The following is a 115343-nucleotide window of genomic DNA, read 5'->3' as shown; positions in this document are numbered from 1 at the left end:
CTGAAGGCTGTGTTCAAGCTGGCTGTGCACTAATCGGTGGTGAAACTGCTGAAATGCCAGGCATGTACGAAGGCGACGACTACGATGTAGCTGGCTTCTGTGTTGGTGTTGTAGAAAAAGCTGACATCATTGACGGCACTAAAGTAGCAGCAGGCGACGCACTTATCGCTGTTGGCTCAAGTGGTCCACACTCAAACGGTTACTCTTTAATTCGTAAAGTCCTAGAAGTTTCTGGTGCTGATAAGAGTGAAGAACTAGAAGGTCGCACTATCGGTGAGCACCTACTAGAACCTACTAAGATTTACATCAAATCGGCACTTAAGATGATTGCTGAGCATGACATTCATGCTATCTCGCACATCACAGGTGGTGGTTTCTGGGAAAACATCCCACGCGTACTTCCTGAAGGCACTAAAGCAGTTATTGATGGCAAGAGCTGGGAATGGCCTGCTATCTTCAACTGGCTACAAGAGAAAGGTAACGTGGAGACATTTGAAATGTACCGCACTTTCAACTGTGGTGTAGGCCTAGTTGTTGCTCTACCTAAAGATCAAGCAGACGCTGCTGTTGAACTACTGAAAGCTGAAGGCGAAAACGCTTGGGTTATCGGTGAGATCGCAAACGCTGAAGCTGGCGAAGAGCAAGTTGAAATCAAATAAGTGATACGCTCACTTACTTAGTTAATCAATGAGGACCTAATGGTCCTCATTTTGCTATTTAGCCCGCAGAAAACCTTAGTTTATGTAGGTACATTGTAAACAGTTCAGTTAATCAATCGTATGACCCACTCTATGAAAAACAATCACTCAAATAAAACCAGTCACTCTAAGAAAAACATCGTTGTGTTAGTTTCAGGAAGCGGAAGTAACTTACAGGCAATTTTGGATGCCTGTGATAGCAATATGATTGATGCTTCAGTTAAGGCTGTCTTTTCAAACAAAGCAGAGGCTTTTGGATTAGAACGAGCGAAAACCGCAGGTGTTGACGCACATTCAGTGAATCCAAAAGACTTTGGTTCACGTGAAGAGTTCGATCATGAATTGATGATTCAGATTGATGCATACCAACCCGATTTAATCGTACTTGCGGGATACATGCGTATCCTGAGTTCAGAGTTTGTTCGTCACTATGCGGGTAAAATGGTCAACATTCACCCTTCCCTGTTACCTAAATACCCAGGCCTACACACCCACCAGCGTGCCATTGATGCACAAGATAAAGAGCACGGAACTAGCGTCCACTTTGTTACCGAAGAGCTTGATGGTGGCCCTGTGATCTTACAAGCTAAGGTTCCGGTATTTGAAGATGACGATGCTGATATTCTGGCAAGCCGAGTGCTTACTCAAGAACACTGCATTTACCCTATGGTCTGCAAATGGTTCGCAGAAGATCGTTTATCAATGCTAAATGGGCAGGCTGTCTTAGACGGTAAGGCATTAAGCAAACACGGTTACGCAGAAGAGTAATTCGTCAGAAATCAAATCACATCAAAAAAGGCCGCTTACGATTCATTAGTTCAGTAAGCGGCCTTTTTTATACGGTTCAAATAATACTATCCGGGATACTTAGCTTAGTTCAATGGCTCCGTTGGCGCTTGGCTTGCTACCTTCTTCGGCGCATAAGCGACACCTTCCAACGCTTGGTGGTTATTACCAATCAGCTCACCAAAATGAAACAGCGCGTATTCACCCGGCTTCATTCTAAACCACTCTTCATTGTCTGTTAGAGGCTGAGTTGCCACCACTGTAACCACATCATTAGGCGTAGTTTCTTCTTGGAAGTTAATCTCAACATCTTCATCAATCAGGCTCGCTTTACCAAAAGGTGCGCGCCTTGTTATCCAGTACAAATGGTTGGTGCAGTAGGTCATCACATACTCACCATCACTGAGTAACATGTTGAAGACGCCTTTCTCACGCAGCTGGTCACAACATTCCGCTACGAAGCGAAACATACCTTCCATGTCTTGTGGTGGTTCTGGGAAACGCTCTTCAAGTTGTTTGAGTAGCCAACAGAAAGAGAGCTCACTGTCTGTCTCGCCAACCGGTCTGAAACGACCACTGATCAGATCGTCGTAATCCGTTAATTGACCATTGTGAGCAAAGGTCCAGTATCGCCCCCAAAGCTCACGAGTAAAAGGGTGTGTATTCTCTAGATTAACACCACCACGGTTCGCTTGACGGATATGACTGACAACGGCTTGGCTTTTAATTGGGTAGTTTTGAACCAACTCAGCGATCTTTGATTCACAGCTAGGGTTAGGATCTTTAAATGTACGAAAACCCTTTCCCTCATAGAAGGTAATACCCCAGCCATCGCGGTGCGGACCAGTATTGCCTCCGCGCTGCATAAGACCAGTAAAGCTAAAACAAATATCAGTTGGCACATTCGCGCTCATACCGAGCAATTCACACATGGTTTAATCTACTCCCTATTAAAACCAATGGAGCCACAAACCTAGGCTCCAAATATCTGTAAAACTGTTATTCCATCTCTTTTTCAACAAGCTGAATCACAATATGAATGATCTTAATGTGAATCTCTTGGATGCGATCTGCGTAACCAAAGTGTGGCACTCGGATTTCGATATCAGCACAACCCGCCATTTTGCCTCCATCTTTACCCGTCAATGCTATCGTCTTCATGCCTTTAGCTTGAGCAGCTTCAATCGCTTTTAGAATATTGGCAGAGTTACCTGAAGTCGACAGACCGAACAACACATCACCTTTACGACCTACCGCTTCTACATAACGAGAAAATACGTGGTCGTAGCCAAAATCATTACTCACGCAAGACAAGTGGCTTGGATCTGAAATCGCAATACCAGCGTAACCTGGACGGTTTTCACGGTATCGGCCAGTAAGCTCTTCCGCAAAGTGCATTGCATCACAGTGTGAACCACCGTTACCACAAGAAAGCACCTTGCCCTCTTGCTTGAATGAGTCAGCAATCAGTTTTGCCGCCGCTTCAATTTGAGCGATGTTATGGTCATCACTCAGGAACTTATTCAGAACGTCAGCAGCTTCGTTTAATTCACTTTTGATTAGGTCTTGGTACATAAGGCTTATCTCTTATTTTTTTTGACGCAGCTTAAAGTGCGTGAAATGAGAACTGAGGGTTTTCCCCTCTTTATAGCTGAGTTTACCCACAAACATGAAATAGTGTCGACACTTAAGCCCAAAGATTGCCACCTTAATTAACTTGTCGTTGTAAATCCGTCCAAATATTCGCCACCAACCTCTCACAATTAGAACTTTAACTCTATTGAGATCACTTTTTACTCACTTTGGAGTTTTACAAATATTTAATATTTTGTTTACACTCGACTGGTTAGACCTCTTACCTAAAACTTAATAACAATAAGTGATCTCTGAAAAGGAAATCGATCATGAACATATTGCTCTCCCTACTCGGCATGACCGCCATCTTAGGCGTCTGTCTTTACCATAGAGTCAGTCTGGTACGTGCATTAGTTGTATTAACCGGCGCAATGGTAGCATTAACACTGTTTGGCGGCGTGGCAGTCACTGGATGGCTTTGTTACCTGTTAGCCGTTGCGATCTTTGCTGTACCTACCATTCGTCAGACACTGATCAGCCAAAAAGCACTCTCTTTATTTAAGAAAGTTCTACCGGCAATGTCTCAGACAGAAAAAGAAGCACTAGAAGCTGGCACAGTATGGTGGGAAGCAGAGCTGTTCAAAGGTAAACCTGAATGGAAGAAGCTTCAAAACATTGCTGACCCGAAACTCTCTGAAGCTGAGCAAGCGTTTTTAGATGGTCCAGTAAATACCGTGTGTGAAATGGTCAATGATTACCAAGTCACTCATGAGCTTGCTGATTTGCCACCAGAAGTATGGCAATACCTGAAAGACCATAAATTCTTCGCCATGATCATCAAGAAAAAATACGGCGGCTTAGAGTTCTCAGCTTACGCTCAATCTTTGGTTCTACAGAAGCTGACGGGTGTTTCTAGTGTATTGTCATCGACGGTTGGCGTACCTAACTCATTAGGCCCTGGTGAGCTGTTACAACACTACGGTACAGAAGAACAAAGAAACCACTACCTGCCTCGCTTAGCGGAAGGTAAAGAGATCCCTTGTTTTGCTCTGACTAGCCCAGAAGCCGGTTCAGATGCAGGTTCAATCCCAGATTACGGTGTAGTTTGTAAAGGCGACTGGCAAGGCGAAGAAGTACTTGGCATGCGCCTAACTTGGAACAAGCGTTACATCACTCTCGCGCCTGTCGCGACCGTTTTAGGCTTGGCTTTTAAATTGCGTGACCCGGATGGCCTACTTGGTGACCAAAAAGATCTGGGTATCACCTGTGCGCTTATCCCAACTGATTTAAAAGGCGTAGAGATTGGCAACCGCCACTTCCCACTAAACGTACCTTTCCAGAATGGTCCAACGCAAGGCGACGATATCTTCGTGCCTATCGATTTCATCATTGGTGGCCAGAAAATGGCAGGTCAAGGCTGGCGCATGCTAGTTGAGTGTCTGTCGGTTGGTCGTGGTATCACACTGCCTTCAAACTCAACCGGTGGCATTAAGTCTGCTGCGCTCGCAACCGGCGCTTACGCTCGTATCCGTCGTCAGTTCAAACAGCCTATTGGCCGCATGGAAGGGATTGAAGAGCCACTTGCACGCCTAGCGGGTAACGCTTATGTAATGGACGCTGCAAGTAATCTAACCGTCGCAGGTATCGACCTAGGCGAAAAGCCTTCGGTTATCTCTGCAATCGTTAAGTACCACTGTACTCACCGTGGCCAACGCAGCATCATTGATGCGATGGATATCGTCGGTGGTAAAGGCATTTGTTTAGGCCCATCGAACTTCCTAGCTCGTGGCTACCAAGGTTCGCCTATCGCGATTACGGTTGAAGGCGCAAACATCCTGACTCGTTCAATGATCATTTATGGTCAAGGTGCGATTCGCTGTCACCCTTACGTACTGAACGAAATGGAAGCGGCTTATTCTGAAAGCAGCGATGCGCTTGATAAGTTTGATTCAGCGTTAGCAGGACACGTTAGCTTTACGATGAGTAACCTAGTCCGCAGCTTGTGGTTTGGTTTAACCGATGGCCGTGGTTCTGATGCGCCAACACCTTCAAATAAAACAGATAAACAGACACAGCGTTATTACCAACAACTAAACCGCTACAGTGCAAACCTAGCGCTACTGTCTGATATTTCAATGGCAGTTCTAGGCGGCTCACTAAAGCGTAGAGAACGTTTATCAGCAAGACTGGGGGATATCCTGAGTCAACTTTACCTAGGTTCAGCAACGTTGAAGCGCTTTGAAAGCGAAGGCAGCAACGCTGAAGATCTACCGCTAGTACATTGGGGTATGCAAGATAGCTTACGTCAGACTGAAGTGGCGATTGATGAGTTCTTAGCGAACTTCCCTAATCCTGTGATTGGTCGTCTGCTTCGTGTTGTGCTGATGCCATTTGGTCGTATCCGTCGTGCACCAAACGACAAGCTCGACAGCAAAGTCGCGCACATTCTACAAACACCAAGCGAAACACGCTCTCGTATCGGTCGTGGCCAATATCTAGAAGCGACGGAATACAACCCAGTAGGTAAGATTGAAAAAGCGCTAGAAGTAATTCTTCAAGCTGAACCTCTGTTCGACAAAGTCTGTAAAGAGACACATCAAAAACGTGCCTTCTTACGACTTGATCTTGTTGCTCAGTTGGGACTTGAGAAAGGTATTTTAACGCAAGAAGAGGCAAATCTTCTGATTAGCGCTGAGGAACATAGACTGTACACGATTAACGTGGATGACTTCTCACCAGAGGAGCTTGCAGCAAAGTCTCAGTACCCAGACCAATCGATTGATAACGTAGCTTAAGGCCAGAAAAAGAAACAAAAACGGGACTCCTATGAGTCCCGTTTTTTTGTTCATGATTTCGTTGCCACAAATTCCAATGCTTTATCTAGCGGCTTATTTTCTCTAGACAACCTAACCATCTAAGCAAGTTACTTAGGCGCCTTGAGCTGCATCTCAGGTAACGCTTTTTTCTTCGCTTTAACCTTACGAACCACAAACCAAATCAATAAGCCCAATAGAATCGCGACCACATTACCCACCGCAATAATGATCATACTGCGCTGTCTGTCATCTTCACGTTTTTGAAGGATCATCAACTCTGTTGCGATACGCTTCTGTTCAGCAAGTGCTTCTTCTTGAAGGCGTCGTGACTCTGCTAAGTCGATATCTTCAACAACGCTGTACGACTGCTCGGTAATAGGAAAGATCAGTGGGCGCTGACTTGAAGCATCAGTGGCGTAAACCATCCCTGACCAATTATAAATCCCCAAATCGCCATTATAAGGCACCTCAAGAGCGACTTTCATTGCGTCGACTTCAGCTTGCCCCTGCTTGTACATCACATATTCATCAGGAGCCTTGTGCTCAACATGAACCGCTAACGAGCTCGGTGCGATCATCCCCTGTTCACCAGACACCACAATAGTATGAGGTAAACCCTCTTTTCGTGATTGAATGAAGGTGCTAGTGATCGGTGTTGGGTAAACCAAGACTTCTTGCTCCTGCGCTCGCAGGAACACGCCATTACCAGAGGTAATACGCGCTCGGTATTTACCGGGCTCGATATCTATTGGCAAAGAGACCGTGAACACACCATCTCCAGCCTTTTCATCAAGATCAGCGCCATCATCGGCAAATTCGCCCATCACAACCGGCACCGGGCGCGCTTCTCTCACCAAAGACTCTTCGTTTTCAACAAACTTAGTAAAGGTGACTTTAAGCTTTACGCGATCGAGAAAATCGCGCAGCACCAGCGGCTTGCCATCAGAAGTCAGTCGAGCGGTAAATTTAATGTGTTCTGTTTGATACAACTTATCTGGGAACTCATTAGCATCCAAAACAAGATGAGACAGGAGCTTGATATTGTTCTTAGGGGAAACTTTACCTATCGCTTGCCAAGGGCCGGGCATCGGATTGTCGATAGAGATAATGTCCATGGACGATTCTTCGTACCAACGGACATTATCAGCATTGCGCCAAGAATAGTATTTCTTGCCATCAGGGCGAACCAAAACGACAGGTTTAGAGTTATCGGCTCGATAAATCACAAAGGTGACTTGTTCAATACTGGGATCAACTCGAAAACGGTTATCCAATAAACTCATTACGGATTCTGTTGCTGCATGTAAGCCAAAGCTTAACAGCAATAAGCAACCGGTAGCCAATACCCTTAACATACTTTCTCCCTACTGACGCCAGAGGCAGCTTCCGCTTTTCTCGACGAGATCTAAACGACTTTGATGCGCTTCTACTTCATCGGCCGTAGCTCGTAAAACCTTTAGGGATTTTCGACCACTTTCTACTCTTCGTATGCTTTCGGCTTCGCCTTCCTGTTGACCAGCGTTAAATTGCAGCGAAGTTTGACCACCCGTCATCAATAAGTAGACGTCGGCTAGGATCTCCGCATCGAGCAATGCACCGTGGAGAGTACGGTGCGAGTTATCAATACCGTAACGGTCACATAAGATATCTAGGTTGTTTCTTTTACCTGGGAATATCTTCTTCGCCATTGCCAAGGTATCGGTAACTTTACAGTAGTCATCCGTTTTACCTATCGCAGGGTTGAGCTTCTCAAACTCATAGTCCATAAAACCCGTATCGAAGGGCGCGTTATGAGCCACCAGCTCCGCACCTTTGATAAAGTCGAGAAACTCTTTATGTATGTCTTGGTATTCAGGCTTATCAATCAAGAATTCATCGGTAATACCGTGAACGCCAATCGCCTCTTCTTGAATCGCACGATCGGGCTTGATGTAGACGTGGAAATGACGCCCGGTCAGCCTACGGTTGATGATCTCGACTGCACCAATTTCAACGATGCGGTGACCCATATAGTGAGGGCCACCTTCTGTATTCATACCGGTGGTTTCGGTATCGAGTACAACAATGCGCTTATTTTCGTTCGAACTGTTTTTTTCGTTCGTGCTTTGTTCTGGAGTGCTACTGGTATTCATAAGGATAACTGTGTCAGACTATGCCGATAATGTGCTTGAGGTAATAGTATCAAATCATGACGAAACAAGTTGAAATTTTCACTGATGGTTCTTGTTTAGGCAACCCTGGTCCCGGTGGCTATGGCATCGTACTTCGCTACAAGAAAGTCGAGAAGACGCTAGCAGAAGGCTTCACGCTAACAACCAATAACCGCATGGAAATGCTCGCCGCTGTCGTTGCTCTCCAAGCCCTCAAAGAACCTTGCTCTGTGATTCTGACCACAGATAGCCAATACGTGCGTCAAGGCATCACACAGTGGATTCATAACTGGAAAAAGCGTGACTGGAAAACAGCCGACAAGAAACCGGTTAAAAATGCCGATCTGTGGCAAAGGCTCGATAAAGAAACCGCTCGCCATAGCGTTGATTGGCGCTGGGTAAAAGGACACGCGGGACACAGAGAAAACGAAATGTGTGATGATTTAGCAAGAAACGCAGCGGAAAATCCGACTCAAGAAGATACGGGCTATCAGCCAAGCTAACCGTTTTTAAATTAGACGCACATTTCAGAAAGCGATTTATAATTTCTTAAACTGACCAATCGATAAAAAGCCGACAACTAGTCGGCTTTTTCTGTTTTTAGCGGATATGACGCTTTGGCTGAATCCATTGTACGGCGCGTATTGGTTCTAAAACTTGCTCCAACAGGCGAGAAACGTCGCTTGAGGTGCCAATGTGGCTTGATAGGTTTTAGCGGGTAAGTACGTTTACGAGCAACAATAAAGTATTGGCTTCCGGCGAAGGACGCACAACCACCTAAGCTATTCTCCAGCCACGTCCACATCGCTTGATACTTACTCATCGGAAACAGCGCGTAGGTGTCACAATGAATTACTTCATAGTTAAGTACACCTAACCAGTCTTTAATTCGACTTGGCGTGTACATACGCCCACTCCAGGGTAAGCTGTTCTTTCGCCAAGGCATCAAACTGGCAAGCCCAGTGACACTGATTGGGTTGAAGCCAGTGATAATGATATAGCCATCGTCCATCATCACTCGATCGACTTCTCTCAATAATCGATGCGGGTCATTGCTATAATCTAGCTGATGACTCAGTACTACAACATCAAAGCTTTTCTCCAAAAAGGGTAAATTATAGCCATCCGCTATCACATTATGTAATGGGTTCTGGATATCTAGGTTTACTTGATGTTGAATGTTGCATGTGCAGCTAGAAATCTCACTACTGAGGCCACCGAGCTTGAGCATATGGTAACCAAATAGCTTTGGGCACCACTCATCGAGTCGAGTTTGAATAGATTCTCTCAACCAGTCCCCATTGTGCAATTGCGCCCAAGTGTAAGGACGTTCAAACTTCTTTCTGCTACGTGCTGGCTTCATCAATAATCTGTCTCACTTATTCTGTCGCACTAAAAGTGACTGGAGAACCAATAATGTTACATATCAAAAGCATACCTGCATTTAACGACAATTACATCTGGCTGATTCAAAATAGCGATCGCCGTTGTGCTGTCGTCGACCCTGGTGATGCGGCTCCAGTATTAGAGTACTTGGCACACCATGAGCTAACTTTAGATGCAATCTTGATTACGCACCACCACCACGATCACATTGGTGGCGTTCCAGAACTCGTTAGACAATTTCCCGGCGTGGATGTCGTGGGTCCAAGGAATGAACCTATCCCTACCTTAACTCATCCGGTCGATGATGGTGATCAATTAGAACTGTTTGGCGAAGTATTTCTCGTCCTAGGACTCAGTGGCCACACCGCGGGTCATATTGGTTATGTGGGCGATGCCAAACTGTTTTGTGGTGATGTGCTGTTCTCTGCGGGTTGTGGCCGAATCATGGAAGGCACACCACAACAGATGTTCGATGCACTGAATAAGATCACGGCTCTGCCTCAAGAAACCGAAGTTTATTGTGCACATGAGTACACTGCAGCCAATATCGCTTTCGCATTAGCGGTTGAGCCTGATAACCAACATTTGCAGCAATATCGCGATCAAGTGAACCGACTTCGCGCTCAAAATAAGTCGACCATCCCCACAAATTTGAGACAAGAGAAGTTTGTGAACCCCTTCCTGCGCTATACCGAGCCAAGTGTAGTGAAATCAGTGTCTAATCGCACCGAGCAGACCGATCCTTTATCAGTATTCACCGCTTTACGTGCGTGGAAGAACGAATTTTAACAAATACAGACTTGTCACTCATAGGGGGTGGCAAGTATTATCATCGGCCGTTAATTAAAAAGGCTGTAACATGCGAGTTAAGTACAGCTGGGCTTTGGTATTACTACTTTCTGGTTGCCAATTAACTCAGTCAGAGAATCCAGACCAAGCTTCCGAGCAAACCAACACATCTCCTACTAAAGAAGTTTCTCAAGCGAACGTTTCATCAGAAGCAACAGCCAAAGAAGATCAAAAAGTTGAAGCACCTGTCGTTACTCCACAAACACAAGAAGATGTTTGGAAACGCATTGCGATGCAACTTGAAATGGAAGTGCCAGACCAAAAGAAGGTCGACTACTACCGAACTTGGTATCTCAAGCACCCGAGTCATCTAAAAACCGTATCAAAGCGTGCTGAACCTTTCCTATATTTGATCACCACTAAGATTGAAGAAAAAGGCTTACCACTAGAACTGGCACTATTGCCCGTTGTAGAAAGCTCTTTCGATGCGTTTGCCTACTCTCATGGCAGTGCTGCAGGTCTATGGCAATTCATTTCAGGCACGGGCAAAGACTACGGGCTTGAACAGAACTTTTGGTATGACGGCCGCCGTGATGTTGCCGCTTCTACCGACGCCGCATTGGACTTCCTCTCAGATCTTAACCGACGTTTCGATGGCGACTGGAACCATGCAATTGCTGCCTATAACAGTGGTGGTGGTCGAGTAAACAGCGCAATCCGCAAAAACAAGAAGCTGGGCAAGCCAATCGACTTTTTCTCTTTGGACTTACCAAAAGAGACCAGCAGCTATGTACCTAAACTGCTTGCTCTAGCAGATGTCATTGCCAACCAAGAAAAGTATGGCATCGATATCCCTGCAATCCCGAACAAGCCAGTGCTGACTCTGGTTAACCCTGAAGAACAGCTTGATTTAGCCATTGCTGCGAACTACGCAGGCATTCCTGTCAAAGAACTTCAAGGTTACAACCCGGCTTACAACCAATGGGCGACAGCTCCAGAGAAACACCAACAACTATTACTTCCTTTAGACTCAGTTGAGAAATTCAACAAAGAAGTCGCTGCCAATAAAGGCAAAGGCATGAAGTTGGTGCGTTACAAGGTTCAATCTGGTGACAGCATTAGCGTACTGGCAAGCAAATATAACACCACCAGCAAAGTGATCCGCTCTGCGAACGGTTTGAGCAACAACAATATTCGTATTGGCCAGCACTTACTTATCCCAACGTCAACCAAAGACGACAAGACATACGCCCTAAGCGCTTCAAATCGCCTAGCAAGCACACAGTCGAAGAGTCGTGGTCAATATAAGCTTAGCCATACTGTAAGAAGTGGTGACAGCCTATGGACGATTGCACGCGCAAATAAGGTCTCTCACCAATCACTGGCTAAGTGGAATGGTATGGGGCCACGCGACACGCTTAGAGTTGGTCAAGAACTGGTCATTTGGAAAAATGGCTCAGACGGCGCCATCATCCGTACGATCTTTTATAACGTAAGATCAGGTGACACAGTCAGCGGTATTGCATCAAAGTTCAAAGTAAAAAGTACAGATGTTGTAAAATGGAACACTTTGCAGAACAAAAAATACCTACAGCCAGGACAAAAACTGAAGCTGTATGTTGATGTAACTAAGGTAAGTGTATGAACCCGTCAAGTAACCCACTCGTCATGCTGTTGGATATATTCCGTTCGCCAACAGCTTGCTTCTTAGCGCTTTATCAACGAAGTGCTTGGGGATGGCAACCCTACGTCGTATTAATGCTCAGCCCATTTTTGTTTTGGGGTGCTTATTTTTCGAATGTAGATTTTGCATGGTTAAGTGCAGAGCTCTCGCAGCAACTGGCTCAAACGAACCCTGACCAATTGGCGTTACTTGACAGCAATACCTTACTCGCAAGTGAAATCATCAGCGACATATTTGGCCGAACATTAACCATCGTTCTATTGGCATTCTGGTTTAACCTTGCAACCAAGCCAAGCCAACATCAGCACAGCTTTTGGCGATGGTTTGCAGCGGCATCGGTTGTTATATTCCCAGCTGTTTTAGGTGATGTAGCAAGCTACGCAAGCCTGATACTCAAGCATGGACATGTGATGAACTACGCTGCCGACTTGAACAGCTTAAATGGCTTGATCAAGTTACCGCTAACTAATGATTGGTCACAATTTGCTAGCTCATTACCACTGCTTCTGCCATGGTACATCGTGCTAGGTTATGCTGCGGTATTAACGTGGACTGAGTTTGAACGCGGGCAAGCGCTTGTGATTTCAGGCTTACCATGGGTTGGCTACTACCTAATCTGGGCGCTCTACATTTTAATCTTTTAAGTAGAAGAGATAAGGCTAGCGAAGACTCTCTAGCCTATTGTTCCGTTAGATTTCCCAACGTAACCACCGTGCGAATGGTTAAGTTCCAATGACTAATAGCTAATCACTATTTAGCCTTAAAGGTCACTCGCATAGGGTTGTGATCAGAAGCGTCCGTAATGGGCGCTTTTGCTTTTTCTACCTCTAGCCCTCGATAGAACACGTGGTCGAGCACCAGTCCTGTAATGAACTGAGTTCTGTTATCTGGCTCAAAGGTAACTTCCGTCAAACCAACCTTCTCCAACGCATCTTTCAATACAGCAAAGCGAGCTTCACTCCAGCTATTAAAATCCCCGGCAAAAATAACAGGTCCACGATACTTTTGCAGATTATCAGTTAAGCTCTTGAGCTGAGCTTCATAATCTTCCGTACCAAAGGTAAAGTTCACAGCGTGGATATTAATCACAGCCAGCTCTTCGCCATTACTTAGTTGGTAACGCGACCAAAGCGCGGATTTAGGCAGTTGAAGCCAAGGTTCTTCATGAGTATAAGCACACGCTTCAATCGGTAAATGAGTTGCTAGGTTGAGTACCCCTGCACTTTGCTCAAACGCCTCAAACGCATTCACACGAGTGCTACCCCACTGTCCGCTCGTTACCCATTGGCGAAGTCCTTCTGTCATACTCGCTTCTTGCAGCAAGACTAAATCGCTACCTGCCGACAGCTTATTTAACTCACCCTGCCAATTATTTCGGTTTTGCTTATAGATATTCCACACCGTAATGTCTAAGCCATCAGACACATCAATCGCTTTCGGTGCAGAGTTTTGGTAGCAGCTGTAGATGTCGTTACTGGTACTTTGAGAGGAAGTGATCAGGTTGGGTTTATTCGGGATCACGAAGATAAAATGAAAACTAACGACAGCAAGCGTTATCAATAGCGTGATAACAATGATGGTTTTCTTAAACATACAACACCCTACCAGAAATGAAAAAGGAGCGATAAACGCTCCTTTTAGGGTAATAGTTTTTTTATACGGCGTCTTCGTCTTCTTCGCCAGTACGAATACGTACCACACGTTCAACTTCAGTAATGAAGATCTTACCGTCACCGATTTTACCTGTTTGAGCCGTCTCGATGATGGTATCAACACATTGGTCAGCCACTTCGTCGGTCACAACGATTTCTAGTTTCACTTTAGGTAAAAAGTCGACCATGTACTCTGCGCCGCGGTATAGCTCAGTATGACCTTTTTGACGTCCAAAGCCTTTAACTTCAGATACTGTCATACCCGTAATACCCACTTCTGCAAGTGCTTCACGTACATCATCAAGTTTGAATGGCTTGATAATGGCTTCAATCTTTTTCATGTTCATCCCTTAAACTGTGCGAATGGCTCATTATCGGTTAGCTATAGTAAACATTCAATGAAAAAAGCCAGAGCTTTAAAGCTCTGGCTCGAAATTTATCATCTTGTTTAATCAGCGCTTTGAGAAGGTTTTACTTAAGGCTTGCGTAGTAAGCGGCTAGATTCGCGATGTCTTCATCACTCAGCATTGAAGCTTGAGCCTGCATGACAGCGGCCAAACCGCCGGTGCGCTGGCCGTTCTTATAGGCCTTAATTGATGAAGCGATGTATTGCTCGTTTTGACCTTTAAGGTTTGGATAGCCAGGGATCACTGCGATACCGTCTGCACCATGACATGCCGCACAGATTGCTGCTTTAGCTTGACCCGCAGCGACATCAGCCGCCAGTGCGTTACCACTCAATAGTCCAAATCCAAGAACTAATCCTAGTGTAATTTTCTTCATTGCATATTCCATTAATTATTTTTATTAAAGTGACGGTGAATTGTGACACAAACTTTTTCTACTTGCTCCAAAGCGCTTCACAATCTTGACCTTCGTAGTTTTTATCTACGAATAAGCCTAAAACAGCGATCACTCGATCGCCATCCATTAATATTGGCGTTCTGCGTCGTAACCAACTGGGTACTTGGTACTCTTGAAAGAGTTTTTTGAGCTTTCTGCTATGACCGCGTCCAACAGGATGCGCTGATAATCCTTCAGGGTTGAAGATCACTCGCAATGTTCTACTCGCTATGTTGAGACTAAAATGTTGCGCATCACAGTGGTTAGATACACCATCACTCGCCGCTGAAGTTAAGTGTAGTTCCCCTAAACCGTCAGGCAAAACTAAGCTCTCTTCCATCGAGATATCACTTTGCCAGTTCGACAAGTCTTTGGTCTCTTTGACGACATAGAGCTGATGATTAAAACGTCTAACCTCAACCTCATTCAACACCAGCTTAGGATTAGCGTCCGCCTGAGCGCATGCCACCTCATCCCATATAAGTTTGAGCTGCTTTTGGCTTGGCATCGGTTGATTACAATGGCTAAGCCACATTCTTATCAGTCGTGCTCGTAACAAGTCTGAATGTTGGAATAACGCCTCAATGCTTAAGCTCTGGCTATCTCCCAAAGCTTGCTGTAAGTGAGACTCAAGCAACTCATCCAACAGTAACTCTTGCTCTGCACATAGCTGAGCGCTGCGACTGACCGACTCTCGGAAACTAGGCCAACGCTCGGTCAGTGTCGGAGTGACTTGATGACGAATAAAATTGCGGTCAAAGCGAACGTCTTGATTACTCCCATCTTCTACCCAAGTTAACGCCATATCACGCGCCGCCCCTTCAATATCCGTTCTCGTCACCGACAGCAGTGGGCGAACGATATGAGCACCTGAAAACGGCATCATTTTCGCCATTGAAGAGAGCCCTTTCGGACCACTGCCACGCTTAAGAGCTAACAAGAAGGTCTCGACTTGGTCATCGATGTGTTGACCTGTAACTAATACATCACCCTGTCTAATATGCTTTTTAAAGGCTTGGTATCGCGCGTCTCGAGCCAGCTTTTCAACGCTTTCTCCACGGCTAATATCTAGCGAGACTCGTTCAATGAACAAAGATACCGACAAAGCATCACACCATGTTTGGCACTGCTCTGCCCAATAATCAGCATTCTTACTTAAGCCGTGGTGAACATGTACCGCACAGCACTCAATGTGATGGGACTTGGCGTATTGCGCAGCCAACTCCAACAACACTCGTGAATCGACACCACCACTGAAAGCGACGATCAACCGACAAGGCTTAAGCGCGCTTTGATCAAGTACAGATGTGAAGGTATCAATTAAGTGTGTCATGAGGCTACTAAACCAGAGGTCGTGTGTGAAAGGATAATGTTTTAATAATAAAAAAGGGTTGGCACTGAGTCCAACCCTTTCATCAACTTGTTACGTTAAGCAGACCTTATTACTAAGGTAACTTATCAGCAGTAGCCGTAGCTCATTAGACGCTGGTAACGACGCTCAAGAAGCGTTTCGTTATCAAACTGCTCTAGCTCTTCTAGCTGTTTAACTAACATGTCTTTCATGTTCTGAGCCGTTTGTGCAGGGTCGCGGTGCGCGCCACCTAGAGGCTCAGGAATGATTTCGTCGATAAGCTCAAGCTCTTTAAGACGAGGAGCAATAAGGCCCATCGCTTCAGCTGCTTGTGGTGCTTTATCTGAATCGCGCCATAGGATTGAAGCACAACCTTCTGGAGAGATTACTGAGTACGTAGAGTACTGAAGCATGTTCACGTAGTCACCAACACCAATCGCTAGTGCACCACCAGAACCGCCTTCACCCACAACGTTACAGATAACAGGAACTGAAAGGCCAGCCATCACTTTTAGGTTTTTAGCGATAGCTTCAGATTGACCACGCTCTTCAGCACCAACACCTGGGTATGCGCCCGCTGTGTCGATGAAAGTGATGATAGGCATGTTGAAACGCTCAGCGGTTTCCATTAGACGTAGTGCCTTACGGTAACCTTCTGGCTTTGGCATACCAAAGTTACGGATCACTTTCTCTTTAGTCTCACGACCTTTCTGATGACCAATAACCATAACAGGACGGCCATTTAGACGAGCCATACCACCCACAATAGCTTTGTCGTCAGCGTAAGCGCGATCGCCCGCCATCTCTTCAAACTCTGTGAATGCATGCTCCAGGTAATCTTTGGTGTAAGGACGTTGAGGGTGACGAGCAAGTTGAGCTACCTGCCATGCACCTAAGTCACTAAAGATTTTCTGTTTAAGCTCTAAGCTTTTTTTCTCTAGTTGTTCGATTTCTTTGTCTAGATCTACCGCTGTGTCACCACCGTGACGCGAAACGTCACGTAGCGCTTCGATTTTTGCTTCAAGTTCAGCGATAGGCTTTTCAAATTCTAGAAAGTTCAGGCTCATCTATGAATCCTTGTTGATTCAGCTCCGCAATCACGAAGCTAAATTTTAGTTAAATTCGAGTTCTACTTGGCTATTTCCAAGCAGCTGTTTTAATTCGTCTAGTAATGTATCACTTGGCGTCACACGCCATTCTGTGCCCAATGTTAACCGCGCTCTAGCGTCGGCACGCTGGTAGTATACATTGACTGGGACCGTTCCGGCTCTATAAGGTTCTAAGATTTGACTAAAGCGTTCAAAAAATTGACCGTTAATTTGGGATTGGTCGATAGATATCGACACCCCACGAGCATATTTCTCACGGGCGCTTCCTAAGTCCATGACCTCGCGCGCGGACATTTTAAGCCCGCCATTGAAATCATCAAAGCTGACCTGTCCGGAAACGACCACAATTTTGTCTTTTTCGAGCAGTTCTGCGTAGCGATCGAGCGCATCCGAGAACAACATCACTTCCATTCGGCCTGATCGATCATCAAGTGTCATCAAACCGATTCGCGTACCGCGCTTCGTGGTCATTACTCTCGCAGCAATCACCAAACCAGCAATTGTTAGTGATTGGTCACGACGCGTTGGCGTCGCATCTTTCAAACGACAGCTGGTGTATTTCGCTAACTCTTTGATGTAAGCGTTAACCGGGTGGCCCGTTAAATACAAGCCAAGCGTTTCACGTTCACCTTCAAGCCAAACCTTCTCAGGCCATTTAGGCACTTGGGTATACTTGTGTTCAACCTCTTCCGGAGCGTCGGTCAACACGCCAAACATATCAGATTGACCAAAAGACTCGGCATGGTGATGTTGGCTCGCCGCCTTCACCGCATCTTTCAAAGATGCCATCATCGCTGCTCGGTGAGGACCTAATCTATCTAAGGCTCCGGATAGAATCAACTTTTCGATAACACGTTTATTAACCTTCTTCAGATCAAGACGTGCACAGAAGTCGAATAAGTCTTTAAAGTAACCGCCTTTGTTTCGCGCTTCAATGATCGCTTCAATAGGGCCTTCACCGACCCCTTTGATCGCACCGATACCATAAACAATCGCGCCATCTTCATCCACGTTGAAACGGTATAGACCTGAGTTGATATCTGGTGGCAAAAGCTTGAGCTTCATACGGAAACATTCATCAACAAGGCCGATAACCTTCTCGGTATTATCCATATCCGCCGTCATTACCGCAGCCATAAATTCCGCTGGGTAGTGCGTTTTCAGCCATAGCGTTTGATAAGAAACCAGTGCATAAGCTGCAGAGTGAGATTTGTTAAAGCCGTAGCCCGCAAATTTCTCTACCAAGTCAAAGATCTTCATGGCCAGCTCGCCATCAACACCATTGGCTTCAGCACCCTCTTTAAAGGTACCACGCTGCTTTGCCATCTCTTCTGGCTTTTTCTTACCCATCGCACGACGCAACATATCCGCTCCACCAAGCGTATAGCCAGCAAGGATCTGTGCGATTTGCATTACCTGCTCTTGATACAGGATGATGCCGTACGTCGGTTCTAGCGTCTCTTTAAGCGATTCGTGTTGCCACGTTTCATCAGGGTATGAAACCGCTTCTCGGCCGTGCTTACGGTCGATAAAGTTATCTACCATGCCTGATTGCAGAGGACCCGGACGGAAAAGGGCTACCAATGCGATAATATCTTCAAAACAGTCCGGTTGGAGACGTTTGATCAGGTCTTTCATGCCACGCGATTCGAGCTGGAATACCGCGGTGGTTTCAGAGTTCTGTAATAGGTTAAATGACGCTTGGTCATCCAGAGGGATCGACTCGATACGAACCGGCTCTTTACCCTCTTTCTTCAGGCGAGGGTTTACGAGGCCTAACGCCCAATCGATGATGGTCAGGGTACGTAGACCCAAGAAGTCGAACTTAACCAAGCCGGCGGTTTCAACGTCATTCTTATCGAATTGCGTTACCGGGAAGTTACCTTCGGCATCGGCATAGATTGGCGCAAAATCGGTGATCGTGGTAGGTGAGATAACAACACCACCCGCGTGCTTACCCGCATTTCGCGTACAACCTTCAAGGATGCGACACTTATCAATCAGCTCACGAACTTCTTCATCGCCATCGTAAAGCTCTGGCAATGCAGGTTCAGCAAGAAATGCTTTCTCTAGCGTCATGCCCGGATCTGGCGGTACAAGCTTTGAAATTCGATCAACGAAACCAAACGGGTGACCGAGTACACGGCCTACATCGCGGATTACCGCTTTTGCCGCCATGGTACCAAAGGTGATGATCTGAGAAACGGCATCACGACCGTACATTTCAGCCACGTGATCAATAACTTGGTCACGCTTATCCATACAGAAGTCGATATCGAAATCGGGCATGGATACACGTTCTGGATTCAAGAAACGTTCGAAAAGGAGATCGTATTCAAGCGGATCAAGATCGGTGATATCAAGCGCGTAAGCCACCAAAGAACCGGCACCAGAACCACGCCCTGGACCTACTGGGACATCGTTGTCTTTTGACCACTGGATGAACTCCATTACGATCAAGAAGTAACCTGGGAAACCCATGTTATTGACAACTTCGAGCTCGATCTTAAGTCGCTCATCGTATTCAGGTCTGCGCTCAGCACGAACTTTTTCATCTGGAAATAGGAACGCTAGACGTCGTTCAAGGCCTTCTTCAGATTTCTTGATCAAGAAGTCTTCAATCGCCAAACCTTCCGTAGGGAAGTTTGGCAGGAAGTATTCACCCAGACGAACGGTCACGTTACAACGCTTGGCAATCTCAACACTGTTCTCTAGCGCTTCTGGAATGTCTGAGAACAGCTCACACATCTCTTCTTCACTACGTAGATATTGCTGCGCGCTGTAGTTCTTAGGACGACGAGGATCGACCATCGTGAAACCATCATGGATCGCCACGCGGATTTCGTGAGCATCAAACAGGTCTTCAGTTAGAAAAACCACTTCGTTGGTTGCGACAACAGGCAGGTCTTCCTGCTCAGCAAGCTCTAACGCAAAGTGTAAGTATGATTCTTCATCTGGTCGTCCAGTACGAATCAGTTCCAAGTAAAAACGATCGGCGAAGTACGTTTTGTAAAACTCGACGCTGCTTGCAACCAGCTCACGGTTGCCTTTCAGTAACGCCTTACCAATCTCGCCTTCTTTGGCGCCCGATAGAATGATCAGGCCTTCTGCATTCTCAATTAGCCACTCTTTATCAATAACAGGCTGATGCTGAACGTGACCACGAAGGTAAGCTTTTGAGATAAGTAGCGTTAGGTTGTTATAACCTTTATTGTCCGTTGCGATAACGGTGAGCTTGGTCAACTCGTCACCGAATTCCGGAGACTGCATCAAGAAGTCAGCACCAATAATAGGTTTAACCCCACACCCATGGGCAGTACCGTAAAACTTCACCAAACCACACAGGTTGGTAAAGTCGGTCAATGCTAGAGCAGGCATACCCATTTCAGCGACTTTTTTAACTAATGGTGGCACCTTGGATAGGCCATCCACCATCGAAAAGTCACTGTGTACGCGTAGGTGAACAAATTTTGGATCTGACATTATTTTTCCTGAGTTCTAGGTTTGAGCCTAGGATTACAACTGTGTGTATTCTATTTTTTTCTAATACAAGTTAGCAACTTTATTCGATGCTAAGCTCTAGTTAACGTAAAGCTCTAGTCTATGCCAAGAATACGTTTTACTGGCTTAAAGCTCTTGCGGTAATGCTCGGTTACACCATGTTTTTCAATCGCTTCGAAATGCGCTTTGGTCGGGTAACCTTTATGCTTAGCAAAACCAAACTCTGGATGAAGTTTATCAAGTTCTTCCATCTCTTGGTCTCGCACAACTTTTGCGATAATAGACGCCGCACTGATTTCAGCCACTCGCAAGTCACCCTTCACGATCGCAAGACCATCCATCGGCAGTTCTGGGACACGGTTTCCATCTATTAGCGCCATATCAGGTTGAACGCTCAAACCTGCGATAGCTCGCTGCATAGCTACCATCGTCGCTTGCAGAATATTCAACTCATCAATTTCTTGTGGAGAACAACGACCGACAGACCACGCTAAAGCTTTCTCTTTGATTTCTGGAAGCAGCGCAAGACGCTTTTTCTCAGATAATTTCTTTGAGTCGTTCAAGCCTTCGATTGGGTTGTTTGGATCGAGGATAACCGCAGCAGTCACCACGTCGCCAACCAAAGGGCCGCGTCCTACTTCATCTACGCCAGCAAACAGCTGGTAGCCTTGCGGATATTCAAATGGAGGAAGCTCTTTTTTCTCTTTTACTGCCATAACTAATCTCTTAATGTTCTGTAAGTAAGCGCTTTATGCTTCAACAAAAGGTCGGTCAATCAATTTCAATACTGCGTTAGCGGCTTGTTTGTCTGCGTCTTTACGGATCCAGTGATGCATCTCGGTAAAGCGTTCGATCAAGGCACTGTTATCGGCTGATAGCATCTTATCGACAGACGGGAACAGAAAGTCTGGGTGGCACTCTTCAAGAATATGCTCTTTCACGATCTCTTCACCAGCCAAAATATTCGGTAGTGACACAAACTCAGTGATCGCCAACTTCTTAACAATGTAACCCGTCAGCTTATTTACTTTGTAACCAACCACCATAGGGCGTTTAAGCAACATACATTCAAGAGCCACGGTACCCGAAGCCAAAAGCACAGAATCAGCAGCGGTAATCACGTTGGTTGCCGTATCTTCGACTAACGTGAATTCAAGCTCAGGTGCGGTCGATTGCCAGATATCAGTAAACTGCTTTTTACGCTGCTCGTTAACGAGCGCAACAACAAAATTGATATCCGGATACTTCTGCTTGATACGTTGGCAAGTTTCGATAAATGGCTGAGCAATCAAACCCATCTCACCACCACGACTACCCGGTAATACGGCTAACCATTGCTTGTCTTGATCAAGACCTAACAGCTCTCGAGCATCTTGTTTACTAGGCTCTAAAGGAATCGCGTCTGCCAACGTGTGACCAACAAACTCACAGGCAACGTTATATTTATCGTAGAACGCTTTTTCGAACGGCAAGAAAGCCAATACTAAGTCGGTTGCTTTGTCGATTTTAAAGATACGCTTTGGACGCCAAGCCCATACTGAAGGGCTCACGTAATGCACCGTTTTGATACCAGCGTTCTTAAGGTCTAACTCAAGCCTTAGGTTGAAATCGGGCGCGTCGATACCGACAAAGACATCGGGTGGATTTTGAGTGAAATACTTAACCAGCTCTGCTTTTACTTTTAACAAGCGAGGTAAACGGCCAAGCACTTCAACTAAGCCCATAACGGCCAGCTCTTCCATCTCGAAAAGAGACTCACAACCCAAGGCTTTCATTTTCGGCCCGCCAATGCCAACGAACTCAGCATTCGGGTATTGTGATTTGATCGCTTTGATAAAGCCTTCACCAAGCGTATCGCCAGACAGTTCGCCGACAACAATGCCTACGCGCAATGGTTCATCCGAAACGAAGTCCGAGCTATTGGTTGCTGCTTCTTGCTGTGCCATAGTTTTTCAATTCCCTTGTTGCCTAAAACAAAAAAGACCGCCTAACGAGTAGCGATCTTTTTGTTATACCATTCTGATGAAGTAATTATTGTCATACTCACATTGATTGGTACATAACCACATCGAGTATTAACGAATAATACCGCGCTCAGAGTTCTCTAGCATTTCAAGCATAGGCGCTACCGAAGTAAACTCTTTTGCCATTTCAACTAAAGCCGCTTTCGCTTCTTCAAGTGTTTTACCTGAACGGTATAACTCTTTGTACGCTTTCTGTAGTGCACGAATTTCAGGTTTTTCAAATCCGTTACGCTTCAAACCTACTAGGTTAAGACCGAATGGAGCAGCGTGGTTACCCTGTGCAAGTACGTATGGCAGTACATCTTGAACAACTGCAGAACAGCCACCAATGTAGGCGTAAGCACCAATTGAGCAGAATGGGTGAATCGCAGAAAGTGCCATAACACCAGCGTAGTCGCCAACCGTTACGTGACCGCCAAGGATAGCGTTGTTACCAATGTGAGTGTGGTTACCAACAATAACATCGTGCGCTACGTGAGCATTAACACAAAGTAAGTTGTCATCACCAATCACGGTGGTTGCTTTGTCTTGAACCGTACCACGATGGATTTGAACCGCTTCACGGATCACGTTGCGATCACCGATCACAACTGTCGTCTCTTCACCGCCGTATTTCTTATCTTGGTTTTCTTCACCGATAACAGCGTGTGGGAAGATGCGATTTTGTTTGCCAATGGTTGTGTGACCTTTGATCACAACGTGCGACATCACTTCAGTGTCGTCGCCAATGGTCACGTTACCAACAATGTAAGTGAAAGGCCCAACCGTCACGTTAGCACCGATAGTTACATCACCTTCGATTACTGCTGCCGGGTGAATTTTCGCTGTTTCATGAATCATATTAAAACTCTCTACGAGCACATTTAAGTTCAGCTGAACATACAACTACACCGTCAACCTTAGCAACACCGTTAAACGATGCGATGCCACGACGCTCTTTTAAGAATTCAACTTCGATAACCAGTTGGTCACCTGGTACTACTGGCTTACGGAATTTAGCTTTATCTACGCTAGCAAAGTAGTACAACTCGTTGCCAGAAGGCGCACCGAAAGATTTGAATGCTAGAAGGCCTGTTGCTTGTGCCATTGCTTCTAAGATCAACACGCCTGGGAATACAGGAAGCTGAGGGAAGTGGCCTGTGAACTGAGGTTCGTTAACAGAAACATTCTTAATTGCGGTCAGTGTTTTTTCTTTTTCAAAGCTAGTCACACGATCAACCATTAAGAATGGGTAGCGATGAGGTAATAGTTCCTGAATTTCAGTAATGTTCATCGTTGTCTGTTCAGTAGTCAAAGTCGTATTCCTATGTATATTCTTTATTTAATTAGAAGGATTATAAACGAAAAAGACTCGCTGTACGCGAGCCTTTTATTAGAAATGCTGGAATTATGATTCCGCGCTCTTCTCAATAAGTTTTTCAACGGTTTTCAAACGCTTGTTCATTTCATCAATACGATGAACACGCGTTGCTGTTTTACGCCAATCTTTGTTTGGCTGTAAAGGGATACCCGAAGAATACATACCTTTCTCAGTGATGCTGCGCATTACCATTCCCATTCCGGTAATCGTAACGCCGTCAGTAATTTCAATGTGACCATTAATCACACTACCACCACCAATAATACAGTACTTACCTATCGTCGTGCTGCCTGCAATGATAGTACCACCTGCAAGAGCTGAACCATATCCGATGTGAACATTGTGAGCAATCTGAAGTTGGTTATCTAGGATAACGTTGTCTTCAATGATTGTGTCATCTAATGCGCCGCGGTCGATGGTAGTACACGCGCCAATTTCTACGCGGTTACCTATGCGAACAGAGCCGACTTGCGGGATCTTAACCCATTCGCCTTTCTCGTTCGCATAACCAAAGCCATCAGAGCCAATAACAGTACTTGATTGGATCAGACACGCTTCTCCAATCACCACTTCATGGTAAACACTTACGTTAGCCCACAGCTTAGTGCCTGCGCCAATTTTTGCATTTTTACCAATAAAGCAACCAGCACCGATGATCACATCATCACTAAGTACCACACCAGACTCAATCACAGCGTTCGCGCCAATAGACACATTTTGTCCAATGGTTGCATCGCTAGAGATTGAAGCAGAATCAGCAATAGCCGCTGCGGGAGCAGGAGTAGTATCAAGCGCTTGAGCAACCTTAGCAAAAGCAACGTAAGGGTCACTAACCACAATAACGTTGGTCTTACACAGTTCGCGTTCACTCTCTTTAACCATAATAGCGGATGCTTTACAGTCACCTAGGTGCTTGCTGTACTTCACGTTAGAAAGGAACGTAATGTTACCTTCTTGCGCTTTATCCATAGGAGCGACTGCTGAGACGGTAATCGTACCGTCTCCGTGTAGCTCTCCCCCAGTAATCGTTGCCAATTCGGCTAAAGTCAGGTTCTTCATAAAACTTATTTCAGTGATTTAATTACTTGCTCAGAGATGTTGTATTCAGGCTTACCGTATTGTAGAGCTTGAATATCAACGATCATGTCGTAGCCTTCTTTCTCTGCAACTTTAGTTACAGCATCTTGAATCACTTTGAACAGCTTCTGCTTCTCTTGTGCTTCACGACGTTGACTTGCTTTTTCTAGTGCTTGAGCTTTGATTTTGTACTTGCTGTCTAGTTGGCCTACTTCGATACGAAGCTTCTCAACTTCCTCAGGACCTAGTAGCTCGCCATCACGCTTAAGCTTTTCAATCTTTGTTTTAGCTTCAGCTTGAATGCTCTGTAGCTCAGCCGCTTTATCTTTGAACTCTTCCTGCATTTTTTGAAGAACAACTTCACGCTGAGGTAGAGCCTGGAATACTTGTGCAGTGTTTACATAACCCACTTTTTGCGCAGCTTCAGCAGCTGTTGCAAAGAAAGAAGAGCTAAGAACTACAAGGCCTAAACCTGCTGCTTTAATCATATTTTTCAAAATATTGTCCTTTAAATATTAGAAAGTTCTACCAATGGTAAATGTGAAGAATTCCTCATCATCACCTTCGTAAATTTTAATTGGTTTCGCTAGAGAGAAAACCAGTGGGCCCATCGGTGACATCCATTGAAGAGCGGCACCATAAGATGAACGGTAATTTGTTGGATCAGAGTAATCGTAGTAGTACTGGCTGCCGCTGTTAGGTGCGCCGCGGTCTACGAACTCTGTATCCCACACACTTGCCATGTCGAAGAAGACACTGGTACGAATCTGGCTACGCGCTTCATCAGAAGCAAACGGCGTTGGTACAATTAACTCTAAACTTGCCAAAGCAACCGCGTTACCACCTACTGAGTCATCAGTGGCTGAATCGTATGTAGGGTTGTTACCCGTGCTGTTCCCGTAAACGGCTTTCGGGCCTGCCGAGTTAGAACCAAAACCACGTAGGGTTGTAAAACCACCTGCGTAGTAGTTCTCGTAGAATGGGAACAAGTTATCGTTACCATCCGTTTGACCATAACCATTACCATAGCCTAATCGGCCACGCATCAATAGTGTGAACTCATGCTTTTTGGTCAGCGGGATGTAATGTTTTACATCGTACTGCATTTTAAAGTACTGAGCATCAGAACCGGGTACCGTCACCTTAGCAAAAGCACGTTGATGGTTACCTTCGGTTGGGAAGAAACCACGGTTAAGATTGTTACGAGTCCAAGAGATATTGATGTCGAAGTCATCGGTTAGAATGTGTTCGTCGCCATATTGGTCAATACTTCTCGCGAACTGTTCAACTTGGATATAGGTCGGAACGTTACCGATCTTGTTGTGCGTATAGCCAACACCAAACTCGAGACGGTTCAGCTCATCCATAGGGAAACCCCATGTTAGGCTGGTACCATAACTTTGGTTGGTATAGTCGACGATACCCGCTTCAGAGGCTTCAAATTCGTTGTAGAAGATCTTACCGCCTAAGCTCACACCATCCAGGTTCCAGTATGGGTCACGGTAGTCTAAGCTCACGTTCTTTTGGTAATCGTTCATCATGGCACTTACGCCAACACGGTTACCAGAGCCCGCAAAGTTATCTTGTTGTAAACCAACTTGGAAGCTAACACCTGATTCAGTACCGTAGCCAACACCAAAGTTGATGCTGCCTGAGTTCGCTTCCTTAACGTTGTAAACCAAATCAACTTGGTCTTCACTGCCCGGAACACGCACTGTTTGTACATCAACCGTTTCAAAGAAACCTAAACGGTTAAGACGGCTCTTACCGGTATCAATTGACTTAGAGTTAAGCCAGCTACCTTCCATTTGACGCATTTCACGACGCAGTACTTCGTCTTTCGTTGAGTTGTTACCCGTGAATCGAATATCACGAACGTAGATACGGCTGCCCGCTTCTACATTGATAACCAACGACACTTCTTTGGTCTCATCGTCAAATTCAGGAATCGTGCGAACTTGTGGGTACGCATAACCAGATTCACCAAGAATTCGTTTTACGTTCTCTTCCAAAGACGTTACCGAAGAGCCGTTATAAGTATCGCCGTCTTCAAATGGCACTAACGCTTCGAAGTCAGCCTCACGACCGATTAATTCACCACGGAAAGAGACATCTTTAACCGTATAAGCTTCGCCTTCATCAAGACCAAGCGTGATGTAAACACCTTTCTTGTCTGGAGAGATCGCCACCTGTGTAGAGTCGACCTTAAACTTAAGGTAACCACGGTCAAGGTAGTAAGATTTCAGCGCTTCGATATCACCGGCTAATACTTGCTTCTGGTATTTTTCATCCGCAAGGAAATTCCACCACGCAACATCAACATTCAGATTGAAACGACTAAGCAGTTCAGAGTCAGAGAAGACTTCATTACCGATAAAGTTGATTTGCTGAATCTTAGCGGATACGCCCTCAGTAAACACAAACTTAAGGTCAGAACGGTTACGTGGCAGAGGTGTCACAACCGCTTTTACTGTCGCGTTGTACTTACCCACGCTGTAGTAAAAATCTTCAAGGCCTTTCTCAATGTTACTCAGCGTAGTACGGTCAAGAGCTTCACCTTCACGAACACCAGACGCATCTAGGTTCTGCTGAAGTTGCTCTTCTTTGATCGCTTTGTTACCCGAGAATGAAATGCTCGCGATGGTCGGTCGTTCTTTTACTTGAACAACTAAAACACCTTCATCGCGAAGAACTTTAACGTCCTCAAAGTTACCTGAAGCATACAGTGCACGAATGATCTCAGATACATCGCTTTCATCCACTTCATCGCCAATACGCACTGGCATTTTCAGTAGAGCAGCACCAAGTGCAACACGCTGTAAACCTTCGATCTTGATATCTTGAACCACAAAGTTTTGTGCTCCGTTCGCAGCCACACTAGTGGCCAATAGACTTGCGAACAGAATTTGCTTAATCGCCATACTTATTCTAATTATTCCTTGCTACTACCAATGCCTGTGAGAAACCATTCACAGACGAGTAAAATCATTAAATATTGCCAGAGCCATCAAAGAGAAGAGGATTGCACCTCCCACTCTGTATCCCATTTCCTGAACTTTTTCAGGCACCGGTTTACGAGTAACGGCCTCAATAGCGAAAAAGAGCAAATGTCCGCCATCAAGCATAGGCAGCGGAACCAAATTAATAATCCCCAAGTTAACACTAATCAGAGCCAAAAAGCCTAAGAAGTAAACCAAACCGTAATCGGCGGTTGTCCCTGCACCTTTAGCTATTGAAATCGGGCCACTCAAGTTATTTAAGCCAACATCACCAACGATGAGCTTCTTAAGCATTGTCAGCGTCAAACCAATGATTTGACCTGTTTTATCAAATGCTTTTCCTACAGACTCAATTACACCAAATTGTAACTCAAAGCGATAATCTTCTGGCCATTCTGCGACTTCTGGAGCAATACCTGCATAGCCGATTGTGGAACCATCAGAAAGCTCGCGGCTTTTTGGCGTCATAACTAATGGCTGTTCAGTACCATTTCGTAGGACTACAAGGTCCAAGGCTGTCATCGGGTTTGAACGGATTAACTCAACAACCGACTGCCACTGTTCAATAGGCTGCCCATTAATCTCAACAATTTTGTCGCCAGCTTCTACCCCTGCATCGTATGCCGCACCGTCATCAATGACTTGAGCGATCACTGTCGATATCTCTGGAGAATACGGTCTAAAGCCCAGTGTTGTCATTGCAGATTCAGTTTCTGGGTTGAATGACCAGTCTGAAATATCCAATGTCATCTGTTGTTCAAAGCCGATATCGTCTTGAGAAGAAACCGTTACAGTCATGGACTGATCACCAATATGCGATATCAAACCCATATTGACTGATTCCCAATCTGCGGTTTTGATTCCCGAAATAGATTTAAGTTCCATTCCAGTTTCAATTCCGGCTTGTGCAGCAATAGATTGCGGAGTAACTTCACCGATTACAGGTTTAACCGCCGGTACGCCAATCAAAAATACAAGCCAATACGCAAAGACGGCAAAGATAAAGTTAAACGCAGGACCTGCACCAACTATCGCCGTTCTTTTCCACAATGGCTTCTTATCAAAAGCGTATTGTTGTTCGTCTTCAGAAAGGTCGTCTACACGACCATCAAGCATCTTAACGTAGCCGCCCAATGGAATGACAGACAAACTGTACTCTGTGCCATCACGGCCAACTTTGCTCCAGATTGATTTACCAAAACCAATCGAGAATTTCTCAACTTTCACACCACAGCGACGAGCAACCCAGAAGTGTCCAAACTCATGAACAGCGACCAGAATACCAAGCGCTACAATAAAGGATGCGAAGTTCCACAGAATTCCACTCATGCTAGCTGCTCTTTAATAAATTGATTGGCTATTTGACGAGACATATTATCGAGCTCGAGAAGGCTTTCCAAGCTATCTAAGCCCTCAGAGTTATGTTGTTCACATACTTTGCTCATAACATGCTCGTTAATGACGGCAATATCGGTAAATTTCACTCGATTGTTCAAGAAAGCATCGACTGCAATTTCGTTTGCTGCGTTAATTGCGGTTGTAGCATGCTGACCTAAGTAACAAGCTTCAATCGCTAATCTTAAACATGGGTAACGGCTAAAATCTGGTTCTAGGAAAGTAAGCTCGCCCACTTTGGTGAAATCCAGAGGCTTAACACCCGCTTCTATACGCTCAGGGTAAGACATCGTCAAAGCAATTGGCGTCGCCATGTCAGGTTCGCCCATTTGAGCAAGCACAGAGCCATCCTTGTACTGGACCATAGAATGAATCACAGACTGAGGATGAATAATCACTTTTAATTGCTCTTGAGAGGCATTAAATAACCATTTCGCCTCAATGTACTCTAAGCCCTTATTCATCATAGTCGCTGAATCGACCGAGATCTTAGGACCCATAGACCAGTTAGGGTGTGCGATAGCTCGTTCTGGTGTTACCGACTCCATCTCAGCAACGTCCGTATAACGAAAAGGACCACCCGAACCCGTCAAAAGAATATGGTTGATACCGTTCTCTTCTAAATCACAACGGCCTAGGTTAGTTTGTACGCTTTGAGGCAAACATTGAAAGATAGCATTATGTTCACTATCGACTGGAAGTAGTTCAGCGCCGTACTTTGCTACCGCATCGATAAACAACTGCCCAGACATTACCAAGGCTTCTTTATTAGCAAGCAAGATACGCTTACCAGCCTTAACCGCAGACATAGTAGGAAGTAAACCTGCCGCTCCCACAATCGCAGCCATTACCGTGTCCACGTCTTCTAGAGAAGCAACCTGGCACATGCCTTCAGTGCCTGAAAGCACTTTTACGTTAGGGTAATTCACGGACAACACTTCAGTCAGTTGAGACGCAGCATCAGGGCAAGCCATAGCAACATAGCTTGGTTGCCACTTTTCAACTAGCGCCAGCATCTTTTCAACATTCGAGCCTGCAGCCAGTGCAACCACTGAATAGAGATCTGGGTTTTGCTCAACGACTTTTAGTGTACTTGCACCAATTGAGCCGGTGGCGCCAAGGATAGTTAGATTTCGCATCACATATGACCGTAGAAATGTAATAAAGGGCAGAATCACTGCCCTTTTTTATTAGAATGCTAAATAAAGTAGAGCAAAGACAGGGAATGCAGCCGTTAAGCTATCTATTCTATCTAGTATACCACCATGACCAGGAATCAGATTACTGCTGTCTTTCACCCCAGAAACACGCTTAAACATGCTTTCAACAAGGTCACCTAGAACAGAAATAACAACGGTCACAAGGGTAATAACAATCATGTGAAGTGGGCTTGTGAATTGGATGTCAAACAAGTCAGCAAAGAGCCAAGCCACGATCACCGCAGTAATAATGCCACCAATAAGACCTTCAATCGTCTTATTCGGGCTTACCGCTGGTGCCATTTTACGCTTACCAAAACTCTTTCCTGAAAAATAAGCACCGCTGTCCGCCGCCCAAACAAGCAAGCAAACAAACATTACCAGTTTTGCACCGTGGTAAGGATCAGCATCGATACCGTTAGCACGCAGGATAACCACACTCCAGAAGAATGGCAGCAGAGTCAGCACACCAAAGGCGTGACGAAGAAGAGAAGAGTCTTTCCATGCAGGCATAGACTTAGGATAAGTCACCGCCATGCCACTCGCGATTACCCACCAAATCGAGCCAATCGTTAGAATGGCGTAGTGAGCAGTAGATAAGTTATTAAGGCTAAATGCGTCAAAAGGGATAAAAGCAAAACTTGCAGCACTAACCACAACCGTTGGAATCAACGCTAAATAACGCGATTTGCTTTCAACAAACTGAGTCCACTCCCAAAAACCCAATAGCGAGATTACCGCTAGTGAAAGAATAAATGTAGGAAGTGATAACTCGAAAATACCTAGAATAACTAGGGGAGCTAAAATCAACGCCGTAATAATTCGTTGTTTCAAACCAAAAAATCCTTATTAACTGTCCATCAGAGCTTTAATTTGCTCACCGGTGCATCCAAAACGACGCTCACGGTTAACAAACCAAGTCACAGCTTCTACTAAGCTGTCTTCATTAAAGTCTGGCCAGAATTGTTCAGTGAAATACATTTCGGCGTAAGCCAACTGCCAAAGCATAAAATTACTAATGCGGCATTCGCCACTGGTGCGGATAAGTAGATCGACTTCAGGAATATCTGCCATCGTCAGGTGCTGTGTAATCATAGCTTCATCAATGTCATCTACATTAATATCGCCAGACTTTACCTGTTGAGCAATAGAGGTCATTGCTTGCTGAATATCCCACTTACCGCCGTAGTTAGCTGCAATATTGATAACCATACCCGTATTGGTGCTAGTCAAAGCTTCCGCTTCTTCTATCTTCTTTTGTAGTCGATCATTGAAACGACTTTTATCACCAATAACACGAAGTTGTAGATTATTTTTATGAAGCTGTTTAACTTCACTCGACAGCACTGAAATAAACAGTTCCATCAAGATACCGACTTCTTCTTCAGGACGACGCCAGTTTTCGCTACTAAACGCAAAAAGAGTAACGGCTTTAATGCCAAGTCTGGCTGTAGAAGAGATAGTTTTACGAACGGCTTGAACACCGTTTTTATGGCCAAAGACGCGAGGCTTGCCCTGAGCTTTTGCCCAGCGACCATTACCATCCATAATGATAGCAATGTGTTTAGGAAGAGAGTCTGTGAACGCTTGAGAATTATGCATAAAAGAGTGAATCAAATTCTAATAGTCGAACAGAGTAGCATAAAAAAACGCTGCACCGTGAGTACAGCGTTTTTCCGGAAAGAAAAGAATATGGAAAATTAAACTTCCATCAACTCTTTTTCTTTAACAGCTAGAACTTCGTCTACGTTCTTAACCGCAGCGTCAGTTAGCTTTTGAATTTCGTCTTGTGCTTTACGATCTTCATCTTCAGAGATTTCTTTATCTTTAAGAAGTGCTTTTAGATCGCCATTCGCGTCACGACGGATGTTACGGATAGCAACACGACCACCTTCAGCTTCGCCACGAACGATTTTAACTAGGTCTTTACGACGCTCTTCCGTTAGCGGTGGAAGTGGAACACGGATAACTGTACCCGCAGACATAGGGTTTAGGCCTAGGTCAGATGTCAGGATAGCTTTTTCAACTAGAGGAGTCAGTGTTTTATCAAACACTGTAATAGCTAGTGTACGTGCATCTTCAGCGATAACGTTAGCTACTTGAGTCAAAGGCGTTGGAGCACCGTAGTACTCAACAGTAAGACCAGAAAGTAGGCTCGGGTGCGCACGGCCTGTACGAATCTTTTGCAGGCTGTTTTTTAGTGCATCAACACTTTTTACCATGCGCTCTTGAGCGTCTTTTTTGATTTCGTTAATCACAATTTCACCTTGATTATGTTCTTTCTTCAAGAAAGCTTTTTATTTGGAGTGATAAGGATAAGCTTACCAAGGTACAACACCTCAGTAAGCCCGAAAAATTAGTCAGCGTCGCTGATTAATGTACCTTCAGTTTCACCCATAACCACGCGACGTAGTGCGCCTGGTTTATTCATGTTAAATACACGGATTGGCATTTTGTGATCACGTGCTAGCGTAAATGCAGCCAAGTCCATTACTTTAAGTTCTTTATCAAGAACCGTGTTGTAAGACAACGTATCATACAACTCTGCGTCTGGGTTTGCTACAGGGTCAGAAGTAAATACACCATCTACTTTTGTCGCTTTTAGAACTACGTCAGCTTCGATTTCGATACCACGTAGACATGCAGCAGAATCCGTAGTGAAGAATGGGTTACCCGTACCAGCAGAGAAGATCACAACGCGACCTTGACGTAGTTGGCTGATTGCATCTGCCCAGTTGTAGTCGTCACACACACCTTTAAGAGGGATTGCTGACATTACACGTGCGTTTACGTAAGCACGGTGAAGAGCGTCACGCATTGCAAGGCCGTTCATTACCGTTGCAAGCATACCCATGTGGTCACCAACAACGCGGTTCATACCTGCTTCAGCAAGGCCTGCACCACGGAAAAGGTTACCGCCACCGATAACAACGCCTACTTGAACACCTAGTTCAACCAATTCTTTCACTTCTTGAGCCATACGATCAAGGATCGTCGGGTCAATACCAAAACCTTCTTCGCCTTGTAGTGCTTCACCGCTAAGTTTTAACAGAATACGTTGATACGCCGGTTTAGGGTTCGTAGTCATGGAGTTTACCTTCCAAAGAGTTGATGATTAACAGTCATGGATAAAAACTGAATAGCTCAGTTTGCATTCATAACAGCTAAAAAATAATTCACTATTCATAAAAAGACCGCAGCATTTGCCACGGTCTCTTTTCAAACAATACGCTAAGGATTAACCTTTTTGTACCGCTGCAACTTCGTCAGCAAAGCTCATTTCAGCTGCTTTCTCGATGCCTTCACCAACTTCTAGACGTACGAAGTTAGATACTGAAGCGCCTTTCTCTTTAAGGATAGCGCCAACAGTTTGCTTAGGCTCCATGATGAAAGCTTGACCAGTTAGAGAGATTTCGCCCGTGAATTTCTTCATACGGCCAACAACCATTTTCTCTGCGATTTCAGCTGGTTTGCCTTCGTTCATAGCGATTTCAACTTGAACTGCTTTTTCTTTCTCAACTACGTCTGCAGGTACGTCTTCTGGGTTTAGGAACTCAGGACGTGATGCAGCAACGTGCATTGCAACGTGCTTAAGAGTTTCAGCTTCGCCTTCACCAGCAACAACAACACCGATTTTCTCGCCGTGACGGTAAGAAGCTAGTGCAACACCTTCAACGAATTGTACGCGACGGATGTTGATGTTTTCACCGATTTTAGTTACTAGTGCGATACGCGCTTCTTCAAATTTAGCTTGAAGTTCAGCGATTTCTAGACGTTCTGCTAGAGCAACTTCAGCAACTTCGTTAGCGAATGCAAGGAAACCTGCATCTTTAGCTACGAAATCAGTTTGGCAGTTAACTTCAAGAAGAGCAGCTGCGCCGTTTGCTTCTTTGATGATGATTGCGCCTTCAGCAGCAACGTTACCAGCTTTCTTAGCTGCTTTTGCTGCGCCAGATTTACGCATGTTTTCAATTGCTAGCTCGATGTCGCCTTCAGCAGCAACAAGCGCTTTTTTACATTCCATCATGCCCGCAGCTGTGCGTTCACGAAGTTCTTTAACTAGAGCTGCAGTTACAGTTGCCATTCTCTATTCCTCAGTAAATTCTAAAAAAGATAAAAAACAGGGGCCTAATTAATTGGCCCCTGATATTGACTGTATTCAGTCCGTTAAGCCATCGATTATGACCGCTTAATGTGAACTAAATATGGCTCAGAGCCGCTATTATTCAGCTTCTACAAAACCGTCTTTTTCAGCAGCTACAGCAGCAACATCTTTGTTGCGACCTTCTTTAACCGCGTCTGCAGCAGCGTTTAGGTAAAGCTGTACTGCACGGATTGCATCATCGTTACCTGGGATAACGAAGTCAACGCCGTCTGGGTTAGAGTTAGTATCAACTACAGCGTAAACTGGGATACCTAGGTTGTTTGCTTCTTTAACTGCGATGTGTTCGTGATCAGCATCGATTACGAATAGAGCGTCTGGAAGGCCGCCCATGTTCTTGATACCACCAAGAGATTTCTCTAGCTTCTCCATTTCACGAGTACGCATTAGAGCTTCTTTCTTAGTAAGCTTGTCGAAAGTACCGTCTTGAGCTTGCGCTTCAAGTTCTTTCAGACGCTTGATAGACTGACGAACAGTTTTGTAGTTCGTTAGCATACCGCCTAACCAGCGGTTGTTAACGTAGAACTGGTTGCTGTTGATAGCAGCTTCTTTAACAGCTTCAGATGCAGCGCGCTTAGTACCAACAAAAAGAACTTTACCTTTCTTCTCGCCAACTTTAGCGATTTCAGCTAGAGCTTCGTTGAACATTGGTACAGTTTTTTCTAGGTTGATGATATGTACTTTGTTACGAGCACCAAAGATGAATGGCTTCATTTTTGGGTTCCAGTAACGAGTTTGGTGACCGAAGTGAACACCAGCTTTAAGCATATCGCGCATTGATACAGTTGCCATTTTAAAATCCTCTATGGGGTTAGGCCTCCACATCCCCCATGAATCCGACCCCTAACAACTAACCACTTTTCAGCCGTTATCTGTGTTGTTGAGGCACCCCGGAACATGTGTCGGAATGTGTGTGATTTAAAGAAATAAGTTAGTGGACATAAAGCTTGTTTCGCCAATTGGAGAAAACAGTCCTGATGTCCGGCGCGCTTTATACCATATTTTGTCTATCTATGGCTAGAAAAAATTCTAAAAATGGCGACTGCTATACTGATCCCTATCGGAGAATTTCGCCTATAAATAGTGTCGCTATTCATTCACTTCAGGCTCAATAAATCGATCACGATTCACTCACGTTGAGCAGTATCCACCAGCAATGTATGGACATGGGAATGTTGCGCTAAAATGCTGCACTGATAGAATAGCCCCAATATGCACACTTAGGTGCTACCAAATTAAGAGATATGCAATGGCTGTAAAAATTAAAACTGCTGAAGAAATTGAAAAAATGCGCGTCGCCGGCAAGCTGGCTTCTGAAATTCTAGAGATGATTGAACCTCATATCCAAGTAGGTACAACGACAGAAGAGCTAAACCAAATCTGTCACGAGTACGCTCTAGAAAGAGGCGCATACTCAGCACCACTTGATTACCACGGTTTCCCTAAGTCAATCTGTACGTCTATCAACCACATTGTGTGTCACGGTATTCCAGCATCACAAGATGAGACTGGCAGCACAGGTCAATTCAAACCGGCTGTATTAAAAGATGGCGACATTCTTAACGTTGATATCACGGTAATCATTCCTGATGACGAAAACGCTGATCTAAGCGTTCGTCCACAGGGTTACCACGGTGACACCTCTAAGATGTTCCTTGTGGGTGAGGTTTCTCCAGCAAACAAGCGTCTGTGCATGGTTGCTCAAGAAGCACTTTACGAAGGCATGCGCCAAGTTAAGCCAGGTGTTCAACTTGGTCAAATCGGTACTGCTATCGAGAAGTACATCAAAACAAACAACAAGAACAACCCACGTGCGAAGTTCTCTATTGTTAAAGATTACTGTGGCCACGGCATTGGTTCTGAGTTCCACGAAGATCCACAAGTGGTTCACTACAAGAACAGCGATCGCACCGTACTAAAAGCCGGCATGTGCTTCACTATCGAGCCAATGATCAACGCGGGTAAGTTTGGCTGTCGTCTTGATGACGAAGATAGCTGGACAGTATACACAGCAGACAGCAAGAACTCGGCTCAATGGGAGCACACTCTGGTTGTAACTGATACTGGTTGTGAAGTACTAACACTGCGCAGCGATGATACAATCCCACGTATCATGAAGAACGCTTAGTTCACCGAACTGAACGCATCAGCCTTTTGAAAATATCCTCGCATTGTCGAGGATATTTTTTTATCCGCTCAATTTCGATTTTCCATCAGCTTCTGTTAAATTGTTTACTATTCTCATTTGCTTGCACGGATAGCAGACTATGCCTTATCAATGCCCTCTTACGTTCAATGACGAACAAATTGAAATCTGCGAATTAAAAAATCAGCTCGAGATCTTCACGCAGTATCAAAAAAATGAATTTCTGAACCACCACCCCGTCACCGATTTGGTTCTACTGCGCTCCGAATACATGGATTTACTTCTCAATCGTTTGTGGGAAAATTTCGGATTCAACAAACTGCCTCATATTTCACTTGTCGCAGTGGGTGGTTATGGTCGTGGCGAACTGCATCCTTTGTCTGACATTGATATTCTCATCGTCTCGCAAAAAACATTGCCACCAGCGCTCGGCGAGAAGGTCAGCCAATTCATCACCCTACTCTGGGATCTAAGATTAGAAGTCGGCCACGCTGTGCGCACAATTGCCGAATGTCTTGAAATCGGCATTGATGATTTAACCGTTGCGACCAACCTTCAAGAATCACGATTGTTATGTGGCAGTGAAGACACTTTCCAAGAGCTAAAACTGAAGATTCACTCCGATTCATTTTGGCCAAGTGAAACCTTCTACAAGGCTAAGATTCAAGAACAGAGAGAGCGTCACGCTCGCTACCACGACACCACTTACAACCTAGAGCCGGACATTAAATCGACTCCGGGCGGACTCAGAGACATCCATACCCTGAGCTGGGTTGCACGTCGCCATTTCGGTGCGACCTCTTTGTTAGAGATGAGCAAATACGGCTTTCTAACCGATGCGGAGTATCGTGAATTAGTTGAGTGCCAAGATTTCCTATGGCGAGTTCGTTTTGCACTGCACATTGAACTGCGCCGTTACGACAACCGCCTCACCTTTGCCCATCAAGCTCAAGTCGCTGAACACCTGGGTTATACGGGCGAAGGCAACCGCGGTGTTGAGATGATGATGAAAGAGTTCTACCGAACCCTTCGTCGTGTTGCTGAACTGAATAAGATGCTGCTTAAGCTGTTCGATCAAGCGATCATCAATGGCGGTCAAACCCAAGACGCTGAAATTCTCGACGACGACTTCCAACGCCGAGGTTCGTTGATCGAAGCGCGCAAGCCTGCCCTATTCCAAGCAAGACCAGAAACCATTCTCGATATGTTCATCCATATCGCCAATGACTCGACTATCGAAGGGGTTAGTCCCCCAACATTACGACAACTGCGAACTGCACGCCGTCGATTGAACCGATTCCTGCATACCATTCCTGAAGCTCGTGACAAGTTTATGGATCTAGTTCGCCACCCAAATGCTCTGCACAAGGCCTTTAGCTTAATGCACAAGTTGGGCGTACTCTCGGCGTACTTACCACAATGGAGCCAGATCGTTGGTCAGATGCAGTTTGACCTATTCCATGTTTACACCGTGGATGAACACAGTATCCGCCTGCTCAAGCACATCAACCGCTTTGGTCAAATCGAAAACCACGATAAGCACCCTATCTGCTGTGAAGTGTATCCTCGAGTACAGAAGAAAGAGTTGCTGATTCTTGCCGCTATCTTCCACGACATAGGTAAAGGCCGCGGCGGAGACCACTCTGAGATTGGTGCGGTTGAGGCTTACTCTTTCTGTATTGAACATGGGCTCTCAAAGCCTGAAGCCAAACAAGTGGCGTGGCTAGTTCAAAATCACCTGCTGATGTCAGTAACGGCTCAACGTCGTGATATCTACGACCCAGATGTGATCACCGAATTCGCCAAAAAAGTGCGTGATGAAGAATCACTCGAGCTACTGGTTTGCTTAACCGTTGCCGATATCTGTGCGACGAACCCTGAGCTATGGAACAGTTGGAAACGAACCCTGTTAGCTGAGCTATTCCACTCTACGCAGCGCGCACTGCGCCGCGGATTGGAAAACCCAGTCGATGTCAGAGACCGTATTCGTCACAACCAACAAATGGCATCAGCACTGCTGCGTAAAGAAGGCTTCACCGCTCGTGAGATTGAAGTGTTGTGGCAACGCTTTAAAGCTGATTATTTCTTGCGCCACACACATAAACAAATCGCTTGGCACTGCGAGCACTTACTTCTCCTAGAAGACCCAAGCCAACCACTCGTGCTGATCAGCAAAAAAGCGACGCGTGGTGGCACAGAAGTGTTCGTTTACTGTAAAGACCAAGCAGCACTGTTTGCGACCGTGGTTGCCGAACTCGACAGACGTAACTTTAACGTTCATGACGCCCAAGTCATGGTCAGCAAAGATGGTCATGTTTTGGATACCTTTATCGTACTAGACCAACATGGTGAAGCCATTGATGAAGCAAGACACAAAGCCGTTGCTAAACATCTGACTCATGTATTGGCTGATGGCCGCCCAACTAAGATTAAGACACGCCGCACGCCACGTAACTTGCAGCACTTTAAAGTAAAAACCTTAGTTGAGTTCCTACCAACCAAGAGCAAGAAACGCACCTTGATGGAGTTAAGAGCCCTTGATACGCCGGGGTTATTGGCTCAAGTCGGTGCAACCTTTGCGGAGCTAGACATCAACTTACACGGTGCCAAAATCACCACCATAGGTGAGCGAGCAGAGGATTTGTTTATTCTGACCAGTGAAGCGGGAGGAAGGTTGTCTGAAGAGCAAGAGCAGGCGCTAAGAGAACGATTAACCGAGCACGTTTCTGAACTGGCACCTTAGACAGCGAATTCAGTCTAAAAGCAGGTTTAATAACCAAATAAGTGTGGGCAAAGATAGAGAGCGATCTTGCCCACAACTTACAATCAATTCACAGATATCAACTATCTAGCTCGTCGTTAGGCTGCTACATTGATCAAGTCAATTACATAAAAGTATTACATTCATAACCTAGAGGTCGCTTATGTATCCAAACCTCACTGGCTTAGGTATCCACGAACCTAAACAGATTGAACGTTACTCCCTTCGCCAAGAAGCGCACAAAGATATCCTGAAGATTTACTTTCGTAAGCAGAAAGGTGAACTGTTCGCGAAAAGCGTTAAGTTTAAGTACCCACGACAAGTAAAAAGTGTGCTTGTTAGCGGTGGCAATAATCAATACAAAGAAGTGACAGAGATTAACCGCAACCTCACTCTTGTGATTGATGAGCTCAACAAGATCACCAAACCGACGCCAACGGCTGAGGTGGATGTGAAGCAGAAGATCCTTACCGACTTACGCCATCTAGAGAAAGTGGTATCAAGTAAGATTGCTGAGATCGAAGCCGATCTAGAAAAGCTAAAATGATCCCGCGACTAACTATTACTGTTAACTAACCAACATTAGTTATGCCGTTAATGTTATACAGATACAAAAAGGGCTGATATCACTATCAGCCCTTTGTTTTTTATTCTATTTTCTCTATTCACTTAGACTCGCGATTGCTTAAAACACGCGTGACTTACTTAGACAAGCAAGTTTGAGCATCGATTAAGTTAGTATCCCACTCAAAGGTTTCAAACAACCTTAGCCAAGTTTCATCCAGGTTGGCTTTCATCACCAACTCTTCTTTTGTGAAAGGATGGATAAAGCGAAGCTCAGAAGCGTGCAACAACAAGCGGTGCGAATCTAAATCATCACGGAACAGTCGGTTGTGCTTACCATCACCATGTGAGGTATCACCGACAATCGGATGTCTTAGGTGAGCCATGTGACGACGCAGCTGATGTTTGCGGCCTGTCTTTGGCATCATCTCAACCAAGCAGTAGCGGCTCGTAGGAAAACGCCCTGTTGAATATGGCACTTCTACTTTTGCTAGCGGTTCATAGACTGTTACAGCCTCTTGCGCTTCTTTGTCTTCTTTCGCGAACTTATCTGCGATCTTATCCAGCTCAACCTTAAGTGCATAATCGAGCGTATCGCCCTCTTCTATCCAACCACGGACAATCGCATGATAGGTTTTTTGCATCTCATGATTAGCGAACATTGGCATCACCTGTGAAGCAACCTCACTCGATAAGGCAAATACCAACACACCTGATGTCGGTCTGTCTAAACGGTGTAACGGAAAGACATGCTGACCAATTTGATCACGCAGTGTCTGCATAACAAATTGCGTTTCGTGTTTATCCAACCATGAGCGATGCACTAACATGCCAGCGGGCTTATTCACCGCGACAAAGTACTCATCTTGATAAATGATCTCTAACATTACGCGCATACCTCATCAATGCTCTGAATCGTCACTAGCAGTTCGACTTTGTCTGCCTCATTTTTCCACACTTCACCAAAATAAGGATGGATAGCAAAGCCCTTCGGTAGCGGCATTTTCGCATCCATCATTGCGTTGATCTTAACGATAAAGATCCACTGCAACCACTCTTCTGGCTGTAGAGAATCAATAGCAAAAGGTTCTACGCTCGCCAGAGCTTCATCCGAAGGCGGAAGCGTGCTCCATAGGGAACATTGGCGCATTTGTTGTTCTAATTGTTGAAGTAAAAGAGGTAACTTTGTGGCTGCTGTCATTTTTCACCAAGTTATTTATCTAGTGACCTTGAAATTGGGGCATAGAGTACCATCTATTTAGGAAAGAAAGTTAGGAGCTTTATTACTATGGAAACGATTCACACGCTCACTCAGTTACTAAAGAATAGCGGTTGCCAATACGATATCTACGACCTAGGTCGCCGTATTCAGAAGATCGACAACACCTTATTCTCTGATGTTGAGCAAGGGAAACAGCCGTACCCATTTCCACTTCAGAAACAAGCTCACTTAGCGATTAGTTACTGGAACGAACACAAGCAACCGTGGATCTGGTTCCTAAAATTCAAACTGGACGAAAGAGGCCTATTACATCAAGGTGATATCGGCAATTTCCTTAAGTTTGTTATCGAAGCGATGGGCACACGTTTGAACGGTGAGATCAGCGAAGAGCAACAACAAAAGCTGTCAAACAACCCATATACCTTCAAGCCTTCAGAAGACAAAATGGCCGTGTTCCATAGCCAAGTAAGAGCAGGTTTAGACCTTGCAACGAGCCAATACTACGAACACGCTCAACACTACTTCACAGGCGATCTAGGCTGGGACAACTGGAAAACCGTTGGCCTACAAGGCATCACAGATATGTGTGCTCGTTTAGGCAGCCAACAAAATGGTGTCGCGATTCGCAAAGCATTGAATAAACTGCCATCAGAACCTCTATACGCAACACTAGGGGCGCTTGAGCACACGCAAATTAATGACAAGCTGGCTCAACGCTTACAAGAGATGGCTGAAAATGAGATCAACAGTCAAGAGCCAGATCTGTTCTTACTGTCAGCACTGGTACGTGCCCTTTCTGGCGCAGAACAAACCACAACCAACGCCGTGATTCATCAAGTATTGGCTAGCCCGCGCTTAAGTCACCAAGAAGTGTTAATTGGTTTGGCAGGTCGCAGTTGGCACGCACTGCAAGATCCATCGATTGCTGAGCAGTTCTTGCTGCGTCTCGCACAAACGGGCAACCAAAACCTGTTCAATCAGTTATTTGCAGATTTAGTGATGATTCCAACTCTGAGAATGGTATTTTTACCATTATTGAACTCAAACCCATCACCAGAACTTGCCAATGCACTTGTTGAATTACAACAAGCGGCTAAGTCGCAATAGATACCAGACATAACAGCTCAGTAGCTCTTAACAAAAAGCTCAAATCACGAACGGAATAGAGAGATAAAAGGAAGTATGGATTAAATGATAGATAACTTATTGGCTATTTTGATGCTGTGCTTCTTTTGCTTTCTGTTTTGGCAGCAGCGCAGGCAATCTGAGCTTGCGAAAGCTGCCATTGCAAGAAAATGTAAAGAGCTCGACTTACAGCTATTAAGTGTTGCCTTTAGTGGTCATAAACTTAAGATGCGCCATGAGCTCACCACCATTTGGCGCTGGCACACTGTGTATCAATTTGAGTTTTCAGCGTTGGGTGATGACCTATACCAAGGGAAACTGACCATGGTAGGCTTCCGTTCTATGCGGTTTGAGCTACAGCCTCATAGAATGTAACGTCGCAATACTCGGTATAACGATATTCATGATAAGGGCCAAACTGATCTTGTTTGGTCTCTTTAAATGCAAAGCCTAATTTTTCTAATAGCTTAATCGATGGGTTGTGGCCGACATTCACAGTCGCAACAACATTCGTTAGACGCTCTTCAAAACGCACTAAACTAAAGAAAGGCTTAAGTACCTCACTAGCAAAACCTTGATTCCAGTATTCTTTATCCAAAATAAAGCCAAGTTCATGCTTCCCCTTTTCCGATGAAACAAAGACATGTCCAAGATATTCACGGGTTTGGTTGTGGATGATCGCGCGGCAAAAGCCTACGTTATCTTGCAGTATTTCTTGAAAAAGATGCTTCGCAGAGGCGACAGAGTGAGGCCCATTCATTTCAGCACGATTAATGGGGCAGCAATTTAACTTGATAAAGTCGAGTTCTAGCTGTTCAGTATAAGGTACCAACAGCGTTCTTGAGGTTGCTATCGTCATAAAACACTCCTTGTGTTGACCATTAGCAGAAAAGCAGATGTTGCACTCTTAGATGAAAAAGCTCTCGATTAAAAAGAGCCTCCTAGATAGAGAAAAGCCTCAGGAAAAGAAAAGCCCCGACACCGAAGTGTCAGGGCTAGGGTCTTACTCGCAGCAGTCCGGCTACTAATTAATGCTCCATGCATCATCCATAATAGTGGCTGTAATCCTTCAGCTCTTTCCTTTACTTCGCCGTCCTAGCGGTGTCCAATCATCCTGAAAGCTAACAATCCTAGTTAGCGCACATCACTTGTTCCGTGAGCGGTGTCCTTTACATCGTCCTGATGCTAATCCAACCCTTTAATCCTAAAGGTGTCCATTGTCATTCCGTTGCAGCTAACTTCCTGTTAACTGACTGTATCCCTACAATGTCCTTACGCTCCATGCTTGATCACTCAATCCTAAGTAACCAAATCTTCATCCTGAAGATAACCAAATCCTTGGTGCTTTCCTGTTCCGTGTCAGAATCCTTCCGACAAGGTTTAATTTACGCGATTTAGGATTTCGGACAATAGATTTGCATCACATTTTGAATTCAAGAAAGTTGTTAATTATATAAAACAAATAAAATTCAACACCTTAACTATATGCACATCAATCTCTCTAGCGATGTATTCGTGTTATCTCACAGCCTTTGTAAGAGATCTCTCACAAGCCATGGGCGGTTTTATGATTCGCTATCATTCACCAGAGCGAGTAAAATGACTGAAGACTAAAAATGGAGGTCAACATGCTGACAAAAGATGTTTCTGAAGAGTTGAAATCAGTGCTTGAAGGACTGCAAGCGCAAGGGAAAGAGCCGACAGTTGCTTTAGTTAAGGCTCGTATGAGCACATCCGTTCCGATGCCCGCTTTAATCACGACTATCAAGAGCTGGAAAAGCGCAAATCGCGTTCCTAAAGTTGAAGTCGCGACACAAGAAGAGCCGGCACTTGATCGTGTTAGCCAACTGGAAAAGCAAATCCTTGAACTCACTGCTCGCGTTGCCACACTTGAAGCCAAGTTGACTGAACAATAAGTTAACTGAACAATAAGTTGACCGATAAATAAGCTAACAGAGAAATAGAACACTATGAAGATATGGGTTGATGCGGACGCTTGTCCAAAGGTTATCCGAGAAACAATCGTACGCGCAGCTGAGCGCACAGGGGTTGAATGTACCTTTGTGGCAAACCATCTGGTTCCTGTTCCTAAACGTAATAACATTCACTCAATTCAAGTGCCAAGCGGATTTGATATTGCTGATGATGAAATCGTAAAACGCACTGAACCTGGCGATCTTGTGATTACATCCGATATCCCCCTGGCTGACGAAGTGATCACCAAAGGTGGGCAAGCCCTCAGCTCTCGTGGTGAGCTTTACACCAAAGAGACCATCAAAGCGCGTCTGAACATTCGTGACTTTATGGATACTATGCGCTCAAGTGGCATCCAAACGGGTGGACCAAGTGCCCTTTCTCAAACCGACCGTCGTGAGTTTGCCAACCACCTCGATCGCCTGCTAGCCAAACGCTAACCACAGCCTTCCGAATGACGACACCTTTGATCGTCGTTTCTTAATAGCTGTAGTCCCGATGAAATTTTAATCGACATACTCCGTTCTTGATATTTATTACAATAACGGAGTATTGATTATGGTTCGTCGAATCGCCCTCTCGCTATCCATTCTTTTTTGCAACACCCAAGTTTCTTTTGCCGATGAAAACTTTGCTGGTGAAGACCTTGCTAATAAAGAGTTCGGAATCATCGGAGGCAGCATCACCTACGGTGAAAGTGTTTTCTCCACTAAAAGTGCCCCTCAATTTGGCGCGACACCCAACCTATTCTACTCAGGCCCAAAAGGCTTTATTGATGGCAGCTTAGCCAATTGGCAACTGCTCCCTTACGTAGGACTATCTGGAAATTGGCGTTTTGCTGAGGTGTCAGACACTTTTGTCGACCTACCTAATGGCATTCAAGACAGAGATGGTAATGGAGAGCTGGGGATAACATTAGGTACGGTAGGCGCACGACTTACCTACTTACACGATGTGACTTCAGAACATAGCGGCTACGAAGTTCAGCTTCACTTAGGCAGAACATTAGAAACCTGGACGCAGCCATTCACCATTACGCCCTACCTAGAGATCGATTATCGTGACAAGAAACTGTCCAGTCACCTTTATGGTATTTCTAACACCGAAGCTTCTGCCTCAGGGTTAAACCAGTTTGATGCGGAGTCGACGTTTGTTTATCAAGCGGGGTTGATCGGGCTTTATGAGTTCACGCCAACTTGGATTGGTATCGCTCGATCAGACTTAATTCATCACGACAGCGACAGCGCTTTGATACAACGAGACGTGGGCTGGTCATTCGAGCTAGGCGTCACCTATCGGTTTGCGGGATTATGAGTTTATTCGTCCAAATAAACGAGCCAACCTATTTTACATGCACCATTTTGAAATCGGTCAAGATGGTGCTCCAAGCCTTATCCCAACAACGATATACACTTAACACATATCAGATATTGAAACGGATCATTACCTCCTCGTAGCGCAGACATGGATACTCCCTCTTTTAGTGAACACATGAGTGCACCATGCTACGTAAAACAACGACTATTTTTGGCTCGTTGCAATGGATCTGCTCCCTGCTCCTTGGATTCTCTTCTACTTCTTTAGCACAAGAAGATACCGTTCTCCCCTCAACACCAGACAACAAAGATAGCGGATTATTTTCACTGCTTGGGGGCCCGGCTTACATGCCAGAAACGGGCTTTATGCTTGCCATCGGTGGATTGTACTCATTTAACACAACACCTGAACAACCGAGTAAAACTCAACGATCTTCCATCACATTAGTCGGTATCGCCAATGAAATGGATAGCGGCGTCGGTTTTGGTGTTCGCTCTAAACAAAAAATATTTTCTCCACAGAATAAACTTCGCTACTTCGGCCAATTGTCGATGGGTAAACAAAGCTTGTACTATTTCGGTACTGGTTATCAGTCAGGGGCCAATAACGGTAAAGATGAAGAGAACTTAGTCGACTATGACTTCGTCACCTACAACGCTGATCTCGGAATGCACTTGGGTAACAACATTTACCTAGGGCCAATACTTCGCCTGCAGTACAAAAAGGCGATTGAAGAATCTATTTCATCAAACGTCGCTCAAGATACCGATTTTATCTACGGTCAAGATAACCCCTTCACGCTAGGGGTAGGTGTAGCCTTACAATGGGATACCCGCGACATCGCAGTAAATGCTCGTCAAGGTCAGTTTCTGAGCCTTGAATATGCGAGCTACCAAGACAACTTTGGCAGTGACTCCAATTTTGAAAAAGCTGAAGCCGATTACCGTCTGTACTGGACACCAATCAAAGGCTCCACCTTGGCTTTCCTCAATACTGCAAATTTCAGCGCAGGCGACGTTCCCTATTACGAACTGCCAACCTTTGGCGGCCAAGATTCCATGCGTGGCATCTATTACGGACGCTACCGTGATATGCACAGCGTCGAGCACACCATGGAGTATCGCCAGTCATTTATGAGCAATGGTGATTACACCAAACACGGCTTTACGATGTGGGCCGGTCTCGCAACAACGGCTGAAAACATCAATGACCTGTATCAGGATAAAATTTACAGCTATGGCGTTGGCTATCGTTATGAACTCCAACCTCGTATGAACGTTCGTGTCGACCTCGGCTTTGGCTCCAATGATGCACAAGGCCTTTATCTGTCGATCAACGAAGCGTTTTAAGAGGTCACCATGACAAAGTTAATAACGTTAAGTGCGGTTGTCGCATTGGCTATCGGCGCGACATCAAGTTGGGCAGAAGAAAGTGCACGAGTCGATTTTCCTGATGCCGAAACACAGCAGAAGCTCAATAAGAAGTGGGAACACGCTTTACCTTTTCATGCCCAAAAGGCCATTGATCTCGGTTATGCCCTGCCTCTACCGTTTTCTCTTTCATTCATCGGTAACGCTTCTGCACAAAATATCGAAATGTATGACTTAGGCGTGCAAGTTGGCGACGTAGATTTAGGAGACAGATACGACCTTTCGCAGGTGTCATTTGGCGATCCTGAAATCGAGAGCAAAAGCATGCAGCTGCGCGCTGCGGCTTGGGTGTTTCCCTTCCTACAAATGGGCGTACATGTTGGGCGTTTCTCGGGTGGTACTCAATTAACAGCCGAAATACCGACCTCACTCTTTAAAGCTTGCGATAATCACCCAAGGTTGCCCACTTGCGCTAAAGAATCCGTCAGTACCCCAGAGTTTTACCCGGATGTGGAAGGCACAAACTGGGGATTTTCGATGAATATTGTCGGTCAGGTTGGGGATTTCACTTATGTACTTCCGGCCAGTATGACGCACTCTCGCACCGACGATGAGCGTACCAATACCAAAACCATGTTGTTCAGCCCTCGAGTTGGCCAACTTATTCAAACTGAAAACTGGGGTAACATTTTCCCCTATGTGGGTGCCGCTTACATGCACAGTGAAGGGTTAACGCAAGAAAACAACGCATTAGGTGTAGACGGGTTGTCGTATCAATTATCTCAGCAAAGCGCAGAAGACTACTCTGCGATAATCGGAGCAAATTGGAATATCACAAAAACTTACGGAGCAAACCTTGAGTTCATCGGCGGCCCGGGCAGAAAAATCGTCAATGTCATCATGACTTACTCCTACTAGTTCCCGTTGGCATAACGAAAAAAAACCTGCGATAAACGCAGGTTTTTTTGTTCTCTATAAGTAGAGCTATCTGTAAGCAAGAATTGTCTTTAGGAACAAGTCATCTACAGACAAATCTAAACCTTAAGACTAAGGCGTGTAGTACGTTGCAGCACCTGGGCCTACTGGTAGACCAAATACGAATACCCAAACGTAGAACATTAAGCTCCAACCAACCAAGAATACGATTGAGTATGGAAGCATAGTTGCAATCAGAGTACCGATACCTAGGTTCTTCATGTAACGCGTCGCTACAGCAAGGATAAGACCAAAGTAGCTCATCATTGGCGTAATGATGTTGGTTGTTGAATCACCGATACGGTAAGCCGCTTGAATCGTTTCAGGCGCGTAACCTACTAGCATTAGCATTGGAACGAAGATTGGCGCTGTTACTGCCCACTGAGCAGAAGCTGAACCGATCATCAGGTTAATGAAGCCACACATTAGGATGAATGCGAAGAACAACATTGGACCCGTTAGGCCGATATCTTGTAGGAAAGTAGCACCTGCAACTGCGAATACTTGACCGAAGTTAGTCCACTTGAAGAAAGCAACAAACTGAGCAGCGAAGAACACAAGTACGATGTACATGCCCATTGAAGACATAGACTTAGACATTGCATTGATTACATCACGGTCTGTTTTCATTGTGCCGGTAACTTTACCGTAAACAAAACCAGGAACTGCGAAGAATACGAAGATGAACGCTACGATACTTTTCAGGAATGGAGAACCTGAAACCGTACCTGCTGCTGAACGCAGAACACCATCAGCTGGAACAATCGTCCAAGCAAGAAGCGCTGAAACCGCTAGCACTGCGATACCCGCAAGCTTAAGGCCTTTCTTCTCAACGTCTGTTAGCTTGCCCATTGAATCATTTGATAAATCTTCAGACGCTTCTTCGTCGTTGTATTTACCCAGTTTTGGTTCAACAATCTTCTCAGTTACAAATGCACCTGTAATCGCGATGAAGAAAGTAGAAACAAACATGAAGTACCAGTTTGATTCAGGACCAACGTTGTAAGTCGGGTCAATCATTTGTGCTGCTGTTGTTGTAATACCAGAAAGCAGCGGGTCAACCGTACCGATTAGAAGGTTTGCAGAGTAACCACCAGATACACCAGCAAATGCTGCCGCTAGACCTGCTAATGGGTGACGACCCAAAGAGTGGAAAAGCATTGCTGCAAGCGGGATAAGTACTACATAACCAAGCTCTGAAGCCGTGTTAGAGATAATACCGGCAAAAACTACGGTTACCGTAACCATGCGCTTAGATGCGCCCATTACCATGCCACGCATCGCCGCAGATAATAGACCTGAGTGCTCAGCAATCGCTACACCTAGCATTGCAACAAGCACGGTACCTAATGGCGCAAAGCCAACAAAGTTTGTCACTAGATTAGTAACAATGAGCTGTAAGCCTTCAGCATTAAGTAAGCTTACAACGTAGATCATACCGTCAGCAGCACGACCTGGAGCACCTTCTGGACGAGGGTCCATAACAGACACATCAAAATATCCTGCGATACCTGAAGTAACTAGAATAGCGACACAGAAGATTGCGAAAAGAGTGATCGGGTGGGGTAATAGGTTCCCCAAATATTCAACACCATCGAGAAAACGGGTAAAAATAGGTTTCTTTGGCGAGTTGTTTTTTATTGAAGCTGATGAACTCATCAGTTCCCTCCTTGTAGTGATTCCTATGCAATTGTGACAAAAATGTTCAAATTGCCAGCGAAGGGTACGCGACAAAATTATCAATTAGAAATTCAAAATGTTACAAAATGTGTAACAAACGACTATTTTTAACTCTATTTGAACAATTAATTAGCAAATAAATCTATATTAAATACAAAATCTAGATTTATAATTCACAATTACACATTCACTACAAATATAACTGATAGTATAACCCATTGATTCACTTGAAAATAAAACACACCATACGTTAAGTTAATACACAATATCCTGTCAGGTTCTTCTCGAGGGAAAAGAAAAACAGAGAAATGAATAAAGTTTGACTTTCCCCTCGTTTTTACACTCACGTCACATCAATTTGACTGACTATTTCTGAACCGCTTTGAATCTCGGATTGGTTTTGCAGATAACATAATGACGACCTCTGCGCTTTACTATCTGGCAATCAGGATGGCGGCTTTTCGCGCTTTTAAGTGATTTCACAACTTTCATTCTATTTCGCTCCCTTACCTAATTGACCAAAACGACGAGTGAAGTTCGCAACGCGTCCCTCTTTATGTAGCACTCGTTGTTTACCCGTATAGAAAGGATGCGACTTTGACGACACCTCAATCGTGAAGTAAGGATAAGTATTGCCGTCTTCCCATTCGATAGTACGGTCTGTTTTTAGCGTTGAGCCGATTAAGAAGTACTCATCGATACTGGTGTCATGAAAAACCACGGGACGGTAATCTGGATGGATATTCGGTTTCATTGTATTTCCCTTAAATAACTAAATTGATATGTTATAACATTACAAATGTTAATCATTATCAAAAGAAAAACAAGTGATTTTATGATATTTTCCCGTCTTAATCGTAATCAGAGAACACCCAACTATGTACACAATTGAACCTGTTGGCTTTATTGAGTCTCCTTATAAAGAGAAGTTCGCTGTGCCAAGGCAGCCCAGGTTGGTACCCACATCCACCTCAAGAGTCAGGTTGGTTGATGCAGCAAACTGCCTTGAGTCTGTTCGTGATATCGAGCAATTTAGCCATGTTTGGTTACTATTTCTGTTCGACAAGAACCTTGAAGCAGGCTGGAAACCAACTGTGAGGCCACCTCGCCTTGGCGGGAATGAACGTATTGGTGTATTCGCGTCACGTGCCACATTCAGACCAAATGGAATTGGCATGTCTGCGGTTGAACTAAAAGGTGTGTATCAAGAGAAAGGACAGACTTGGTTGGATCTCGGCAGCGTCGACTTAGTAGACGGCACACCGATCATCGACATCAAGCCTTATATCCCCTATTCAGATTCAATTCCGGATGCATTGGGAGGGTTCGCCGCCGATGAACCAGAAGTGCTCGACGTTAACTTTTCGCAGCAAGCGCAAAGTAAGCTCGCAAGCCATCCACAAGCGCGCCATATCATTCAGGTGATCAAAGAAGTATTAGGCCAAGATCCTCGCCCTGCCTATAAGAAAGGTAAGCCTGACAACAAGGAATATGCGGTAAATTTGTTCGATCTTAACGTGAAATTCGTGGTTGAAACGCTTTTCATCAATGTAACTGACATTGAACGCTTTTGAGATCCCAAATAGGCTGATATTATATGCGGCTATATCAGATTTGCTGTGGTCACGAACGACAGCAAGTTTTCTTTTATCAATGATGAAACGGATACCATAGAATGCGTACCAGTAACTACCTTCTTTCTACTTTGAAAGAGACTCCAAACGACGCAGAAGTTATCAGCCACCAGCTGATGCTACGTGCAGGTATGATCCGTAAGCTAGCTTCAGGTTTATATACTTGGCTACCTACTGGTCTACGTGTACTGCGTAAAGTCGAAAATATCGTTCGCCAAGAGATCGATAATGCAGGTGCCGTTGAAATCTTGATGCCCGTAGTTCAACCGTTTGAGCTTTGGGAAGAGACTGGCCGTTCTGAAAAGATGGGTCCTGAGCTACTTCGTTTCACAGACCGTCACTCTCGTCCATTTGTTCTTAGCCCAACAGCAGAAGAAGTGGTAACGAGCCTAGTACGTAACGAGATCAGCTCTTACAAACAGCTACCTCTAAACCTGTACCAAATCCAGACTAAATTCCGTGATGAGCGCCGCCCTCGTTTTGGTGTAATGCGTGCACGTGAATTCTCTATGATGGATGCGTACAGCTTTGATATCGATAAAGAAGGCTTAGAAAAGTCTTACCAAGCGATGCACGATGCTTACTGTAAAGCATTCGACCGCATGGGCCTTGAGTACCGTCCAGTATTGGCAGACTCTGGCGCAATCGGCGGCAGCGGCTCTCAAGAATTCCACGTTCTTGCTGAAAGCGGCGAAGACCTAATCGCATTCTCTTCTGAATCTGATTACGCAGCGAACATCGAGAAAGCAGAAGCACTAGCTCCAACGACTGAAGCGGCAGCGCCAACTCAAGAGATGGAACTGGTTGATACGCCAAACGCAAAAACAATCGCAGAACTTGTAGAGCAACACGGTCTAGCAATCGAGAAGACTGTTAAGACTCTATTCGTTAAAGCTTCTGATGAAGTAGACGCTGATATCATCGCGCTAATCATCCGTGGTGACCACGAACTGAACGAAGTGAAAGCAGAAAACCTTCCACAGGTTGCTTCTCCGCTAGAGATGGCTTCTGAAGAAGAAATCCGTGCACTTGTTGGTGCTGGTCCTGGTTCACTTGGCCCTGTTGGCCTAGAGCTACCATTCATCGTTGACCGCTCTGTTGCTGTAATGAGTGACTTCGGCGCTGGTGCAAACGTAGATGGTAAGCACTACTTCGGCATCAACTGGGGTCGTGACGTTGAGCTTGCTCAAGTTGAAGATCTACGTAACGTTGTTGAAGGCGACCTTAGCCCATGTGGTCAAGGTACTATTCAGCTTAAGCGTGGTATCGAAGTTGGTCACATCTTCCAACTAGGTAATACTTACTCTAAAGCAATGAACTGTAACGTGCTTGGTCCTGATGGTAAGAGCGTAATCCTAGAAATGGGTTGTTACGGTATCGGTGTTTCACGTGTTGTTGCATCTGCTATCGAGCAAAACCATGATAAATTTGGTATCACTTGGCCAGACGCACTAGCACCATTCCAAGTTGCTATCGTACCAATGAACATGCACAAATCTGAGCGTGTTAAAGAAGCAGCTGAGAAGCTATACGCTGAATTAACGGCTATGGGTATCGAAGTTTTATTCGATGACCGTAAAGAGCGCCCAGGTGTTATGTTTAAAGATATCGAACTAGTGGGTATCCCTCACACTATCGTTATCGGTGATCGCAGCATGGACGAAGGCAACTTCGAATACAAAAACCGCCGCACTGGTGATAAAGAAGCTATCGCAATGGACACGGTTATCGAGCACCTTAACGCTCAACTAGCTTAGTAATCCGATTGCTGACTAGATAAACATTGAAAGGCTGCCATCAGGTGGCCTTTTTTGTGCCTGTCGTTTCCCTTCAAACTCCCTTCTATTTATCCCTAGAGTAAATAACGTAAGTTAATCCCCTGTTCATCTTCAAATCCGTATATTGGTGTCATCAACTTTTTGGACATGCTCACCATTGGAGGTATCGATGGATATCAAAAGCTTACTGAACCAAGCACTTAAATCAGATCTCGTAAAACAAGGCACTCAGAAACTTTCACAAGGGTCTTCAAGTTTAAGTGGCCTTTCTCAAGGCAGCAATGGCAAGAGTAGCAGTAAAAGTACACTCGGAGCCTTCGGTGCAGGCGCAGTTGGAGGAGGACTGTTAGGTGCGTTAATGGGCTCGAAGAAAACCAAAAAAATGGGTAAGAAAGCCGCTGGCATTGGTGGGGCAGCAGCACTTGGTGCTCTCGCTTATAAGGTCTACAACGACTACCAGTCTAAACAAGGTCAGACACCCAATGTCGAACAGGCTCAGTTTGATGAGAACGATTCAAACCATAGCGTGCTGATTCTCAGATCGATGATTGCAGCGTCCAAAGCCGATGGTCATGTTGATGAAGAAGAGATGGCTAAGATCGAACAAGCCGTCGAAAACATGGGTGCCGATTATCAACTGACTAAATTGGTCTCTGAAGAGCTGCACAAACCGCTCGATCCAAGCGAAATCGCTCAGCTCGCGACCTCACCTCAACAAGCGAGTGAGATCTATTTAGCGTCTTTGATTGTAGCGGATGAACAAAACTTTATGGAGAAGGCTTACCTCAAAGAGTTAGCCAAGCAACTCAACCTTGCTGAGGAAGTGACTTATCAACTTGAACAGCAAATCTCTGGTTAAGCAGTCAATATCCGGCTAATCGACAAGCTAGCAAAGTGATACATTGAGCGTCAGCAGAATGAGATATTGAGCAAGAACAAACTAACTCTGAACTTAATCAGATCCACTTTGTTTTTGCTTATCTCTATGTGTATATTGAGATCAGTTATCATTTGGTTAGGTATAAAAATGAAAGTATACGATTGTTGTGATTTGGTGCGTGAACTGTATTCTCAAATTGGCAGTGGCGACCAAGGCTATATCCCTAAAGCGATCACCTGCGCGGTAAAAACATTGAACGACCTTGCTGCAGATGAATCTCTTCCTAAAGAAGCGCGTGAGCGTGCAGCATTTGCCGCTGCAAACCTACTGATCTCAGATTTCGAGGACTAATATGAACCTCGCTAATTTTGAAAAAATGGATCCTGTAATGTTGATGAGTATCGTCAACATGAAGCTACGTGACGACTTCGGTGGTGATTTGGATCGAGTGGTCAACTTCTACGAGATCGACAAAGCAGCATTGATCGCTAAACTTGCGTCGGCTGGTTTTGAATTCCTTCCAGAAGCCAAACAGTTTCGATAGTCATTTAGAACACGCTTGATTTTGAAAGGCCAACCTCAGTGTTGGTCTTTTTTATTGGTGATACGTATTGGATAAACATGTAGTTAGCCAGTTATAAATTATCTGTCTACATCTATACTTTTATATCTTAGAGTCAACGAACGCTCCTTGAACCAAAGCGTATTGTTGTATAGGCTACCTGAAATAACCTATAAAACTCATCACCCAACTTGATGATAGTGAAGGATTAACAATGAAAAGACTCGGACTTTTAGCCGTTATCGCAGCCGCACTCACCGCAGGTTGCGCTTCAAATACTCAGCAAGACAACTTTCGCGAAGCCTCTTTTGAGCTGTGTAATACTGAAGTCGATATTTACTCTGTAAGCCATGATGAACGAGTTCGCATCGTCTGCTCTGATGGATCTAAATTCGCTTTAAATAACGAAGACACGCTAGAAGTGATGCGTGATATCAATATCGACTACTGTGACGGCGAAGGCTTAGGCAAATTCAACGAGAGCCGCCATTATTACTCATTCAAGTGTAAGTCTGGCACCCTGCTTAGTATCAGAAAGTAGAACCAACATAAGAAAACCACAAAGGGTTGATGTGCAAACATCAGCCCTTTTTAGTACCGCCTTTCTGCATTCTCAGATAACCCAACTCCATACCGACAGATACCAAAAAGGCCCCTAGCAAGGAGCCCTTCAAATCGTACTTTCAATCAAATAGCTTAAGTTCAAGGAACAGACGCGGAGTTTTCAGCACCTTTCCCTAAAACAAAAGAGACTCAATGAGCCCCTTTAAAAGTATTTTTCAAAGTAGTCGTTTGAAATTCTAGGAGAGCACGCGGAGCTTACGGATGTAAGTGAGCATGCTCGACAACGAAGTTCAAATTACTACGAAGAAAAATTAAGCGTAAACCGGTAGACGCTTACAGATATTTAGTACTTTTGCTTTAGTCGCTTCGATAACAGACTCATCGCCCATGTTATCTAGGATGTCACAGATCCAACCTGCTAGCTCTTTCGCGTCTGCTTCTGAGAAACCGCGACGAGTAATAGAAGGAGAACCGATACGGATACCTGAAGTAACGAACGGGCTACGTGGATCGTTTGGTACTGAGTTCTTATTCACAGTGATGTTCGCTGCACCTAGTGCTGCATCTGCTTCTTTACCTGTGATGTCTTTGTCGATTAGGTCAACTAGGAACAGGTGGTTCTCTGTAGAACCTGAAACGATGTTGTAACCGCGAGCTAGGAATTCAGCAACCATTGCTTTTGCGTTAGCAACTACGCGAGCTTGGTATTCTTTGAACTCTGGCTCTAGAGCTTCTTTGAACGCTACTGCTTTACCAGCGATAACGTGCATTAGAGGACCACCTTGGCCGCCTGGGAATACTGCTGAGTTTAGTTTCTTGTAAAGATCTTCGCCTTCGTTAGAAAGGATAAGACCGCCACGAGGACCAGCAAGCGTTTTGTGCGTTGTCGTTGTTACAACGTGAGCATGTGGAACTGGGTTCGGGTAAACGCCTGCAGCGATTAGACCAGCAACGTGAGCCATATCTACGAAGAAGTAAGCACCTACTTTGTCAGCGATTTCGCGCATGCGCTTCCAATCACAAACTTGAGAGTAAGCTGAGAAACCACCGATGATCATCTTAGGCTTGTGCTCGATAGCTAGCGCTTCCATCTCTTCGTAATCGATTTGGCCTGCTTCATCGATACCGTAAGGGATGATGTTGTAAAGCTTACCAGAGAAGTTTACTGGAGAACCGTGAGTTAGGTGACCACCGTGTGCAAGGCTCATACCTAGAACAGTATCGCCAGCATTCAGTAGTGCCATGTATACAGCGTTGTTTGCTTGAGAACCTGAGTGAGGTTGTACGTTTGCGTATTGAGCGCCAAACAGTTCACATGCACGTTCGATTGCTAGAGTTTCAACTTTATCTACGTACTCACAACCACCGTAGTAACGCTTACCTGGGTAGCCTTCAGCGTATTTGTTTGTAAGTTGAGAACCTTGAGCTTCCATTACACGTGGGCTTGTGTAGTTTTCTGAAGCGATAAGTTCGATGTGCTCTTCCTGACGAAGAGTTTCTTCTTGGATAGCTGCGAATAGATCCGCATCGTAATCAGCAATGTTCATGTCACGCTTAAGCATCTGTATCTCCTGACTCAGATTGTACTGAAAGTTTCAAAAAAACCACACAACGACCGAAAGCAAACGTTTCCGTCACCGTTTTGATGTGACGCATTCTACATAATTTGATCTAGGTCATAAAGAGCTAATTGCAATTTTATCATGCAGTTTTTTCATAATCACATATAAGATTCATCATGGTTATTTGGCTGATCCAACCAAAGATGACGCTTACTGTCAATTTTACGCTTTACACCCTGTAAAACGCAGATTACATAGGTTTACCTTAATTTTGCCCCTCAAGCTACCGAAAGCTAAGGTTTTTCTCTACTATGCACGCCTTTATTGGTTAGGTAATTATAAAAACGATGGAAAAACACTCACGCAAAGAAGATTGGGTAGCGATTCTCACTGGCACGTTTTTAGTGGCGTTAGGCGTCTTCTTTTTACAGTCAGCGAATCTGCTTACCGGTGGTACTACTGGCTTGGCTCTGCTTTTGAGTCAATTCTTGCCTGTAACCTTTGGTATTTTGTACTTTGTTGCCAATTGTCCATTCTATTTATTAGCATGGAAACGATTCGGCCGTAGCTTTGCTATTAGCAGTGCGATTTCTGGTGCTTTAGTATCTGTGTTTGCCGATCATTTATACTTAGTTATCTCGCTAGAAGTTCATAACGAGATCTATTGTGCTGTTGCCGGCGGCTTATTAATGGGCTTAGGTATGCTAATCCTATTCCGTCACCGCTCAAGTCTCGGTGGCTTCAACGTACTATGCTTGTTTATCCAAGACCGCTACGGTATCTCGGTAGGCAAAACTCAAATGGGTATTGATGCGTGTATTCTGTTTGCATCGTTCTTCTTCGTGTCACCTTGGGTAATTGCCGTATCTGTATTAGGCACCGCAGTATTGAACATCGTATTGGCAATGAACCACAAACCAACTCGCTACTCAGTGAATTACGCGTCTTAATACCAATCACCCTGTGAATTACTAGCTGTTTTTAATAACAAAAACAGCTAGAATTTAGGTTTTATAAACCGTCGCCTTTTCTATGCAAGATTACCTCTCTAGCGCCAAAGACCAACAAGCCTCTATTTATATTGAAGGCTTGGAATTCAACCCCAACACACGAGTCTTAAGCTGCGACGAGCAGGTCATCGATTTAGAACCTCGTTCTATTGAATTACTCGAACTGTTTCTGACTAGCGTGGGTGAACCGCTCGCTGCTGAGCACATCATTGAATCTGTATGGCAAAGTAACTTCATTTCCAAAAATGTTCTGACAAACCGAATCAGTACCTTACGTTCAGTACTTCAAAAACACCTACCAGATAGCGACGCGACCAAAATACTGGTGACTTACCCACGCAAGGGTTACTTCCTTAACCCAAGTTCGGTTAGCTTTGTTGCGGGTTCCCCTGATACCGAAGCGGATGATACCGCCATAGAATCTCCAACCAGTCAAAAAGGATTTACCTCCAATCCAGTTAATCCTTGGCTTGTTGTGGTGTCTTTGATTTTGCTGATCAGCACTGCTGTAATGGGCTACATGCTTTGGCAATCTTCGACTCGTGCTTCTGAAGTCGAACGCGACCAACGATTGATTCCTAAGGTCGAACTTCTCCTGAATCGATTGGATGCCATTGGCGATAATTCCAGAAAATATCGAAAAGTCGTAAAAGCATTAATACTTCAACAGCAGATTGAATACGCCTATACCGATCTTGCTAACCAAGATGCGCCAAGCTACTTCCTTGACCCTATAGATAGCTCTCCCTTCTTTCCGGGCGCAAAAAACATGCGTACCAGTGATTACCTGCTTAACATTCAGCTGAAGGATCAAGAAGTAGATAAGCGCCTTGTCGCTAAAATAAGCCTGATTTACCCAAACTCAGGGAAGCTGGCGTTTGGTGGGGTTTACTCTATTGATGTTAATAACATCAGCAGCAGCGTTATGGAGATCAACCGAGAGTTAGCTAACTACTTTGCTCTGCCTGCACCGTTGTCGCCAGAATGGTCAGTAGATAATACCGAAGTCAGCGAATTGCTGAGTGGAAAAACCATAGTGTTTGATGGCATCAAGCTCAACACCATGACGTCTACTCTGATTGCACGACAACTTGCTCTATTTGAAACGGATCAGAAGAAGCTCATTGCGTTCACCAATCTTGTTCAAACTCGATTTAAGTTACTGCCAGACGAACTCAAACTTTGGGTCGGTATCATTCATTTCAAACTGAGAGATCTGCAAACCGCAAAAGAGCTCCTAACCAATACCTCAGGAAACTCTACGATCGAAAATGCGTTGGTTTATATGATGGTTTCTCACATTGCTTATAAGCAAGGCAACATGGAGAAGTTCCGCCTCAACTACATGGAGTCGCTGGTTGCGTTATTGAGAGTGGTTCCATCCGAAGATCTATTCGCTCGACTATCTAAACCTGAATCCAAATCGACCTGCCTACAACCTTGGAAGAGCTTAAAGCTAAGCGTTAAAGAGCCTTTAATCATAAAGCAGTGGGAAAAGTTAATGCTTAACTACTGCACCGCTGTCGGGCAACAGTTCTCAAAGGACAAAGAAAAACCTTTAAAATAAGTAACTTAAATATAAGTTAAGATCTTATGTGACTTCGTTTTTTGCCCTATTTACTCCTCAAACAATAGCATTCCTAAAAACATCGGGCCCATCAAGGGCTTCCAACTTTAGGAATGTTCAACATGAAAAAAACAATGACGCTGCTAGCGACCTCTCTCTTTGCTCTCTATGGTTGTGGCGGCGGAGGCGGCTCTTCTTCTGGTTCTACAGATGGTAATAAAGGTCCAAGCAGTCAGGTTGATTACCCTATTGCGAGCTCTGCATTTTCCCCTAAACCAGAAACAACATTGGGCTACTCGTTTACCAAAGATGGTCAGACTGAAGGCGTGATGACAATGAACTTCACTCCTTTAAGCGGTGAACTCATTATTGCAGGGTTACAAGAAGAGGCCGGCAATGAAGCGGTCGTTCAAGTTATCAATGACCTGATCAATTACGGCATCACCGAATTTTATGTATCTGAAGACATCATGACGAATGTTGAAGGTACACAAGAAGACGGCAGCATTTATTTTGCAGGCCCTGACCGCGGTCTACATGAAATCACCAATGCCTACTTTATTGGTAGCCAATACATCACAACCGTAATGCACAGCAGCCCTCTTTTCCGCTTGAAAGGAACTGACGTAAAAGAGAGTGACCCAATCATTGATATCAGTGAAGAAACCGTTTCATTGCAAGTGACGTTAGATGGAGAAGCAGTCGCTAACATGCTGAATGACTTTGAAGACAACTCGTGGGTAGCAAGCCTTCCAACGAATGTGTCATGCCGAGTCACATGGCAACAACATATTGAAGAAACAGGCGTACGTAAGAGTTTCAAGATCTCTAATAAATCAATCGAAGCTGCGAATCTAACAGAGAAAAACACTTACTACATTGGCTGTGAAGGTATGGATTCGGCAGAATTTGGCACATCATCAGAGCGCTGGTTCAATCCTAGCATCGGCTTAATTGAACAGATTGAATTGATGTCTGTAGAACAATCTACGATCGAAGAATCAGCAGCGATACTGACCTCGATTAGCTAGCCGTGACTTAGATTCATTGAACCTGAGCGTAGCTGCTGACTAACCACAAACAATAAAAAAAGGCTTTGGGGAGCACTCCAAAGCCTTTGTAGAAGCCTAATTATTTAAGGGGAATAGAATTAGGCTTATTGAAATGAAACAAGGTTAACCTTCAATCAAGAGAATACGAGTCTCGTAAGGACGTAACACTTGATGATGTAATGCAACTGAAGTGTTCGCTTGTTGATAGTTAGACAGCAGACTCTTCGCTTTACTCATGTCAAAACGTTCCGGTAAAACGCATTCCGCCTCTTCACCATAATAGTTGTTAATACACAGCAAGGCTTGCGCTTCGCTCTCGCGAGAATACGCAAAAATGGATGAGTGCTCTGGCAATAGGTCTTGATAACTGCCATGAGTAATCACTGGTACTTGTTTACGTAACTCAATCAAGCTCTTGTAGAAGTAAAAAACAGAGTCTTTGTCTTCAAGCGCTTGCTCAGCGTTAATCTCAGAGTAATTATTCGCTACATCAAGCCATGGCTGAGCTTGTGAGAATCCTGCGTAAAGCTCACTGTTCCATTGCATTGGTGTACGAGAGTTATCACGAGACTTCTGCGCCAAAATCGCCATCATATCTTGATGAGCCACACCATCACTGTTCACCATGATGTCGTACATATTGGTACTCTCAACATCACGATACTGGCTAATTTCAGTATAGCCAGGGTTGGTCATGCCAATCTCTTCACCTTGATAGATATAAGGTGTGCCCTGCATCATGTGGACAGAAGCGGCTAGCATCTTGGCTGATTCAACGCGATATTGCTGATCGTTACCTAAGCGGCTCACCACTCTTGGTTGGTCGTGGTTACACCAGAATAGTGCGCCCCAACCCTTTCCGTTTAAGCCCGTTTGCCAGTGATTGAAGATCGATTTGAGCTGTAAGAAATCGAATGGCGCATTAGTCCACTTCTCACCATTGGTGTAATCAACCTTAAGGTGGTGGAAGTTAAACACCATTGATAGCTCGCTGTTATCAACGTTTGAATATTGCTGGCAATGCTCCAACGTGGTTGAAGACATCTCACCTACGGTCACGCTACCGTACTTCTGAAATACTGCTTCGCTGATCTCTTTCAGGTATTCGTGTACTCGTGGGCCATCGGTATAGAAACGACGACCATCGCCAATATCATCATTAGGGAAGTCTTGCTGCTTTGAAATCAGGTTGATCACGTCCAAGCGGAAACCATCAACGCCCTTCTCTGCCCAAAAGCTAATAACATCTTTCACTTCTTCGCGTACAACCGGGTTCTCCCAATTGAGGTCGGCCTGTTCTTTCGCAAATAAATGTAAGAAGTACTGCCCAGTGGCCTCATCCATTTCCCATGCATTTCCACCAAACTTAGACTGCCAGTTCGTTGGTGCTTGGCCACCTACTGGATCTTTCCAGATATAATAATCGCGGTACGGACTGTTTTTGTCGCCCAAAGCAGATTGAAACCATGCATGCTCTGTCGAAGTGTGGTTTACCACGATATCCATCACGATACGGATACCACGTTGGTGCGCTTCAGACAGCAGTAAGTCGAAGTCTTCCATGGTGCCGAATTGAGGATTAATCGCGTAGTAGTCTGAGATATCGTAACCATTATCGATCATAGGAGATGCGTAAACCGGGGTTAGCCAAATCGCATCGACACTCAAATGTTTGAGGTAATCCAGTTTCGAAATGATCCCTTTGATGTCGCCAGTACCCTTACTGCCACTGTCACAGAAGCTCTTTGGGTAGATTTGATAGATGGTTGCGGTTTTCCACCAGCTTTCATCACGTTCAGTCATCGCCATCTCTAACACTCACTTACCAGAAAATATAAAATAAAAATCACCATGCAAATCATGGTCGAATAGCCGTTATAACTAAAAGAAAAAGCTATAACTAAGAGAAAAAGCGATAACTCACATTGGAGTCATCGCTTATTAAATGCATTACGCGTTCGCGGTTTCTAAGTCACCCTTTGATTGGGCTCGCTTGTAGAAGAACAGGGTTAACGTGATAGGCAGTACTATCGCCACCAGCATCGCGACTAGGTAAATCGACCAATATTGAGGTTGAATCGATAGGATGCCCGGCAAGCCGCCAACACCGATACCATTCGCCATCACACCCGCGCTACCACAGATTGCGGCTGCAACAGCACTACCAATCATTGCGCTCAGCATTGGGAATTTGTATTTAAGGTTAATACCGTACATCGCAGGCTCTGTTACGCCTAAGTAGGCTGAGATTGCTGCAGGAACCGAGATGTCTCGTTCGCCTTCACGCTTGCTCAAAATAATGATGCCCACTACTGCCGATGCTTGTGCAATGTTTGATAGCGCAATCAAAGGCCAGATTGGCGTGCCGCCTAAGTCTTGCATCAGTTGCAGATCTACGGCGTTGGTTGTGTGGTGAATACCCGTGATAACCAAAGGTGCGTAAAGGAAGCCGAATACCACTGAACCAAGAATCGCAAAGTCACCTGTCATTGCCGCTTTGGCCGCGAATGCCACACCATCGCCTAACATACGACCGAATGGGCCAATGAAAGCGTGCGCTAGAATCACAGACAAAATAATCGATACAAATGGCACAACCACTAGGTACAAGTAAGCTGGGACGATGCGCTTAAGATTGGTTTCAATGAACGCCAAAGCCACACCCGCTAACATCGCAGGGATCACCTGAGCCTGGTAACCGACTTTCTCAATCACGAACAGGCCAAAGTCCCACACCTCAGGTACCGATTTACCTATCATGTAAGCGTTCATCAATTGCGGGGAAACCAAGGTCACACCGAGCGTGATACCCAAAATAGGGGTTCCGCCAAGCTTCTTAACCGTCGCCCAACACACACCAACCGGTAGGAAGAAGAAAATCGCTTCGCCAATCAGCCATAAGAAAGAGTGAACAGTTGCCCAGAATTGGCTGATTTCAACGAGGGTTTTGCCGTCGAACATGCGAATGTCGCCAATCACATTACGGAAACCAAGAATCAGACCACCAGTAATGATGGCAGGCAGCAGTGGTACGAAAATTTCGGCTAAATGGGAGATACCACGCTCAAGGAAGTTCATATTTTGACGAGCAGCCAACTTCGCCTCATCTTTTGATGATGCATCTTTACCAGTTTGCTCAATCAGAAGTGCGTACACCTCATCAACCTCGGTGCCAATCACGACTTGGAATTGACCTGCGTTCGTAAAGCAGCCTTTTACCAGTTTAAGCTTCTCTAATTCTTCTTTGTTCGCTTGTTCCGTATCGTTCAATACAAAACGCAGTCGAGTCAGACAGTGGCTGACACTCGCAATGTTGTCTTTACCACCGACTAACTCGATAAGACGCGCAACGTCTTGCTTCGCTATCTTACTCATACTACCCCACCCTGGTTTCATTCAATTACTCATCTAAACCATGCAAGCTATAATCACTCAGACTTAGATTTATGGGAACATTCCCAATTACGGTTATTATAATGCCCGCATGAATGATAAATTAAAATGGGAACAGTCCCATTAATTGAAAGAGATCACACTCTAATTTTAATCTAAGCGGTTCAATTTCGCTTAATTGACTGGATTATAGAATAGGAGATTGCGTGTGATGAGAGATCTCTGAATTACCTAAAAGCTGAGAGATCAATAGATTAGCAGCCAACTTACCTGCAGATTGGTAACCAGGATCAATGCTAAATACTCGCGGGAACAAGAAGGAAAGAAGATCATTGCCACCAACGCCGGTGACGACCACATCTTCACGCTGTAACTCTTGCAGACGTTTGATGACGCCAAGGGCAAGGGTATCACTGGCACAAACGATCGCTTGAGTCTCGGGAGTTAACACCTCATCCACCAGCTGATAAGCGCTTTCGTGATGAAGTTGACCAGTACGATAGTTTGCCACTGAACCTGTGTTTTCACACCAATCGAGATAAGCCTTAAGACGCAGCTCACCGGTTGATTTATCACTAGGATCAACACCAATAAAGCCAACGTCAGAGATCCCCTGATCCGATAGATGCGCTAACGCACTATTGATCACCTGTTGGTTATCGTAGTTAATCGACGTTACGTTCTCGGTATCCAGAGCAATCACCACCGCTTTGTGTTCCCACGCTTCGATCGCAGGAATATCGCAGTCAGTAAAGCCAAATACAATAATGCCATCAACGTTACGACGCTTTAGAACTTGCAGGTGCTCATTGGCTTTATCTCTGTCAAGTTGGCTTTCCATGATCACGACATCGTAGTCCGCTCGATACAACTCAGCCAGCATAGTGCTAACGGCTTTGTTTTCTGAGGGAGAGTCCAAACGAGAGATGATCACGCCGATGACTTTTTGGCTGCCACCACGCATCGATTGCGCAGACTTTGAAGGCGTGTACCCAGATTCTTGAATTACTCTTTCCACCCTTTCACGGGTTTCAGGTTTCACTTTTGGATCATTGGTCAGAACGCGTGATACGGTTGACTTACCAACACCGGACAGCTTTGCAATATCAAGAATAGTGAGTTTTTTGCTCATAAAAAGTCTAACGTTAAAGGGAAGAGAAGAAAAAGTGAGGGTAGATTCCCTCACTTAACTGTTTGTAAATCTTAGAAGTTAACTATGACTTACTTTCGACAATTTTTATAGACGACACGACCAAGTTCTAGACGTGCGTTGTCACCTTTAGTGCGTAAAGTGACGCTATTGATCAGTTCAGAGGTGCCATCATCTAAGATGTACTTCGTTCCTGAACCTGCCGTTATTTGAGTGAGACGATATTCATTCTCAGGCAAACGTAATACCGCTTTTTCATTACCAAGGTAAGCGACCTTAAATGAAGCGTCAGACTCACATTGATAAGTCACGAATTGATCGTCCGATACTGCACCATCAGGCGTTGCGGATTTAGAACACCCGAATAACGCTACCGTACATAGAGATGCTATCAACAATGCTTTCATACTGCGTTCCTCATCTTTATATAGTGAACAACACTTATATCTAAGTGAAAAAGACTTAGTGTCTTAACCTTTTAAGAATGCTGGTACATCTTTAATGCTATCAAGTACCACGCTAGCCAACGCTTCACCTTTTTCAGTGATTGGTTTGCCCGTTCTTACCAGTACTTTTGTGCCAACACCAGCCGCTTCTGCAGCCATCATGTCTTCCGCTTTATCGCCGATCATGACCGAGTTAGCCATATCAATCTTCAGAAAGTCACGAGCAGAAATGAACATGCCTGGCTTTGGTTTACGACATTCACAATCTTGCTTGTAGTCTCCAATACCGTGTTCCGCGTGGTGCGGGCAGTAATAGATGCCATCAAGCTCAACGCCGTTATCGACAAAGTTCCAATCCATCCACTGCGTCAAAGAAAGAAAACGATCTTCGCTAAACATGCCGCGAGCAATACCAGATTGGTTGGTCACTAGCACCAATAAATAACCCATATCTTTAAACGCTTTCGCCGCTTCAAACACACCATCGATGTATTCAAAGTCATGCTCATCATGTACGTAGCCGTGATCAACGTTAATCACACCATCACGATCTAAAAAAACAGCAGGTTTAGACAAAATTTTGTTCTCTATCAACTCTCTATTAATCATTAATTATTACACGCTTTATTTGCTTCATCACTATCTATTTAGTTTTGCGTTCGTTAACGATTTGTTTCAAGCTTAACCATACAATCGACGTTTAGCCGTCTAGACGTAAAAATATCTATTGACTTAGATCATAGAACACCATAGCATCGTCTGTAAATCGAGCGAGCAATCGACATATTATTCTGTTCTACCTGCACGGGTTTCTCTATGATTAAAGTGAATCAAGTCAACAAGGTTTTTTATCAAGGCACTAAAGAAATCAATGCCTTAATTGATATCAACCTCCACATTCCTCAAGGTCAAATCTTTGGAGTCATCGGCTCTTCTGGTGCAGGCAAAAGTACCCTGATCCGTTGTGTAAATATGTTGGAAGCTCCGACCTCTGGTGAAGTGATTGTTGACGGTATCGACCTAACAAAACTCAGCAAATCAGAACTTAGCGAAGCGCGCCGTAACATCGGCATGATATTCCAACACTTCAACCTGCTGTCTTCTCGTACTGTATTTAACAATGTAGCACTACCTCTAGAACTTGCTGGTAAAGATAAAGCGATTATTGAAGCGAAAGTCAGCGAGTTACTTGAATTGGTTGGCCTTGCTGATAAGCGTGACACCTACCCGGCAAACCTAAGTGGTGGTCAAAAGCAGCGTGTGGCGATTGCTCGCGCACTGGCTTCTGACCCGAAAGTACTGCTATGTGATGAAGCAACCAGCGCATTGGATCCAGCAACAACTCAATCAATTCTTGAGCTGCTGCGCGAAATCAACCGCAAGCTGAACATCACTATCCTGCTTATTACTCATGAGATGGATGTAGTGAAAAGCATTTGTCATGAAGTTGCGATCATTGGCGGCGGTGAATTGGTAGAGAAAGGCACAGTCGGTGACATCTTTGCTCACCCTAAGACAGAGCTAGCACATCAGTTTATTCGCTCAACATTGGATCTGACGATTCCTGAAGATTACCAAGCGCGTTTGCAAGAGACTCGCGTAAACAGCAGCTACCCACTAGTACGCCTTGAATTTACGGGCGCAACGGTTGATGCTCCGCTGATGACTCAGATTGCACGTAAATTCAATATCGATGTCAGCATCTTAAGCTCTGACCTTGATTACGCCGGCGGCGTGAAGTTCGGCATGATGGTCGCTGAGCTGTTCGGTAATGAAGCAGATGATAATGCTGCTATCCAATTCCTACGCGACAACAATGTAAAAGTAGAGGTGCTTGGTTATGTCCTTTAGTTTCAACGAGATTGCTGACTGGATCAGCCTTAACGGTAACCTTCTATTAGGCGCAACAGGCGAAACGCTTTACATGGTTGCTGTCGCAGGCATTGTTGGCTTCGCTGTCGGTATTCCATTAGGCGTGATTCTACACACGACTAAACGAGGTGGTCTGCTAGAGAACACCAAGGTAAATAAAATTCTCGGTGCGATTGTGAACGTAGGTCGTTCAGTGCCTTTCTTAGTTTTGATGGTTGCTATTATCCCACTGACCAAAATGCTGATTGGTACCTTCATCGGCACGACAGCAGCGATTGTTCCACTGACGATTGGCGCTATCCCATTCGTGGCTCGACTTATCGAAAGTGCACTACTTGAAGTACCAACAGGTCTAGTAGAAGCGGCTCAATCAATGGGCGCAACACCAACACAAATCATCAATAAGGTTCTGCTTCCAGAAGCACTACCGACTATCATCAACTCAGTAACGATTACGCTAGTGACTCTGGTGAGCTACTCAGCAATGGCCGGTACTGTGGGCGGTGGTGGCCTAGGTGATGTCGCGATTCGTTACGGATTCCACCGCTACGATGTGACCATCATGGCTGTGACAGTAGTGATGTTGATTGTGCTGGTACAAATTATTCAATCAATCGGTGATTCATTAGTTCGCCGCGTTGACCACAGATAAAGACTCACGCATAAAGATTAGAGTCGTCTGAACCCAATTAAATAGATTTATTAAAAGGAGATTATTATGAAATTTAGCCTTAAAGGTTTACTAACTATCGCAGCAGCAGCTTCAGCGCTAGTTCTAGCAGGTTGTGGTGATAAAGAAGTGGATACTTCTAAAGTAAAAGTTGGCGTAATGGCAGGTGCAGAAGCTCAAGTTGCTGAAGTGGCAGCTAAAGTAGCGAAAGAGAAATACGGCCTAGATGTTGAGCTAGTAACGTTCACAGATTACGTAACACCAAACGCAGCTCTAGATGATGGTTCTATCGACATCAACGCATTCCAACACGCACCGTACCTAGATCAGCAAGTGGCTGACCGTGGCTACAAGCTAACTATCGCTGGTAACACGTTTGTTTACCCAATTGCGGGTTACTCTAAAGAAGTGAAATCAGTAGACGAAATCCAAGACGGTGCGCGTATTGCTGTACCAAACGACCCTACAAACCTAGGTCGCTCTCTACTGCTTCTTGAGCAACAAGGTCTTCTTGAACTTCGTGAAGGCGCTGGTCTTCTAGCTACAGTTCGCGACATCGTGGGTAACCCTAAGAACCTAACGATTGTTGAACTAGACGCAGCTCAACTGCCACGTTCTCTTGATGATGTTGCTCTATCTATCATCAACACAACTTACGCGAGCTCTATCAACCTGACTCCACAAAAAGATGGCGTATTCGTTGAAGACAAAGATTCTCCTTACGTAAACCTAATCGTTTCTCGTGAAGACAACCTAAACGCTGAGAACGTACAAAACTTCGTTAAAGCTTACCAAACTGAAGAAGTGTACAACGCAGCTTCTGACATCTTCCAAGGTGGCGTCGTTAAAGGTTGGTAATCAACTAAACGACAGCACTGTATAGATACCCGAAGGGGCTGACATAATGTCAGCCCCTTTTTATTGGTTAGGATTTACCAGAAAGGTCGACTTACCACCAAGCTTCCACTTGCATGCCAACGCTCATTTCACTGTTTTTACCTTCACCGAAGGCATTGTCGTTTTCAGCATCATTCAGGTAAGTGGCGAAGATACGGAATTCAGGACGAGACCAGAAACCCACTTGTGGAACCCAAGCCTGAGCGATGGTGAATTTACCACCTGCCCCATCTTGGTTATCAATCGTTTCTACAAAACCACCAATTTCAAGGATGGTACGCATGCGCTTGTCCCACTTATAAAGCGGACGAATGACGGCACTGAAAGAGTCATCATCACTGTTATTAGCACCCACACCGGTTGACGCGGCATAACGCACAGTGTGGCCAAACTCGATGTTCTCACCAATCGCAAGCACGCCCCAGTTAATCAATCGGAAACCCTCGGCGTCATTATTGTTTGCATCACGTACGATGCCCTTACCGGTACCAAAGGTTGTCATCTGCTCGGCATAACCAGAGTTAGCAACCTGTAGAATCGTTTTATTGAAGCCACCAGAAAGGTTTTGATTCAAGCTTGCCGTTAGCATTACGCTGTCATCCGCGTCGATCGTTTGACCTTGTTTTTCATTGGCGAAGTTCATATCAATACCGACCTCAAGATCAGCATTGTTCCACAGTGGAATCCCGGCATAGCGCACGTCTGCAATCATGGCTGTGGTTTCTTTGCCATCAAACACATCGCCAGTCACCGTGTCTTGAATCAAAGCCACCGATAATTTACCAGGGCCTAGGTTGATGTGTTCAACGCCGGCACCAATACCACTGACATCCCAGTAGTAGTTATCAACGATGTGCACATCATGACGTTGGTAGTAGCGCTCACCCGCCCAAATCCCAATGTCCTTATCTTCAAAAAGCCCCACCGCCTGAACATTCAATTGCACCACATCCACGCTTTTATCCGCGGCATTCTCATCTTGGCCTTGCCAGTACGACAACATGGAATCAACTAAAAATGAAACGTCGTCCTCAGCATACACCTCTTTCTTAAAGCCAAATTCACCATACAGGTCATTTTCGTTGCCGAGTCGGCCAACTTTACTCACCTCCCACTTACTGTTTGAGCCGCCTTCATTACTAAGGCCAACGCCGCCGCGCATGTAGCCATTGAACTCCAATGGCGTGGTTTCATCAGCGTATAAATTAGGGGTAAGTAAAGCAGTAGAGAGTGCAGCAGCAATAGGTAACAGTTTCATCGTCCATTCCTTTCAGATCTAGAATCAGGTTATTATTTATAAATGGGAACATTCCCATGGGACCGATCCCATTTATATTGAGCAGAATATAAATTGAAAGAGAACTGATTGATTATTGTGATCAGGATAACTATTGAGATAACTAAAAGTTGATGGGTGTTGGATTATTTCAATGAATACATTGGCGCTACAGAAAGAGCTGAATATCACGTTCTGTACGTATTTAAAGGGGGAAAGGGTAACGATAAGAGAGTAATAAAGATCGAGTTAAGACAGGTAACCAAGTCACGGCATCGGGGATGATACAAGGTGCTAAACATTTAATATAAAAAGAAAAAAATATCGGAGCACTAAATAGCACTCCGATATCTAAAGCATGACGCTTAAATAATCACAAGAAGACTACTTCAGATGATCCCAAGAGATGTTTGACACCAATCGGCAGTCATCACACTTGAAATAGAAAATATCGTGGATAGGCGCATCTAGCAGCCATTCACCACCACATTGCGGGCATTTGCGCTCTTTTTCATCTTTCAGGCTGATCCCACCGACACGGTATAAGTAGTAGTAGGTTGGAACCTTAGTCAGATATTCAATGCGCCCTCTTAGACCCCAGCCGCGTTTAAACAACACACTCTTCGTGTCACTGATCTCGGTTAGCGTTGCATGTTCCGCGCGACAACCACCACCCATTTGTACTTCATCACAGGCTTGCCATTCTGTCTGCCATTTCAACACGGCTTTATGGTCGCCATTGAAGGTAGGTGGGTTACGATACAAAGGGATTGGTAGCAAGCTATCGCCACTGCGCAGCGGTGAACAGGTATGCACGAATGTCGTGTATAACACCTGCCAGCTTGGCGTCTCATCTTCTGCCACTTCTTCTGAGTTCAGATCTCGACCTAGCAAACGCATTTTAGGCGCTAGTAGGCTCGCGTTAGACAAGCGATCAAAACACACTTTCACAAAGTCTGAGTGATTACGCGGGTGCAAGCTATCTTGCTCCGGGCACACAACGCGAACATAGAATTCACCGTCGCCCATCACGATTGGGAACTCACGACCTAACACTTGTCCGTTATAACGAAGTGCATCCATTAAGCCATTAACAGCCTTGTCGACAGCGCTTACCGTTGTGTTATCAAAACACTCAAATTGAAGTTCTAGTACGTACATCTATTTATACCGCTGGTTGTAGCTTTTCTAAAAATTCTGCCAATGTCTCGGCGAGTACATCACGATTTTTGGTGCCTAAGCGCTCCAAAATCACGTTACCTGTTAGGTTACAGATAGAGATAACATCCAGCTCTGCATCGGTCGCGGCAATGAAAACCGTTGGTTTTAGCTTTAAACGACGCTGAGTTACTAGGTGACCTAAAATGTTTTCTTGTAGGCATTCGAAGTCTTCATCACTCCAAATCTGTAACAGGGTCAATTCGTTACCATCGAAAGTCGCGTTCATATCTGCGCTGAATTGTGCGCCGTAGAAAGTCTTGATGTCTTCATGCAGAGTCAACTCAATACCGGTCTCAACGTTGGTGAAATCCGCGAATTGCTCACGTGGATAGTGCTTCCACAACACTGCGTCGCCACTCTTTTCTTCTACGCATGGCGATACGATGTCCACCAACTCCTCATTACGAGGTAAGCTTTGGTGTTTCTGCTGCCACGCGTCAACGTATCGCTGACCAAAAGAAAGTAGTGCGTCTTGAGCACGTTGAGTCATGAAAATCTCCTAAACACAAAATAATAAATAGAATCCGAGCCCTTTCCGCGCCGATTAAGCGATGACTTAATGACAGGGTAAGGGGGATTCAGTAAAATCGACTCCATTCTAATCGAATTTGAAACGAAAGTATGAGCAAATATTCTGACGCAAAAGAGCTAGCGGGTTTAACCCTTGGCCAAAAAACTGAGTACTCTAACCAATACGATGCAAGTTTATTGCAACCAGTGCCTCGTAGCCTTAATCGCGATGATCTTGCGCTAAACGGCGAGCTGCCTTTTGTTGGTCATGATATTTGGACCATGTACGAGCTTTCGTGGCTAAACACCAATGGCCTACCACAAGTGGCGGTCGGTGAAGTTTTCATCCCAGCAACCAGCCCAAATTTAATTGAATCAAAATCTTTCAAACTGTACCTGAACAGCTACAACCAGACTCAATTTGAAAACTGGGATCAAGTAACCGAGCGCCTGACCCAAGATTTGTCGGCATGCGCAGGCGAAACGGTGATTGTGAATGTAAACTCAGTAACCGACTACACAAACCAACCTATCGTGACGATGGAAGGTGACTGTATCGACAACCAAGACATCCAAATCACTAGCTACGATTTTGAAGCCTCATTGCTTGAAGGCGCTGCTGGCGAACAAGACGTTGAAGAAACACTGCATAGCCACCTATTGAAGTCGAACTGTTTGATCACCAATCAACCGGATTGGGGCAGCGTTGAGATCGCATATTCTGGTAAGCAAATTGACCGTGAAGCTCTGCTACGCTATTTAGTTTCTTTCCGTGAGCACAATGAATTCCACGAACAATGTGTTGAGCGTATCTTCACTGACATCATGAAATACTGTGCACCTTCGAAGCTAACTGTGTTCGCACGTTACACGCGTCGTGGTGGTCTGGATATCAACCCATACCGTTCAACAGAGCAAGATAGACCAAGCCACAATAAGCGTATGGCTCGCCAATAATCAGGCGAGAACCACCCACACTTATTTGAACCTACCAAATCTTTAAAGGGACATTGAAATGCGTTGGTTATACGTTGTTAGTCTATTTATTTTAAGCTTAAGCACATCGGTCAATGCGTCGGTTTATTCCTCGGCGCTACTCAATGAAGCCAATAACTTGGTTGAGATCGAGCCGAGCCAAGCAAAACAAATGGCCAACAGCTACCTAACGCTGCGTGTCCTTTCTGATCAACGCGAGAAAAGCCCTTCAGCTATTTCTCGCGAAGAGACAGACTCCTCGATTCGAACACCAAACAGCAGTATCGATGCGTATAAGATCTTAGCCAAAGCAGAATACAACCTTGGCAATATGCGTATTGCGATTCAGCACATCGACAAAGCCTCCGAGCTAGCGCAAACCTATAAGCTTGATTATCTAAAAATAGATCTTCAGATACTAAAAGTTCGCTTACTTTGGCTGAGTGATAGAAAATCAGCCAAAGCAAAATCAGAGCTCACTAACATTGAAGCAAATCTAGAGTCGGTGAATAAAACCTTGCGCTTAACGGAAGGCATTACCTATCGCTTGATCATGTTGAAAGCCGACATCGCCTCTTACGACAACAAGATCGATGAAGCCGAAAAGTTCTATCAAGAAGCGAAAACCTATCTTGATCAGCGTTACTCTGAAAAAGTCACCATCGACTACCACATTTCAGTCGGTGAGTTTTATCTGACTCACAAAGAGTACAACCACGCATTATCTGAGTTGCTGTATGGCTACTGGAAATCGGTAGAAGGCAATCTAAGTTCACGTTTGGCCAAGGTCAACCGCCTGCTTGCACAGCTTTTCTTTGAGCGCCAAGTGTTAGATAAAGCGTTAGAACACCTATCTCAAGCCGCTGATTTCTATGACAACTTTGAAAACTCGCCTGTCTTAGCACAAGTGCTTAAGAAAATGGGTGATGTGTACTTCTATCAAGGAAAATATAACCTTGCCTTGGTGCACTTCTTCAACGTTCTTGATCACGAGAGTACTGACCGAGATATCCACCAAGTCATTGATATCCGACTAAGTCTATCGGCAACTTACCTACGTCTTTATAACTACCCTCTAGCAGAACAGTACCTAACCCGTGCCCTTGAGCTGCTGGAATATACCGACATTCCAAAACTGGAAGGCCGTGCTGCGCTATTATCAGCAGGATTGGCTTACCACCTGCAAGAGAGCGAAGATGTGATCAAGCATGCGACACGTGCACTTGAGATATCGCGTCAGGTAGAAAATATGCGCCTATCGCAACGCTCGTACTACTTACTTTCTTTGGGTTATGAACAGGCAGGTCGTCCACAGCAAGCATTGGCAAACCTCAAGCAATACAACAGCCTTGTCTCTCTAGAGCAGCAAAAACTCAACCGTGTTGGCGAAGACGCGTTCCGTCAACAGAAAGAATTTGCCGAACAAACCCTGCACTACGCAGGCCAAGCGCAAGAGCTAGAGCAATACAAACTGGAGCATCGTAAGTTCCAAAAAATATCGTTCGCCCTATTCCTGTTCAGTATTGTCTTGTTCTTCTTTGTTCTGCGCCGTGGCTATCTCATTCAAACCTTAGCCAAAGAAGTGGACTCACTGCGCACCGACCTATTTACGCACTCACGTTCAAAGCTTCCGAACTTAAGAATGCTCAATGCGAAGCTCTCTAACTCGCTGGAGCAAACCAGCCAGACCTTCGAACAATGGCAGCTTGGCGAATTGATTCATGAGCCACTCAACGACCGCTTACGCTTCGTGATGATTGATTTACCGTTCTTACGCAATATGTACACGCAGAACGGTTACAAAGCCGGTCTAGAACTGGAAGACGCTTTCGGTGAATTCCTAAAATCTAAGCTTGAAGGCCCAGCTCGTGTCTACCACTTCTCGGATGCGAACCTGCTTTATATCGAGCCAAACGCGAACCGTGATTTGTCGCCTGAGGACATGTTCAGAAAGATTCAGTCTTGGGTGAATGACTTCGAAACAGAGCGAAACATCAACCGAACGGTCCGTATGGGTATCGCTGACTACCCATTCTTGCCACGCGCTTACACCGCAATTAACGATCAAGAGCTGCTCGACGTATTGTTGATGTCGACCAATCTAGCTCGTGAGATCAGTCTCAAAGAGCGCAGTAGCCAATGGGTCTATCTAAAAGCTATCGATAATGCACCAGCAGCGAGCCTTGCAACTGGTAACATAAGAGAAGCGTGTAAACATGCGATTAATCAAGGGTTAATAAAAATACAATCCTCGTACCAGAATGAGGACAACATCAAAAAAATGCTAAAAGATGACTGATTTGCGAGCGGTTAAGAGTAGCAAGTCGTGACCTTATTTTTAGTTTTGTTATTATCGATGTAACGGAATTTCATCAAAATGATCGAGATCGGTCTACGCGGCGCTAATAAATACATCTATGGGCATTCTTGAAAAAGACATTCAGGCGCAACTCCACCAGCTGAAATCTCAGTTGGAGCAGGTCCGTTTGACGCAAAGAGACACCTCGTTCAAGTTTATTAGAGAACAGAAAGTTCTAAAGCGTATCGTCACATCTTTAAGTGACGCATGTGTTGGCAGTAACAGCCATTTAGATGAAAACCTCATTGCCCTTAGGGAAGAGCTAGAAAAGCAAAAAGACATTAGCTCGATGATCCCAAAGCTGGCAGTATTAGAAAGGATGCTTAAGCAGAAAACGTTGGCTATGGATAAACAGAACGGATATCTGGACGATAGCATTAAGCACAGTGGGGAAACGCTGCAGCGCATAACTGGCCTTCCAGCACAGCTCAAGCGCGACCTACGAAACTTACTTAGCTTCTCCGAATGCAATGGCAGTCAGAAAGTCGACCATGCCATGAAACTTCTCGGTATTTATGAGCGTGCCATAAAGATTATGGCGAATAACTCACGCACCCACTTTGCCGACGCTGCGCACTCTCCGGAACAAGAACTCCTTTCCGACCTATCAAACGAATTACAACATCTGATCACTGAACTCGACTTCGAGGGTGAATCAGGTGATCTGCTTACCGATATTCGAGCGAAGCTGCTGCTTGGTGTTTCCACACAAAACCTACTTGAGCTAACACTTCAGATCCTCAAACTGGTTATTGAAGGCACCAACCTAGAACGTAAAAAATCTGAACAATTCATCGACCAGCTTAACTCTTCTCTAGCGTCCAGCATCAAAACGGCAGACCAAAATGCCGACCAGAGCCAGAGCTACTTTGAGCACCGCCAAGGTCTGAACTCTGAGTTAAATGAACTTGTCACTAGAAGCCAAAACTCGGTAGATAAAGCGAAGGACATTGATAGTTTAAAGCTGTCGATTAATCCGCTACTCAGTGAAATCGCCTCTCTTTCGGAAAGGCTGAACCACGCGGAGCAGAAAGAACAAGCTCTGATAGAGAGAATGAGTTACGGAAAGACTCAGTTAGATTCACTGTATGAAGTGACGCAAGATTACCGTAAGCGCTTGGAAGATCAGGCTCAGCGTATGCTGCTTGACCCTCTAACTAAGGTTTACAATCGCACTGCTTTTACAGATCGCTTAGAGCTTGAGTATCGCCGCTGGATCCGCGCGCAACATTCGCTACGCGTAGTCTTGCTCGACATCGACAACTTCAAAGCAATTAACGATAGCTTTGGTTACACCGCGGGCGACAAAGCACTCAAGATCATCGCAAGAACCATCACCAAAGAAGCAGGCACCACCGATACTGTGGCTCGTTTTTCAGGTGAAGAGTTTGTCTTATTACTACCAGAGCAAACCGATGAATATTGCCATCAGGTGATTCAAAATATTCAAACTCAAGTAAGCCGCTTACCCTTTAAGTTCCGTGACCAACAAATCACGATCACTTTATGTGCGGCAAGTACTCAGTTTAAAGAGTCAGATACACCGGAAGAAGTGTTAGAACGACTCAATACAACGCTAAATAAAGCAAAACAACGCGGTAACAACCAACTTGTTTGGCACTAGGCCAGCCCTAGATTTAATTTATTTCATTTTTTCAAATACTTATCACATACCATTTCCCTCAATGTTTGCTAAGCTAATGATTAACATTCGCTTAACAAGCATTCTTGGCAAGCAACGCTGTCGTATCCGTTTCGTCTGGTTAACTCTCTCCCACCTTTAACCAAACACTTTCAACGTTTGCTTCTCACTCTCGAGCCAGAGGGTCACTTCAACGTCCCCTGCTCTTTTCAACAAGGAGGCACTATGATCACTCATATCAGCCCTGCCGGTAGCATGGATTTACTCTCTCAACTTGAGGTTGAGCGTCTTAAGAAAACCGCGTCTAGTGATCTGTACCAACTGTATCGTAACTGTACGTTAGCGGTCCTGAACTCGGGTAGCCACACCGACAACTCCAAAGAGTTGCTCGACAAATATCTGTCGTTCGATGTCGAAGTCGTTCGCCGTGAGCGTGGTATTAAGCTCGAACTGAGCAACCCACCAGAGCATGCCTTTGTCGATGGTGAAATCATCAAGGGTATTCAAGAGCACCTATTCTCAGTGTTGCGTGACATTGTTTACGTCAACATGCATTTAGCCGATAACCAACGACTCAACCTGACTAATGCCACTCACATTACCAACCTTGTGTTTGGTATTTTGAGAAATGCAGGTGCGCTGACGCCGGGCATCGAGCCTAACCTGATTGTATGCTGGGGTGGTCATTCTATTAATGCTAGCGAGTACCAGTACACTCGTGAAGTCGGTAATGAGCTCGGCCTGCGTGAACTGAATATCTGTACCGGTTGTGGACCGGGTGCTATGGAAGGCCCAATGAAAGGGGCTGCCATTGGTCACGCGAAGCAGCGTTACACCGATCATCGTTATCTGGGGCTTACCGAGCCTTCGATCATTGCGGCTGAGCCACCAAACCCAATCGTGAACGAACTGGTGATCATGCCAGATATTGAGAAGCGTCTTGAGGCGTTTGTTCGTATGGCACATGGCATCATCATTTTCCCAGGCGGCCCCGGCACGGCCGAAGAGCTGCTGTACATCTTAGGGATCATGATGCACCCGAATAACGCCGAACAGCCAATGCCGATTGTCCTAACTGGCTCGAAAGAGAGCGAAGCTTACTTCCGCTCAATCGATAAGTTCATTGGTGAAACTCTAGGGCCTGATGCGCAGAAACATTATGAAATCGTGATTGATGACCCAGCACGCGCTGCGAAAATCATGAAACAAGCGATGCCAGATGTGCGTTCTCACCGTAAAGAGACCGGTGATGCCTACAGCTACAACTGGTCACTGCATATTGAGCCTGAGTTCCAACTGCCATTCGACCCAACACACGAGTCTATGGCGGCACTTGATCTTCATATGGACCAAAAAACAGAAAGCCTAGCGGCTAATTTACGTAAAGCGTTTTCTGGCATTGTGGCGGGTAACGTCAAAGCAGAGGGTATTCTCGAGATCGAGAAGCACGGCCCATTCCTAATTGATGGCGACAAAGAGCTAATGACCAAGATGGACCAACTGCTAAACGATTTTGTTGAGCAACATCGAATGAAGTTACCGGGCGGCTCTGATTACGTGCCTTGCTATAAAATCGCACCAAGCGATTAGGCACACTCATTAACGAGTAACTAAGTGAGTGATAACCAATTGGCAGACATAAAGTTAATCAGGTTATGACGTTTACGTCGCTAACGTTTCAACTCACCAAGTGATACGTTACTATAAGGGGCTAGCAGCCCCTTTTTTATTGCCTATTTAGTGGAAACTTATGTCTATCCATCTTGTTATTATCGATGCCTTAAACCTCATCCGACGCGTGCACTCTGTTCAGCCGGATCCAACCGATATAGCAAGAACCATCACCACCACAACTCGCACTCTCAATAAGATTCTGAATGAATCAAAGCCTACCCACATCATCGCGGTATTTGATCACCATTTACAAGACCGTGGCTGGCGCGCAGATGTGCTTCCTGCTTATAAGCAGAATCGTAAACCGATGCCAGAACCATTGATGAAAGGCCTTGATGCTATTCAACAAGCTTGGTGGGAGTTAGGCATTGATTCACTGCTGTCTGATGGCGATGAAGCGGATGATCTCGTCGCGACACTCGCTAAGAAAGTGGCCGATCACGGAGAAACCGTCACCATCATCTCGACAGACAAAGGGTATTGCCAGCTGCTATCACCCACTCTGCAGATCCGAGATTACTTCCAGCACCGCTGGTTAGATAAACCCTTTATTGAAGCTGAGTTTGGCGTTAAACCTGAACAACTGGCAGATTACTGGGGATTAACAGGCGTAAGCTCTAGCCAAGTACCGGGAATCCCAGGTATCGGGCCAAAAGCAGCCAAAGAGATATTAACCACTTACCCAGATATCGAAGCGGCCTATCAAGCAGAAGATCTACCGAAAAAATATCGTAAGAAGTTCGACGAACACATCGAATCCGCTCGTGTATGTAAGCAAGTATCGGCACTCAAAACCGATATTGATTTAGGGTTCAATCTGCAAGATATTCGCTACGAAGCAAACGCTTAGATCCCTACTCTCTATATACAAAGCTTCTGAAGCAGAAAAGCCTTAGTTCACACTAAGGCTTTTTGTTATTTACGGCTGCCGCCTAAGCGGATTCAGTCGGATGACTAGAAGTTATAAGCGATAGACGCTTTGAAGTTACGACCCGCTTCGTAGCTGGTGTACTTATCTGAGCCCCAAGAAATACCAAAACCAGTATGCTCTGCGTACTTCTTATCAAGCAGGTTGTCGACACCAAGGTTCACTTCTAGATCTTTAGCAAACGTTGGAGTGTAAGCCGCCCAAATGTTATGCGTTGCGAAACCAGCACGTTTAACCTGTTCACCATCTTCGTCCATGTAGTCATTACCCGGTACAAAGCGTGAATCCCAACCAAACACAAACTCACTGTTTAGGCTGTAGTTAAAGCCCGCTTTGAAGTTGTGAATACCTGTTTTACTCATATGGCTCGTTTTGCCATTCTCTAGGTCTTTCTGGTCACCATCAGAGTATGAGTGGTTAGCGTAAACACTTAACGCATCTAGCTCATAGCTCAATACGGTTTCAACACCCCACACTTCAACATCATATTGGTTTGCTAATGTTGAGTTGTTCTTAGTTGGGTGCATCTGGTTATCAAGATTGTAGGTGTAAGCCGTAAAACCTAGGATAGCGTAATCAGCAGCAAGCAGACGTGTCAGCTCGTAATCAAAACCCGCTTCGTAGTTGTTACCCGTCATCGCTTTGGTATCAGACTGGTTAACATCAGGTGCAGCTTTCATCGTCAACGCTTCTGGCAATGATGCACCTTTAAACAGACGACCATAGCCCACACGAAGTTTTAGGTTATCCGTGGTTTGGTATTCACCCTTGAACTTTGGAGACAGCTGATCAAAATCACCATCGTAAACACCACCAAGTTTATGAACGTCGTAACGCAAACCGCTCGTTAAGCGGAAATCGCTGAACTCGTACATGTCTTGTACGTAAAGACCGTAAGCAGTCACAGTGCCGCCGTCCATGCCGTACTTCTTAGTTTGACCTTGTTGCGAACCACTTTGGTACACACCATCGCCAGCATCAATCCATTGTTCAGCCTTGTAACCATCTAGACCGTAGGTCAATTCATGCTGACCAACCCAAGAGATGTTACGAATATCACCACCGATGGTCGTCACGTTGTATTCACGGTCTGGGATAGCAATCGTGCCATCTTTGATCCAGTTGCCGTTCGCGTCTTTGTCCCACGCCGTATCAACAAGCGCATCGCGCTCCATGTACTGGCGGTTGTAGTAAACATTGGTTTTCAGATGTACCAAATCACTGCCCGCATCGTACTCATGTTGCAAAGTTACTGTATCGCGGTTTAGCGAGTGGTAGTTGTGTTCATCATCAGCATACAGTGCACCCGCCTTCTCACCAGACAGCTGACGCTTACCACCATCGTTGTAACGGTTGAAGGTCAATTTAAACTCATTGGCATCATTCGGGATGAAGACAACCTTAGCCAAACCAGACTTAAGCTCGCCTTGCTTAGACGTTACCGCTTCCTGATCAGGAATATGCAGGTCGCCATCTTCTGAGTAATTTGCAATGCCCATGAACTGCAGCTTGTCGTTCACTTTTGCGTACACAGCAACGTTGGTTGCGAAACGCTCGTAAGCCGTTTGGTAACTTGTTTTTACTCGAGCACCAACACTTTCACCCGGTTTAAGCAAATCGCTTGGGTCTTTGGTTTCGTAGCTAAATGAGCCGTTGATCGCGCCCGAACCCGAAAGCGCTGAGTTACCACCCAGTTCAATTTCAGCACGCTTAAGCATCGCAGGGTCAATCGCCTGATCGCCCGAGTGATGGAATAGCTGCCCTTCTTGACGAGCGCCATCAATCGTCACAACGGCAAATTTATCTTCCATACCACGTACATAGACTTTACGAGAGTAACGTGCATTTCCGTCTACCGTCACACTCGGCATGGTGTTCAAAACATCCTTGATGTCTGATGCTTGTTTCTTTTCAAGGGTGTCTGAGTTGATTTCAGTCTGAACAAGTTGATCAAGAGCGGAACCGATAACCACTACGGTTTCTTGTTCGTCGGCAGCAAGTGCTGTAAATGAAGTTAAGGCAACCGTTACGGCCACTGATAGTGCTTTAAGTTTCATATTCTATTTTTATATTTTATAAGTTCGAGTGAGGAGGTGTGAATATTACATAATCTGAATGATAATTCTTATCATTTACATTCTTTACTTACATTCACTTACTTTTAATAAAATAGAATTTGATTAACATGTTCTGGCTGTAAAACTTACTTCGTTTTGCTGCTGAATTATTGAATAAAGCCTTGTTCGAATCACCCCTGAATTAGGTAGCCGTAAGTCTCGTTCACTTACGGCTTTTTTCATCTCAGATAACGGCTAATGTAGGATATTTAGCGATGTTCATGTCAGTTGTATTGATAATAACAACACCAATACCTGATTAATGAATGGGATTTGTGGCGACATATAGCCATAGATTCAACCCAGAGTTTGCTAAACTGCAGATACAAAAAATGCCCCTTAAAGGAGCATTTTTTATCACTGACACACTAACGTAAATATTAGTGCGGTGAGATGTTTGAAAGCGCCTGAATGTGGACCGTGATCTCTTCGCGATCGTGGTAAAGGTGCTTAGCCTGCATCTTGAACTTCACTTTGTTCTCAATAAGGAACACTTTTAGGTTCTCGATATCTTGCAGTACTTCATCGTAACGGCCTTTCATAGGCAGTTTAAGGTTGAACAGTGCTTCTTTCGCCCAGCCTTTGATGATCCACTCACCCATAAGGTGTGCAACACGAGCTGGCTTCTCAACCATGTCACAGATAATCCAAGTTACGTTCTTACGGTCTGGTTCAAACTTAAAGCCATCCACCATGTGGTGCTTAATTTGACCCGTTTCCATTAGGCTGTCTGCCATCATGCCGTTATCAACACAGTGAACGAACATCGAGCGCTTAACCAATTGGTAAGTCCAACCACCTGGACACGCACCTAAATCAACACCCCACATACCTGGAGCCAGACGCTCGTCCCACTCATCACGAGGGATGAATACGTGGAATGCTTCTTCTAGCTTCAATGTAGAACGGCTTGGCGCATCTGATGGGAATTTCAGACGAGGGATACCCATAAAGAACTGTGAATTGTTCGTTGGGTAAGAGTAACCAACAAAACAGTGACCCGGAGCGATGAAGCATAAATGAAGCACAGGCTTCTTAGCGTTATCTTTCGCAGTCATCAGGCCTTTACCACGCATAGCTTGACGCATCGGCACAGTAAACTTACGACAGAACTTCAAAAGCTCTTTTGCTTCGTTAGTGTCTGGCGTTTCAATACGGATATCACCACAACGAGGGAAACCTTCTTTCTCAGAAAGTGCCTCAAGAATTGGAGAAATACGGTCATCGGTTGGCAGGTCTTTAATTTCAACAGCCACTGCTAGCATTTGACGAGCAAAGATCAGTGATTGGAAATCGATCTCTTTGATCAACTTATCCGCTTCACCTGCTTGGTAACATTCAAACAATACAAAACCTGTATTGTTCTTTAGGCGAGGAAAACCAAACACTTCCAGTTGTGTTGCCTTGTCTTGAATTTCGCCAGCACATTCTTTTTCAAAACCAGAGCGACAATAAAGTAGTACGTGTTTCACTGAGTTACCTCTTTTATATTCAAAGCAGCGAAGGAGAAGACTCCCCAACCAATGATAAATAGTAGACCACCAAACGGAGTGATAGGGCCAAACCATTTTATTCCTGTCAGTGCCAAGCCATAAAGGCTGCCACTAAAACAAAGGATGCCGATGATAAAGCAAATTGCCGCAATGAAAAAATATTTTTGTGATTTAGCGCCAAGTTTCATCTGAAGCAGAGCACCACACGCCAATATCGCCAGAGTATGGATAAACTGGTACTGAACACCAGTCTCAAACACACCTAGCAGATACTCAGGTAAAATAGCTTTCAAACCGTGAGCTGCAAAGGCGCCAAGCATCACAGCAATCGCGCCAGAGATGCCAGCAAACGAGAGTAAATACTTACTTCTCATTGAGCACCTCTTTGATAAACGCCGATAACTTCTCAACGGTTAAAGCAATATTCTGCTGTTCGGTGTAACCAGAACTCTTACGCGGCTTAAAGCTGTGGTCGCCATCGGGAATAAATTCAACACGAATAGAATCAGACAGATCAAAATCAGCAAACTCTTCACGCTTACCAAAGGTATCGCGCTCACCTTGTAAAATGAGGCATGGCTTTGCTAACTCAGCCAGATGCTCACCTTTGTATTTCTCGGGTTTACCTGGAGGATGGAAAGGAAAGCCTAAACATGCCATTGCGGCCACCTTATCAACTTCAGACAAATGGCTCGCCATACGCCCTCCCATCGACTTACCACCAATCACAAGCTTATCGGCATCAACCTGCTCAATAATCTCTTGGTAGGCTTCAAGTAGCTTAGGTGCTCTGTCAGGTGGACGACGCTTACCATCTTCAGCACGTTTGATCATGTAAGGGAAGTTGAAACGAATCACTCGTATCCCTTTAAAGGCTAACCCTTTGGCTACCAACTGCATGAACTCATGATCCATGCCTGCGCCAGCGCCATGGGCAAAGATAAAGGTGATCGGATTGTCTTCACCATCAATGATGACGTTATTCATCGAGTAAGTCCTCTTGTTCACTTTGCGCTTTCGCTAGCATCCAATCACGGAAGGTAGCAATACGACCCATGTCGGCTTGTTTCTCATGACAAACCACATAGAAGGCGTTCTTACTCACCAACACTTCATCAAAAGGTGCAATCAAACGACCTGCTTCGATTTCAGGCTGCGCCAATACGTTGTTACCCAGAGCAATGCCCTGTCCGTGAGCCGCTGCCTGCAACACCATGGTTGAGTGACTGAAGATAGGACCGTGATTAACGTTTACCCCATCGATACCATTTTGCTTAGCGAACTGTTTCCAATCCTTTCGAGAAGTATCATGCAATAGCGTATGGCATGCTAAATCACTGAGAGATTCTAATGGTTTTACTCCTAGCAACACGGAAGGTGAGCAAAGAGGGATCAAGTATTCTTGGTAAAGCTTATCGGCTCTGAGCCCAGACCAATTACCTCGGCCATAGTAAATAGCCACGTCTACATCATCGGTTAGCGAGCCTTCATCCATATCAACGGCTTTGATTCTTACATCAATATCAGGCTCTTGCTGATTAAAGTCAGCGAGCCTTGGTACCAACCATTGAATAGCAAAACTCGGTGGTAAACTGATGGTCAATGCGCCCTTCTCACTTCGCTCAAGCACTTTGTCTGTCGCTTCTGCCAGTGATGTGAAAATATCTTTGATATCCAAGAAGTAGCTTTGGCCTTCTTCAGTCAGCAGCAAAGAGCGGTTTCTTCGGCGAAACAGCTTCAAAGATAAGAATTCTTCAAGCGCTTTGATCTGATGGCTGACCGCCGCTTGAGTAACAAACAACTCTTCTGCGGCACGCGTAAAACTCAAGTGTCTAGCTGCTGCTTCAAACACTCTTAGCGAGTTTAATGGGGGTAATCGACGAGACATAGTTACTCTCTAAATAAGCATTAGTTTTTTTTATCTGAAACATTATAATTTGTCCATTGCCTAGCGGCCAGAGAAATTCTATATTTCATCCCGCAGCAGCTAGCCTGAACGGCTTGATTCTCTCTAGAATCAATTGGCTTAGCTCCTGCGATGTTGTGTTTGCAAACTCGTTCTTTTCGAGTTGGGTAGAGTTCTACCAAATGTTTTGTTGCAGTTTATACTGAAACGAGGCATGTACTTCCTGTATTTATTTTGACCTGTCTGTCAAATTTGTTTACACCGCCTTATGGGCGGTGTTTTTTTATGTGCAAAGAAATGTAACAACAAGTTTATCAATAGCTGTGCTAATTAATCTTTATTATTTTTCATCGCCAATCACAGAATCAGACACCCACTCAAATAATCAACTGAACACATACAAATAGCACCATTGAGTTGCACTAAAAAGTAACAGAATACTTCAAGATACTCACACTTCTTCGGTACTTATAAACCCGTTTAGAACTCACTATTTCTATCAATCAAAAATTTCAAAGCTGAGCATGACGATAGCACGCCCAAACTCGCGCCTCTGTCTGACTACTGTAAATCATTCACAAGAGAAAATAAAAAAGCCGCTTACTTTTCAGTAAGCGGCTTTGCAAAATGATTAACGGTTGGTCAATACACCACTACGGGCGGTAAACCTTAACGTTATGGAAGCCTTGCTCTTGTAGGTAAAGTGCCTGTAGACGGCTCATTACACCACGGTCACAGTACAGCAAGTACTCTTTCGCTTGGTCTAGGTCGCCAAACTGAGTCGAAAGCTTGAAGAATGGGATGTGTTTAATTTCAACACCCTCGATCTCTAGTGGGCTTTCGTCTTCTTCTTCTGGGCTACGGATATCAAGAACGATAGCGTGCTCAGCAACAGCTTGAACTTGTTCAACTTCAGGCGCTTGCTCTTGGCTCTCTTTCTCGATGTCACGGATATCCATAACACGAGCGTTCTCGATCACTTGATCCAGTACTTCAAAGTTAAACTTAGCTTCTTCTGCTTCTAGTTTGCCTTTCTTCGCTTTCACTGTTGGCTTCTTAGAGATAACACCACAGTACTCAGGCATTACTTTAGCGAAGTCTTCAGTACCGATGATACGAGAAAGGTCAATGATGTCTTCTTTATCCCAGTTGATAAGCGGACGAAGAATCAAAGTATCTGTCACGTTGTCGATGTGGCGAAGGTTAGTTAGCGTTTGGCTAGAAACCTGACCAAGTGCTTCACCTGTTACTAGAGCTTCAATACCGAAGCGCTCTGCAACCATACCACCAGCGCGCATGAACATACGCTTAAGAACAACGCCCATTTGGCCGTCTTCTACGTTCTCAAGAATTTCAGCAACTACTGGTTCGAAGTCTACAGAAATGAACTTCACCTTTGCAGATGAGCCGTATTTATTCCATAGGTAGTGAGCTACTTGCTTAACGCCAATCTCGTGCGCTGGGCCACCAAGGTTGAAGAAACAGTAGTGAACCTTAGAGCCACGTTTGATGTGCAGGTAGCTTGAAACACCAGAATCAAAACCGCCAGAGATCAAGCTCAGTAGATCTTCTTGAGTACCAAGAGGGAAACCACCTAGGCCTTTGTGGCGAGCTAGAACTTGGTTTAGCTTGTCGTTAGCCACTTCAACCTTAACGGTTACATCAGGGTTCTTAAGTCGAACTTTCGCTGACTCAACTGCTTGGTTTAGACCGCCGCCTACGTAGCGCTCAAGTTCAATAGAGGTAAAGTCATGCTTACCACGACGCTTAGCACGTACAGAGAAAGTCTTGCCTTCAATGTCAGCACGGCTGCGTTCTAGTACTTGCTCGTAAATATCGTGCAAATCTTTGAACTCAGACTGTTGAACTTCAAGAGAGTGGTGAATACCTGGAGTGTGAGTCAGAGCCTCTAACACTTCTGCGTAGTACTGGTCACTCTCAGACGTCACTTCAATATGATCGCGACGGTTGAATACCGCAACACTTTCACAGCGACGTTGAATAACGTTACGAATGTTGCACTCTAGAATCCTTGTGAAGCGCTTACGCACCGATTCACTTTTTACAAAAATTTCCGGATGGGGCTTAACAATAAATTTCATAGTACTTTCACAACATTAATGTTCAAAATTTTGAAAACGCTCATCGCCAAGTAAATTAGAGAATTTACACAGCACTTGAAGCAAGAATAGATCATATCTAAATCTAAGGGCGCGAATTATACATGAGAAAGTGAAGCAAGGAAAAGAGTGCTTGCTGTAACACCATCATTAAACCGCTTGTTATTAACAGTAGCAGGTTTCGAAACGACATAAATACCGCAGAGAACCATTGAAGACCAGCAAACAAAAAGCCCAACCTCATTATAAGGTTGGGCTTTCGATGCTATCTGGATGCTACCGCGTGAGCACGTATAGGCTATTCATTAATAACAGGCACTTCGTCACTGTAAAGCGGCTCACCTTGCATGATGCTGATTTCAACGCGGCGGTTAAGGCTACGTTGCCATTCAGTATCGTTTGGCTCTACTGGCTCGGTATCCGCCATGCCGCGTACTCTCAAGCGTTGATGAGAGAAACCACGCACCTTTTCCATCTCTTGAGCAACAGACACCGCTCGCTGTGATGACAAGTCCCAATTAGAGCGATAGAGCTCGGAATCAAGACGTTGATTATCGGTGTGTCCTGAGATTCGAACGATACCCGGAACATCTTTCACCAACTCAGCAACCTGTCTCACCAAAGGTCGGAACTTAGGCTGTAGGAAAGCAGAACCCGATGGGAATGCACCCTTCTCACGAATTCGAATCACAATCTGCTGGCCAAGATTTTCAACTTCAATCGCGCCTTGGTCTATCTCTCGCTCCAACGCCTTCTTGATGCTTTCCATCAAGATTTCCATCTCTTGCGATTGAGCTTCAGCTTGTTGTTGCTGTTGGTCTGACTCAGAGTTTTGATTGTCGTGAGTCGAGACTTCTGGCGACTTGCCTCCGGTCATCTTGCCTTGGTCACGCATGGTACCGCCAGCACGCTCAGATTCACCTTCATGAAACTCAAGCGTTTGCTGCGTAATATCAATCGTCTGCTGCATGATCACATCAATCGGTGTCGGCTCTGGGCGACCAGGGCGGAACTCTTGTGCAATGATGCTGGTGCCTTTAGGAATGTCTTTAACTTCCAAGCGGTTTTGTACACCAAACGCGAATTTCATCGAGCCAGCGATCTGTTTGAACTTCAGTACGTCCATCTCAGAGAATGAGAGCAGCAATACGAAGAAACACATCAGCAGTGACATCAAGTCAGCAAATGTCCCCATCCATTGAGGCAACCCCGGAGGAGGACATTTACATGGATTTTCTTCATCCATCTTCAACTCCTCTTACGCAGGTTCACCATCAATCGTACGCTTACCTTCGTTTAGGTAGCTCTTCAGGTAACCATCGATTACTCGTGGGTTCTGACCATCTTGAATCGCGAGTACGCCATCCATAACCAAACGACGGTTGAGTGTCTCTTGGTCACGACGCAGCGCAAGCTTGTCAGCAATAGGGAAGAACACCATGTTCGAAAGAATCGCACCGTACAGGGTGGTCAAAAGTGCTACCGCCATCGCAGGGCCGATCGCTTTTGGATCATCCATGTTTGAAAGCATGGCAACCAAACCAACCAAGGTACCAATCATGCCCATCGCAGGGGCAACATCACCGAATGCAGAGAACACTTTCGCCCCCTGTTCGTGACGTTCTGTGGTTAATGCGATGTCTTTTTGCAGTGCAGCGCGTACCACATCACCGTCATGGCCATCTACCAATAGGTCGATGCCCTTTTGCATGAAACTGTTGTTAATTTCCATCTCTTCCAGTGCTAAGAAACCACCTTTACGAGCCGCATCAGCCATCTCTACAACTTTCGCAATAAGATCTTCAGGCTCATCCGCTTTAAACATAAAAGCTTTGCCTGCGATTTTAGTCGCGCCAAAGAACTGTCCCATGGTGAACTTCATTAGAACAACAAAAGTTGAGCCACCAACTACGATCAAAATGGATGTCGTGTCATAGAACATCCCGAGGCTTCCACCTAGGATCATTGCCATAATTACAAAGGCAAATCCACCAATCAAACCTATTAGGGTTGCTAAATCCACTGAGCACTCCTCATGCTTTTTTGTAGCTCTATGTCGACGATAATCTTTGTATCGGCAAGACTATAAGATCTTTTAGTAAATTCTTGGCCTAAGTATCACACTTTTCGTTTTTGAATCCCAACTATTGGCTTACTTTGCTCTTATACGTAGCGCATAAACTCGATAAAACTAAGGTTATTCAAGCAAAGTGCGTTCAAGCCCCTTAAAAACGAACTTTCTAGCAAAATTTCTTGGTTACATTTGACCATCTCAGCGGCCTAGGGTAACGTTCGTTCATCTTTCCAAACGCAGATTTATTATGGCTACTAAGAAACCTGAAAATATGAGCTTTGAAGCAGCAATCGAAGAGCTTGATGGCTTGGTTGATCAACTAGAAAATGGTGATCTAGCTTTAGATGATGCGCTGAAAAAGTTCGAACGAGGCATCTCCCTCGCTCGTGCCGGTCAAAGCAAACTAAACGATGCTGAACAGCGTGTTAGCATCCTACTGCAAAATGATGAAAACGCAGAACTTAGTGACTTTAACCCACAACCAGAATAACGAATTGTATGAGATCCCCTATGATCGAGACTTTATTGTCTTATCAAGCACGTAATAACGAGCAACTGAATCTTTGGCTTGATCGCCTGCCACACCAAAATCAGAACCTGATCAACGCGATGCGTTATGGGTTACTTTTAGGCGGTAAACGCGCGCGTCCATTTCTTGTCTACATTACAGGGGAAATGCTCGGCTGCACCGCTGAAGAACTCGACACTCCAGCATCTGCAATCGAATGTATTCATGCCTATTCTCTGATTCACGACGACCTTCCAGCAATGGACGACGATGAACTGCGTCGTGGCCATCAGACTTGTCACATCAAATACGATGAAGCAACGGCAATTTTAACTGGCGATGCACTACAAACTCTCGCGTTTACTATACTTGCGGAAGGTACATTAAGTGCTGACGGTGAAAGCAATCGCGTTCGAATGATTCAACGCCTAGCTGAAGCCTCTGGTGCACAAGGTATGTGCATTGGACAAGCACTTGATATTGAAGCTGAAAACCGCTCTGTCACGCTAGAAGAGTTAGAAGAAGTTCACCGCAATAAAACGGGCGCGCTAATGAAATGTGCGATTCGTTTAGGTGCGCTTGCTGCTGGTGAAAAAGCGTTTGAAGTGATGCCTCAATTAGACAAGTACGCCGATGCCATTGGATTAGCATTCCAGGTTCAAGATGATATTTTAGATATCACTGGCGATACTGAAACTTTGGGTAAGCCACAGGGTTCTGACCAAGAATTGAACAAAAGCACCTACCCTTCTTTGCTAGGTTTAGAGGGCGCTCAAGAAAAAGCGCAAACTCTGCTACAGGAAGCGCTTCAAGCTTTGGCTGCAATCCCATACAATACCCAGTTACTCGAAGAGTTCGCCCGATACGTCATCGAGCGCAAGAACTAAGACAATAAGCGCGCATTACCTATGACTCTTGATATATCAAAGTACCCAACTCTTGCTTTGGCTGATAAGCCAGAGGATTTGCGTCTACTTCCAAAAGAGACGCTGACACAGCTTTGTGATGAATTACGTACCTATCTTCTTAACTCAGTGAGCCAGTCAAGTGGTCACTTAGCGTCAGGCTTAGGTACAGTAGAGCTGACAGTTGCTCTGCACTATGTGTACAACACGCCTTTTGACCAGTTGGTTTGGGATGTTGGCCATCAAGCATACCCGCACAAAATTCTTACTGGTCGTCGCGACCGCTTGTCAACTATCCGTCAAAAAGATGGACTGCACCCATTCCCATGGCGTCAAGAGAGCGAATACGACACCCTTTCTGTTGGTCACTCTTCAACGTCGATCAGTGCTGCACTTGGTATGGCTATCAGTGCGAAGAAAGAAGGCAAGAACCGTAAAGTCGTGAGTGTGATTGGTGATGGCGCGATTACTGCGGGTATGGCATTTGAAGCTATGAACCACGCGGGCGATATTCACAATGACATGCTGGTTATCCTGAACGATAACGAGATGTCGATCTCTGAAAACGTAGGTGCGCTAAACAACCACCTAGCTCAAGTTCTTTCTGGCAGTCTTTACACGTCAATTCGTGAGGGCGGCAAGAAAGTGCTATCAGGCGTTCCGCCGATTAAAGAGCTGGTTCGTCGTACAGAAGAACATCTAAAAGGCATGGTTGTCCCTGGCACCATGTTCGAAGAGTTAGGCTTTAACTACATTGGCCCAATTGATGGTCACGATGTCAATGAGCTGATTAAAACGCTTAAGAACATGAGAGACCTTAAAGGCCCTCAGTTCCTGCACATCATGACTAAGAAAGGCAAAGGCTACGAGCCAGCTGAGAAAGATCCAATCGGTTACCACGGCGTACCGAAATTCGATCCAGCACACTCAAGTCTGCCTAAGAGCACTAGCTCTAAACCAACTTTCTCTAAGATTTTTGGCGACTTCCTGTGTGATATGGCCGCGCAAGATCCTAAGCTGATGGCGATCACGCCTGCAATGCGTGAAGGCTCTGGCATGGTGCGTTTCTCGAAAGAGTACCCAGAACAATACTTCGATGTAGCGATTGCTGAGCAGCATGCTGTGACGCTAGCAACGGGTATGGCGATTGCAGGTGACAAACCGATTGTCGCTATCTACTCGACGTTCCTACAACGTGGCTACGATCAACTGATCCACGATGTGGCTATCATGGACTTACCGGTCATGTTCGCTATCGACCGTGCTGGCCTTGTCGGCGCTGATGGTCAAACACACCAAGGTGCGTTCGACTTAAGCTTTATGCGTTGTATTCCAAACATGGTGATCATGGCGCCAAGCGACGAGAACGAATGTCGCCAAATGCTTTACACCGGCCACCAGCACACAGGTCCAAGTGCCGTTCGTTACCCTCGCGGTAATGGTATGGGCACTGAGATTCAAAATGAATTTACCGCGCTTGAGATTGGTAAAGGTCGTATCGTTCGCGAAAGCGAAAAAGCAAAAGATGGCTCGAAAGTCGCTATCTTAAGCTTTGGTACTTTCCTTGAGAGTGCACTTCAAGCCGCTGACGCCATCGATGCTACAGTTGCAGATATGCGTTTTGTGAAACCACTCGATGAAGCTCTGATCAAACAACTTGCTGCTGACCACGATGTACTAGTGACTATCGAAGAAAACGCGATTGCAGGTGGTGCGGGCGCGGGTGTGATTGAGTTCTTGATGCAAGAAAAACTACTGATGCCTGTTTTAAACCTTGGCCTACCTGACAAGTTTATTGCTCAAGGTACTCAAGGTGAGCTGCATGAAGAGCTTGGCTTAGATGCGAAAGGTATTGAGAAGTCTATCTCAGACTACCTTGCCAAATAGCTTTCACAAGCAAACAGCATAAGCGACAAAACAAAAAAGGTTGGCCCTAGGGTCAACCTTTTTAGTATCCGATAATTAGTTTGGTGTATCGACTGCGAAACCTTAGCCCTTCAGTTAACTCACACTAACCAACCTGCGAAATGTGCCACGGCATACAACGAAATAGCCGCCATAATACCCGCTACAATATCGTCAATCATGATACCTAAGCCGCCGTGAATTCGCGCATCTAACCAACCAATCGGCCATGGTTTTACCATGTCAAAGAAGCGGAAAAGCACAAAACCAGTCAACAGCCATTTCCAGTCATCGACAGGAATATTCAGCATAGGCACTAAGCTCATGGTGATCCAAAAGCCTGCAAACTCATCCCAAACAATAGAACCGTGGTCATGCACGCCCATATCATCAGACGTTACTTGGCAGATCTTAATACCAATAATGCAGCTTACCACCACCACAGCTACGTAAGCAGGAAACGGTAACTGAACCAACAACAAGTACAACGGAATAGACGCGAGCGTGCCCATTGTGCCGGGAATAATAGGCGATAAGCCACTGCCAAAACCCGTTGCTAAGAAATGCCAAGGGTTTTTAAGAGAAATAAGAGAAAGTGGGTTTGTCATCAATTAACCTTAAAGTGATCGTAACCAGTTAAGTTCCAGCTTAGTGGTTCACCATTATTGTGTAATTCAAAATATTCTACAGGTCTTATCTGGCCAATGCAGGTGACTTTTGTACCAGTGTGTGACAAAGCACTTTCCAACGACCCTTTATTCTCTTCTGGTACAGTAAAGCACAGTTCGTACTCTTCACCACTGGTCAGCGCATATTGCTGAGCTGAAGTGATATCAGGAGCGAACTGACGTAACTCTGGAGAGATAGGCAGCGTGCTTACATCAATACTCGCACCAACTTGAGAACGCTTAAGGATATGTTTTAAATCAGCAATAACGCCATCAGAGATATCAATCGCCGATGAAGCAAGGTTCACAAGCGCCTGACCCGCTAACACTCGTGGAGCGCTCACATAATGTCTCTCTTCAAGCTCAGCAGCATAGGGCTTCGCTCTATTCTGCTCTGGGTTAAGTAACACCTCTAGGCCAGCTTTGCTGTCACCTAGGTTACCTGTTACGTAAATCCAGTCGCCCACTTTCGCGCCATCTCTGCGCAGCGCTCGTCCTTCAGGAACAAAGCCCTGTACCGTCAGTGTCAGGCTTAGTGGGCCTTTGGTGGTGTCACCACCAATTAACTGAATACCAAAGTAGTCTGCGAGTTTAAAAAAGGAGTCACAGAAGGGAGCAAGCCATGCTTCATCCACTTCAGGCATGGTTAAAGCAAAAGAGACCCAAGCAGGCGTCGCGCCCATTGCAGCAAGGTCACTGATATTGGAAGCCAACGCCTTGTGTGCCACCCAAGCCGGATTCGCTTCCGCTAAGAAATGGGTACCAGCCACTAAGGTGTCCGTGCTGATCGCTATCTCAACATTGCCCGGCGCTTTGACTAAAGCACAGTCATCGCCAGCAGCCAGAAGTACGTCTTTACGTTGTGGTTGTCGATTTACAAAATATTTTTCAATCAGGTTAAATTCGCCAGACATCACATGCCCTATCTTTAGTCTCATAAAAATCGCCGTAATCATGGATATTACAGAAATTTAGTTACAAAAAAGGCCAGCATGAAAGCTGACCTTTAGATTCAATATACGAACGTCTTATTTCTTACGAACGTGCGGTGCAGCTTTATCAAGCACACCGTTAACAAACTTATGGCTGTCTTCTGCTGCAAATACTTTTGCAAGCTCGATAGCTTCGTTGATAACCACTTTGTATGGTACATCTTCGCGACGAGTCATCTCGTACATAGCTAAACGTAGAAGCGCTAGTTCCATCAGATCCAGATCTTGCATAGGGCGAGATACGAATGGACGAAGCTTGCTATCAAGTTCCATGTGGCTAAGAGCAACACCAGTTAGTAGGTCGCGGAAGTATGCAACGTCTGTTTCTGGCATAGCAAGAGCAGGCTCTGCAGCATGATGCTCTTCTTCATCATACTTACCACCAGATAAGAACTGTTCTTCAACGGTAGCAATATTTTCTTTAGTAATTTGCCAAGAATAAATTGCTTGTAGAGCAAATTGACGTGCGTTACGACGTGCGGCTGGTTTCACACTGGCCCCCATTAGGAATCGATTTCAGAAAGAACGTTGATCATCTCAAGTGCGCTAAGTGCTGCTTCTGCACCCTTATTACCAGCCTTGGTTCCTGCGCGTTCAATAGCTTGATCGATCGTATCAACAGTAAGAACACCAAACGCTACTGGAAGAGAATATTCCAGAGACACTTGTGCCAAACCTTTATTACATTCACTACAAACATAGTCAAAGTGAGGTGTACCGCCACGAATTACTGTACCAAGAGATACAATCGCATCGAACTTACCTGTTTTTGCAACGCGCTGCGCTACAAGTGGAAGTTCTACTGCACCAGGGCAACGAACAACAGTGATGTTGTCTTCGCTTACTTGTCCATGACGCTTTAAAGTATCGATTGCACCAGAAAGTAAACTTTCGTTAATAAAACTGTTGAAACGAGCAATAACGATAGCAATTTTTGCATTTGGCGCTGGGAAGCCACCCTCGATCACTTTCATAAGCCTTCCTTTAACTATTTTCATCAAGTGAGAATCGCCGGATTCTAGCACAAAACTGTGAGCAATATCTAATGGTAATTTAGAAGAACAGACACCGGCAATGTAAAGATGATAATGCAGCGCTGATCCCAAGCATATAGGAACAGCGAGGAGCCAAGTTTGTGTATTGAACGCGTATTGAGTCGAATTTGGCTACTTTGCTCTTTTGGCTAGATTTATCACCAAAAGAGCCACTGAAATCATCGGTAAATTATGTCGCTACAAACGGAGAAACGTCTGCTCGCTAACGCATGGCTTATTCGCAAACGTACTCAACAACGTTAAGACCAAAACCACCCAATGCGTGGTAACGCTTAGTGCTTGAAGAAAGCAGACGCATATCGTGCACGCCTAGGTCTTGAAGAATCTGAGAACCGACACCAACACGACGCGAGGTACCCTGCTTCTTCGCCATAGTTGGCTGCTCGTTCTTGTCTTGCGCTTCGAATGTCTTCACTTTGTGAATCAAAGAATCAGACGACTCTTCGTTGCCCAGAATAACCAACACACCGCCTTCGTCGCCAATGCGCTTCATCGCTTTATCTAGCGACCAGCTGCGTTCAGTACCACGGTCTGAATGAAGCAGATCGGTGAACGTGTCATGCAGGTGAACACGTACCAAAGGAGCACCTTCAGTTAGGTCGCCTTTTTGCATCGCGTAGTGGATCTGGTTATCAATCGTATCGCGGTAAGTCACCAGCTCGAAATCACCAAATTCAGTTGGTAAATGGCATTGTGCTACACGTTCAATCGTTGTTTCTGTGTTGTTGCGGTATTCAATCAAGTCAGCAATGGTGCCTAGCTTGATGTCGTGCTTTTCTGCAAACACTTCAAGGTCAGGGCGACGAGCCATGGTGCCGTCGTCATTTAGGATCTCAACGATAACAGATGCTGGCTCACAGCCTGCTAGACGTGCTAAATCACAGCCTGCTTCTGTGTGGCCTGCGCGTGTTAGAACACCGCCATCTTGCGCTGTCAGTGGGAAGATATGACCAGGTTGAACTAAGTCAGCCGCTTTCGCATCTTTCGCCACTGCCGCTTGAACCGTCACTGCACGGTCTGATGCAGAGATACCCGTCGTTACACCTTCAGCCGCTTCAATCGAAACCGTAAAGTTGGTGGTGTACTGTGCATTGTTGTCTTGAACCATAGGCGCTAGACCCATACGGCTTGAACGCTCTTTGGTTAGCGTCAGACAGATTAAGCCGCGGCCATACATCGCCATGAAGTTAATCGCTTCTGGCGTCACATGTTCTGCTGCCATGATCAGATCGCCTTCATTCTCGCGATCTTCATCATCCATCAGGATAACCATTTTTCCTAGGCGAATGTCTTCAATAATTTCTTGAGGAGTACTAATTGGCATTGTTCTATATCCTTTGAAATGGTTCTGCTTCCTAGAACCGACACTATTTAAACCTGATGATATTGCTTCGCTTTACAAAGTCTCGCTTTACGTACTTTGTATCAACGGTTAGGCAAAACCATTCTGCTGTAAGAATTCCATCGTTAATCGAGATTCAGGCTCAGACTCTTGTTGCTGACCTTGCAGTAAACGCTCCATGTAACGCACTAATACATCAACTTCTAGATTCACTTTACGACCGACATTGAATTGGTCGATGGTGGTTTCTGAAGAAGTGTGAGGGACGATAGTCAGCTTGAATGCGTTCTTACGTAAATCGTTCACCGTCAGGCTGATGCCATCAACTGTTACTGAGCCTTTTTGAGCCACGTATTTTGAGATTTCTGCTGGCATTTCTACCCAGAATTCAATCGCACGACCGACTTGATTACGTTCAACAATCTCACCCACGCCATCAACGTGACCAGACACGATGTGTCCACCGAAACGCGTGGTTGGTAACATTGCTTTCTCAAGGTTAACTTTATCGCCCGCTTGGTAATCGACAAAACCCGTTTTTTTCAGGGTCTCAAGCGAAAGGTCTGCACTGTAGCTGTGGTCGTTAAATTCAACCACCGTCAAACACACACCATTGGTAGCGATACTGTCGCCTAACTGAACGTCAGCCATATCAAGCTTGCCAACGTTAACCGTTACGGTGATGTCTTCTCCGCGGGGAGTGATTGCACTCAATGTACCTACGGCTTCTACAATTCCTGTAAACATTTTAAAACTCTTTTTGTTGTCAACGACATGTATGTAGTGAGTGTATTTATTCCCATTATAGTTTCGTTACTATCAGTTTCGAAATACGGGTTTCGCAACGATACGAATATCCACACCAACCTGTCGAACATCTTTAATTTCTAGGTCAATAACGTCAGACATTGAAGTGAGCCCTAATGCGCCCATCAAACCTCGTCCATCACTGCCCATAAGTTTAGGTGCTAAATAGAGGATTAGCTCATCCACCAGCTGTTCTTCAATCAAGCTTTTTGCCAATGTCGCGCCCGCTTCGACCCAAATATGGTCGATATGATTGGCAGGTAATTGACGCATCAGATCGTGCAAATCGAGCTGACCTGCATCTGTGGTTGCGACTTCAATATCAGCAGACACTTCCGCTACTCTCAACACGGATGTTGGAGTCTGGAATAACTTGAGTTCAGGACGCAGTTGGTTTTGACGATCAAGAATCACGCGAATCGGCTGACGCAGCTCGTCTTCAGCGTAATGACCTTTGATACCGCTTGGCAACTCTGCCCAACGAACATTCAACGACGCGTTGTCTTCAATCACCGTCTGGCTCGTTGATAACACAGCGCCTGATTTTGCTCGGTAGTTCTGAACATCACGACGCGCTTCTGGCGATGTGATCCACTGGCTTTGACCATTTTCCAATGCCGTTTGCCCATCAAGGCTAGCGGCCATCTTTAACTGAACGAATGGCATGCCAGTTTGCATACGCTTGATAAATGCAGGGTTCAAGTCAAGAGCGTCTTGCTCTAGTAAACCGATTTCAACCTCAATACCCGCATCGCGTAGCATTTTGATACCACGACCTGCGACTTTTGGGTTTGGGTCCTGCATGGCGCAAATTACTTTGGCTACTTGAGCCTTAATCAAACCTTCAGCACAAGGTGGCGTTCGACCGTAATGAGAACAAGGCTCTAGCGTGACATAAGCCGTCGCACCTTTTGCCTTATCACCCGCCATTCGCATGGCATGTACTTCAGCATGAGGCTCGCCAGCTTTGGCATGAAAACCTTCGCCAACGATCTGACCGTCGGTTTGTACAATGACACAACCCACATTCGGGTTGGGTGCAGTAGTGTAAATGCCGCGTTTGGCTAACTGAATAGCACGCGACATCATTTGAAAATCTAGGGGAGTAAAGTTTGACATGATTGAGGAGTTAATCCTCTAATTTAGCGATTTCTTCGCCAAACTCTCGGATGTCTTCAAAGCTGCGGTAAACAGAGGCAAAACGAATGTACGCCACTTTATCCAATTCTTTCAATTGGCCCATCACAAGATTACCAATCATCTCGCTTGGTACTTCACGCTCACCAGTTGCACGGAGTTGTGACTTAATCGTACTGATCGCAAGTTCAATCGCATCAGCACTCACTGGGCGTTTTTCTAGGGCGCGCTGTACACCCCCCACCATTTTATCTTCATTAAATGGTTCGCGGTTTCCATTCGACTTTATGACCTTAGGCATCACAAGTTCTGCCGATTCGAACGTAGTAAAACGTTCACTACATGCAAGGCATTGACGGCGACGACGAACCTGATGGCCATCGGCTACCAGTCTTGAATCGATTACTTTAGTGTCGTTCTCTGAACAAAAAGGACAATGCATATCACCTCCAAATAATTGAATATCAGTGTAACGGAATTGCCAAACGTTAGGAAAGAAAAAGGGCCAATTAAGGCCCTTTTGTGTGGTGATTCATTGATTATTGCTACTCGATCGCCATTTCAAAAATGAGCTGATGAGTAAAATTAACGACCAGCGTTAACCGCGGACTAAATAGTTCGCTTTACCTACCCATTTGTAGCTTGTCAGCTCTTCTAAGCCCATAGGACCGCGAGCATGCAATTTCTGAGTAGACACGGCGACTTCAGCGCCTAAACCAAACTGTGCGCCATCAGTAAAACGTGTTGATGCATTCACATAAACCGCTGCAGAACCAACAGAGTTAATGAAACGCTCTGAGCTCTCTAGGCTATTGGTCATGATCGCATCTGAGTGACTCGCGTTGTGTACACGCATGTGGTCAATCGCTTCTGCCACATCCGCGACTACTTTCACGCCTAACGTATAGCTTAGCCATTCAGTGTCAAAGTCGCCTTCAACCGCATCACGTTGGTCTTCAAAACCCGCTAGCAGTGATTTTGCACTGGTATCAGCAACCAAGGTTACCTTGCCCGCTAAACGCTGTTTCAGCTTAGTTAGGAAAGCTTCAGCAACCGCTTCATGCACTAGCAGTGTATCTAACGAGTTACACGCTGACGGGCGTTGAACTTTTGAGTTTTCGACAACATCTACCGACTTTTCAAGGTCCGCACTTTCATCAACAAAGATATGGCTGATACCAAAGCCACCGATGATTACTGGGATGGTACTGTTCTCTTTACACATCTTGTGCAGGCCAGCACCGCCACGAGGAATGATCATATCCACGTAGTCATCCAGTTTAAGCAGTTGAGAAACGAGTTCACGATCAGGCTTCTCGATGTACTGAACAGAAGCGGCTGGAAGCTCCGCTTTCTCTAATGCAGACTGGATAACTTTAACCAATTCCATGTTCGAGAAGAACGTCTCTTTACCACCACGTAGAATGCTTGCGTTACCTGTCTTCAGACACAGAGCTGCAATATCAATGGTTACGTTCGGACGCGCTTCATAGATAACACCAACCACACCAAGCGGCACGCGGCGGCGAGACAATGACATACCGTTTTCCAGTACTTTGCTGTCAATCTCGCTGCCAACTGGGTCATTCAGGCTAATCACGTTACGCACATCGTTAGCGATACCGGTTAAGCGCTCTTCATTAAGAAGTAGACGATCAAGCAGTGCGTCAGTTAAACCCGCTTCGCGACCTAATTCGATGTCTTTCGCGTTCGCTTCTAAAATCGTTGCTGCGTTTGCTTCTAGCTCATCAGCGATAATCGCCAATGCTTTATTCTTTTGCGCCGTTGATGCGGTCGCTAGGTGGAAAGCAGCTTCTTTTGCTGCGATACCCATGTTAGTTAAATCCACGTTTAACTCTCCCTAAATTCTGTCTGTCTTTGGATGCAAAAAGGCGATTCGCCTTATCATCACGAGCTACTCTTGGATTACAACTAGGTCGTCACGGTGAATGACTTCTGACCCATAATCGTATCCAAGGATGTCGCCAATATCTTTACTGTGTTTGCCTGCAATTTTTGCTAGGTCTTGGCTTGAATAACTGGCGATACCACGCGCAATTACTTTGCCTTTGCTGTCTGTGACTTGGGTAACTTCACCACGAGAAAATTCGCCTTTAACTCGAACAACCCCTTTCGCCAACAAGCTGCTGCCTTTGGTGTTGACTGCGTTTACTGCGCCGTCGTCAACCACGATGTCACCTGCTGAAGCAGGGCCCGCTAAAATCCAGCGTTTACGGTTTTCAAGCGCTTCTGCTAAAGGCAAGAAACGTGTGCCTTGCGGGTTGTCACTCAGTGAGTCAAACACCACATTTTCAGCACTGCCCGCAGCAATAATCACTTCGATGCCTGCGCGACGAGCAATGTCAGCCGCCTGCAGTTTTGTTGCCATACCGCCGGTACCTAACGTAGTACCGCTGCCGCCTGCGATCTTACGCAGCGTGTCATCAATGGTTTTCACTTCTTTGATGAGCTCAGCATTTGGATCTTTACGAGGGTCAGCCGTAAACAGGCCTTTTTGGTCTGTTAGTAGCAAAAGCTTATCAGCGCCGCACAAAATACCCACTAAGGCCGACAAGTTATCATTGTCGCCCACTTTAATTTCGTTGGTTGCTACTGCGTCGTTTTCGTTTACTACTGGAATAATATCGTGCTCAACCAGTGCGTTGATCGTGTCACGTGCATTAAGAAAACGCTCGCGATCATCGAGATCAGCACGAGTCAGTAGCATCTGGCCAATCTTAAGGCCATAGATAGCAAACAAAGACTCCCAAACTTGAATCAACTGGCTTTGCCCAACTGCCGCAAGCAACTGTTTGCTCGCCATTGAGTTGGGAAGTGCGGGGTAACCAAGGTGTTCACGTCCTGCTGCAATTGCGCCAGACGAAACCATAACCACAGAGTGGCCTTGTTTTTTTAATTCAGCACATTGACGAACCAGCTCAACCATATGAGCGCGGTCTAATGCCAGTGTTCCACCAGTTAAGACACTGGTACCCAGTTTAACAACGACAGTTTTACGCTGTGTTGTTGTCCCGCTTTGATGATTTGTTGTCATGAAGTCTTTTATGGATAAAACAAATAAGAGGTGATGTTTTAGCAATCAAAAGGGGAATTCACAAGCAGAAAAGGTGCGAAATCGCACCTTTTTGCTTTATATAGAAGAGTAACCTTTAAAATTAGACGAATTCGACAGACTCTTCGTCTAATTGGATACTGATTTCAAACTTACTTTGAAGTTCATCAACCAGTTTTTTGTGGAAGGCTTCTTGAGTTCGAGAGACCTCAGCGACCGCCTTTTTAGGTAACGGCAAAGAATCCCAGTTACCATCGATGTTGTACTTGCCGATATTGTACTTCGCCGAATATCCCTCTTCCGACTTATCCAATTCCAGCCACCAGCCCCAAAATTCGCGTTCTTCTGGTGATTTTTTATCGTTCACACATACAGACAAGCAATCAAAGATATAGTGGCCTTCTTCTGATTGCGGTTCCCTTAAATAAGGCCCGATCGCCTTTAAAACATTCAACAAGCGGTAATGCGTAGGTTGTTGTGTCACTTCTGACATATTGAATCTCCATTTTCAATGTTAAGAATGACGTTACTCAGACTGTTATACGTAGAAACTACGCATTTGGATTTTATAAATTATCTCTGAGTATCAGGTACTTAGTTTGTACACTTTTCATGCTTAACTAATTTAGGAGAAATGTCATCTAAATAATTCATCCTCAAGCCACTTTATCGCCAATTCGAGGGATTGCTCATAACCTTGTGTAATTGACTTAGCTTTGATTTTCTTCGCTTTTCCGTAATCACTGTAAATAGCAACCAGTTGATTATCCATTGGCGGTGAAACCGGGTCACCTTCCAGAGCCAATGCCAAGATAGGAACGCTAGTTTTACTGTTTGACAGCAAACCTTGTACCTTGAGTGACCACGCCATCAACTGCCCAGAAAGGCTATTGATATCAACTGCCCCTTTACCAAGACGCGAAGCCAACACATCTAGATGCATCTTAGGCATCTGTTTCAGTTTGTCGGCATGAACAAAGATGTCGTGAATTGGCGCGCCTAAAGAGATACACGCTTTAATCTTATGTTGCTCAAGGAAAGATAGTCTCACCATCGCATTGCCACCGAAGCGGAAACCAAACAAGCCGACTTTGTGGTGATCGACCCATGGGATGTTAGGCAATTCATTCAGCACCGCTTGGTGAAGACAAGATGAGTCTTCTGTTAACGGCCAATGTGCACTGTGCCCTATCGATGGCATGTCTACCGTTAGCATGGCAATATTCTTTGGAGCTAAGTAATCTCTAAACAAGCGCCACATATCCGTTTGCAAGCTATCTAGACCCGCACTGACAATCACAACTTGTTGTGGTTTATCTGTCTTGGTTAGGTGCAAGTTCGCTTTGATCTTCTTGTTTTGGTATGGAATATCAATCTGTTTGACGATCAACTTAGTGTGCTTGATCGCTTCAGAATACGCTGCGTTGGCCAGCACTTGAGCCTGAGCCGCCAAGTTGTCGTTCTTGAGGTGTGGGTAACCCGCAATACTGAAGCACAACGATGCTGAAAATAGCTCTTCAGCCATCTCTTCACCGCTCTTCTCATTAGAACGATTCTGATGCTGCATACCCAGCTTGGTCCATTCGTATGCCCAGTTACCACTTCGGTAACCCATGACCGTATCAAGCCACTCATCGGTTGTCCGAGAGTTATCTGATGACGCGATGCGAGCCAATACCGCTTCTTGCTCTATTGGATTAACGCCTTGCCATACCCACTGAAGACGTCTTAGGTTTCGATACCATGATGAGTTTTGCTGTTCACGCTTCTCATCCAATAACGCTTCAGAGCTTGGCATGTATTGTGTCAACATTGAGGTCTCTTTCGCCTGCTTGTGCTTTACAAACAAAGTTTCCGAAAGGTTCGAGCTCGTTTCTTCTGGTTCAGACATTGGGATACTTAATAAGAAATGGTTGTCACTAATAATATAAAAAAAAATGACCCTATAAAGGGTCATTTCTCAAAAAACTAAGTTTACGCTTATTTTGACTTGCGATTTACTGGCTCAACGTAGCTTAGGCTAGTATCCCAAGGTTGCTCAATCCATGTGTCTTGAGCGATATCAACAATGTACTCGTCTAGCAAATCAGCGCCAGATGGTTTTGCACATACAGCGATCAGTTTCGCTTTAGGGTACATTTCGCGAAGCTTACGTGCAGTGTCACCACTATCAACCAAGTCTTCAACGATTAGGAAGCCTTCGCCGTCACCTTCAGGTGCTTTAACTACTGTCATATCACGTTGGTGATCGTGGTCGTAGCTAGAAATACAAATCGTATCTACGTGACGAATACCTAGCTCACGAGCCAAGATTGCACCAGGAACCAAACCACCACGGCTTACTGCCCAGATGCCTTTCCACTGCTCTGCTGGCATTTGCTTTTCAGCAAGTTGACGGCAGTAAGTCTGCATGTTGTCCCAAGTGATAACGAATTTGTTGCTCATAGTATAAAACCTAATAATTTTGTCATGTTATTAGAGGCTATTTCAAACATAGCCTCTTCAGCGATTAAGCAGAAATCTAGACGATTAAGCGAAAATGTATTTAAGAATAAAGATAGCCGACATTACCCACACAGCAGGTGAAACGTCGCGACCTTTACCACTTAGCAGCTTAATTGCAGCGTAAGCGATGAAACCTAGTGATATACCCTCAGCGATAGAGTACGTCAGCGGCATAAGCAGACATGTTACCACGACTGGTGCTGCTTCCGTAAGATCACGCCAATCAATGCCAACTAGGCCAGACATCATCAGAATTGCTACATAGAAAAGTGCACCTGATGTTGCGTAAGCCGGAATCATACCTGCAAGTGGCGAGAAGAAAAGAGCCAGTAGGAATAAGATACCAACAACAACAGCCGTTAGACCGGTACGACCGCCTTCAGCGACACCCGCAACACTCTCAACATAAGAAGTAGTATTTGATGTACCTAGCAGTGCACCAATAGATGTTGCTGTAGAGTCAGCAAGCAGTGCTTTGTTCAAACGAGGTAGTTTGCCGTCTTCTTTGATTAGGTTTGCTTTCGTTGCAACACCAACCAGAGTACCCGCTGTATCGAACAAATCGACGAACAAGAATGCGAATACCACTGAAATCATACCGATTTCAAATACCGCAGAGAAATCAAGCTGCATGAATGTAGGAGCAAGGCTTGGTGGTGTAGACATGATGCCGCCGTATTGAACGTCACCAATAACAATGCCAAGAGCTGTGATAGCTAGAATCGCAATCATTACTGCGCCTTTCACGCCACGGTGAACAAGAGCAATCGTTAGGAAGAAACCAAGTGAGCCTAGGATAGGAGCAATCGCGGTAATGTCGCCCAGTGAAACTTTAGTTGCTGGGTTAGAAACAACGATGCCTGCATTGCTAAGCGCAATGAACGCTAGGAAAAGACCGATACCTGCAGAGATACCAACACGCAGAGACATAGGGATCGAGTTGATAATCCATTCACGGATCTTAAAGATACTTAAGAAGATGAAGATTACGCCTGATACGAAAACCGCTGCCAGAGCAACTTGCCACGTATAACCCATACCCATTACAACAGCGTAGGTAAAGAATGCGTTCAGACCCATGCCTGGAGCTTGAGCAATTGGGTAGTTAGCAACAAAGCCCATGATGAAACAGCCAATAGCAGCCGCTAAACAGGTTGCTACAAATACAGCGCCATGGTCCATACCAGCATCAGCTAGAATCATTGGGTTTACAAAAATGATGTAAGCCATTGTTAGGAAGGTTGTTAGACCTGCGATGATTTCAGTGCGCACATTGGTGCCATTTTCACTGAGTTTGAATAGCTTTTCGAACATTATCGAATCCTATAAGGGTAAAAAGTAAACGGTTGCGTAATCGATTGGCTGTGGATTATAAAGTTATCAAATAACAAATTCCAGATAGAATTAAGGCTCTAATCGATATTTATCAGAATGCCGTATGAAACAAAGCGATTAAAAATGAAGATATCATCGATAAATAACCATTAAAAACAAACAATTAACAACAATAGACTCACTAAAACTAGTTGGTTGTTTTTTCTACCATCGGTTATTTTCATTGATAATCTAGCCAGTAAATTCTGAATTCAAACCCACAATAGTTATGTATTTTTCAACAGGATCAGTAATAAGGCGCAAATTGATATTTCGGCGTTTAAAAAACAACCACGCAGAACAGCAAGGAAAGTGACAAGCGAAAGCGGTTTGGAAAAGTAGCAGGCAAAAAAAACGCCACTCAAAACTGAGTGGCGGTAGAATCTGTCAACCAAAAGGGCTGTAAAAGAATTCCAATATATAGGGGTGAACAAAACTGTTCGAGTTACATGCTTACGGTATTAGTAACCAAAGCTTGTAGGGTATGCAAAGTTGCTAGTGTAAACAGAGCTGTTAATCCAGAACATTGCAGATGGTAAACCTTTCATAACTATCACCTTAATAAATCAATAAAAAACGAATTTGATTTCTCGGTTCCTTGGAGGCGATAAAACGGACTCATCCTTTGAGCATTTACTCTTCATCTCAGAAGTTGGTTATTAATATACCCTAAAGAAAAAAGATTACAAGTATTTTTTGCTATACGTCACACTTTTTGCCATTTATGGTTATTTTGCAAACTTATTCTCGTAATTAAATTACAGAACAGAATTAAACAAACGTTTGCTTGCGCCATTTATAAGCATCCAGGCGCTTAATTGTGATCAGGTGGACAAGATCGCTTTCAAAATTTGAGCTATTTGAGGTTTAGAACCGCTACTCGTCAAAACGCTCAAGTGGTATGCTGTTGCCATCAAAACAGACCCATATTTTAGATTTTTGTTCTAGGTTTTTACCCATACAAAACCTAAATATATGGTTATTAAATAAAAAAGGAGTCATCCGTGTCTGAATTCCATTCTGAGATCAGTAAATTATCCCCTGCCCCTATCTGGCAGTTCTTCGATAAGATTTGCTCAATCCCACACCCTTCTAAGCATGAAGAAGAGCTTGCTCAATACATTATTGCTTGGGCAACCGAGCAAGGCCTAGATGTACGTCGTGACCCAACGGGCAACGTATTCATCAAAAAGCCAGCAACGGCGGGTATGGAAAACAAAAAAGGTGTAGTGCTACAAGCTCACATCGATATGGTTCCACAAAAGAACGAAGACACAGTTCATGACTTCGCTAAAGATCCAATCCAACCATACATTGATGGTGAGTGGGTTACAGCTAAAGGCACAACGCTTGGCGCTGACAACGGCATGGGCATGGCTTCTTGCCTAGCGGTTCTTGCTTCAAACGAAATCCAGCACGGCCCTATCGAAGTTCTACTAACAGTAGATGAAGAAGCAGGCATGACTGGTGCTTTCGGTCTTGAAGCGGGTTGGTTAGAAGGCGATATCCTTCTTAACACCGATTCAGAGCAAGAAGGCGAAGTGTACATGGGTTGTGCTGGCGGTATCGACGGCGCAATGACATTTGAAATTGCTCGTAACGCGATTCCAGCTGACTTCGTAACACGTAAGCTAACGCTAAAAGGCCTAAAAGGCGGTCACTCTGGTTGTGACATCCACACAGGTCGTGCAAACGCAAACAAACTGCTTGCTCGCTTCCTAGCGGGTCACGCGAAAGAGCTAGACCTACGCATCGTCGAATTCAAAGGCGGTAGCCTACGTAATGCGATCCCTCGTGAAGGTTTCGTAACGGTTGCTGTTCCTGCTGAAAACCAAGAAAAACTGGCTTCGCTATACAACTACTACACAGAGCTGCTTTCAACAGAGCTAGGTAAAGTAGAAGACAGCATCGTGACTTTCAATGAAGAAGCTTCTGTAGAAATGGGCGCACTTGCGTCAGCAGACCAAGCTCGCTTTATCGCGGCACTTAACGCATGTCCAAACGGCGTGATTCGTATGAGTGACGAGATTGAAGGTGTCGTTGAAACGTCTCTAAACGTAGGTGTTATCACAACAGAAGAGAACTCAATCACAGTGCTTTGCCTGATCCGTTCTCTTATCGATTCAGGTCGTAGCCAAGTAGAAAGCATGCTTCACTCTGTTGCTGAACTAGCAGGCGCTAACATCGCGTTCTCTGGTGCTTACCCAGGTTGGAAACCAGACGCAGATTCAGAAATCATGCATATCTTCCGCGACATGTACGAAGGTATCTACGGTCACAAGCCAAACATCATGGTTATCCATGCTGGTCTTGAGTGTGGTCTATTCAAAGAACCTTACCCGAACATGGATATGGTTTCTTTCGGCCCAACCATAAAGTTCCCACACTCTCCTGATGAGAAAGTGAAGATCGACACCGTTGAGCTATTCTGGAACCAAATGGTTGCATTGCTTGAAGCGATCCCAGAAAAAGCTTAATTCGATAAGCTATGTTTGTTCAGTAAATGGTGTTTTACAGTAAACACCGTTTATCGACACTAAATAAAACAGGTACTCAATGAGTACCTGTTTTTGTATCTAATCTTTGTAATCGACTATTTGTGACTAAAGAAGCAATTAAGCGCGTGAAGCCGCGTAGCTTTCTAGCTCATCAATTGAAGTTTGTGCCACAACTTCGCCATCGATGAAGTACGTCACCATCTCGCCATCACGAACACCGATTAACGTCGCACGCTCACCAGACTGGTAAGTAATGTCCATTTGGATCGTGTTTTCATCAATCTGCTGCATTTGACCTTTTTCGATCACATCTGCACTCGTGATAGGACCAACAGGCGCTTCCGTTAGAGACGGGTCTAACTGATGGTTAATGTCTAGGTAAGTGTCAGTCTTTGTATCAAAGATGTGCGGAGCACCTGTTAGTGGGTTGCTACCTGTCCAGAACTCTAGTGAGTTGAATACTAGGTAGTCGGCAGCAACTGTTAGACCGTATGCAGGTGCAAGTAGCATGTTCAAACCACCACGAGCGTAACGGTTATCAACAGCCTTGATGTTGAACTTCATTAGGTAACCCGTTACTGCGTTGCTACCAACACAACCAGATAAAGCAACAGATACCACCGCTAGTGCTACAACTTTTGAAATTGTTTTTTTCATTTTGATCTCAATATTTGAATTTGGCCGCCAAAAAATGGCGGTGGATAATACCAACGAACTGAGTAACAAATATCAGCGCTAAATCAATGTATTGTCAGAAAATTCACAATTTGAAACACCCTTCAATTAGCCAAATAAAAAACTGAAACCAATTCAGAAGCCCCTTCATAAAAAACTTTTGTCGTCACCGTAAAGCGATTGATTCGTACTAAAAATCAACGATTGCTACATTCCGTGTTAACGAATTATCACCATGTTGAGAACAACCTAAATGGCAAGACTAAAACCTAATCAACCATTCGAATTACTTGGTTATACTGTTCAGCCAGGACAGCGAATGGAGATTGAACTGCAAGCGGCTCAGCTTTACACGCATTCTCCACTTTCGATCCCGATTGAAATTATTCACGGTCGCCAAGCAGGCCCAACACTGATGGTAAATGCGGCTATCCACGGCGATGAGCTAAACGGTGTTGAGATTGCACGACAACTGACCAATGCGATTGATCCAAAGAAATTGAAAGGGACATTAATTGTTGTGCCTATCGTTAACGTGTTTGGCTTTATCCATAAATCTCGTTACCTACCAGACCGTCGTGACCTAAACCGTTGCTTCCCTGGCAGTGAGAAAGGATCGTTAACATCACGCATCGCTTACACCTTCTTCGAGAACGTGGCAAAGCACTGTGATTACATTCTGGATCTACACACGGGCGCGATTCACCGTACCAATCTGCCACAGATTCGTGCAAACCTATCGAACCCTGAAACACTGCGCATCGCAAAAGCGTTCGCAACACCCGTGATTATTGATTCTCCACTGCGTGACGGTTCACTGCGTAGCGAAGCGGAAAAGCTGGGTATTCCTGTATTAACTTACGAAGGTGGTGAAGCACTGCGTTTTGATCACCTAGCGATTCGTGCGGGTTACCTTGGCGTGCATCAAGTGATGAAAGAAATCGGCATGCTGCGCCCTAACCGTAAGAAGTTACCAGAGCCAGTATTGAGTAAATCCACCAGCTGGATCCGCGCGGAATCAGACGGTATTTTGCGTAACATGGTAAGACTTGGCGAACAAGTTGAAGCAGGACAAACCCTTGCTTACATCAGCTCTCCATTGGGTCACCAAGAAGGCCAAGTGATCACAACCAAAGGCGGTATCGTGATTGGTCAGCAAACTCTACCTTTGGTCAACGAAGGTGATGCTGTGTTCCACATCGCTTACTTCAAGCAAGACGATGAAGAAGTCGGACAATCAGTAGAAAGCTACATTGAAGAAGTGGCAGAAGACGATTGGCTAACTGCGCTGAATAACTGATCAGACAATGCTTAACAGTTTAAGAGCTCGACGTTAAAAGCGAGAAGCCAACATAGTGCTCTTAAACACAATAAAACAGAACTCCACAAACTAAAAAGCCCCAATACACTTTTAACTAGAAAGAAAAAAGTTGTATCGGGGCTTTTTTTTCACAAATCCCTTATCTTAAAATTAAGGGATCTATAAATTAGTCATGCACTGAATTACTCAGCGTCTTCTTGCTCTTCTGCACGAGCTTTAGCGCGCGCTTCACGTGCTTGCTCAGCTTTAAGCTCTTTAGTGTGACGTAGTTCGTCACGCTCTTTACGCTGCTCTGATTTACGCTCGTTACGTTCAGCTTGGTTAGCGATGAAAGATGCTAGCTCTTTCTCTGCCCACTCTTGTGCTAGAGCTTCAGTTTCGAAACCAGACTCACGCTTAGATACTGTAGTGCTGCGAGACGTTACTTGACGAGTAATCTCTGCACACCAACCGTTGCGTTTTTCTGTAAGGCGGATATCAAATTTTTTGTTCTTAGACATGTTCTATTTTTTCCTAAGGGAGATCATTAAGGGATCGGTCAACTTTGATAACTCCATCTAAGTGAGCATCTTTTAACACCATCCCTTGGTAAGCGCGGTATTAGAGCACAAATCAATGAATATTGCTGCAAATATTTGCAGCGGATCACACTCCAATGCTGCAAATCGTTTGCGCCTGATTTCAATTGGTTCGTAACTTCCAATTCACCATCAACTTCAGCCCTGTTTTATCGACAACAATGAAATGGACTATGCTCAAACAGAGATAAATGAAAGAGATAACCTGCTTACTCAGGTTCATAGACTCTACTCTCTCACCTACTCCGCTCATAATTAAAATAGCTAAGGAGTTGCTATGGATAGCTTCATCAAAAATTTACCGAAAGTTGAGCTGCACTTACACATAGAAGGCACACTAGAGCCAGAGCTGATGTTTCAACTCGCCAAGCGTAATAACGTGTCGATTCCCTTTGAGACTCCAGACCAAGTTCGAGACGCATACCTGTTCCACAATCTTCAATCCTTTCTCGATATCTATTATCAAGGTGCAAACGTACTGATTCATGAACAAGATTTCTACGATCTGACGTGGGCTTATCTGTTGAAGTGCCAGCAAGATAATGTGGTTCATACTGAGATATTCTTCGACCCTCAGACTCACACTGAACGCGGCATTGCCTTTGAAGTCATCATCGGTGGGATTACTCGAGCTTTGAATCAAGCGGAGCAAGAACTTGGCATCAGCAGCCAACTGATCATGTGCTTTCTGCGTCATCTCGATGAAGACAGTGCTTTTGAAACACTCAAACAAGCCCTTCCCTATAAAGATAAGATCATTGCCGTTGGGTTAGATTCATCAGAACAGGGCAATCCGCCAGAGAAGTTTAAACATGTATTCCAAGAGGCGATCAACCAAGGCTTCCTGACTGTCGCACACGCCGGAGAAGAAGGCCCAGCACAAAATATTATCGACGCAGTGAGCTTGTTAAGCATTACCCGAATTGATCATGGCGTTCGCTGTGTAGAAGATGAATATTTGATGGAACAGCTAATAGCAAAACGTACACCACTGACCGTCTGCCCGCTATCGAATACCAAACTCAAGGTGTTTGAGACCATGCAAGAACACAACATCGTCGAATTGCTGAGAAAAGGGCTGTGCGTTACCATCAATTCCGATGATCCGGCTTACTTCGGCGGCTACATGAATGATAACTTCCTCGCGGTCGCCAATGCTCACCCAGTAACCAAAAACGAATTAGCGCAGTTTAGTATTAATGCCATCGAAGCCAGTTTTATCTCACCTCATGCCAAAGAAGACCTCATCACGCAGGTACGCCAATACCTTGCTGCGAATACTTGATGAGTTATGACGATCAAAAAGGGAAGCTCTAAGCTTCCCTTTCAATATGGTTCGATAACCCATTTGCCTTAGCCCGGGTGACCATCCACTCTTGGCGTTAACAGCATCATGCCGAACTTCCAGATAAACAGCCCGAACGCTAACGTCCATAAACCCGCGCTGATGTTAACCATCTCAAATAAATACGCAGGGAAGAATGTCACACCTAAACTACGAACGAGTGCCGCGATAAAAATAGCCGAGAACGCCAAAGCCATACTTGGCCCTTTATAGATAGCACGGCCGGTATGTCCCATTGTCACTCGCGTAATCATCGCCAGAATCAAACCACTCAAACCGCCAATCGCAAACAAGTGCAGCATGTTGTGGCTCGCGAACGGGTTGTCTAGCAAACCGCGTAGCAGCAAGCTGAGAGGGATACATAGATAAGCCGCATGCAGCGACCACACTAAAGGTTCTGATAGCGTTGTCCAAGGTTTCCAGCGGATAAAGCGCACCAACTGAGTCACACCTGCAAACACCATCAACTCATTACCTACTTGAGCAAAGGTCAATGGGAAGAAGCTCAACACAAATAAACCAACCAAAGGTAGATTGGCTAACCATTCCAACCAAACCAGTGGTTGTGCTTTTTCAAAATCAAAGCGACGCGCTGTGAAGAATGGGATAACTCGCCCACCCATCACTGATAGCAGCAAGGTAAACCACCACAACATAGCCTGCCAAACTGCAGACGATGGGAATGGAGGCATGCCCTTAATGGTCGCGTAACTAGCAAAGTTCGCCACGATAGCCAATATAAACAGCGGCACAAAGAACAGGTTCTTCCAGCCTTTCGATTTAACAACTCGGAAACCAATTTCGTAGGCGGCGAAGATTAAGAACAGCGCCTCAACCGACGAGATCAGCCATAACGGAGCGGGGGTCCAAAATAGAATACGAGGTGCGAGCCACAAACCGACTAGCGCAGCTAATCGATAGTGCTTGGTACCGTTGACACCCGTCCACGTTTGTACCGCCGTTAACACAAAACCAACCACTATCGCCATTGAGAAACCAAACAGCATTTCATGTACGTGCCACCAAAGCGCCGGTACTTTTAGCATTTCAGGCTGACCGTTTTGGAACATGATGACCCAAGCGACAATCGCGATCACGGCATAGAGACTGCCTAAAAAGAAGAAAGGTCGAAAGCCTAAACGCAGGTAGGCTGGAATCGCGTCTTCTACACTTTTATCTGTGATATTTAACAAACTCGCTCCTAATTCTCAGATAAGCGGCCAAGGTATTACCTAAACCAAATTTGCTGTGCATCAAATCCGATGCAATATGCAGATTACATTGCATGAAACGCGCCAATTAGATAAAACCAGTAAAAACAGCAACTCGCGAGATTCACTAGCCAATAAACAAGTCAGAAAAACACAACCGAAAGAGTCATAAAGACATATAGATGTATAAATAGAAACTTACTGACTTTTGGTATCTCGCCACATATAGTAAGACTAGACTTAAATGGAACAACTCAGACAAGGAATGCGATGTATATTTTTGGTTATGGCAGCTTAATCAACTCATCTTCACGCCAGCTTACCGGTCAGACAGGACAAGCGATCCCTGCGATTGTTCATGGCTTAATTCGCCATTGGAGCAAGATCGATGACAGCTATGTGTTATCACCTTTGATCGTCAATCTTGGCGAAGGACAAGTGAATGGTGTGTTGCTTGAGGTGGATGATATTGCACTGGCTGAGTTTGATCGCCGTGAGCGTGGTTATCACCGCATCGAATTAAAGGCCTCTCAGATAGAAAGCCAAGATGAGTTCAAACAGGATCAATCGATCTGGGTTTACATCAAAGACGAGATTGAAGCTCCTTGCGAAAACAGCCCTATCGTTCAAACCTATGTCGACACGGTATTGGCAGGATGTTTAGAGGTGTCAGAAAGCTTTGCGGCGCACTTTGTTAAACACACACAAGGTTGGCATCACCCATTAGAAAATGATCGCTACCAACCTAAATACGGTAACCTTGCTGGGGTTTCCGATCACCACCACAGTGTAATCGATGGTTTGATACTGACCGTGCGCAGCTAGTTGATTTAGGTTGGTGAACCCATTGGCTCACCAACCTAAAGTGAGCTTAAACGACACGAATACCCGCAGGCATCACACGTTCAGGTGTTAGCAATACACTTTCAGATTCATCTTCCGTTTCTGCACATAACAACATGCACTCAGAAGTGTGGCCTCTCATCTTCGCCTTCGCTAGATTACACAAAACAACAACCTGCTTACCCATCAACTCTTCTTCTGTGTAGTAAGGAACTAGGCTGGTCACCGTTTGTAGCGTCTTCTCACCAACATCCACTTGCACGATGTACAGCTTGTCGGCGTTTTCATGACGCACAACCTCAATGATCTTACCCACACGCATTTCTAACTTAGCAAAGTCACCATAAGAGACAGTATCCATTTCTCACTTCCTATATTGATTTGTTTTCACTCATTAAATCATTTACTAAAATTAAGTAAAATGTAAATGTTTACACTAGCATTAAGCCTAATAATTACAAGCGGTAAAGATCTCATTACTGGAAGTAAAATGAGAGTTTCGTTGCCTTGCACTCATTGTCGGTGTTAAATAGATGAAGCAATGTATAGAGGTTAAAAATGGCAACAATTAAAGATGTAGCAAAGGAAGCTGGTGTTTCTGTTGCAACCGTATCTCGAGTGATCAACAAGTCTCCCAAGGCGAGTGCAAGCTCGGTAGAGTCTGTAACGAAAGCGATGTCTAAACTCGGCTATCGCCCGAATGCCAATGCTCGAGCGCTGGTAAGCCAAAGCACGAACACTGTTGGTGTATTGGTCGGTGACATCTCCGATCCCTTTTTTGGCACGCTGGTTAAGGCTGTCGATAATGTCGCTCGTGAGAACGGAAAACATATCCTTGTCGGTAATGGCTCACACGATCGTGAAGAAGAGAGACAAGCGATTGAGTTGCTGATTAATAGCCGTTGTGACGCCTTGGTGATCCACTCAAAAGGCCTGACAGACGAAGAACTGATCGCCTATGCAAAAGAGGTCAAAGGCTTAGTGCTGATCAACCGTTATATTGCTGAGATTGCCAACCGTTGTATTTTCTTGGATAACAAGAAAGGCGCGTATCTTGCGACGGAATATCTGATCCGTCATGGCCATAAGAACATTGCCTGTATCGCCTCATCGCATAGCATTGAAGATGCCGATGAGCGTATCCAAGGTTACTTAGCGGCACTCTCAGATTACAAAATAGCGCTATCTGACAGCTATATTGAATACTCAGCGCCCACCAGTAACGGTGGCGAATACGCCATGACTAACCTTCTGACTAAGTCACTGCCAATCACTGGCATTGTGGCGTACAACGATTACATGGCAGCAGGTGCTTTGTCTGTCCTTGATGAAAACGGTATTCAAGCGCCAGACAAAATGTCGATCATCGGTTTCGATGATGGCTTGATTGCCCGCTATGTTCATCCAAAGCTCACCACCATTCGCTACCCGATTCAGATGATGGCAGAGAAAGCGACACGACTCGCGCTGCACTTAGCCAAAGGTGAAAACACCTCTACTGAACCAATGATGTTCTCTCCAACTCTAGTACGCCGCAATTCGGTAGAGAAAGTCTAAGTTCTGGTCTGGTCTGGTCTGG

General features: G+C 45.0%; 109 protein-coding genes (1 of these 109 cut by a window edge). 42 read left to right on the top strand and 67 right to left on the bottom strand.

What is annotated here, in order from left to right:
• Positions 1-659, top strand: the 3' portion of a protein-coding gene (gene purM, locus AB4484_RS08090; RefSeq protein WP_008222945.1) for a phosphoribosylformylglycinamidine cyclo-ligase. 382 nt of this gene lie to the left of the window's left edge; only the last 659 of its 1041 coding nucleotides appear in the window; its start codon lies beyond the left edge, outside the window; its stop codon occupies positions 657-659.
• Between the two features lie 132 nt (positions 660-791).
• On the top strand, positions 792-1466 hold the full coding sequence (purN, locus tag AB4484_RS08085) for a phosphoribosylglycinamide formyltransferase (RefSeq protein WP_372077443.1): 675 nt from the start codon (positions 792-794) through the stop codon (positions 1464-1466).
• 104 nt (positions 1467-1570) lie between these two features.
• On the opposite strand, the gene AB4484_RS08080 is transcribed toward purN, so the two are convergent.
• Both AB4484_RS08080 and lpcA read right to left on the bottom strand, forming a co-directional pair.
• The gene (locus tag AB4484_RS08080; protein ID WP_048612205.1) at positions 1571-2416 is read right to left on the bottom strand and encodes a class II glutamine amidotransferase; all 846 of its coding nucleotides are present in this window, start codon (positions 2414-2416) and stop codon (positions 1571-1573) included.
• 67 nt (positions 2417-2483) lie between these two features.
• Positions 2484-3059 carry a D-sedoheptulose 7-phosphate isomerase gene (gene lpcA, locus AB4484_RS08075; protein WP_017063379.1) on the bottom strand — a complete coding sequence of 192 codons (576 nt, stop codon included), beginning with the start codon at positions 3057-3059 and terminating at the stop codon, positions 2484-2486.
• A gap of 329 nt (positions 3060-3388) precedes the next feature.
• Here lpcA and fadE point away from each other — a divergent pair, with 329 nt between their 5' ends.
• Positions 3389-5854, top strand: coding sequence for an acyl-CoA dehydrogenase FadE (gene fadE / locus AB4484_RS08070; RefSeq protein WP_372077441.1), 2466 nt, complete (start codon positions 3389-3391; stop codon positions 5852-5854).
• Positions 5855-5982: 128 nt separating this feature from the next.
• Here fadE and AB4484_RS08065 read toward each other — a convergent pair whose 3' ends face one another.
• Positions 5983-7230, bottom strand: coding sequence for a TIGR03503 family protein (locus AB4484_RS08065; RefSeq protein ID WP_372077438.1), 1248 nt, complete (start codon positions 7228-7230; stop codon positions 5983-5985).
• Between the two features lie 9 nt (positions 7231-7239).
• Positions 7240-8007 (bottom strand): DNA polymerase III subunit epsilon, encoded by a 768-nt coding sequence (gene dnaQ / locus AB4484_RS08060; RefSeq protein WP_017060722.1) that lies wholly within the window; start codon positions 8005-8007, stop codon positions 7240-7242.
• 56 nt (positions 8008-8063) lie between these two features.
• Here dnaQ and rnhA point away from each other — a divergent pair, with 56 nt between their 5' ends.
• Positions 8064-8528: a ribonuclease HI gene (gene rnhA / locus AB4484_RS08055; protein WP_017069372.1), complete on the top strand. Its 465-nt coding sequence runs from the start codon at positions 8064-8066 to the stop codon at positions 8526-8528.
• Positions 8529-8605: 77 nt separating this feature from the next.
• On the opposite strand, the gene AB4484_RS08050 is transcribed toward rnhA, so the two are convergent.
• On the bottom strand, positions 8606-9388 hold the full coding sequence (locus AB4484_RS08050) for a class I SAM-dependent methyltransferase (RefSeq protein ID WP_017060724.1): 783 nt from the start codon (positions 9386-9388) through the stop codon (positions 8606-8608).
• 53 nt (positions 9389-9441) lie between these two features.
• Here AB4484_RS08050 and gloB point away from each other — a divergent pair, with 53 nt between their 5' ends.
• The 3 genes from gloB to AB4484_RS08035 all read left to right on the top strand — a co-directional run bounded on the left by gloB (position 9442) and on the right by AB4484_RS08035 (position 12528).
• Positions 9442-10200 carry a hydroxyacylglutathione hydrolase gene (gloB, locus tag AB4484_RS08045; RefSeq protein WP_017060725.1) on the top strand — a complete coding sequence of 253 codons (759 nt, stop codon included), beginning with the start codon at positions 9442-9444 and terminating at the stop codon, positions 10198-10200.
• A gap of 70 nt (positions 10201-10270) precedes the next feature.
• Positions 10271-11845 (top strand): LysM peptidoglycan-binding domain-containing protein, encoded by a 1575-nt coding sequence (locus AB4484_RS08040; RefSeq protein WP_017063374.1) that lies wholly within the window; start codon positions 10271-10273, stop codon positions 11843-11845.
• Positions 11842-12528 carry a YIP1 family protein gene (locus AB4484_RS08035; RefSeq protein ID WP_372077435.1) on the top strand — a complete coding sequence of 229 codons (687 nt, stop codon included), beginning with the start codon at positions 11842-11844 and terminating at the stop codon, positions 12526-12528. Before AB4484_RS08040 ends, AB4484_RS08035 begins: the two co-directional genes overlap by 4 nt.
• Positions 12529-12634: 106 nt before the next feature.
• Here AB4484_RS08035 and AB4484_RS08030 read toward each other — a convergent pair whose 3' ends face one another.
• The 21 genes from AB4484_RS08030 to rpsB all read right to left on the bottom strand — a co-directional run bounded on the left by AB4484_RS08030 (position 12635) and on the right by rpsB (position 35348).
• Positions 12635-13477: an endonuclease/exonuclease/phosphatase family protein gene (locus AB4484_RS08030; protein ID WP_248384424.1), complete on the bottom strand. Its 843-nt coding sequence runs from the start codon at positions 13475-13477 to the stop codon at positions 12635-12637.
• A gap of 61 nt (positions 13478-13538) precedes the next feature.
• Positions 13539-13877 carry a nitrogen regulatory protein P-II gene (glnB, locus tag AB4484_RS08025; RefSeq protein ID WP_017063373.1) on the bottom strand — a complete coding sequence of 113 codons (339 nt, stop codon included), beginning with the start codon at positions 13875-13877 and terminating at the stop codon, positions 13539-13541.
• A 130-nt stretch (positions 13878-14007) separates the two neighbouring features.
• Entirely contained in the window at positions 14008-14331 is a 324-nt protein-coding gene (locus AB4484_RS08020) for a cytochrome c (RefSeq protein ID WP_170791809.1), read from the bottom strand.
• A gap of 46 nt (positions 14332-14377) precedes the next feature.
• The gene (tilS, locus tag AB4484_RS08015; protein WP_372077432.1) at positions 14378-15712 is read right to left on the bottom strand and encodes a tRNA lysidine(34) synthetase TilS; all 1335 of its coding nucleotides are present in this window, start codon (positions 15710-15712) and stop codon (positions 14378-14380) included.
• Between the two features lie 125 nt (positions 15713-15837).
• Entirely contained in the window at positions 15838-16797 is a 960-nt protein-coding gene (gene accA, locus AB4484_RS08010) for an acetyl-CoA carboxylase carboxyl transferase subunit alpha (RefSeq protein WP_017060731.1), read from the bottom strand.
• A 45-nt stretch (positions 16798-16842) separates the two neighbouring features.
• Positions 16843-20322, bottom strand: a complete 3480-nt coding sequence (gene dnaE / locus AB4484_RS08005) for a DNA polymerase III subunit alpha (RefSeq protein WP_019821617.1) — start codon at positions 20320-20322, stop codon at positions 16843-16845.
• Positions 20323-20435: 113 nt separating this feature from the next.
• Positions 20436-21056, bottom strand: coding sequence for a ribonuclease HII (rnhB, locus tag AB4484_RS08000; RefSeq protein ID WP_048606660.1), 621 nt, complete (start codon positions 21054-21056; stop codon positions 20436-20438).
• Between the two features lie 33 nt (positions 21057-21089).
• A complete protein-coding gene (gene lpxB / locus AB4484_RS07995) occupies positions 21090-22286 on the bottom strand; it encodes a lipid-A-disaccharide synthase (RefSeq protein ID WP_372077427.1) in 1197 nt (398 codons plus the stop codon).
• A gap of 129 nt (positions 22287-22415) precedes the next feature.
• Positions 22416-23204, bottom strand: coding sequence for an acyl-ACP--UDP-N-acetylglucosamine O-acyltransferase (gene lpxA / locus AB4484_RS07990; RefSeq protein WP_372077424.1), 789 nt, complete (start codon positions 23202-23204; stop codon positions 22416-22418).
• A gap of 1 nt (position 23205) precedes the next feature.
• Positions 23206-23658 carry a 3-hydroxyacyl-ACP dehydratase FabZ gene (gene fabZ / locus AB4484_RS07985; protein WP_009847408.1) on the bottom strand — a complete coding sequence of 151 codons (453 nt, stop codon included), beginning with the start codon at positions 23656-23658 and terminating at the stop codon, positions 23206-23208.
• Between the two features lie 93 nt (positions 23659-23751).
• Positions 23752-24783, bottom strand: coding sequence for a UDP-3-O-(3-hydroxymyristoyl)glucosamine N-acyltransferase (lpxD, locus tag AB4484_RS07980; protein ID WP_048606667.1), 1032 nt, complete (start codon positions 24781-24783; stop codon positions 23752-23754).
• A gap of 5 nt (positions 24784-24788) precedes the next feature.
• Positions 24789-25289, bottom strand: a complete 501-nt coding sequence (locus AB4484_RS07975) for an OmpH family outer membrane protein (protein ID WP_017063367.1) — start codon at positions 25287-25289, stop codon at positions 24789-24791.
• A gap of 27 nt (positions 25290-25316) precedes the next feature.
• A complete protein-coding gene (bamA, locus tag AB4484_RS07970; protein ID WP_372077421.1) occupies positions 25317-27722 on the bottom strand; it encodes an outer membrane protein assembly factor BamA in 2406 nt (801 codons plus the stop codon).
• 48 nt (positions 27723-27770) lie between these two features.
• Positions 27771-29129 (bottom strand): sigma E protease regulator RseP, encoded by a 1359-nt coding sequence (rseP, locus tag AB4484_RS07965; protein WP_372077418.1) that lies wholly within the window; start codon positions 29127-29129, stop codon positions 27771-27773.
• The gene (ispC, locus tag AB4484_RS07960; protein WP_372077416.1) at positions 29126-30334 is read right to left on the bottom strand and encodes a 1-deoxy-D-xylulose-5-phosphate reductoisomerase; all 1209 of its coding nucleotides are present in this window, start codon (positions 30332-30334) and stop codon (positions 29126-29128) included. The genes rseP and ispC overlap by 4 nt, the downstream gene beginning before the upstream one ends.
• Before the next feature lie 51 nt (positions 30335-30385).
• Complete coding sequence (locus AB4484_RS07955; protein ID WP_372077412.1) at positions 30386-31228, bottom strand: phosphatidate cytidylyltransferase; 843 nt, start codon at positions 31226-31228, stop codon at positions 30386-30388.
• Between the two features lie 15 nt (positions 31229-31243).
• The gene (locus tag AB4484_RS07950) at positions 31244-31996 is read right to left on the bottom strand and encodes an isoprenyl transferase (protein WP_372077409.1); all 753 of its coding nucleotides are present in this window, start codon (positions 31994-31996) and stop codon (positions 31244-31246) included.
• 98 nt (positions 31997-32094) lie between these two features.
• A complete protein-coding gene (frr, locus tag AB4484_RS07945) occupies positions 32095-32652 on the bottom strand; it encodes a ribosome recycling factor (protein ID WP_017060741.1) in 558 nt (185 codons plus the stop codon).
• A gap of 98 nt (positions 32653-32750) precedes the next feature.
• Positions 32751-33482 carry a UMP kinase gene (gene pyrH / locus AB4484_RS07940; RefSeq protein WP_017630771.1) on the bottom strand — a complete coding sequence of 244 codons (732 nt, stop codon included), beginning with the start codon at positions 33480-33482 and terminating at the stop codon, positions 32751-32753.
• A gap of 150 nt (positions 33483-33632) precedes the next feature.
• Positions 33633-34478, bottom strand: a complete 846-nt coding sequence (tsf, locus tag AB4484_RS07935; protein ID WP_193841530.1) for a translation elongation factor Ts — start codon at positions 34476-34478, stop codon at positions 33633-33635.
• A gap of 138 nt (positions 34479-34616) precedes the next feature.
• Positions 34617-35348, bottom strand: a complete 732-nt coding sequence (gene rpsB, locus AB4484_RS07930) for a 30S ribosomal protein S2 (RefSeq protein ID WP_032547152.1) — start codon at positions 35346-35348, stop codon at positions 34617-34619.
• Positions 35349-35805: 457 nt separating this feature from the next.
• Here rpsB and map point away from each other — a divergent pair, with 457 nt between their 5' ends.
• The 3 genes from map to AB4484_RS07915 all read left to right on the top strand — a co-directional run bounded on the left by map (position 35806) and on the right by AB4484_RS07915 (position 40010).
• Positions 35806-36684 carry a type I methionyl aminopeptidase gene (gene map, locus AB4484_RS07925; RefSeq protein WP_048612219.1) on the top strand — a complete coding sequence of 293 codons (879 nt, stop codon included), beginning with the start codon at positions 35806-35808 and terminating at the stop codon, positions 36682-36684.
• 139 nt (positions 36685-36823) lie between these two features.
• A complete protein-coding gene (glnD, locus tag AB4484_RS07920) occupies positions 36824-39445 on the top strand; it encodes a bifunctional uridylyltransferase/uridylyl-removing protein GlnD (RefSeq protein ID WP_372077406.1) in 2622 nt (873 codons plus the stop codon).
• A gap of 181 nt (positions 39446-39626) precedes the next feature.
• On the top strand, positions 39627-40010 hold the full coding sequence (locus AB4484_RS07915; RefSeq protein ID WP_004734354.1) for a DUF3461 family protein: 384 nt from the start codon (positions 39627-39629) through the stop codon (positions 40008-40010).
• A 154-nt stretch (positions 40011-40164) separates the two neighbouring features.
• Here the strand turns inward: AB4484_RS07915 and truC are convergent, their stop codons facing one another.
• Both truC and AB4484_RS07905 read right to left on the bottom strand, forming a co-directional pair.
• Positions 40165-40914, bottom strand: coding sequence for a tRNA pseudouridine(65) synthase TruC (gene truC / locus AB4484_RS07910; RefSeq protein WP_017060745.1), 750 nt, complete (start codon positions 40912-40914; stop codon positions 40165-40167).
• Entirely contained in the window at positions 40914-41228 is a 315-nt protein-coding gene (locus tag AB4484_RS07905; RefSeq protein ID WP_050645787.1) for a YqcC family protein, read from the bottom strand. The genes truC and AB4484_RS07905 overlap by 1 nt, the downstream gene beginning before the upstream one ends.
• 87 nt (positions 41229-41315) lie before the next feature.
• Between AB4484_RS07905 and AB4484_RS07900 the strand changes: the two genes are divergently transcribed.
• Positions 41316-42356 carry a DUF3549 family protein gene (locus tag AB4484_RS07900; RefSeq protein ID WP_372077404.1) on the top strand — a complete coding sequence of 347 codons (1041 nt, stop codon included), beginning with the start codon at positions 41316-41318 and terminating at the stop codon, positions 42354-42356.
• A gap of 84 nt (positions 42357-42440) precedes the next feature.
• Complete coding sequence (locus AB4484_RS07895) at positions 42441-42749, top strand: DUF3301 domain-containing protein (RefSeq protein WP_017060748.1); 309 nt, start codon at positions 42441-42443, stop codon at positions 42747-42749.
• Here the strand turns inward: AB4484_RS07895 and AB4484_RS07890 are convergent.
• Positions 42715-43233, bottom strand: a complete 519-nt coding sequence (locus tag AB4484_RS07890) for a GNAT family N-acetyltransferase (protein WP_048612224.1) — start codon at positions 43231-43233, stop codon at positions 42715-42717. The two genes, AB4484_RS07895 and AB4484_RS07890, sit on opposite strands and share 35 nt — an antisense overlap.
• A 769-nt stretch (positions 43234-44002) precedes the next feature.
• On the opposite strand from AB4484_RS07890, the gene AB4484_RS07885 reads away from it, so the two are divergent.
• The 5 genes from AB4484_RS07885 (at position 44003) to AB4484_RS07865 (ending at position 47953) form a co-directional block, all read left to right on the top strand.
• Positions 44003-44290: a hypothetical protein gene (locus AB4484_RS07885; protein ID WP_017110392.1), complete on the top strand. Its 288-nt coding sequence runs from the start codon at positions 44003-44005 to the stop codon at positions 44288-44290.
• Between the two features lie 54 nt (positions 44291-44344).
• Positions 44345-44788 (top strand): YaiI/YqxD family protein, encoded by a 444-nt coding sequence (locus tag AB4484_RS07880; protein WP_009847429.1) that lies wholly within the window; start codon positions 44345-44347, stop codon positions 44786-44788.
• Between the two features lie 118 nt (positions 44789-44906).
• Positions 44907-45662, top strand: coding sequence for a MipA/OmpV family protein (locus tag AB4484_RS07875; RefSeq protein ID WP_372077401.1), 756 nt, complete (start codon positions 44907-44909; stop codon positions 45660-45662).
• 188 nt (positions 45663-45850) lie between these two features.
• Positions 45851-47014, top strand: a complete 1164-nt coding sequence (locus tag AB4484_RS07870) for a BamA/TamA family outer membrane protein (protein WP_081090219.1) — start codon at positions 45851-45853, stop codon at positions 47012-47014.
• A gap of 9 nt (positions 47015-47023) precedes the next feature.
• Entirely contained in the window at positions 47024-47953 is a 930-nt protein-coding gene (locus AB4484_RS07865; protein WP_082241876.1) for a hypothetical protein, read from the top strand.
• Positions 47954-48082: 129 nt separating this feature from the next.
• Here AB4484_RS07865 and AB4484_RS07860 read toward each other — a convergent pair whose 3' ends face one another.
• The 3 genes from AB4484_RS07860 to AB4484_RS07850 form a co-directional block, all read right to left on the bottom strand.
• On the bottom strand, positions 48083-49669 hold the full coding sequence (locus AB4484_RS07860) for an AbgT family transporter (protein WP_372077398.1): 1587 nt from the start codon (positions 49667-49669) through the stop codon (positions 48083-48085).
• Between the two features lie 387 nt (positions 49670-50056).
• Positions 50057-50182, bottom strand: a complete 126-nt coding sequence (ykgO, locus tag AB4484_RS07855) for a type B 50S ribosomal protein L36 (RefSeq protein WP_004734365.1) — start codon at positions 50180-50182, stop codon at positions 50057-50059.
• Between the two features lies 1 nt (position 50183).
• Complete coding sequence (locus AB4484_RS07850; protein WP_215404363.1) at positions 50184-50444, bottom strand: type B 50S ribosomal protein L31; 261 nt, start codon at positions 50442-50444, stop codon at positions 50184-50186.
• A 124-nt stretch (positions 50445-50568) separates the two neighbouring features.
• On the opposite strand from AB4484_RS07850, the gene tsaA reads away from it, so the two are divergent.
• From tsaA to AB4484_RS07820, 6 genes are all read left to right on the top strand, one after another.
• Positions 50569-51264 carry a tRNA (N6-threonylcarbamoyladenosine(37)-N6)-methyltransferase TrmO gene (gene tsaA / locus AB4484_RS07845; RefSeq protein ID WP_372077396.1) on the top strand — a complete coding sequence of 232 codons (696 nt, stop codon included), beginning with the start codon at positions 50569-50571 and terminating at the stop codon, positions 51262-51264.
• 101 nt (positions 51265-51365) lie between these two features.
• On the top strand, positions 51366-53081 hold the full coding sequence (locus AB4484_RS07840) for a proline--tRNA ligase (RefSeq protein WP_372077394.1): 1716 nt from the start codon (positions 51366-51368) through the stop codon (positions 53079-53081).
• A 190-nt stretch (positions 53082-53271) separates the two neighbouring features.
• A complete protein-coding gene (locus AB4484_RS07835) occupies positions 53272-53961 on the top strand; it encodes a tellurite resistance TerB family protein (protein ID WP_372077392.1) in 690 nt (229 codons plus the stop codon).
• A gap of 168 nt (positions 53962-54129) precedes the next feature.
• Entirely contained in the window at positions 54130-54333 is a 204-nt protein-coding gene (locus AB4484_RS07830; RefSeq protein WP_008222923.1) for a YaeP family protein, read from the top strand.
• 1 nt (position 54334) lies between these two features.
• A complete protein-coding gene (locus tag AB4484_RS07825) occupies positions 54335-54526 on the top strand; it encodes a DUF4250 domain-containing protein (protein WP_010436438.1) in 192 nt (63 codons plus the stop codon).
• A 232-nt stretch (positions 54527-54758) separates the two neighbouring features.
• Entirely contained in the window at positions 54759-55085 is a 327-nt protein-coding gene (locus AB4484_RS07820; RefSeq protein ID WP_372077390.1) for a hypothetical protein, read from the top strand.
• Between the two features lie 334 nt (positions 55086-55419).
• Here the strand turns inward: AB4484_RS07820 and glyA are convergent, their stop codons facing one another.
• The gene (glyA, locus tag AB4484_RS07815) at positions 55420-56670 is read right to left on the bottom strand and encodes a serine hydroxymethyltransferase (RefSeq protein WP_048606700.1); all 1251 of its coding nucleotides are present in this window, start codon (positions 56668-56670) and stop codon (positions 55420-55422) included.
• Between the two features lie 347 nt (positions 56671-57017).
• Between glyA and AB4484_RS07810 the strand changes: the two genes are divergently transcribed.
• The 3 genes from AB4484_RS07810 (at position 57018) to AB4484_RS07800 (ending at position 60278) form a co-directional block, all read left to right on the top strand.
• Complete coding sequence (locus tag AB4484_RS07810) at positions 57018-57620, top strand: YitT family protein (RefSeq protein ID WP_017060757.1); 603 nt, start codon at positions 57018-57020, stop codon at positions 57618-57620.
• A gap of 82 nt (positions 57621-57702) precedes the next feature.
• A complete protein-coding gene (locus AB4484_RS07805) occupies positions 57703-59247 on the top strand; it encodes a transcriptional regulator (RefSeq protein ID WP_372077387.1) in 1545 nt (514 codons plus the stop codon).
• A 122-nt stretch (positions 59248-59369) separates the two neighbouring features.
• Positions 59370-60278, top strand: coding sequence for a hypothetical protein (locus AB4484_RS07800; RefSeq protein ID WP_372077385.1), 909 nt, complete (start codon positions 59370-59372; stop codon positions 60276-60278).
• A gap of 144 nt (positions 60279-60422) precedes the next feature.
• Here AB4484_RS07800 and treC read toward each other — a convergent pair whose 3' ends face one another.
• The 5 genes from treC to gmhB all read right to left on the bottom strand — a co-directional run bounded on the left by treC (position 60423) and on the right by gmhB (position 65897).
• Entirely contained in the window at positions 60423-62108 is a 1686-nt protein-coding gene (gene treC / locus AB4484_RS07795; RefSeq protein WP_372077383.1) for an alpha,alpha-phosphotrehalase, read from the bottom strand.
• A 141-nt stretch (positions 62109-62249) separates the two neighbouring features.
• Positions 62250-63674: a PTS trehalose transporter subunit IIBC gene (gene treB, locus AB4484_RS07790; protein WP_372077381.1), complete on the bottom strand. Its 1425-nt coding sequence runs from the start codon at positions 63672-63674 to the stop codon at positions 62250-62252.
• A 205-nt stretch (positions 63675-63879) separates the two neighbouring features.
• Positions 63880-64824, bottom strand: coding sequence for a trehalose operon repressor TreR (treR, locus tag AB4484_RS07785; RefSeq protein WP_061038716.1), 945 nt, complete (start codon positions 64822-64824; stop codon positions 63880-63882).
• A gap of 89 nt (positions 64825-64913) precedes the next feature.
• The gene (locus AB4484_RS07780) at positions 64914-65249 is read right to left on the bottom strand and encodes an MliC family protein (protein ID WP_048606709.1); all 336 of its coding nucleotides are present in this window, start codon (positions 65247-65249) and stop codon (positions 64914-64916) included.
• A 63-nt stretch (positions 65250-65312) separates the two neighbouring features.
• Complete coding sequence (gene gmhB / locus AB4484_RS07775; protein WP_017060762.1) at positions 65313-65897, bottom strand: D-glycero-beta-D-manno-heptose 1,7-bisphosphate 7-phosphatase; 585 nt, start codon at positions 65895-65897, stop codon at positions 65313-65315.
• Between the two features lie 207 nt (positions 65898-66104).
• Between gmhB and metN the strand changes: the two genes are divergently transcribed.
• From metN to AB4484_RS07760, 3 genes are all read left to right on the top strand, one after another.
• Positions 66105-67139, top strand: coding sequence for a methionine ABC transporter ATP-binding protein MetN (gene metN, locus AB4484_RS07770; protein ID WP_017060763.1), 1035 nt, complete (start codon positions 66105-66107; stop codon positions 67137-67139).
• A complete protein-coding gene (locus tag AB4484_RS07765) occupies positions 67129-67812 on the top strand; it encodes a methionine ABC transporter permease (protein WP_048612236.1) in 684 nt (227 codons plus the stop codon). Before metN ends, AB4484_RS07765 begins: the two co-directional genes overlap by 11 nt.
• A gap of 66 nt (positions 67813-67878) precedes the next feature.
• Positions 67879-68688, top strand: coding sequence for a MetQ/NlpA family lipoprotein (locus tag AB4484_RS07760; protein WP_019824947.1), 810 nt, complete (start codon positions 67879-67881; stop codon positions 68686-68688).
• Positions 68689-68779: 91 nt separating this feature from the next.
• On the opposite strand, the gene AB4484_RS07755 is transcribed toward AB4484_RS07760, so the two are convergent.
• From AB4484_RS07755 to syd, 3 genes are all read right to left on the bottom strand, one after another.
• Positions 68780-69985 (bottom strand): carbohydrate porin, encoded by a 1206-nt coding sequence (locus AB4484_RS07755; protein ID WP_372077376.1) that lies wholly within the window; start codon positions 69983-69985, stop codon positions 68780-68782.
• 402 nt (positions 69986-70387) lie between these two features.
• The gene (locus AB4484_RS07750; protein ID WP_017060766.1) at positions 70388-71164 is read right to left on the bottom strand and encodes a Zn-ribbon-containing protein; all 777 of its coding nucleotides are present in this window, start codon (positions 71162-71164) and stop codon (positions 70388-70390) included.
• Positions 71165-71168: 4 nt separating this feature from the next.
• Positions 71169-71714: a SecY-interacting protein gene (syd, locus tag AB4484_RS07745; protein ID WP_333913021.1), complete on the bottom strand. Its 546-nt coding sequence runs from the start codon at positions 71712-71714 to the stop codon at positions 71169-71171.
• A 131-nt stretch (positions 71715-71845) separates the two neighbouring features.
• Between syd and queF the strand changes: the two genes are divergently transcribed.
• The 5 genes from queF to xni all read left to right on the top strand — a co-directional run bounded on the left by queF (position 71846) and on the right by xni (position 79234).
• Positions 71846-72691 carry an NADPH-dependent 7-cyano-7-deazaguanine reductase QueF gene (gene queF, locus AB4484_RS07740; protein WP_017060768.1) on the top strand — a complete coding sequence of 282 codons (846 nt, stop codon included), beginning with the start codon at positions 71846-71848 and terminating at the stop codon, positions 72689-72691.
• Positions 72692-72749: 58 nt separating this feature from the next.
• Complete coding sequence (locus AB4484_RS07735; RefSeq protein WP_372077374.1) at positions 72750-75008, top strand: tetratricopeptide repeat protein; 2259 nt, start codon at positions 72750-72752, stop codon at positions 75006-75008.
• A 118-nt stretch (positions 75009-75126) separates the two neighbouring features.
• Complete coding sequence (locus tag AB4484_RS07730; RefSeq protein WP_372077372.1) at positions 75127-76692, top strand: GGDEF domain-containing protein; 1566 nt, start codon at positions 75127-75129, stop codon at positions 76690-76692.
• Between the two features lie 243 nt (positions 76693-76935).
• Positions 76936-78300 (top strand): nucleotide 5'-monophosphate nucleosidase PpnN, encoded by a 1365-nt coding sequence (gene ppnN, locus AB4484_RS07725; RefSeq protein ID WP_048615532.1) that lies wholly within the window; start codon positions 76936-76938, stop codon positions 78298-78300.
• A 160-nt stretch (positions 78301-78460) separates the two neighbouring features.
• Entirely contained in the window at positions 78461-79234 is a 774-nt protein-coding gene (gene xni / locus AB4484_RS07720; RefSeq protein WP_372077371.1) for a flap endonuclease Xni, read from the top strand.
• A gap of 104 nt (positions 79235-79338) precedes the next feature.
• Here xni and AB4484_RS07715 read toward each other — a convergent pair whose 3' ends face one another.
• The 8 genes from AB4484_RS07715 to pomA form a co-directional block, all read right to left on the bottom strand.
• On the bottom strand, positions 79339-81369 hold the full coding sequence (locus tag AB4484_RS07715; RefSeq protein WP_050644929.1) for a TonB-dependent siderophore receptor: 2031 nt from the start codon (positions 81367-81369) through the stop codon (positions 79339-79341).
• A 440-nt stretch (positions 81370-81809) separates the two neighbouring features.
• Positions 81810-82901, bottom strand: a complete 1092-nt coding sequence (rlmM, locus tag AB4484_RS07710; RefSeq protein WP_017070491.1) for a 23S rRNA (cytidine(2498)-2'-O)-methyltransferase RlmM — start codon at positions 82899-82901, stop codon at positions 81810-81812.
• The gene (locus tag AB4484_RS07705) at positions 82898-83296 is read right to left on the bottom strand and encodes a DUF423 domain-containing protein (RefSeq protein ID WP_372077369.1); all 399 of its coding nucleotides are present in this window, start codon (positions 83294-83296) and stop codon (positions 82898-82900) included. The genes rlmM and AB4484_RS07705 overlap by 4 nt, the downstream gene beginning before the upstream one ends.
• Positions 83286-83909 carry an alpha/beta fold hydrolase gene (locus tag AB4484_RS07700; RefSeq protein ID WP_081229494.1) on the bottom strand — a complete coding sequence of 208 codons (624 nt, stop codon included), beginning with the start codon at positions 83907-83909 and terminating at the stop codon, positions 83286-83288. Before AB4484_RS07700 ends, AB4484_RS07705 begins: the two co-directional genes overlap by 11 nt.
• On the bottom strand, positions 83902-84810 hold the full coding sequence (locus tag AB4484_RS07695) for a transcriptional regulator GcvA (protein WP_012604639.1): 909 nt from the start codon (positions 84808-84810) through the stop codon (positions 83902-83904). Before AB4484_RS07695 ends, AB4484_RS07700 begins: the two co-directional genes overlap by 8 nt.
• A gap of 671 nt (positions 84811-85481) precedes the next feature.
• Positions 85482-86930 (bottom strand): tRNA uracil 4-sulfurtransferase ThiI, encoded by a 1449-nt coding sequence (thiI, locus tag AB4484_RS07690; protein ID WP_017060776.1) that lies wholly within the window; start codon positions 86928-86930, stop codon positions 85482-85484.
• A 316-nt stretch (positions 86931-87246) separates the two neighbouring features.
• Positions 87247-88194 carry a flagellar motor protein MotB gene (locus tag AB4484_RS07685; protein WP_372077366.1) on the bottom strand — a complete coding sequence of 316 codons (948 nt, stop codon included), beginning with the start codon at positions 88192-88194 and terminating at the stop codon, positions 87247-87249.
• 12 nt (positions 88195-88206) lie between these two features.
• Positions 88207-88971 (bottom strand): flagellar motor protein PomA, encoded by a 765-nt coding sequence (gene pomA, locus AB4484_RS07680; RefSeq protein ID WP_017060778.1) that lies wholly within the window; start codon positions 88969-88971, stop codon positions 88207-88209.
• 298 nt (positions 88972-89269) lie between these two features.
• On the opposite strand from pomA, the gene xseB reads away from it, so the two are divergent.
• From xseB to dxs, 3 genes are read left to right on the top strand one after another with little or no spacing between them, the layout of a single operon-like run.
• Entirely contained in the window at positions 89270-89512 is a 243-nt protein-coding gene (gene xseB / locus AB4484_RS07675) for an exodeoxyribonuclease VII small subunit (RefSeq protein ID WP_004734405.1), read from the top strand.
• Positions 89513-89532: 20 nt separating this feature from the next.
• On the top strand, positions 89533-90417 hold the full coding sequence (gene ispA / locus AB4484_RS07670; RefSeq protein ID WP_048612246.1) for a (2E,6E)-farnesyl diphosphate synthase: 885 nt from the start codon (positions 89533-89535) through the stop codon (positions 90415-90417).
• Positions 90418-90438: 21 nt separating this feature from the next.
• A complete protein-coding gene (gene dxs, locus AB4484_RS07665; RefSeq protein WP_372077363.1) occupies positions 90439-92322 on the top strand; it encodes a 1-deoxy-D-xylulose-5-phosphate synthase in 1884 nt (627 codons plus the stop codon).
• A 119-nt stretch (positions 92323-92441) separates the two neighbouring features.
• Here dxs and pgpA read toward each other — a convergent pair whose 3' ends face one another.
• From pgpA to AB4484_RS07595, 14 genes are all read right to left on the bottom strand, one after another.
• Entirely contained in the window at positions 92442-92948 is a 507-nt protein-coding gene (pgpA, locus tag AB4484_RS07660; RefSeq protein ID WP_050619963.1) for a phosphatidylglycerophosphatase A, read from the bottom strand.
• A complete protein-coding gene (gene thiL, locus AB4484_RS07655; RefSeq protein WP_050619964.1) occupies positions 92948-93922 on the bottom strand; it encodes a thiamine-phosphate kinase in 975 nt (324 codons plus the stop codon). Before thiL ends, pgpA begins: the two co-directional genes overlap by 1 nt.
• 114 nt (positions 93923-94036) lie before the next feature.
• The gene (nusB, locus tag AB4484_RS07650; protein WP_004734399.1) at positions 94037-94504 is read right to left on the bottom strand and encodes a transcription antitermination factor NusB; all 468 of its coding nucleotides are present in this window, start codon (positions 94502-94504) and stop codon (positions 94037-94039) included.
• On the bottom strand, positions 94504-94974 hold the full coding sequence (gene ribE, locus AB4484_RS07645; protein ID WP_004741508.1) for a 6,7-dimethyl-8-ribityllumazine synthase: 471 nt from the start codon (positions 94972-94974) through the stop codon (positions 94504-94506). Before ribE ends, nusB begins: the two co-directional genes overlap by 1 nt.
• 295 nt (positions 94975-95269) lie before the next feature.
• Positions 95270-96379, bottom strand: coding sequence for a bifunctional 3,4-dihydroxy-2-butanone-4-phosphate synthase/GTP cyclohydrolase II (ribBA, locus tag AB4484_RS07640; protein WP_050644924.1), 1110 nt, complete (start codon positions 96377-96379; stop codon positions 95270-95272).
• A gap of 108 nt (positions 96380-96487) precedes the next feature.
• Positions 96488-97144 (bottom strand): riboflavin synthase, encoded by a 657-nt coding sequence (locus tag AB4484_RS07635; protein ID WP_372077361.1) that lies wholly within the window; start codon positions 97142-97144, stop codon positions 96488-96490.
• 72 nt (positions 97145-97216) lie between these two features.
• Positions 97217-98293, bottom strand: a complete 1077-nt coding sequence (ribD, locus tag AB4484_RS07630; protein ID WP_372077359.1) for a bifunctional diaminohydroxyphosphoribosylaminopyrimidine deaminase/5-amino-6-(5-phosphoribosylamino)uracil reductase RibD — start codon at positions 98291-98293, stop codon at positions 97217-97219.
• A gap of 40 nt (positions 98294-98333) precedes the next feature.
• Positions 98334-98783, bottom strand: a complete 450-nt coding sequence (nrdR, locus tag AB4484_RS07625; RefSeq protein WP_004734394.1) for a transcriptional regulator NrdR — start codon at positions 98781-98783, stop codon at positions 98334-98336.
• A gap of 156 nt (positions 98784-98939) precedes the next feature.
• A complete protein-coding gene (locus AB4484_RS07620) occupies positions 98940-100190 on the bottom strand; it encodes a glutamate-5-semialdehyde dehydrogenase (protein WP_086970732.1) in 1251 nt (416 codons plus the stop codon).
• Between the two features lie 66 nt (positions 100191-100256).
• On the bottom strand, positions 100257-101441 hold the full coding sequence (gene proB, locus AB4484_RS07615; RefSeq protein WP_012604650.1) for a glutamate 5-kinase: 1185 nt from the start codon (positions 101439-101441) through the stop codon (positions 100257-100259).
• Positions 101442-101517: 76 nt separating this feature from the next.
• On the bottom strand, positions 101518-101907 hold the full coding sequence (gene crl, locus AB4484_RS07610; protein WP_017060787.1) for a sigma factor-binding protein Crl: 390 nt from the start codon (positions 101905-101907) through the stop codon (positions 101518-101520).
• Positions 101908-102051: 144 nt separating this feature from the next.
• Positions 102052-103305 (bottom strand): esterase FrsA, encoded by a 1254-nt coding sequence (gene frsA / locus AB4484_RS07605; RefSeq protein WP_372077357.1) that lies wholly within the window; start codon positions 103303-103305, stop codon positions 102052-102054.
• A gap of 89 nt (positions 103306-103394) precedes the next feature.
• On the bottom strand, positions 103395-103859 hold the full coding sequence (gene tet(34) / locus AB4484_RS07600) for an oxytetracycline resistance phosphoribosyltransferase domain-containing protein Tet(34) (RefSeq protein ID WP_009847475.1): 465 nt from the start codon (positions 103857-103859) through the stop codon (positions 103395-103397).
• Positions 103860-103943: 84 nt separating this feature from the next.
• Positions 103944-105233, bottom strand: a complete 1290-nt coding sequence (locus AB4484_RS07595; RefSeq protein WP_017060789.1) for an NCS2 family permease — start codon at positions 105231-105233, stop codon at positions 103944-103946.
• A gap of 1064 nt (positions 105234-106297) precedes the next feature.
• Here AB4484_RS07595 and AB4484_RS07590 point away from each other — a divergent pair.
• Entirely contained in the window at positions 106298-107770 is a 1473-nt protein-coding gene (locus AB4484_RS07590) for an aminoacyl-histidine dipeptidase (protein ID WP_248384455.1), read from the top strand.
• 138 nt (positions 107771-107908) lie between these two features.
• Here AB4484_RS07590 and AB4484_RS07585 read toward each other — a convergent pair whose 3' ends face one another.
• Positions 107909-108448 (bottom strand): DUF3332 family protein, encoded by a 540-nt coding sequence (locus tag AB4484_RS07585; RefSeq protein ID WP_048605541.1) that lies wholly within the window; start codon positions 108446-108448, stop codon positions 107909-107911.
• Positions 108449-108719: 271 nt separating this feature from the next.
• On the opposite strand from AB4484_RS07585, the gene AB4484_RS07580 reads away from it, so the two are divergent.
• Positions 108720-109766: a succinylglutamate desuccinylase/aspartoacylase family protein gene (locus AB4484_RS07580; RefSeq protein WP_017060792.1), complete on the top strand. Its 1047-nt coding sequence runs from the start codon at positions 108720-108722 to the stop codon at positions 109764-109766.
• A 203-nt stretch (positions 109767-109969) separates the two neighbouring features.
• On the opposite strand, the gene AB4484_RS07575 is transcribed toward AB4484_RS07580, so the two are convergent.
• On the bottom strand, positions 109970-110287 hold the full coding sequence (locus AB4484_RS07575; protein ID WP_017056240.1) for a DUF3622 domain-containing protein: 318 nt from the start codon (positions 110285-110287) through the stop codon (positions 109970-109972).
• Between the two features lie 355 nt (positions 110288-110642).
• Here AB4484_RS07575 and AB4484_RS07570 point away from each other — a divergent pair, with 355 nt between their 5' ends.
• Entirely contained in the window at positions 110643-111650 is a 1008-nt protein-coding gene (locus AB4484_RS07570) for an adenosine deaminase (protein ID WP_372077355.1), read from the top strand.
• 68 nt (positions 111651-111718) lie between these two features.
• Here AB4484_RS07570 and AB4484_RS07565 read toward each other — a convergent pair whose 3' ends face one another.
• Complete coding sequence (locus tag AB4484_RS07565) at positions 111719-112903, bottom strand: NnrS family protein (protein ID WP_248402273.1); 1185 nt, start codon at positions 112901-112903, stop codon at positions 111719-111721.
• A gap of 288 nt (positions 112904-113191) precedes the next feature.
• On the opposite strand from AB4484_RS07565, the gene AB4484_RS07560 reads away from it, so the two are divergent.
• The gene (locus AB4484_RS07560; RefSeq protein WP_372077353.1) at positions 113192-113746 is read left to right on the top strand and encodes a gamma-glutamylcyclotransferase family protein; all 555 of its coding nucleotides are present in this window, start codon (positions 113192-113194) and stop codon (positions 113744-113746) included.
• Between the two features lie 46 nt (positions 113747-113792).
• On the opposite strand, the gene AB4484_RS07555 is transcribed toward AB4484_RS07560, so the two are convergent.
• Complete coding sequence (locus AB4484_RS07555) at positions 113793-114125, bottom strand: tRNA-binding protein (protein WP_017076243.1); 333 nt, start codon at positions 114123-114125, stop codon at positions 113793-113795.
• 197 nt (positions 114126-114322) lie between these two features.
• Here AB4484_RS07555 and AB4484_RS07550 point away from each other — a divergent pair, with 197 nt between their 5' ends.
• On the top strand, positions 114323-115321 hold the full coding sequence (locus tag AB4484_RS07550) for a substrate-binding domain-containing protein (protein ID WP_050644917.1): 999 nt from the start codon (positions 114323-114325) through the stop codon (positions 115319-115321).
• The last annotated feature ends 22 nt before the right edge of the window (positions 115322-115343 follow it).

The organism is Vibrio sp. 10N.261.46.A3, from assembly GCF_041472995.1.
GTDB classification, from domain to species: domain Bacteria; phylum Pseudomonadota; class Gammaproteobacteria; order Enterobacterales; family Vibrionaceae; genus Vibrio; species Vibrio coralliirubri.
Note: the sequence above shows the minus strand (reverse complement) of the source record. Positions and strands in the feature narration are given on the sequence as shown.

What these genes read in the sequence shown, in the direction of transcription:
- purN (WP_372077443.1), top strand. Translation starts at nt 792, where the DNA reads ATGAAAAACAATCACTCAAATAAAACCAGTCACTCTAAGAAAAACATC.
- AB4484_RS08080 (WP_048612205.1), bottom strand. Translation starts at nt 2,416, where the DNA reads ATGTGTGAATTGCTCGGTATGAGCGCGAATGTGCCAACTGATATTTGT.
- lpcA (WP_017063379.1), bottom strand. Translation starts at nt 3,059, where the DNA reads ATGTACCAAGACCTAATCAAAAGTGAATTAAACGAAGCTGCTGACGTT.
- fadE (WP_372077441.1), top strand. Translation starts at nt 3,389, where the DNA reads ATGAACATATTGCTCTCCCTACTCGGCATGACCGCCATCTTAGGCGTC.
- AB4484_RS08065 (WP_372077438.1), bottom strand. Translation starts at nt 7,230, where the DNA reads ATGTTAAGGGTATTGGCTACCGGTTGCTTATTGCTGTTAAGCTTTGGC.
- dnaQ (WP_017060722.1), bottom strand. Translation starts at nt 8,007, where the DNA reads ATGAATACCAGTAGCACTCCAGAACAAAGCACGAACGAAAAAAACAGT.
- rnhA (WP_017069372.1), top strand. Translation starts at nt 8,064, where the DNA reads ATGACGAAACAAGTTGAAATTTTCACTGATGGTTCTTGTTTAGGCAAC.
- AB4484_RS08050 (WP_017060724.1), bottom strand. Translation starts at nt 9,388, where the DNA reads ATGAAGCCAGCACGTAGCAGAAAGAAGTTTGAACGTCCTTACACTTGG.
- gloB (WP_017060725.1), top strand. Translation starts at nt 9,442, where the DNA reads ATGTTACATATCAAAAGCATACCTGCATTTAACGACAATTACATCTGG.
- AB4484_RS08040 (WP_017063374.1), top strand. Translation starts at nt 10,271, where the DNA reads ATGCGAGTTAAGTACAGCTGGGCTTTGGTATTACTACTTTCTGGTTGC.
- AB4484_RS08035 (WP_372077435.1), top strand. Translation starts at nt 11,842, where the DNA reads ATGAACCCGTCAAGTAACCCACTCGTCATGCTGTTGGATATATTCCGT.
- AB4484_RS08030 (WP_248384424.1), bottom strand. Translation starts at nt 13,477, where the DNA reads ATGTTTAAGAAAACCATCATTGTTATCACGCTATTGATAACGCTTGCT.
- glnB (WP_017063373.1), bottom strand. Translation starts at nt 13,877, where the DNA reads ATGAAAAAGATTGAAGCCATTATCAAGCCATTCAAACTTGATGATGTA.
- AB4484_RS08020 (WP_170791809.1), bottom strand. Translation starts at nt 14,331, where the DNA reads ATGGAATATGCAATGAAGAAAATTACACTAGGATTAGTTCTTGGATTT.
- tilS (WP_372077432.1), bottom strand. Translation starts at nt 15,712, where the DNA reads ATGACACACTTAATTGATACCTTCACATCTGTACTTGATCAAAGCGCG.
- accA (WP_017060731.1), bottom strand. Translation starts at nt 16,797, where the DNA reads ATGAGCCTGAACTTTCTAGAATTTGAAAAGCCTATCGCTGAACTTGAA.
- dnaE (WP_019821617.1), bottom strand. Translation starts at nt 20,322, where the DNA reads ATGTCAGATCCAAAATTTGTTCACCTACGCGTACACAGTGACTTTTCG.
- rnhB (WP_048606660.1), bottom strand. Translation starts at nt 21,056, where the DNA reads ATGGCAGTAAAAGAGAAAAAAGAGCTTCCTCCATTTGAATATCCGCAA.
- lpxB (WP_372077427.1), bottom strand. Translation starts at nt 22,286, where the DNA reads ATGGCACAGCAAGAAGCAGCAACCAATAGCTCGGACTTCGTTTCGGAT.
- lpxA (WP_372077424.1), bottom strand. Translation starts at nt 23,204, where the DNA reads ATGATTCATGAAACAGCGAAAATTCACCCGGCAGCAGTAATCGAAGGT.
- lpxD (WP_048606667.1), bottom strand. Translation starts at nt 24,783, where the DNA reads ATGAAGAACCTGACTTTAGCCGAATTGGCAACGATTACTGGGGGAGAG.
- AB4484_RS07975 (WP_017063367.1), bottom strand. Translation starts at nt 25,289, where the DNA reads ATGATTAAAGCAGCAGGTTTAGGCCTTGTAGTTCTTAGCTCTTCTTTC.
- bamA (WP_372077421.1), bottom strand. Translation starts at nt 27,722, where the DNA reads ATGGCGATTAAGCAAATTCTGTTCGCAAGTCTATTGGCCACTAGTGTG.
- rseP (WP_372077418.1), bottom strand. Translation starts at nt 29,129, where the DNA reads ATGAGTGGAATTCTGTGGAACTTCGCATCCTTTATTGTAGCGCTTGGT.
- ispC (WP_372077416.1), bottom strand. Translation starts at nt 30,334, where the DNA reads ATGCGAAATCTAACTATCCTTGGCGCCACCGGCTCAATTGGTGCAAGT.
- AB4484_RS07950 (WP_372077409.1), bottom strand. Translation starts at nt 31,996, where the DNA reads ATGCATAATTCTCAAGCGTTCACAGACTCTCTTCCTAAACACATTGCT.
- pyrH (WP_017630771.1), bottom strand. Translation starts at nt 33,482, where the DNA reads ATGACTACGAACCCTAAACCGGCGTATCAACGTATTCTGTTAAAACTT.
- tsf (WP_193841530.1), bottom strand. Translation starts at nt 34,478, where the DNA reads ATGGCAACTGTAACTGCAGCTCTAGTTAAAGAACTTCGTGAACGCACA.
- rpsB (WP_032547152.1), bottom strand. Translation starts at nt 35,348, where the DNA reads ATGGCAACTGTATCAATGCGCGATATGCTTAAAGCTGGTGTTCACTTC.
- map (WP_048612219.1), top strand. Translation starts at nt 35,806, where the DNA reads ATGGCTGTAAAAATTAAAACTGCTGAAGAAATTGAAAAAATGCGCGTC.
- glnD (WP_372077406.1), top strand. Translation starts at nt 36,824, where the DNA reads ATGCCTTATCAATGCCCTCTTACGTTCAATGACGAACAAATTGAAATC.
- AB4484_RS07915 (WP_004734354.1), top strand. Translation starts at nt 39,627, where the DNA reads ATGTATCCAAACCTCACTGGCTTAGGTATCCACGAACCTAAACAGATT.
- truC (WP_017060745.1), bottom strand. Translation starts at nt 40,914, where the DNA reads ATGTTAGAGATCATTTATCAAGATGAGTACTTTGTCGCGGTGAATAAG.
- AB4484_RS07905 (WP_050645787.1), bottom strand. Translation starts at nt 41,228, where the DNA reads ATGACAGCAGCCACAAAGTTACCTCTTTTACTTCAACAATTAGAACAA.
- AB4484_RS07900 (WP_372077404.1), top strand. Translation starts at nt 41,316, where the DNA reads ATGGAAACGATTCACACGCTCACTCAGTTACTAAAGAATAGCGGTTGC.
- AB4484_RS07895 (WP_017060748.1), top strand. Translation starts at nt 42,441, where the DNA reads ATGATAGATAACTTATTGGCTATTTTGATGCTGTGCTTCTTTTGCTTT.
- AB4484_RS07890 (WP_048612224.1), bottom strand. Translation starts at nt 43,233, where the DNA reads ATGACGATAGCAACCTCAAGAACGCTGTTGGTACCTTATACTGAACAG.
- AB4484_RS07885 (WP_017110392.1), top strand. Translation starts at nt 44,003, where the DNA reads ATGCTGACAAAAGATGTTTCTGAAGAGTTGAAATCAGTGCTTGAAGGA.
- AB4484_RS07880 (WP_009847429.1), top strand. Translation starts at nt 44,345, where the DNA reads ATGAAGATATGGGTTGATGCGGACGCTTGTCCAAAGGTTATCCGAGAA.
- AB4484_RS07875 (WP_372077401.1), top strand. Translation starts at nt 44,907, where the DNA reads ATGGTTCGTCGAATCGCCCTCTCGCTATCCATTCTTTTTTGCAACACC.
- AB4484_RS07870 (WP_081090219.1), top strand. Translation starts at nt 45,851, where the DNA reads ATGCTACGTAAAACAACGACTATTTTTGGCTCGTTGCAATGGATCTGC.
- AB4484_RS07865 (WP_082241876.1), top strand. Translation starts at nt 47,024, where the DNA reads ATGACAAAGTTAATAACGTTAAGTGCGGTTGTCGCATTGGCTATCGGC.
- AB4484_RS07860 (WP_372077398.1), bottom strand. Translation starts at nt 49,669, where the DNA reads ATGAGTTCATCAGCTTCAATAAAAAACAACTCGCCAAAGAAACCTATT.
- ykgO (WP_004734365.1), bottom strand. Translation starts at nt 50,182, where the DNA reads ATGAAAGTTGTGAAATCACTTAAAAGCGCGAAAAGCCGCCATCCTGAT.
- AB4484_RS07850 (WP_215404363.1), bottom strand. Translation starts at nt 50,444, where the DNA reads ATGAAACCGAATATCCATCCAGATTACCGTCCCGTGGTTTTTCATGAC.
- tsaA (WP_372077396.1), top strand. Translation starts at nt 50,569, where the DNA reads ATGTACACAATTGAACCTGTTGGCTTTATTGAGTCTCCTTATAAAGAG.
- AB4484_RS07840 (WP_372077394.1), top strand. Translation starts at nt 51,366, where the DNA reads ATGCGTACCAGTAACTACCTTCTTTCTACTTTGAAAGAGACTCCAAAC.
- AB4484_RS07835 (WP_372077392.1), top strand. Translation starts at nt 53,272, where the DNA reads ATGGATATCAAAAGCTTACTGAACCAAGCACTTAAATCAGATCTCGTA.
- AB4484_RS07830 (WP_008222923.1), top strand. Translation starts at nt 54,130, where the DNA reads ATGAAAGTATACGATTGTTGTGATTTGGTGCGTGAACTGTATTCTCAA.
- AB4484_RS07825 (WP_010436438.1), top strand. Translation starts at nt 54,335, where the DNA reads ATGAACCTCGCTAATTTTGAAAAAATGGATCCTGTAATGTTGATGAGT.
- AB4484_RS07820 (WP_372077390.1), top strand. Translation starts at nt 54,759, where the DNA reads ATGAAAAGACTCGGACTTTTAGCCGTTATCGCAGCCGCACTCACCGCA.
- glyA (WP_048606700.1), bottom strand. Translation starts at nt 56,670, where the DNA reads ATGCTTAAGCGTGACATGAACATTGCTGATTACGATGCGGATCTATTC.
- AB4484_RS07810 (WP_017060757.1), top strand. Translation starts at nt 57,018, where the DNA reads ATGGAAAAACACTCACGCAAAGAAGATTGGGTAGCGATTCTCACTGGC.
- AB4484_RS07805 (WP_372077387.1), top strand. Translation starts at nt 57,703, where the DNA reads ATGCAAGATTACCTCTCTAGCGCCAAAGACCAACAAGCCTCTATTTAT.
- AB4484_RS07800 (WP_372077385.1), top strand. Translation starts at nt 59,370, where the DNA reads ATGAAAAAAACAATGACGCTGCTAGCGACCTCTCTCTTTGCTCTCTAT.
- treC (WP_372077383.1), bottom strand. Translation starts at nt 62,108, where the DNA reads ATGGCGATGACTGAACGTGATGAAAGCTGGTGGAAAACCGCAACCATC.
- treB (WP_372077381.1), bottom strand. Translation starts at nt 63,674, where the DNA reads ATGAGTAAGATAGCGAAGCAAGACGTTGCGCGTCTTATCGAGTTAGTC.
- treR (WP_061038716.1), bottom strand. Translation starts at nt 64,824, where the DNA reads ATGAGCAAAAAACTCACTATTCTTGATATTGCAAAGCTGTCCGGTGTT.
- AB4484_RS07780 (WP_048606709.1), bottom strand. Translation starts at nt 65,249, where the DNA reads ATGAAAGCATTGTTGATAGCATCTCTATGTACGGTAGCGTTATTCGGG.
- gmhB (WP_017060762.1), bottom strand. Translation starts at nt 65,897, where the DNA reads ATGATTAATAGAGAGTTGATAGAGAACAAAATTTTGTCTAAACCTGCT.
- metN (WP_017060763.1), top strand. Translation starts at nt 66,105, where the DNA reads ATGATTAAAGTGAATCAAGTCAACAAGGTTTTTTATCAAGGCACTAAA.
- AB4484_RS07765 (WP_048612236.1), top strand. Translation starts at nt 67,129, where the DNA reads ATGTCCTTTAGTTTCAACGAGATTGCTGACTGGATCAGCCTTAACGGT.
- AB4484_RS07760 (WP_019824947.1), top strand. Translation starts at nt 67,879, where the DNA reads ATGAAATTTAGCCTTAAAGGTTTACTAACTATCGCAGCAGCAGCTTCA.
- AB4484_RS07755 (WP_372077376.1), bottom strand. Translation starts at nt 69,985, where the DNA reads ATGAAACTGTTACCTATTGCTGCTGCACTCTCTACTGCTTTACTTACC.
- AB4484_RS07750 (WP_017060766.1), bottom strand. Translation starts at nt 71,164, where the DNA reads ATGTACGTACTAGAACTTCAATTTGAGTGTTTTGATAACACAACGGTA.
- syd (WP_333913021.1), bottom strand. Translation starts at nt 71,714, where the DNA reads ATGACTCAACGTGCTCAAGACGCACTACTTTCTTTTGGTCAGCGATAC.
- queF (WP_017060768.1), top strand. Translation starts at nt 71,846, where the DNA reads ATGAGCAAATATTCTGACGCAAAAGAGCTAGCGGGTTTAACCCTTGGC.
- AB4484_RS07735 (WP_372077374.1), top strand. Translation starts at nt 72,750, where the DNA reads ATGCGTTGGTTATACGTTGTTAGTCTATTTATTTTAAGCTTAAGCACA.
- AB4484_RS07730 (WP_372077372.1), top strand. Translation starts at nt 75,127, where the DNA reads ATGGGCATTCTTGAAAAAGACATTCAGGCGCAACTCCACCAGCTGAAA.
- ppnN (WP_048615532.1), top strand. Translation starts at nt 76,936, where the DNA reads ATGATCACTCATATCAGCCCTGCCGGTAGCATGGATTTACTCTCTCAA.
- xni (WP_372077371.1), top strand. Translation starts at nt 78,461, where the DNA reads ATGTCTATCCATCTTGTTATTATCGATGCCTTAAACCTCATCCGACGC.
- AB4484_RS07715 (WP_050644929.1), bottom strand. Translation starts at nt 81,369, where the DNA reads ATGAAACTTAAAGCACTATCAGTGGCCGTAACGGTTGCCTTAACTTCA.
- AB4484_RS07705 (WP_372077369.1), bottom strand. Translation starts at nt 83,296, where the DNA reads ATGAGAAGTAAGTATTTACTCTCGTTTGCTGGCATCTCTGGCGCGATT.
- AB4484_RS07700 (WP_081229494.1), bottom strand. Translation starts at nt 83,909, where the DNA reads ATGAATAACGTCATCATTGATGGTGAAGACAATCCGATCACCTTTATC.
- AB4484_RS07695 (WP_012604639.1), bottom strand. Translation starts at nt 84,810, where the DNA reads ATGTCTCGTCGATTACCCCCATTAAACTCGCTAAGAGTGTTTGAAGCA.
- thiI (WP_017060776.1), bottom strand. Translation starts at nt 86,930, where the DNA reads ATGAAATTTATTGTTAAGCCCCATCCGGAAATTTTTGTAAAAAGTGAA.
- AB4484_RS07685 (WP_372077366.1), bottom strand. Translation starts at nt 88,194, where the DNA reads ATGGATGAAGAAAATCCATGTAAATGTCCTCCTCCGGGGTTGCCTCAA.
- xseB (WP_004734405.1), top strand. Translation starts at nt 89,270, where the DNA reads ATGGCTACTAAGAAACCTGAAAATATGAGCTTTGAAGCAGCAATCGAA.
- ispA (WP_048612246.1), top strand. Translation starts at nt 89,533, where the DNA reads ATGATCGAGACTTTATTGTCTTATCAAGCACGTAATAACGAGCAACTG.
- dxs (WP_372077363.1), top strand. Translation starts at nt 90,439, where the DNA reads ATGACTCTTGATATATCAAAGTACCCAACTCTTGCTTTGGCTGATAAG.
- pgpA (WP_050619963.1), bottom strand. Translation starts at nt 92,948, where the DNA reads ATGACAAACCCACTTTCTCTTATTTCTCTTAAAAACCCTTGGCATTTC.
- thiL (WP_050619964.1), bottom strand. Translation starts at nt 93,922, where the DNA reads ATGTCTGGCGAATTTAACCTGATTGAAAAATATTTTGTAAATCGACAA.
- nusB (WP_004734399.1), bottom strand. Translation starts at nt 94,504, where the DNA reads ATGGGGGCCAGTGTGAAACCAGCCGCACGTCGTAACGCACGTCAATTT.
- ribE (WP_004741508.1), bottom strand. Translation starts at nt 94,974, where the DNA reads ATGAAAGTGATCGAGGGTGGCTTCCCAGCGCCAAATGCAAAAATTGCT.
- ribBA (WP_050644924.1), bottom strand. Translation starts at nt 96,379, where the DNA reads ATGCCAATTAGTACTCCTCAAGAAATTATTGAAGACATTCGCCTAGGA.
- AB4484_RS07635 (WP_372077361.1), bottom strand. Translation starts at nt 97,144, where the DNA reads ATGTTTACAGGAATTGTAGAAGCCGTAGGTACATTGAGTGCAATCACT.
- ribD (WP_372077359.1), bottom strand. Translation starts at nt 98,293, where the DNA reads ATGATGTCGCGTGCTATTCAGTTAGCCAAACGCGGCATTTACACTACT.
- nrdR (WP_004734394.1), bottom strand. Translation starts at nt 98,783, where the DNA reads ATGCATTGTCCTTTTTGTTCAGAGAACGACACTAAAGTAATCGATTCA.
- crl (WP_017060787.1), bottom strand. Translation starts at nt 101,907, where the DNA reads ATGTCAGAAGTGACACAACAACCTACGCATTACCGCTTGTTGAATGTT.
- frsA (WP_372077357.1), bottom strand. Translation starts at nt 103,305, where the DNA reads ATGTCTGAACCAGAAGAAACGAGCTCGAACCTTTCGGAAACTTTGTTT.
- AB4484_RS07595 (WP_017060789.1), bottom strand. Translation starts at nt 105,233, where the DNA reads ATGTTCGAAAAGCTATTCAAACTCAGTGAAAATGGCACCAATGTGCGC.
- AB4484_RS07585 (WP_048605541.1), bottom strand. Translation starts at nt 108,448, where the DNA reads ATGAAAAAAACAATTTCAAAAGTTGTAGCACTAGCGGTGGTATCTGTT.
- AB4484_RS07580 (WP_017060792.1), top strand. Translation starts at nt 108,720, where the DNA reads ATGGCAAGACTAAAACCTAATCAACCATTCGAATTACTTGGTTATACT.
- AB4484_RS07575 (WP_017056240.1), bottom strand. Translation starts at nt 110,287, where the DNA reads ATGTCTAAGAACAAAAAATTTGATATCCGCCTTACAGAAAAACGCAAC.
- AB4484_RS07570 (WP_372077355.1), top strand. Translation starts at nt 110,643, where the DNA reads ATGGATAGCTTCATCAAAAATTTACCGAAAGTTGAGCTGCACTTACAC.
- AB4484_RS07560 (WP_372077353.1), top strand. Translation starts at nt 113,192, where the DNA reads ATGTATATTTTTGGTTATGGCAGCTTAATCAACTCATCTTCACGCCAG.
- AB4484_RS07555 (WP_017076243.1), bottom strand. Translation starts at nt 114,125, where the DNA reads ATGGATACTGTCTCTTATGGTGACTTTGCTAAGTTAGAAATGCGTGTG.
- AB4484_RS07550 (WP_050644917.1), top strand. Translation starts at nt 114,323, where the DNA reads ATGGCAACAATTAAAGATGTAGCAAAGGAAGCTGGTGTTTCTGTTGCA.